Here is a 115,343-nt window from a genome sequence, read left to right as displayed (position 1 = left end):
GCACCTGCACACCCCGCCGCTCGCCCTCGCCGCCGCCGCCGACCTCGCCGCGTCCGCGCTCAACCCGTCCCTGGACTCCTGGGACCAGGCCCCCGCCGCCTCCGCCCTCGAAGCGCTCGTGTCGGCGGCCCTCGCCGCCGAAGTGTTCCCGGCGGCGCCCGCACCCGACGCCCTGGTCACCACCGGCGGCACCGAGTCCAACCAACTCGCCCTGCTCCTCGCGCGCGAGCGCCACGGCTCCGTCCAGACCGTCGTGGGAGCCGACGCCCACCACTCCTTCCACCGCGCCGCCTGGCTGCTCGGCCTGCCCGAACCGGTCGTCGTGCCCGCCCCGAGCGGCACCATCGACCTCGTCGCCCTCGACGAGGCACTGACCGACCTCGCCGGCCGCCCCCTCCTCGTCGCCGCGACCGCCGGCACCACCGACGCCGGACTGATCGACCCGCTCCCGGAGATCGCCGAACTCTGCGCGGCGCACGGCGGCGCGGACCTGCACGTGGACGCCGCCTACGGCGGCCCGGTCCTCTTCAGCGACACCCACCGCCCCCTCCTCGCCGGGATCGACCGGGCCCGCACCGTCACCGTCGACCTGCACAAACTCGGCTGGCAGCCCGCCGCCGCCGGACTCCTCGCCGTACGGGACGGCGCCGACCTCGCCGTCCTCGGACACACCGCCGACTACCTCAACGCGGACGACGACACCGAGGCCGGACTCCCGGACCTCCTCGGGCGCTCGCTGCGCACCACCCGCCGCCCGGACGTCCTCAAGACCGCCGTCACCCTGCGGGCCCTCGGCCGCACCGGGCTCGGCGCGCTCGTCGACGTGTGCATGGACCGGGCGCAGCAGCTGGCCGACCTCGTCGAGAAGGCCCCGGGCCTGGAGCTGTACGCCCGGCCCGTCCTCACGACCGTCCTCTTCCGGCCGCACGACGCCGACGACACCACCGTCGCGGGCATCCGCCGCACCCTCCTCGCCGAGGGCCGCGCCGTCCTCGGCCGGGCCGGGGCCGACGGCCGGCTGTGGCTCAAGGCCACCCTGCTCAACCCCCACGCCACCCCCGACGACCTGGCACAGATCATCACCCTCGTGGAAGGCGGCATCGACCGATGACCGGCAGCACCCCCCAGCACGACCTCGACCGCCCGTACGACCTGGTCGGCGTCGGCATCGGCCCGTTCAACCTCTCGCTCGCCGCGCTCGGCCACGGCGTCCCCGGCGGCCTCGCGACGGCCTTCTACGAGCAGCGCCCGGCCTTCCACTGGCACCCCGGGCTGCTCATCGAGGGCGCCACCCTCCAGGTCCCGTTCCTGGCGGACCTGGTGACCCTCGCCGACCCGGCCAGCCCCTGGACCTTCCTCAACTACCTCCGCTCCCGCGACCGCCTCTTCCCCTTCTACTTCGCGGAGAAGTTCCACATCCAGCGCGCCGAGTACGACGCCTACTGCCGCTGGGTCAGCGAGCGGCTCCCCGGACTCCACTTCGCCCACCAGGTCGACGCGGTCCGCTGGAACCCCGAACGACGCCTCTTCGAGGTCGACTTCACCCAGCTGGACGCCGACGGCGAGGCCGAAGCCCTGGGCCGCTCGTACACCCGCAACGTCGTCCTCGGCGTCGGCACCGAGCCCTACGTCCCCGAGCCGCTGAGGCCGCTCGCCGAAGCCCCCGGCGTCCCGGTCATCCACTCCGCGGACTACCTCGCACACCGTGAGACCCTGCTCGCCGCCGGACACGTCACCGTCATCGGCTCCGGCCAGTCCGGCGCCGAGATCTTCCTCGACCTGCTGCGCGCCCGCCCGGCCGGCCAGGAAGCACTCCACTGGCTGGCCCGCACCGAGGCCTTCGCCCCCATGGAGTACTCCAAGCTCGGCCTGGAGCACTTCACCCCCGACTACACCCGCTACTTCCACGCGCTGCCCGAGCAGGTCCGCGGCGAACTCTTCCCCCGCCAATGGCAGCTGCACAAGGGCATCGACGCCGACACCATCGCCGCCGTCCACGACGAGCTCTACCGCCGCACCCTGCACGGCGGCTGGCCCGACGCCGTCCTCACCCCGGGCGTCCGGGTCCGCACCGCGGGCCGGGTGGCCACCACCAAGGTCGAACTGCACCTGGAGCACGTCCAGCAGGCCACCCGCTCCCGGCTGACCACCGACGCCGTCGTCCTCGCCACCGGCTACCAGGAGCGCCCCGTCGACCGGATGCTCGCCGGTCTCGACCCGTACCTGCGCCACGACTCCGCCGGCCGGGCCCGGATCGACGCCGACTACCGGCTGGTCCTCGACCCCTCCGTCACCGGCTCGGTCTACGTCCAGAACGCGGAGCGGCACACCCACGGCGTCGGCGCCCCCGACCTGGGCCTGGCCGCCTGGCGCAGCGCCGTCATCCTCAACTCGGTGACCGGCAAGGACCCGTACCCGCTGCCGCGCCGCACCGCCTTCACCACCTTCGGCCTGGACGCGCGAGAGGCGCCGAGCATTCCGGCCCAGGGCCAGAAGCTGACGCCTCTCGCTCGAAACGTGTGACGACCGGGGCGAGCCCTAGAAGACCGGCACGCCGTCCCGGGTCAGCTTCCAGTCCACCGACGCGAACGCCGCCGGGTCGACGGTCCCCTTCGCCTTCACCCACTGGATGATGGTGTTGCGGATCTCGTCCGAGTTCGACCACAGCTTCGGGGCGGCGGCGACGTGCGGGAAGGCGCCGCCACCGTTCGCCCGGTAGTTGTTGACGGCGAACACGAACTGCGCCGCCGGGTCGAGCGGCTTGCCCTGGAAGGACAGGTTCGCGATGCGCGAGCCGGCCGGCTTGGCGATGTCGATCTCGTACGTCAGACCGGACACGGCGTCGTAGTTGTAGTCCGGGGTGCCGTTCGCGTTGGTCAGCTTCGCGGTGTCCACCGGCGCGCCCGCCGCGGTCTGCACGTAGTACCGCGCCGAGAACTCCAGGTAGTCCTTCAGCTGGGCGCCCGTCATCAGGCGGGCCTCCATCGTGTTCTCGAAGGGGTAGAGCCCGGCGGCGTCCTTGATGGTGATCTGCCCGGCCGGGATGCGGGCCGTGCGGGAGAAGCAGGAGGCCTGCGACAGCACCGGCAGACCCGCGTACTGGCCGCCCGCGAGGGCGGCCTTCACGGTCTCGGCCTGGACGACGTTGATCAGGTCGATGATCGGCTCGTCCTTCCACGGCGCGTCGGCCGTGGTCATGGCGGCCGTCGAGGTGCCGATGACCTGGTTGACGTACTCCACGACCTTCTTGTGCTCGTCGACGAGCAGCCCGGTGATCTCCGGGTCCTCGGCCACCGTGTTGGAGTTGAGCACCTTGGCGCCGACCTTCTCGACGACCCAGCGGCCCTTCTCCCATACCAGCTCGAAGTCGAAGAGAGTCAGGCGCTGGCCCCACTTGAGCGGCTCGGACAGGACGACGTCCTTGCCGGTCGCCTTGTTCGTGACCTTGTACTCGGGGATCTCGGTGTGGGCGTGGCCCACGAGGATCGCGTCGATGCCCGGGACCTGCTCGGCGACGAGGCCGGCCGCGTTCTCGATGTACGGGAGCTGGTCGCCGTACGAGGAGGTGCCGCTGGAGCCGGAGTGGGCGGAGACGATCACCACGTCGGCCCCCATGGAGCGCAGCTTGGGCACCCACTTGGCCGCCTGCTCCTCCAGGCCGGGGAAGACCATCTTGCCGCTGACGTTGGCCTTGTCCCAGATGGCGATGCCGGGGTTGGTCAGACCGAGGACGGCGACCTTGACGTCACGGCCGTGCGGGGTGCACAGGCGGTGCATGCTGAACGGCGGGAAGGCCGGGCGCAGGGTCTTCGCGTCCAGCGCGTTGGCGCCGAGCAGCGGGAAGTCGCACTGCTCCTGGAACTTCCGCAGCACCGGGATGCCGTAGTTGAACTCGTGGTTGCCGAGCGCGGCGGCGTCGTAGCCGATGGCGTTCATGGCCTGGGCCATGGGGTGGACGGGGCCGCCGGTCTGGGTGATCGGGTCGACCTTGGCGTAGTAGTACGACAGCTGGGTGCCCTGGATGGTGTCACCGGCGTCGATGAGCAGGGTGTTGCGCTCGCCCTTCTCGGCACGGACCTGGTTGACCAGGGTGGAGATCTTGGCGAGGCCGACGTCGTTGTGGGCCTTGTCGTCGAACTCCTTGTCGGTGAAGTAGTCCCAGTTGAAGACGTTTCCGTGCAGGTCGGTGGTCCCCATCACGGTGAAGGCGTACCGCTTCCGCGGGTGCGGACGGCCGGCGCCGACGGTCTCCTCCGCGGCCTCGGCGGGGGCGGTGACGGCCCCGGCGAGGGCCACACCGGCCCCGGCGGCGGCCGAGCGCTCCAGGAACGTCCTGCGGTTCAGCGGCATGAGTGTTTCTCCCCTTGTGTTCTGTGGCGAGGGCGCGATCGTGGGCGCACAACGCGCGTAGATTCTGGCTCAGACCGCGCGGCCGCAACAGACCTTTCGAGTTACGGAGTGGGAAAGTGTTCGGTATGACGCAACAGCACCCCACCCCCGAGGCCCCCCAGGTGACGGTTCGCGGCGAGGGCCGGCTGGAGGTCGAACCCGAGCTCGCCCGGATCGGGGTCGCGGTACGCGCCAGGGGCACCGACCGAACCTCCGTCCTGGCCGCCCTCACCGCCCGGAACGCCGAGGCGATCACCCTCGTGAAGTCGTACGGCGAGGCCGTCGCCCTGCTGGAGACGGGCGCCCTGTCCGTCACCCCCGAGCCGGCCCGGCACGGCCGCGGCGAGCGGGTCCGCGGCTACCAGGGCTGGGTCCACCTGTCGGCCGAGCTGACCGACTTCACCGCCCTCGGCGAGCTCGTCACCCGCCTCGCCGATCTGGAATGGACCCGGGTCGACGGCCCCTGGTGGGCCCTGCGCCCGGACTCCCCGCAGCACGCGGAGGCCCGCCGACAGGCGGTACGGGACGCGGTGCGCCGGGCCCGCGAGTACGCCGAGGCGCTCGGCACCTCGCTGACGGCCCTGCTCGAACTCTCCGACACCGGGCTCACCCCGGGCATGCCCGGGCCGGCCGCCGGGATGCGCATGGCCTTCGCGGCCGAGGCGACCGAGACACCCGCCCCCCTGGACCTCGAACCCCAACGCCAGACGGTCACCGCGGAAGTCGCCGCACGGTTCACGATGGCCCCGCCCGCACTCTGAGACGAACGCCTTTTCGGCCCGAATTCCGCTCATCGGAGCAACCCGGCGCACAAATTCAAGACTTGTCAACAACCTTTCACGGAAAGGTTGTTGAGTAGTCATGCCCGGCCCCTTCGCTACCCACTGGTAAGGCCTAGGCTCGCCTTATGCGCCGAGCAAAAATCGTTTGTACCCTTGGGCCCGCCACCGAAACATACGACCAGATCAAGGCGTTGATCGAGGCCGGAATGGACGTGGCCCGCTTCAACCTCAGCCACGGCAGCTACGTCGACCACGAGGTGCGCTACCAGCACGTTCGCAAGGCCGCCGAAGAGACCGGCCGCAGCGTCGGCGTCCTCGCCGACCTTCAAGGCCCGAAGATCCGCCTCGGTCGATTCCGCGAGGGCCCCGTACTCCTTGAACGCGGTGACGAATTCACCATCACCGTCGAACCGGTCGACGGCGACCGCCACTGCTGCGGCACCACCTACGCCGGCCTCGCGGACGACGTCACCGCCGGCGAGCGCATCCTCGTCGACGACGGACGCGTCACCCTGGAGGTCACCACCGTCGACGGACCCCGCGTGCACACCCGGGTCGTCGAGGGCGGCATGGTCTCCGACAACAAGGGCCTCAACCTCCCCGGAGTCGCCGTCTCCGTCCCCGCCCTGTCCGAGAAGGACATCGAAGACCTGCGCTGGGCCCTGCGCACCGGCGCCGACGTCATCGCACTCTCCTTCGTCCGCAGCGGCCGCGACGTCGAGGACGTGCACCGGATCATGGCCGAGGAAGGCCGCAAGATCCCCGTCATCGCCAAGATCGAGAAGCCGCAGGCCGTCGAGAACATCGACGACATCGTCGCCGCCTTCGACGGCATCATGGTCGCCCGCGGCGACCTCGGCGTCGAAATGCCCCTGGAACAGGTGCCGATCGTCCAGAAGCGAGCCGTCAAACTCGCCAAGCGCAACGCCAAGCCGGTCATCGTCGCCACCCAGATGCTCGACTCGATGATCGACAACTCCCGACCCACCCGCGCCGAGGCCTCCGACGTCGCCAACGCCGTCATCGACGGCACCGACGCCGTGATGCTCTCGGGCGAGACCAGCGTCGGCAAATACCCCATCGAGACCGTCCGCACCATGAGCCGCATCGTCGAGGCGGCGGAAGAAGACATCCTCGCCAAGGGCCTCCCGCCCCTGACCGAACGCAACAAGCCCCGCACCCAGGGCGGCGCCGTGGCCCGGGCCGCCGCCGAGATCGGCGACTTCCTCGGCGCGAAGTTCCTCGTCGCCTTCACCCAGTCCGGCGACACCGTCAAGCGCCTCTCCCGCTACCGCTCCCCGATCCCCCTCCTGGCCTTCACCCCCGACCCGGAGACCCGCTCCCAGCTCAACCTCACCTGGGGCGTCGAGACCTTCCTCGGCCCGCACGTGGACTCCACCGACGCCATGGTCGCCCAGGTGGACGAAGAGCTGCTGCGCATCGGGCGCTGCAAGAAGGGTGACATCGTGGTGATCACGGCCGGCTCGCCGCCCGGCGTTGCGGGGTCCACCAACCTGGTCCGGGTGCACCACATCGGCGACCCGGTGACCAGCTGACGGGCGTCAGTACTTGGGGCCGATGTGGGCGTCCATGAGGGCCACCGAGTCCCTGCGGGCGACGGAGATGTTGTACGGCCTGCCCGCACGCGTGCAGTGCGTCCACTCGACGCCGAGCTTGTCGAGGGCGTCGGTGTACAGGCGGCGGATGTCGTCGGAGACGTTGGTGAAGAAGTAGCGGACGTACTCGTACCGCTTCTTCTCGCCCCGCACGACGCGGGAGGTCCAGTTGACGAGGCGGCACCCGTCGGAGTGGACCAGCCCGCGCACGAACTCCCACGCGTGCGCGTCGACGATCCGCTGCTGCCAGGCTTCGAGCGCGATGCGTCGCTCGTGTTTCTTGCCGGGGCCGTGCTGGGGGAACAGGCAGACCCAGTGCTGCGTGTAGGACTTCACCTCGACGCAGCCGGCCCTCTGTCGCCTGCCGGTACGGGGCTGGGGCAGCACCCTGCGCATGGCGTCCTCGGCCGCATCGATCAGGCCGACCTGGGTGGCGTTGCAGTAGACGGACAGGTGGTGCTGCTTGTGCCGGGAGACGATGTGGCCGTCACCAAGGTAGAGGCCGAGCAAGTACGCGTACGCGACTTCGTCGAAGTCTGTCCCCTCGCATCGGGGACATTGGGAACTCGCCTGGCGCCTGCCTGGACACTCGCCGCGTTTGGCCAGGTCCATGTGTTTCCAGTAGCTGATCGTGCCGCTGGGCACATTCAGCATCTGGGCGACATCGCGGTTCCGAGCGCCGCCGCGGAGGAGGGTGAGTGCCTGCTGTCGTACTTCAGTTCCATGGTCGTCCATGCGGCCACTTTGCGTGGCTGATCGTGTCCCTGTGTAACAAAAAGTGGAGATTCACGAGAATGTGAACCTCCACTTCAGCTGTACCGGGTGCGGGACTCGAACCCGCAAGCCCTCACGGGCAGAGGTGTTTGAGACCTCCGTGTATACCGTTCCACCAACCCGGCCAGATAGCTGATCGGAGTGTACCCGGTGCGGAAGCGCTGTGGCAGCTAGGTACCCTTCATGTGCAGCACCCGCCTTGTATCGAGGCCTTGAACGAGGAGCCCGCGTGACCGCCCCCGAGTCGCCCCAGCCCGACGCCGACGACGCCGCCCCCTCCCACGTCCCGCCGCTGACGACCCGTGTCGTCATCGCCGAGGACGAGGCCCTCATCCGTCTCGACCTCAAAGAGATGCTGGAGGAGGAGGGCTACACCGTCGTCGGCGAGGCCGGCGACGGGGCCACGGCCGTGGAGCTCGCCCGGGAGCACCGCCCCGACCTGGTGATCCTCGACGTGAAGATGCCCGTCCTCGACGGCATCTCGGCGGCCGAGAAGATCGCCGGCGAGTCGATCGCCCCGGTCCTCATGCTCACCGCCTTCTCCCAGCGCGAGCTCGTCGAGCGCGCCCGGGACGCCGGCGCCATGGCGTACCTGGTGAAGCCGTTCAGCAAGAGCGACGTGGTGCCGGCCATCGAGATGGCCGTCTCCCGCTTCGCCGAGCTGCGCGCCCTGGAGAAGGAGGTCGCCGACCTCTCCCAGCGTCTGGAGACCCGCAAGCTCGTCGACCGCGCCAAGTCGATCCTCCAGACCCAGTACGGCCTCACCGAGCCGGCCGCGTTCCGCTGGATCCAGAAGACCTCCATGGACCGCCGCATGTCGATGCAGCAGGTCGCCGAGGCGGTCATCGAGGACGCCGAGGAGAAGAAGGCCGCCAAGGCCAAGGAGCAGTAGGCGCCCCGCGTACGCGAGCAAGGGAGAAGGCCCGCCCCACGACGGTGTGGGGCGGGCCTTCTGCTTGCGGGGGAGGGGCTACTCCTCGCCGAGGTAGGTCTTGCGCACCTCGTCGTCGTGGAGCAGGTCCTGACCCGTGCCGGACAGCTTGATCTTGCCGACCTCGAGCACGTACGCCTGGTCCGCGAGCGAGAGCGCGGCCTGCGCGTTCTGCTCGATGAGCAGGATGGTCATGCCTTCGGACTTCAGCGTCGAGATGGTCTCCATGATCTTCTGCATCATGATCGGGGAGAGGCCCATCGACGGCTCGTCGAGCATCAGCAGCTTGGGCTGGGACATGAGCGCCCGGCCCATGGCCAGCATCTGCTGCTCACCGCCGGAGAGGGTGCCCGCGGCCTGCTTGCGACGCTCGCCCAGGATCGGGAAGAGGTCGTAGGCCTTCTGGATGTCCCGCTCGATGCCGTCCTTGTCCTTGCGGAGGAAGGCGCCGAGCTGGAGGTTCTCGGCGATGGTGAGCCGGGGGAAGATGTGCCGGCCCTCGGGGGAGTGGGCGAGTCCGAGCGAGACGACCTTGTGGGCCGGGATGCCGTTGAGCGCCTGGCCGTCGAAGCTGATCTTGCCGGAGGTGGGCTTGATCAGTCCCGACAGGGTCCGCAGGGTCGTGGTCTTGCCGGCGCCGTTGGTGCCGATCAGGGCGACGACCTGGCCGGCCTCGACGGAGAAGGAGATGCCCTTGACGGCCTCGATCTTGCCGTAGGCGACCCTGAGGTCCTCGACCTCCAGAAGTGCGGTCACTTGGAGTCTCCTTCGGTGGTGCTGTCCGCTTCGTCGGAAGCGGGAGTCTCGGCCGCGTCGGCGTCGGCGTCGGCCTCAGCCTCGGCGTCGGCGTCGGCGTCGGCGTCGGCGTCGGCGTCGGCCTCGGCGTCGGCCTCGGGCTCCGCGTCGGCCTCAGCCTCGGCGGTGGCCTCGGGCTCGGCCTCCACCTCGGGCTCGGCCTCCGCCTCGGTGGCGGCCTCGTCCTCGGCGGCGGCCTCCGCGGCCTCCACCTCGGCGAGCTCCTCCGCGCCCGGCGCGTCCTCGTACGGCGTGCCCAGGTACGCGGCCACGACGCGCTCGTCGCCCTGGACGACCTCGGCGGTGCCCTCGACGAGCTTCTCGCCCTGGACGAGCACGGCCACGCGGTCGCACAGCTTGAAGATGAACTTCATGTCGTGCTCGATGACCAGGACGGCGATGCCGCGGTCGCGGATCGCGAAGACGAGCTCCTCGGTGGTGCGGGTCTCGCTCTGGTTCATGCCGGCCGTCGGCTCGTCGAGCAGCAGCAGACCGGGGTCGCTGGCCAGCGCGCGGGCGATCTCCAGCTTGCGCTGCTCGCCGTACGGCAGGTTGCGCGCCAGGTGGTCCGCCTTGGCGGCCAGGCCCACGAACTCCAGGAGCTCCATGGCGCGGTCGCGCGAGGCGGCCTCCGCCTTCTTGAAGCCGGGGCCGCGCAGCAGCGCGGACCAGAGGCCCTCCTTGGTCCGGGTGTGGCGTCCGACGAGGACGTTCTCCAGGACCGTCATGTTGGAGAAGAGCCGGATGTTCTGGAAGGTGCGGGCGATGCCGGCCTGGGTGACCAGGTGCGGCTTCGGCGGCAGGACCGTGCCCTTGTAGCTGACCTGGCCCTCGGTCGGGACGTACAGACCGGTCAGGCAGTTGAAGAAGGTGGTCTTGCCGGCGCCGTTGGGGCCGATCAGACCGACGATCTCGCCCTCGCGGACGGTCAGGTCCACGCCGCGGACGGCGGTCAGACCGCCGAAGCGCATCGTCACGCCGCTCGCCTCGAGGACGGTGGCGGCCGTGGCCGTGGTGGTGCCGGTTTCGGTGGTGGTCGTCATGGCGTTCACGCCTCCGCCTTCGCCGTGCCGACGCCCGACTCCGCTTCAGCGGCCTGTCGTTGCTCCGGTACGTCGACCTGGTCGTCGTTCTCGTGGAATTCCAGCTGCGCCCGCTTGTTGGCGATGAGGCCCTCGGGGCGGAAGCGCATCAGCAGGATCAGGGCGATGCCGAAGCCGAGCAGCTGGTAGTCCTGGAGGAACGAGAGCTTGGCCGGGATCAGGAAGAGCAGGGCGGAGCCGACGATGGGGCCGGAGATGGTGCCCATGCCGCCGAGGATGACGGCCGCCAGCAGGAACGCCGAGTTCGGCGGGACGGGACCGGCGAACACGTAGTTCTCCGGGACCACCGTGGTGTTGACGTGCGCCTGCACGGTGCCCGCGAGGCCGGCCAGGGCCGCGCCGAGGGCGAAGGCGACGAGCTTCACCCGGAAGCCGTTGATGCCCATGGCGGTGGCGGCGGTCTCGTCCTCGCGGATCGCGACCCACGCGCGGCCGATGCGGCTGTTGCCCGCCCGGGAGAAGACGACCACGACCAGCGCCATGATGAGGATCATGAGCAGGTAGTAGTTGGCGTAGGCGCCGAGCTCGACACCGAGGACGGTGTGGGACTCGCCGAAGTTGTAGCCGAAGAACTCCAGCTGCGGGATGTTCGGGATGCCGTTCGGGCCGTTGGTGATCTGCGGGCCGGAGGTGCCGTCCAGGTTGCCCATGGCGATGCGGAAGATCTCTCCGAAGCCCAGGGTCACGATGGCGAGGTAGTCGCCGCGCAGCCGCAGGGTCGGGGCGCCGATGACGACACCGAAGACCAGCGAGGCGGCCATGCCGGTGAGGGCGGCGGCCCAGAAGGGGAACTGGACTCCGAAGGCGGAGGAGGTGGCGCCGGAGACCAGGGCGGCGGTGTACGCGCCGACACCGAGGAAGGCGACGTAACCGAGGTCGAGCAGACCCGCGAGGCCGACGACGATGTTCAGGCCGAGCGCGACGGTCGCGAAGATCAGGATGTTGACCGCGATCAGCGTGTACGTGTCGCCGCTCTGCTGGATGAACGGGAAGGCGATCGCCATGACGAGGCTGGCGGTGATCGTGACCTGGCGGTTGCGTGCGGTGATCTGCGAGAGGCGGGCGGTGAGCCCGGACTTGACCAGCGCGGTGGCGGAGAAGCCGACGAGGATCAGGTACGCGATGAAGAGCTGCGGTTCCGAGTCGTCGGTGTCGATGCCGAAGGTGACCACGAAGAGGCCCAGGGCGAAGACGGCGACGATGACCAGGACCTCGGCCCAGGACGGCAGCTGCTTCGCGGGGGCGGCCTTGCGGGTGTCGTCGGGCAGCTTGTACGCGGCGATCGCCGGTACGGCCGCGGCGATGACGGCGACGCCGGCTCCGGGCTCCAGGTCCACCAGGGCACCAAGCTCCACGATGATCGAGAGCGCGGTGAAGAGGGTGGTGGCGAAGGTGCCCAGGGCCAGGATCCACAGCGCCTTGCGGGAGCCGGTCGGGGCCAGCCAGCCGAGGCCCTTGATGCCGAGCCCGGAGAGCGCGTACAGGCCGGTGAGCACCGCGCCGACCAGCGTGAGCAGCTGGAGCGGGGCGGGGTTGCCGTAGATCGTGAGATTGCCGGGGAACGCGGTGGTCCACGTCCAGGCGAGGAAGGTGGAGGCGGCGGTCGCGACGGAGCCGGCGACGGCGGTCCAGAGCAGGGCCGCGGGCGCGGCGGGGGCCTTGGGGACGGCCTGGTCGAGAGTGGTGTCAGTCATGGTGCTCACGCCCTGTCCGCGACGCGCTCGCCCAGCAGACCCTGTGGCCTGACGAGGAGTACGAGGATGAGGAGGACGAAGGCCCACACGTTGGACCAGGCACCGCCGCCGAGCTGCTGCATGCCGGGGATGTCCTCGATGTAGGCGATCGAGAGGGACTCGGCGATGCCGAGGACGACGCCGCCGACCATGGCGCCGTAGATGTTGCCGATGCCGCCGAGGACGGCCGCGGTGAAGGCCTTGAGGCCGAGGATGAAGCCCATCTCGAAGTTGATCTGGCCCTTGTCGAGGCCGTAGGCGACGGCGGCGACGGCGGCGAACGCGGCACCGATGGCGAAGGCCATGACGATGATGCGGTCGGTGTTGATGCCCATCAGCTTCGCGGTGTCCGGGTCCTGCGCGGTGGCCTGCATGGCGCGGCCGCTGCGGCTCTTCGAGACGAAGACGCCGAGGGCGAGCATGCACAGCGGGGCCAGGGCGAGCACGAAGGCGTCGGCGCGCTGGATCTGGAGGCTCTCGGTGATCTTGAAGGCTTCGCCCTTGAACTCGGGGAAGCTGACGGCCTTCTTGGCGTCCGGGTAGAACTGCCACACGAGCTGCTGCAGCGCGATGGACAGGCCGATCGCGGTGATCAGCGGGGCGAGCCGGGGCGCGTTGCGCAGCGGCCGGTAGGCGAACCGCTCGGCGGCGGTGGCGACGGCCACGGAGGCGATCGCGCCACCGACGATCATGAGCGGGATCGCCACCAGAAGGGACGTTCCGCTCGGCAGAGCGGTATAGGTGGTGAGGGCGCCGAAGCCCCCGATCATGAAGATCTCGCCGTGGGCGAAGTTGATGAGCTGGACGATGCCGTAGACCATGGTGTACCCGATGGCTATGAGGCCATAAAGGGCACCGAGGGCAAGGCCGTTGGCCAGCTGTTGCGGCAGTTCGTGCACCGCAGGCCTCCGATGAGCTTGTCGGATAAGACTCCGCGCGAGGGCGCTGTTTGCGCCCTCGCGCGGCTGTGGTTCAGGTGGTGCGGGGCTCCCGGCCGGGGGACCGGGACGGTGTGCTTACTGGTTGAAGGTGTCGCTCTTGACGTCGACCCACTTGCCGCCCTCGACCTTGTAGACCGTGAGCTGCTTGTTGGTGGTGTCGCCGTACTCGTCGAACGAGACCTTGCCGGTCACGCCGTCGAAGGAGACCTTGCCCAGGGCCTCGGTGACCTTGGCGCGGGCGTCGGTCGGGACCTTGCCGCCGTTGGCGGCGACGACGGCCTTGACGGCCTGGATGATCGCCCAGCCGGCGTCGTAGGAGTAGCCGCCGTAGGCCGCGTAGGGGTCCTTGTAGCCGCCCGCGTTGTAGTCCGCGATGAACTTCTTGGCGGTGTCGAGCTTCTCGACCGGGTAGCCGATCGAGGTGGCCAGGTCGCCCTCGTTGGCCTCGCCGGAGGCGCTGATGAAGGCCGGGTCGTAGATGCCGTCGCCACCCATGACCGGAACCTTGGCGCCGGTCTTCTTGATCTGGTCGGAGAGCAGACCGCCCTCGGGGTACTGGCCGCCGAAGTAGACGGAGTCGGCGCCGGTGCCCTTGACCTTGTCGGCGGTGGAGGAGAAGTCGGTCTCCTTCACGGTGACGTGGTCGGTGCCGACGACCTGGCCGCCGAGACGCTTGAACTCGTCGGTGAAGATCGCCGCGAGGCCGGCGCCGTAGGTCTGCTTGTCGTCGACGACGAAGACCTTCTTCTTCTTCGCGTCGTTGAAGAGGTACTGGGCGGCGAACTTGCCCTGGACCACGTCGGTGGCGGCGGTACGGAAGTAGGTCTTGAAGGGACGCTTGAACTCGCCCTTGCCCCAGTTGTCACCCTGCGACAGGGAGGGGTTCGTGTTGGCGGGGGAGACCTGCGCCAGGTTGGCGGCGGCGAAGACGCCCTGCATCTGCTGGGAGACGCCGGAGTTCAGCGGGCCGACGACACCGACGACGTCCTTGTTGCCGACCAGCTTGGTGGCGTTGGCCTGGCCGGAGGCCGGGACGGCCTGGTCGTCGAGGGCCTCGATCTTGAACGTGACGCCCGGGACTTCCTTGTTCTTGTTGGCGGTCTGGACCGCCAGGTCCACGGAGTTCTTGATGCCCTGGCCCAGAGCGGAGAGCGAACCGGTGAGCGGGGCGTCCACACCGATGACGACGGTGGTGGTGCCGCCGGCGTTGTCGCCGCCGCCGCCCTTGCCCTCGTCGCGCGAACCGCAGGCGGTGAGGGTGAGCGCTCCCGTGGTGAGCACGCTGGTCAGGATGAGCAAAGAACGGTGTCGCACGAAAAATCCTTTCCCTGGCGCGGCCCCCTCAAGCTGAGGCGGTGCCGTGAAGCTGTGTAGCTAGAGGTGCCGTTTTCGATGCCGGGCCGTACTGGTGGAGCAGGGCCGTGCAGAGGAAGCGCCCGGCGGCGCGGTGACTGGCCGTGACTCTAAGCGCAGCCGGGGAAGGTCCGGGAGCGCCCAGGTCAGGATGTGACTGTCTTGTTATGCCGACGGGGGGAACCGGTGTGCGGGCCATGGGCAAACTAGGGCATATCGGTCTCTAGTTCGGTGTTCACATAGTGAGAACGCCCAGTTCCGCTAAGGGGCTTGAGCAGATCTTGGTCCTGACGGCCCCCTCGGAGGACTCTCCGGATATCGGACAATGGCCTCATGGCCAGCGGACGAACGGACTGACCGGCGCACTCCGCTTCCCCCTGGCGCGGATGTCACGCAGCGTTACGAGGGAGATGGCCGGGAACCGCTGGTCGGAACTCTCTGTTCGCTGGGCGGGCGCCAGTTCTCCGAACTACCGGTCGCCCCCTTCGCCGCCTCGCAGCGTCGCCGCGCCTCCCGATCGGTGAGCGCGAAGGCCGCCTCGCGGCCCCGGCCCCGCTCCTCGGCCCGCGCCGCCACCAGCACGTCGTCGTGGATCTCGTACTGCTCGTTGGACATCCCCTTCTGCTCCCAGTCGAGCCCCGCCCACTTGCTGCCCTTCAGGGCCTCTTTCACCCAGTACGAGACGAGACTTGTGCACACGTCCGCCGGTGAGCTGGTGCGCGGCGCCGGGCTCCGGGCCGGCTGCCGGGCCGACTCGCAGCCGGCGGACACGGTCAGGAGACACCCGGCCAGGGCCGCTGCGATCGCGGCCCTGGCCGGGTGGAACCGCCTGCGGGTCACGGCAGTTGCACGTACGGCTTCAGGAAGTCACGCGCGCCGGGAGTGTCCAGTCGGTACACCACGTTGGTGGCGTAGCAGGGCGTGTCACCCGTGATCGTGGTGGCGACCAGGGTCAGCCTCCCGCCCAGCGTGGCGAAGTTCGGCCCGCCCGAATCCCCGTAGCAGGCACCGCCGTTGCCCTGCGGGGCCGTCATGCCCAGCCGGATCCACGCGGCGTTCAGCGCGTCGAAGGAGACCGGCGCCTTCATGCGGACGCCGCCGCCGGGATGGGTCTGGCCGCCCGGCCCGCGCCGCGCCTCCTGGGTCCCGTAGCCGGCGACCAGGAACGAGGTGTCGTCCAGTCCCTGGGGGCCGAGCGCGCCGAGCGCACCCGCCTTCGGGAGCGCCGCCGGCGTGAAGGACCAGCGCTCCCTGATCTTGGCCGAGGGCAGTTCGATCACCGAGATGTCATGCGTGTCGGCCGCCGGCCCGGGGTAGGCGGGGTGACTGTGCGCGACGCCCTCGATGGCCACGGCCCGCGCGACGGCCGCCGGGTCCCCCGGGTGCTCGGCGGCGGCGCGGTCCAGACCGGTCTGCACGTCCTGGTCGAGGGAGACGTGGAAACGCACGTTCTCCGGCCAGTCCGTCGTGCAGTGCGCCGCGGTCAGGAAGGTGTCCGCGTCGATCATGGTCCCCGAGCAGACCCAGTCGACCCGGTCGGGGGTGCTCGGATCGGCGTCGTCGTCCCAGGTCGCGATCAGCGCGCCGACCTCGGTGCGTTCGGGCGCGGGGGTCGCGTTGTACGAGTTGATCGCGGCGGACGGTACCGCGGTGGCGAGAACGGCGGCGCAGGCCGCGGCGGCCGCCAGGGTGATGGCGCGTGGCGCAGTCACGGGTGTCCCCTCGTCGTGTGAGCGGACCGCCAGTGAAGCGGGTGTTGCGCGAGGGGACAAGAGGCCCTGGGAAAAGGGGAGTTCAGGAAGGTGCCCGAGGGGCGGCGTCCGGGCATCGGAGCGCGGGAGGATGCCCGGCGACGGCGACGGCGACGGCGACGGCGGGGAGGGGCCCGGGGCCGGAGCGGGAGAGGGGTGTCCGGACGGTTCGGGCGACCTCCACGAGCGAAGCAAGAGGAGCTCGACGCCCGCGCCCCCGCCCCCGCGGAGGCCACGGACCCCGGGCGGGCGCGGGCTCACCGGTCCGGGCCCCGGGCGGGCGCGCGGGGTTCCGGCGGCGTCGCGGGTCACCGTCCGGACCCCGGCGGGTGCACGGGGTCACGGTCCGGACCCGGGCGGGCGCACGGGGTTGACCGGCCCGGACCTGGGCGGGCGCACGGCGGCGGCGGCCCGGACCCTGGCGGGGCGCCGGGGCCCTGTCGCCATCGCCGGAGGGGCGTCTCAGGCCCCGTCGACCCGTCCCGCCGCCGGCAGGTTGTCCGCGTCCTTCGCGCCGATCTCCCGCAGCATGCAGGTCAGCCGCGCCGAGCACACCCGCTTGTCCTGCTCGTCCGTGATCACGATCTCGTACGTCGCGGTGGACCGCCCCCGGTGCACCGGCGTGGCGACCCCGGTCACCAGCCCGCTGCGCGCCCCGCGGTGGTGCGTGCAGTTCAGGTCCACACCCACGGCGATCTTGGACACCCCGCCGTGCAGCATCGAGCCGATCGACCCCAGGGTCTCGGCCAGTACCGCCGAGGCGCCGCCGTGCAGCAGCCCGTACGGCTGGGTGTTGCCCTCGACCGGCATCGTCCCGACCACCCGGTCCGCCGACGCCTCCAGGATCTGCACGCCCATCCGGTTCCCCAGGTGCCCGGCCGAGAAGAGGGCCGGCAGGTCGACACCGAGCGAGGCGTACTCGTCGATGACCTCCTGCGGAAACTTCACATGCTGCTGCTCACCCATGGCCCGGCTCCGTTCGTCTTCGTACGGCTGTCGATCACTGTGTACCGCCACCCACCCGCGCACCACCCACGTGCTGAGCAAGCGCTTAGGCGGACGGCTGCCGCGATTCTTCCAGACGCACGATCACGGACTTGCTGGCGGGGGTGTTGCTGATGTCGGCCGTCGACTCCAGCGGCACCAGCACGTTCGTCTCCGGGTAGTACGCGGCCGCGCAGCCCCGGGCCATCGGATAGTGCACGACGCGGAAGCCGGGCGCCCGCCGCTCGCTGCCGTCGGTCCACTCGCTCACCAGATCCGCGTACGCCCCGTCCGCGAAGCCCAGCGCCGCCGCGTCCTCGGGGTGCACCAGGACCACGCGGCGCCCGCCCGTGATGCCCCGGTAGCGGTCGTCGAGACCGTAGATCGTGGTGTTGTACTGGTCGTGCGAGCGCAGCGTCTGCAGCAGCAGCCGCCCCTCCGGGACCTTCGGGAACTCGACCGGCGCCGCCGTGAAGTTCGCCTTCCCCGTCGCCGTCGGGAACCGGCGCTCGTCACGCGGCGCGTGAGGCAGCGCGAAACCGCCCGGATTGCCCGCGAGCCGCGCGTTGAAGTCCTGGAAGCCGGGGATCACGCGCGCGATGCGGTCGCGGATCACCGCGTAGTCCGCCTCGAAGTCCTCCCACGGCGTGGCCGAGCCCGCCCCGAGCACCGCCCGCGCCATCCGCGCCACGATCGACGGCTCGGACAGCAGCTGCGGGCTCGCCGGCGGCAGGTTGCCGCGCGAGGCGTGCACGAGGCCCATGGAGTCCTCGACCGTCACGAACTGCTTTCCGCTCTTCTGCACGTCCTTGTCCGTGCGGCCGAGCGTCGGCAGGATCAGCGCGCGCGTGCCCGTGACCGCGTGCGAGCGGTTCAGCTTCGTCGACACGTGCACCGTCAGGCGCGCGTTCCGCATCGCCGCCTCGGTCACCTCGGTGTCCGGGGTCGCGCCCACGAAATTGCCGCCCATGGCGAAGAACACCTTCGCCTCGCCGTCGCGCAGCGCCTCGATCGAGCGCACCACGTCGAAGCCGTGGTGACGCGGCGAGACGATCCCGAACTCCTTGTCCAGGGCGTCGAGGAAGGCCGCCGCGGGCCGCTCGAAGATCCCCATCGTGCGGTCGCCCTGCACGTTGGAGTGCCCGCGCACCGGGCACACCCCGGCGCCCGGCCGGCCGATGTTGCCGCGCAGCAGCAGGAAGTTGACCACCTCGCGGATGGTCGGCACGGAGTGCTTGTGCTGGGTGAGGCCCATCGCCCAGCACACGATGGTCCGCTCCGAGGCGAGCACCATCTCCAGCGCCCGCTCGATCTCCGCGCGGGAGAGTCCGGTCGCGGCGAGCGTCTCCTCCCAGTCGGCGGCCTTCGCGGCCGCCGCGAACTCCTCGTACCCGTGGGTGTGCGCGTCGACGAACTCCTCGTCGACGGCTCCGGGGGTGTCCAGGACCAACTTGTTGAGCAGCCGGAACAGTGCCTGGTCGCCGCCGATGCGGATCTGCAGGAAGAGATCGGTGAGCGCGGCGCCCTTGAGCATGCCCTGCGGCGTCTGCGGGTTCTTGAACCGCTCCAGGCCCGCCTCCGGCAGCGGGTTCACGGAGATGATCCGCGCCCCGGCCGCCTTCGCCTTCTCCAGGGCGGACAGCATCCGCGGGTGGTTCGTCCCCGGATTCTGCCCGGCGACCACGATGAGGTCCGCCTGGTGCAGGTCCTCCAGGGAGACGCTGCCCTTGCCGATGCCGATCGTCTCGTTGAGCGCGGAGCCCGAGGACTCGTGGCACATGTTGGAGCAGTCGGGCAGGTTGTTGGTGCCGAACTCGCGGGCGAACAGCTGCAGCAGGAACGCCGCCTCGTTGCTCGTCCGCCCGGAGGTGTAGAAGAGCGCCTCGTCGGGGGAGGAGAGCGCGGTCAGCTCCTCCGCGATGATCGCGAACGCCCGCTCCCAGGACACCGCCTCGTAGCGGTCGGCGCCCTCGGGCAGGTACATCGGCTGCGTGATCCGGCCCTGCTGGCCCAGCCAGTAGCCGCTGCGGGTCGCCAGGTCCGCCACCGGGTGCGCGGCGAAGAAGTCCGGCGTCACGCGGCGCAGCGTCGCCTCCTCGGCGACCGCCTTGGCCCCGTTCTCGCAGAACTCCGCCACGTGTCGCTTGTCGGCCTCCGGCCAGGCGCAGCCGGGGCAGTCGAAGCCGTCCTTCTGGTTGACCTTCAGCAGGGTCCGCGCGGTCCGCCGCACGCCCATCTGGGCCTGGGCGATCCTCAGCGTGTGCCCGATGGCGGGCAGCCCGGCGGCCGCGTGCTGCGGCGCCGCGACCTGCGGCGCGTCCTGGACCGGGTCGCCGACCGGCGGCTTGCTGACCATCGCGCTCTCCCTTGAGCGGTGGAGGACCTCGTACGCCCCCGATCCTGTCACGCCCCACCGACAACGGACCACGCGCGGTCCGCGCACCTACCGTGCGCGGTCGGTCACGGTCGGCGTGGACGGGAATGTCAGTGACGCGTGGCAGGATCGTCCCGTGGCCGAGACAGCAGCGAAGAAGACCGAGATGACCGAAGAGAACCGCCCGCGCCTGCTCCTCATGGACGGGCACTCCCTGGCGTACCGGGCGTTCTTCGCGCTCCCCGCGGAGAACTTCACCACCGCGTTGGGGCAGCCGACGAACGCGATCTACGGATTCGCGTCGATGCTGGCGAACACGCTCCGCGACGAGGCGCCCACGCACTTCGCCGTCGCGTTCGACGTGTCCCGCAAGACCTGGCGCTCGGACGAGTTCCCGGAGTACAAGGCGAACCGCTCCAAGACCCCGGACGAGTTCAAGGGGCAGGTCGAGCTGATCGGCGAGCTGCTCGACGCCATGCACGCCCCCCGCTTCGCGATCGAGGGCTTCGAGGCGGACGACGTCATCGCCACCCTCGCCACCCAGGCCGAGGCCGCAGGCTTCGAGGTGCTCATCGTCACCGGCGACCGCGACTCCTTCCAGCTGGTCACCGACCGCACCACCGTGCTGTACCCCACCAAGGGCGTCTCCGAGCTGACCCGCTTCACCCCGGAGAAGGTCCAGGAGAAGTACGGTCTCTCGCCCTCGCAGTACCCGGACTTCGCCGCCCTGCGCGGCGACCCGTCGGACAACCTGCCCGGCATCCCCGGCGTGGGGGAGAAGACCGCCGCCAAGTGGATCAACCAGTTCGGCTCCTTCGCCGAGCTGGTGGAGCGTGCCGAGGAAGTCAAGGGCAAGGCAGGCCAGAACTTCCGTGACCATCTGGAGTCGGTGAAGCTCAACCGCCGCCTCACCGAGATGGTCCGTGACGTCGAGCTGCCCAGGACCGTCCAGGACCTGGCCCGCGAGCCGTACGACCGCACGGCCGTCGCCCTCGTCCTCGACACCCTGGAGATCCGCAACCCGTCGCTGCGCGAGCGGCTCCTCGCCGTCGACCCCGGCGCCGCCGAGGAGACCGCCCCCGCCCCGGCGCCCGGCGTCGAGCTGGACTTCACCGTCCTCGGCTCCGGGGAGCTCGCCGACTGGCTCGCCGAGCACGGCGGACAGCCGCTCGGTGTCGCCACCCTCGACAGCTGGGCCCTCGGCACCGGCAGCGTCGCCGAGGTCGCCCTCGCCTCGGGCGACGGCGCGGCCGCCTGGTTCGACCCGTCGCAGCTCGACGAGGCCGACGAGAAGACCTGGGTCGAGTGGATCGCCGACCCGGCCCGCCCCAAGGTCATGCACAACGCCAAGGGCGCCATGCGGGTCTTCCCCGAGCACGGCTGGAGCGTCGCCGGCGTCACCATGGACACCGCCCTCGCCGCGTACCTGGTGAAGCCCGGCCGCCGTTCCTTCGCCCTCGACGCGCTCTCCGTCGAGTACCTGGGCCGCGAGCTGGCCCCCGCGGCGGCCGCCGACGGCCAGCTCGCCTTCGGCGCCGACGACACCGCCGAGGCCGAGGCCCTGATGACCCAGGCCCGGGCCGTCCTCGACCTCGGGACCGCCTTCGAGGAGAAGCTCGCGGAGGTCGGCGCGAAGGAGCTGCTCCACGAGGTCGAACTCCCGACCTCGGCCCTCCTCGCCCGCCTGGAGCGGCACGGCATCGCCGCCGACCGGGACCATCTGGAGGCCCTGGAGCAGCAGTTCGCCGGAGCGGTGCAGCAGGCCGTGAAGGAGGCGCACGCCTCCGTCGGCCACGAGTTCAACCTGGGCTCGCCCAAGCAGCTCCAGGAGGTCTTCTTCGGCGAGCTCAACCTGCCCAAGACGAAGAAGACCAAGACCGGCTACACGACGGACGCCGACGCGCTCGCCTGGCTGGCGGGGCAGACCGAGCACGAGCTCCCGGTGATCATGCTCCGCCACCGTGAGCAGGCCCGCCTGCGCTCCACGGTCGAGGGCCTGATCAAGACCGTGGCCGCGGACGGTCGCATCCACACCACCTTCAGCCAGACGGTGGCCGCGACCGGCCGCCTCTCCTCGACCGACCCCAACCTGCAGAACGTGCCGGTGCGGACGGACGAGGGCCGCGCCATCCGTCACGGCTTCGTCGTCGGTGAGGGCTTCGAGGCCCTGATGACCGCCGACTACAGCCAGATCGAGCTGCGCGTGATGGCCCACCTCTCCGAGGACGAGGGCCTCATCGAGGCCTTCGCCTCCGGCGAGGACCTGCACAACACGGTCGCCTCGCAGGTGTTCGGGGTCGAGCGCTCCGCCGTCGACGCCGAGATGCGCCGCAAGATCAAGGCCATGTCGTACGGCCTGGCCTACGGCCTCTCCGCGTTCGGCCTCTCCCAGCAGCTGAACATCGACCCGGCCGAGGCCCGTGGCCTGATGGACACCTACTTCGAGCGCTTCGGCGGCGTGCGCGACTACCTGCGCCGGGTCGTCGACGAGGCGCGGGCGACCGGTTACACCGAGACCATGCTCGGCCGCCGCCGCTACCTGCCGGACCTTAACAGCGACAACCGCCAGCGCCGCGAGGCCGCCGAGCGGATGGCCCTCAACGCCCCGATCCAGGGCACCGCGGCGGACATCGTCAAGGTCGCCATGCTCCGCGTCGACCGTGCCCTCACCGAGGCCGGCCTCGCCTCCCGCATGCTCCTGCAGGTCCACGACGAAATCGTCCTCGAACTCGCCCCCGGCGAGCGCGACCAGGTCGAGTCCCTTGTCCGCGAGAACATGGCCGACGCAGCCGACCTCCGCGCCCCCCTGGACGTCTCGGTCGGCGTGGGCCCGAACTGGGACTCGGCGGCCCACTGACCGAGGGGCCCGCCCCTGCGGGGGCGGGCCCCTCGGCGGGACCCACCCCGCTCGGTGCGCGATCCGCCCGACCGGGACGGGAGGGATCAGCGCGGTCCCGGACGGGAGCGTTCCGGCGTACGCCCGGTCGCCGGACCCGCCGAACGGTCCGCCCCTGCGAAACCGTCTCCGGTACGCCCTTCGGCGCGCTCCTCCGGCTGCCCCGCCTGCCCCGGGGCTCCCGGCCGCGCCGACCACAATCGCACCCGCAGCCCCGTCCCGTAGAGCACCACCCCGAGGAACAGCCCGGCACCCGAGCCGAAGCAGAACGTCGGGATGACGTCCAGAGGCGTGTCGACCCAGCCCCAGTACGCGTACCAGCGCAGCACCCGATGGGCCGCGCCGGCCAGGACGCACGCCCCGATCACCCCCGCCGCGAGCCGCCGCCCGCGCCGGTCGAGGACGGGGAGCGCCGCCGGTACGGGAGTGTCCGCCGGCACCGCCCGCAGCGCCCGTACCGCGCACCAGGTGAGCAGGACCAGGGCGAGCGCCGAACCCCCGTACTGCGCGTACAGATAGACGGGAAGACCGCCCACCACCTCGCCCAGGACCGGGATCAGTCGCGTCCCCCACCGGTCGAGATGCGTGAACGCGTCCCACACGACGTGCGTCGTCGCCCCGAGCGCGGCCGAGACGCCGAACCAGAAGGCGAGCAACGCCGGACGGCGCTCCCGCCACGGTCGGCCGCGGAGGATCGCGTACACCCGGCCGCGCCACCGCTGCGGCAGCAGTGCCACGAGCGGCTCCCGCACCAGCAGCCACAGCCCCACCAGGGCGGCCGTGATGAGCACGTCGACGGTGACGACGCCCAGGAAGGAGTGGGTGACCTTCCCGAAGAACATCGCGTCGGGCACGGCCGTCGCCGCGAAGTAGGTCATGTCGGGGGAGAAGGAACCGGCGACCAGCGCCGACGCCACCAGCGGACCGCGAGCCGTCCCGTTCCGGCGGATGCCTGGCAGGACAGCGGCGGCATGGCTGAGCGTGAACGGCACGAATCTCCCCCTCGTCCGATGTGCCCGGAGTGCGTCCAGTATTCAGGACCGATCGGCGTCGAACGACCGGACGGCCAAGTGGTGACGAAACCGTGAAACACGGTCAGGGCGCGGTGTTGGGGTGACCCGAGTTGGCATAGGGTCTGCAGTCGGACCCGCGCGGGGAGCGCGGACGCGGGACACGGGGAGGGACCACACGTATGGCAGCGCACTTGGGCCGTCGGCTGCGCAGGGGAGCCACCAGCGGCGCGGTGGTGGCGGCGGCCGTCGCGGCGCTCGCCGCTTCGCAGGCGCCGGGCGCGACACCGCCTGCGGACAGCGCGAGCGGTGACCTGCCGATCGGCGCGGGCGACACGACCACGCCCCCGGACGGCTCGGCTTCCGGCGACACGCCGTACTACACCGACCTGCCGCCGCTGAACACCCCCAACAAGCCGGGTGCTCCCACCAATCTGCCGCTCATCACCGGCCCCGCGCAGGCCGGCATACCCGCGACCGTCCTCGCCGCCTACCAGCGCGCCGAGCAGTCGATACGGTCGACCGACCCCAGCTGCAACCTGCCGTGGCAGCTCCTCGCGGGCATCGGCAAGGTCGAGTCCGGGCAGGCGCGCGGCGGGGCCGTCGACGCCAACGGCACGACCACCTCCCCGATCCTCGGCCCGGTCCTCAACGGTGTCGGCTTCGCGAACATCTCGGACACGGACAAGGGCGCCTACGACGGCGACGCCGTGCACGACCGCGCGATAGGCCCGATGCAGTTCATCCCGTCCACCTGGGCCACCTGGGGCCAGGACGCCAACGGCGACGGGAAGAAGGACCCGAACAACATCTACGACGCGGCCCAGGCCGCCGGCCTCTACCTCTGCGCCAACGACCGCAACCTCGCGGTCAAGGCGGACCTGGACCGGGCGATCCTCAGCTACAACCGCTCGACGGAGTACCTGAACACCGTCCTGTCCTGGTTCGAGTACTACAAGCGCGGCACCCACCAGGTGCCCGACGGCACCGGCGTGCTGCCCGGCGACCGCAGCGACAACCGGGGCGTCACGCCCGGCCGGACCACCCCGTCCCCGACCGCTCCCGTCACGCCGAAGCCCACCACCCCGGCCAAGCCCAAGCCGACGCCGACCACCCCGCCCACCACCGATCCGGCGGCCAAGGTCGTACGCATCAGCAGCGCCGCCTCCGGCACCCTCAGCGCCACGGCGGGCAGCACCTTCGCGAACCGGGCCGCGGTCCAGGCGGTCGACCTGGCCGGCAAGCCGGTCGCCGGCGTCCAGGTGCGCTTCCGGATCGAGGGGGAGACGGACGCCCGCTTCGCCGTCGGCGCCCGCGAGGTCACCGCCGTCACGGCGAGCACCGGCAAGGCCGCCGCGCCGACCCTCAGGGCCGGCGAGCGGACCGGTGGCTTCAAGGTGACCGCCACCGTGGTGGGCCGGAGCCTGAACGCCGTGTCGTTCACCGCGAACGTCACCGAGCGCACCGCCGACACGCTCACCCGCCTCGACGCCAAGGACCTCGCGGCCACCACCGGCGGCGAGTTCACCGACCCGGTGCGGATCAAGGCCGTCGACGGCGGGTCGATCGCCTCCGGCGTCGCCGTCATGGCCACGTTCGTCACCTCGGCGAGCGACCCGGAACCCGCCACCGACGGCCCCTTCTTCAAGGCCGCGGACGGCTCCGTGGTCCGCACCCTCACCGTGAGGACGAACGCCGAGGGCCTCCTCGAACTGCCGACGATCTTCGCGGGCGACAAGGCCGGCACCTTCACCCTGCGGCTGACCGCGCCCGGCGGTGGCACGGTGACCGTCGAGCTCAAGGTCACCGCCCCGGAGCCCGAGCCGACCCCGACGCCTTCCCCGTCCGGGTCGACCACGCCGACCCCGGCGCCGTCGGCGTCCGCGCCGGAGGCCACGCCCTCCTCCTGACGCCGCCTCACCCGCGCCCACCGCGTCGTCGCCGCCCCCGTGTCCCCTGTGGACCCGGGGGCGGCGCCGTGCGTTCTGAGTGCAACGTGTTCTCATCTCGCGATCGCGTTGCTACGGTGCCCCCGCCCTGACGATGCATCAGATCGAGTACCGGGAGGCCGACCATGCGTGCCCTTGCCGCAGCCGTCATCGGACTCGTCCCCGTCCTCCTCTTCGTCCTGCTCGTCTCCCTGGTCGATCTGCCGCCGGACGGACCCACCTCACCCAAACCCCTGCTGACCGCCGATCCCGGCCCCAAGAAGTGAGGGGCCGACCGATGCGCCGCCGAGCCAGCCTCGTCCTGCTCGCCTTCGCCGTCTTCTTCGCCGCGATGGCCCCCACCCTGCGCTGGTACGCCTTCCCGCGCCTCGCCAAGATCCCCCCGAACCAGTACCAGGAGACGGTCCTGGAGGCGAAGCCGGCCACCCTGCTCAACTACGGGACGCTCACGTCCGAGAAGGTCGACAAGATCACGATCGTCCAGACGCTCAAGGGCAACGTCGAGGAGTCGAAGAGGATCGAGGCCGACGCCGGTCGCGACGTCGTCGTCTGGGACTCCCTCTCCTACGTCCTCGGCCCCGACGGCAAGATGGTCTCCAAGATCCCCGAGCGCTACATCTTCGACGCCCACACCCAGGACCCCGTCCACGCCACCGGCGAGATGGTCGACGGCGACCCGGTCCGGCGAGAGGGCATCGAGTTCAAGTGGCCCTTCCTCACCGAGAAGCGGGACTACCAGTACTTCGACGCCCAGACCCGCACCTCCGCCCCCATCCACTACAAGGGCACCCGCACCTTCCGAGGCCTGGAGGTCTACTACTTCGAGCAGACCGTCCCGTGGACCAAGGTGCCCATGCCCAAGACGATGCCCGTCCAGGGCATCACCCCCGACCTCCTCGCCAAGACCGGCCTCACCCGCTGGTACACCACCAAGCGCATGTTCTGGATCGACCCCGTCACCGGCGCCCCCGTCAACGGCGAGGAGATCCACCAGGAGGAGCTCCGCAACGCCCGCGCCCTCATGGGCCAGGACACCGTCACCGTCTTCGCGGGCCACGTGAAGATGCGCGAGGACTACATCGTCTACGTCGTCGACCTGGTCAAGAGCAACCGTCTGATGGTGCTGATGCTCGTCTCCTATCTCCCGTGGAGCTTCACCGTCCTGGCCCTCCTCCTGCTCGCCCTCTCCCTCTGGCTCGAAGCCCGCTCCCGCCGCCCCGCACCCGCGACCGGCACCGACCCCGGACCGGAGACCGGGCCCTGCCCACTCACCGCTCCCGCCTGAGCCGGGCACTGGTGTGCCGGGTGGGCTCCGCCGCCGACGGGTCCTCCGGCCACGGGTGCTTGGGATAGCGGCCACGCAGCTCCGCCCGCACCGCGCGGTACCCCTCCCGCCAGAACGAGGCCAGGTCGGAGGTCACGGCGGCCGGCCGGCCGGCGGGGGAGAGCAGGTGCACCAGGACGGGCACCCCCGCCACCCGAGGCGTCTCGGCGAGCCCGAACATCTCCTGGAGCTTCACCGCGAGCACCGGCCGCTCCCCGTCGTACTCCACCCGGATCCGCGATCCGCTCGGCACCTCGATCCGCTCGGGCGCCAGCTCGTCGAGCCGTCCCGCCTCGCCCGTCGCCCACGGCAGCAGCCGCCGCAGTCCCTCGCCGGCGTCGATCCGGCCCAGATCCGCGCGCCGCCGCGCCCGGGACAGCTCCGGCTCCAGCCACTCCCCGGCCCGGCCGAGCAGCGCCTCCTCCGACACGTCCGGCCACGGCTCGCCCAGCTCCCGGTGCAGAAAGGCCAGCCGCCGCCGCAGCTCCTCGGCGTCCCTGCCCCACCGCAGCAGCGCCGTGCCCTCCCGGCCCAGCCCGTCGAGCAGCGCCTGCCGCACGAGCTCCGGATCGGCCCCGTCCCGCAGCGGGCGGACCGTGAGCTCCACCGCCCCCAGCCGCTCCACCGACCGGGCCACCACGTCCCCGTCCTCCCAGTGGACCTCCTCGCCCACGCTCAGCAGCCGGCCCGCCGCCCACCGCGCGATCCGCTCGTCCACCACGGCCGCGAGCCGCACCCGGGCCGTGGCGCTCTGCGCCGTCCGGTCCGCCACCGCCACGGCCAGCCACCGGCCGGCCGCGCCGAGCCGCGAACCCTCACCGAGCCGCGCCCCCGTGCCGGACACCATCAGATACCCGCCCTGCTCCCGGGCCCGCGCCACCCGCTCCGGGAAGGCGAGCGCCGTCACCAGACCGGCCACCTCGTCGTCCCCGGCCGTCCCGTCCCCCGCCCGGCCGCCCCCGCCGGCGGCGGCCTGCTCGTCCCCGGCCGAGCGCTCCAGGCGCCGCACCTCCGCCTTCCAGCGCGCCGCGTACCCGTCGCCGCCCCGGCGCGCCTCACGCCACGCCGCCGCCAGATCGTCCCCGTACTCCCGCGGCGGCTCCTCGCTCAGCAGCGCCACCACCTCGGCCGCCCGTCGGGCGCCGACCTCGGCGGCGCCGTCGAGGAGCGCCCGGCCGAACCGCGGGTGCAGGCCGAGGCGCGACATCCGCACCCCACGGTCGGTCGCCCGGCCGTCGTCGTCCACGGCGCCGACCGCCGTGAGCACCGCGCGGGCCGCCGCCATCGCCCCGGCGGGCGGCGGGTCCAGGAGCGCCAGCCCGGCCGCCGTCGGGTCGCCCCAGCAGGACACCCGCAGGGCGAAGTCCGCCAGGTCCGCGATCCTGATCTCAGGGGAGGGGAAGCGGGCCCGGCCGCCGTCCTCGGCCTCCGCCCAGCAGCGGTAGGCCACCCCGGACGCCTCGCGGCCGGAGCGGCCGGCCCGCTGGGTCGCCGCCGCGGTCGACACCGGCACCGTGGCCAGTGAACCCAGACCCCGCGCATGGTCCGTCCGCGGCTCCCGCGCGAGCCCGGAGTCCACCACGATCCGCACCCCCGGCACGGTCAGACTGGACTCCGCCACCGACGTCGTCAGGACCACCCGACGCCGCCCGCCGGGCTCGGAGCCTCTCAATACCGCGTCCTGCACCGCCGCCGGCGCCCGGCCGTGCAGCTGCATCACCTCGGCGTCCAGATCCGCGAGCAGCCCGGCCGTCCGCGCGATCTCGCCCGTGCCGGGCAGGAAGCACAGCACGTCGCCCTCATGCCGGTCCATCGCCAGCCGAACCGTCGCCGCCACATGGCGCAGCAACGCCGGGTCCACCCACGTGCCGTGAGAAGGGCGGATCCCGGCCGGCGGCGCGGCGAAACGGACCAGGAAACCGTGTCCCTCGCCCCTCGCCCGCACGACCGGCGCGGGCCCGCTCCCGTCGAGCACGGTGAGCAGCTGGGCCCACGCCTCCGCGTCGCTCGTCGCCGACGCGGCGATCAGCTTCAGCTCCGGCCGGAGCGCCGCCCGCACGTCCACCAGGAACGCCATCGCCGTGTCCGCGTCCAGATGCCGCTCGTGACACTCGTCGAGCAGCACCACGTCCACCCCGGCCAGCTCCGGATCGCGCTGCAGCCGCTGGAGCAGGACGCCCGTGGTCACCACCTCGACCCGGGTCGCGGGCCCGGCCCGCCGCTCCCCGCGCACGGAAAAGCCGACGGCCCCACCGACGTCCTCGCCGAGCAGCCATGCCATCCGCCGCGCCGCCGCCCGCACCGCCATCCGGCGCGGCTCGGCCACCAGCACCCGGTGCTCCGGCCCGTCCCCTATAAGACCCGCGAGGGCCAGCGGGACCAGCGTGGTCTTGCCGGTCCCGGGCGGGGCGTGCAGCACGGCCGTGCCGCGCTCCTCGAGCGCGGTCAGCAGCTCGGGGACGGCATGGCGGACGGGAAGACGGTCGAGCGCGTCGTGTCGGATCACACGGCAAGTCTCGTACGCCGGGGCGACCCGGTGCGTCCGGCTGTCCACAGCCCCCACCGATTCATATGACTAATGGGAAGCGCGGGGGCGCGAGGGGTGCGGGGGAGGGGTACGGGGGGAGAGGGGTACACGGCGGGGATGCAGGGCTCTGCCGGCATCCCCGCCCCCGCCCCCCTCGACGCCCCCTCGACGCCGGCTCGTCGCCCGCTCGCTAGTCGTCCGTCCGCTCGCAGACGAAGATCGCCGTGCCCGGGATCAGGTTCCCCCGCAGCGGGGACCAGCCGCCCCACTCCTGGCTGTTCCAGGCAGGCCACTCCGGCTCCACCAGGTCGAGCAGCCGGAAGCCGCCGGCGACCACGTCCCGCACCCGGTCCCCGATCGTCCGGTGGTGCTCGACGTACACCGCGTGGCCCCGCTCGTCCTGCTCGACGTACGGGGTCCGGTCGAAGTAGGAGGCCGCCACCGACAGCCCCTCGGGACCCGGCTCGTCCGGGAAGGCCCAGCGGATCGGGTGCGTCACCGAGAACACCCACCGGCCGCCCGGCCGCAGCACCCGGCGCACCTCGCGGAAGACCCGTACCGGATCGGCCACGAACGGCACCGCGCCGTACGCCGAGCACGCCAGGTCGAAGGCGCCGTCACGGAACGGCAGCGCCCCCGCGTCCGCCTCCACCAGCGGAACGTCGCCGCCGATCCGCAGCGCGTGCTGGAGCTGCCGGTGGGAGAGGTCGAGGGCGACCGGCCGGGCCCCCTGGGCGGACAGCCAGCGCGAGCACTGCGCCGCGCCCGCGCCGATCTCCAGGACGTCGAGCCCCTTCAGCGAGCCGGCCGGCCCGAGCAGCGCCGCGTCCGCCTCGTCCAGGCCCTCCGGCCCCCAGACGAACCGGTCGTCCCCCAGGAACGCTCCGTGCTCGCTCTGGTACTCGTCGGCGTTCCGGTCCCACCATCCCCGGCTGGCCAGGCTGCTCTCCGCGTCCCCCGCGTCACGCCGGGTCGCCTCCGCCTCGTCCTCGGGGCCGTCTTCCTGTCCGTACTCTTGGTTCATCTCGCCCGTCGATGTAGTTTGCGCTCAGTGCCGCGCACGCAGATGCGACGCGGTCGTCCGCGCCCAGGATGGCCTGGGCCGAGACGAGTTGTGCCGGATATGCGGCGATCCGCCCCGGGTGTGCGCTTCGCGCATTGACCCTGTCCGGCCGCCCCCGTATGCTAAAGGTTGCGCTGCGGGCCTGCGCGCCTCAGACGGAGCAGGCCGCGCTCGCATCTGTTGTATGTCCCCTCGGTTCTCGAGGCGCCCCCCGTTCGTCGGGTAAGGCGTTTCTTTGGCTGTCCGGCTTCTTCAGCTGCGATACGGGCTCTCGGCGTAGCAGTACCTACGACTTCATGTCCGTACCGGAGCCCTTTCCCACATGACGAGCAGCACCGAGACCACCGCCACCACCCCGCAGGTTGCGGTCAACGACATCGGTAACGAGGAAGCCTTCCTCGCCGCGATCGACGAGACGATCAAGTACTTCAACGACGGCGACATCGTCGACGGCGTCATCGTGAAGGTCGACCGGGACGAGGTCCTGCTCGACATCGGTTACAAGACCGAAGGTGTCATCCCGAGCCGCGAGCTCTCGATCAAGCACGACGTCGACCCGAACGAGGTCGTCAAGGTCGGCGACGAGATCGAGGCCCTGGTTCTCCAGAAGGAGGACAAGGAAGGCCGCCTGATCCTCTCGAAGAAGCGCGCCCAGTACGAGCGTGCCTGGGGCACCATCGAGAAGATCAAGGAAGAGGACGGCATCGTCACCGGTACCGTCATCGAGGTCGTCAAGGGTGGTCTCATCCTCGACATCGGCCTCCGCGGCTTCCTCCCGGCCTCCCTGGTCGAGATGCGTCGCGTCCGCGACCTCCAGCCCTACGTGGGCAAGGAGCTCGAGGCGAAGATCATCGAGCTGGACAAGAACCGCAACAACGTGGTCCTGTCCCGCCGCGCCTGGCTCGAGCAGACCCAGTCCGAGGTTCGCCAGACCTTCCTCACGACCCTCCAGAAGGGTCAGGTCCGCTCCGGCGTCGTGTCCTCGATCGTCAACTTCGGTGCCTTCGTGGACCTGGGTGGCGTCGACGGCCTCGTGCACGTCTCCGAGCTGTCCTGGAAGCACATCGACCACCCGTCCGAGGTTGTCGAGGTCGGCCAGGAGGTCACCGTCGAGGTTCTCGACGTGGACATGGACCGCGAGCGCGTCTCCCTGTCGCTGAAGGCGACCCAGGAGGACCCGTGGCAGCAGTTCGCCCGTACCCACCAGATCGGCCAGGTCGTTCCGGGTAAGGTCACCAAGCTGGTTCCGTTCGGTGCGTTCGTCCGCGTGGACGAGGGCATCGAGGGTCTGGTCCACATCTCCGAGCTGGCCGAGCGCCACGTGGAGATCCCGGAGCAGGTCGTCCAGGTCAACGACGAGATCTTCGTCAAGGTCATCGACATCGACCTCGAGCGTCGTCGCATCAGCCTCTCGCTGAAGCAGGCCAACGAGTCCTTCGGTGCCGACCCGGCCTCGGTCGAGTTCGACCCGACCCTGTACGGCATGGCCGCGTCCTACGACGACCAGGGCAACTACATCTACCCCGAGGGCTTCGACCCCGAGACCAACGACTGGCTGCCGGGCTACGAGGCCCAGCGCGAGGCGTGGGAGACCCAGTACGCCGAGGCGCAGCAGCGCTTCGAGCAGCACCAGGCTCAGGTCATCAAGTCCCGCGAGGCCGACGAGGCCGCCGCTGCCGAGGGTGGCGCCGCCGCTCCGGCCGGTGCCCCGGCGGGTGTCTCCGGTGGTTCGTACTCCTCGGAGTCGGACGACAACTCCGGCGCCCTGGCGTCGGACGAGGCCCTGGCTGCCCTCCGCGAGAAGCTGGCCGGCGGCCAGAGCTGAATCCGGCTCTCCGCTGAGCTCCAGTAGCTGACGACGAGGCCCGTCTCCCTTCGGGGAGGCGGGCCTCGGTCGTTCCCCGCCGCGGCCTCCCCGCGGTTCTCCCCGCGGCCATTTCGCCACGGAGGCGGGAATGGCGGTGCACCGCCCGGCGTTGTGCTGGAAGAACGCGAGGAGGAGCGGAAATCGTGCTTGATCCCCAGGATTTGTACGAATGGGACCAGAAGGGCCTGGCCGTGGTGGACATGGCCCTGGCGCAGGAGTCGGCCGGGCTGGTCATGCTCTACCACTTCGACGGCTACATCGACGCAGGTGAGACCGGCGAGCAGATCATCGACGGCCTGCTCGACACCCTGCCGCACCAGCTCGTGGCCCGCTTCGACCACGACCGGCTCGTGGACTACCGCGCCCGCCGCCCCCTGCTCACCTTCCGCCGCGACCGCTGGACCTCCTACGAGACGCCCTCCATCGAGGTGCGGATCGTCCAGGACGCCACCGGCGCGCCCTTCCTGGTGCTGTCCGGTCCGGAGCCGGACGTCGAGTGGGAGCGGTTCGCCGCCGCCGTGCGCCAGGTCGTCGAGCGTCTCGGCGTCCGCCTCTCGGTCAACTTCCACGGCATCCCCATGGGCGTCCCGCACACCCGCCCGGTGGGCCTCACCCCGCACGGCAGCCGCACGGACCTCATGCCCGGCCACCGCAGCCCCTTCGACGAGGCCCAGGTGCCCGGCAGCGCCGAGTCCCTCGTCGAGTTCCGCCTCACCGAGGCCGGCCACGACACCCTCGGCGTCGCCGCCCACGTACCGCACTACGTGGCCCGCTCCCCGTACCCGGACGCCGCCCTGACCGCCCTCGAGGCCATCACCGCCGCGACCGGCCTGGTCCTGCCCGGCGTCGCGCACGCCCTGCGCACCGAGGCGCGGCGCACCCAGACCGAGATCGAGCGCCAGATCGGCGAGGGCGACGAGGAGCTGACGGCACTCGTCCAGGGCCTTGAGCACCAGTACGACGCGGTGGCCGGCGCCGAGACCCGCGGCAGCCTGGTCGCCGAGCCGGTCGACCTCCCCTCCGCCGACGAGCTGGGCCGTGAGTTCGAGCGCTTCCTGGCCGAACGGGAGGGCGACGCGTAGCGGCCCGGTCACGGGTTCTAAGCTGCCGCTCATGCTGAAGGTGGGTCTGACCGGTGGAATCGGCGCCGGCAAGAGCGAAGTGTCCCGGCTGTTCGTCTCCTACGGAGCCGTACTGATCGACGCCGACCGGATCGCCCGCGAGGTCGTGGAGCCCGGCACGCCAGGGCTCGCGGCCGTCGTCGCGGAGTTCGGTTCCGAGGTCCTCACCCCCGAGGGCACCCTCGACCGGCCGAAGCTCGGTTCCGTCGTCTTCAACGACCCCGAGCGGCTGGCCGCTCTCAACGCGATCGTCCACCCTCTGGTCGGCGCGCGTTCCGCCGAGCTGGAAGGCCTCGCCGGCCCCGGAGACGTCGTCGTCCACGACGTCCCCCTGCTCACCGAGAACGGCCTCGCCCCCCTCTACGACCTGGTCGTCGTGGTGGACGCCGCCCCGGAGACCCAGCTCGACCGGCTCGTCCGGCTGCGCGGCATGACGGAGTCCGAGGCCCGCGCCCGCATGGCGGCGCAGGCCACCCGGGCACAGCGCCGCGCCGTCGCCGACCTGATCGTCGACAACGACGGTCCGCTGGAGGCCCTGGAGCCCCAGGTGCGCAAGATCTGGGAAGAGCTGCGGGAGCGGGCCGCGGAAAGCCGGTAGGCCGGCGCAGATCGTTCGCGCGCCGGGATGGGTAGGGATCGCGCAGGGCCGGGCGGGCCCGTACGACGTACGGAATACCGCCGCCCGGTCCGATGTTGCACCACCGCAGCGACGGAAGGATGCCAGCGTGCCCGAGCCGAACCCGCAGACGCACGTCATCGCCTTCCGCGCGGCCGAGCAGTTGCTCGAGGCTCGGGATCCGCGCGGTGCGATCAAGCTGCTGGACTCCCTCATCGAGGCGCACCCGGAGAGCAGGGCGGCGCGCCTGCTGCGGGCACGCGCGTACTTCGCGTCCGCCCAACTGCGCAGGGCCGAGCGCGAGTTCCAGCACATCGTGGACCACGAGCCGGACAACGCGTTCGCGCACTTCGCGCTCGCCCGCACCTTCCAGCGTTCCGGCCGCCCCGAGCAGGCCACCCGCCACTTCCGCCTCGCCGCCGCGCTCGACCCGAAGCCGGAGTACCTCGAGGCGGCCCGGTTCGACACGACGGCCGACTGACGCACGCCGTGTGCCGCGCGGCCCGCGCCCCCGGCGTCAGCGGCCACGGCCGCCGTGATCCGGCTCGTACGGGGGGACGTCACGCCCCGGCTGCCAGTGCGGGCCCTGCCGGATGTGACGCGTGACCATGACCAGGTCGGTGGCGGCCACCACGAACAGCACGCCGCACGCCGCCGCCCAGCCCGGCCGCTCGACCAGCGCGAACACCGTCGCACCGAAGGCGGCCCACAGCACCCCCCACAGGCTCAGCCAGAACCGCAGCCGCAGCGCACTGCGCGCGGTCGCCGGTTCACTGCCCGTCCGCATGACGCATCTCCCGGGTGAGGGCCCCGAAGACCTCGTGGCACTTCCAGCATCCACCCACGACACACGATCCGAAAGGCCCGTCCCGGGCCGGCCGCCGGCCCGCGACGGGCCGCTCGACGAGAGGACGTGAGAGGGCATGACCGCACGCGACGGGCACCAGGGCACCGGGCCGGGTCCGATCACCCCGGACGGCTGCGCCGTCGAGCTCTACCGCAGGCTGTCGGCCGGTGTCGAACCCGACGTGATCGCGGCCGCGGTGCCGCCCGGCGCCACCCTGCTCGAACTGGGCAGCGGCGCGGGCCGGGTGACCGGGCCCCTCACCGCCCGCGGCTTCGCCGTGACGGCGGTGGACGAGTCGGCCGAGATGCTGGCCGCGGTCGCCGAGCGCGCGCCGGGCGCGGAGACCGTGCGGAGCCCCATCGAGGCGCTGCGGCTGCCCCGCCGGTTCGACGCGGTGGTGCTCGGCTCGTTCCTCGTCCACACCGCCGACCACCGGACCCGGCAGGGGCTCCTGGAGACCTGCCGACGGCACGTGAAGGAGGACGGCCGCGTCCTGATCCAGCGCGAAGGGGCCGACTACCACGACGACCTGCCGCGGGAACGGCACGACCCCAGCGGCTGCACCGTGCGGATCCTGTCCGCGGAACCGGTCGGCGACGGGGTCGACCGGGTCTTCGCAGAGTACCTCTACCCGGACGCGCGCTGGACCCAGACCTTCCTGTCCCGGCGCCTGACCCCCGCGGCCTTCGAAGGCCACCTCGCGGCGGCCGGACTCGCCGTCGACCGCTGTCTGACGCGGGACGGCACCTGGGTGCTCGCCCGGCCCGCCCCGCTCAGTGGATGATGCTGTAGCTGCGCCAGGGCAGGGTGCCCGGCGCGATCTGGTCGCTGGTGTTGGTGGCCACGTAGATGGGGTCCTTGCCGCGGCAGTCCCGGGTCCGGTACATCTGGATGTCCAGCAGCGAGTGGTTCTCGACCCGCGTCACGCCCGTGGGCGCCAGCCGGTGGCAGCCCTTCACGGAGGGGCTGGTCACCGTCACCACGAGCTCGCGCCCGGTCTCGTACGAGATCGTGCCCACCGCGGTGCGGCCGAGACCCGAGCAGCCCGCGACGGCGAGCGAGAGCAGGACGGCCCCGCTGGCGATGGTGAGACGCCGGTGAAGGGACATGGCGGAATCCTCGTCTTTCGGGCGCGGCCGGCCGCGGCATGATCGCGACCGAAGCCTGTTCCCCGCCACAGTGCCGCCTCCGCGTCCGGCTGTCATGTTCCGTTGGGCCGCTCGGGGGAAGCGCGGTGGACGGCATTGTCAGACCCCACCCGTAAGGTCGGAGATCCAGTCGGAATCCGTCGCGGACCGGGAGGTGAGCAGCGCCGTGACCTTCGCCCTGTTCGGCAGCGCCGCCGTCTTCCTGCCCGCCGCCCTGCCACGGGACGGCCGGGTCGCCTTCTGGTGCCCCGACGGCGGGCCCCTGCCCGGCACCCGGCCGGACGAGGACGACGCCCCCGGTCCGCCCGGATCCGCCGAACGGGGCGAGCTGACCGTCGTCCGCCGGCACGGCACCGGGGCGCGCACCCGGACCGTGCCCGCCGTCCTGCTGCCCGTAGCGGAGGCCCTGCCCCACCTGGTCGCCGCCCGGCACCACCCGGCGGCGCACCCCGCGGCCGCCTGCTGGGGTGCCGCAGCCCTGCACGCCCTGCACCTGATCGCGCGCGGGCGCCTGCTGCCCGGGCTCACCGCCGACGACCACGACGCCTGGCGGGCCGGACCGCTCGACGCCGAGGACATCGCCCATCTGCGGGCGATCGCCGCCGCCATGCCGTACGAGGCGCACGCCGTGCCGGTGCCCGGCAGCGGCCCGCTCCGGCTGCCCGAGCCCGAGGCGCTGGTGCGCGCCTTCCTCGACGCCGTCGCCGACACGCTGCCCCGCACGCCCGCGGCGCCCCACGCGGTCGGCGCGCCGTTCGCCGCCCGCGAGGCCCGGCACCTGCCCCGCGCGCGTGCCTGGGCCGCCGAGGCCGCCGCCGGCATGGACGCCGGCGTCCGGGTCTCGCTCCGCCTCGACCTGTCCGGGTACGAGCTGTTCGACGTGGCGGGTGACGGCAGCGGCGCCGAGCGGCAGGCCGCCGCCGCTCTCCTCCAGGTGCACAGCCTCGCCGATCCCACCCTCGTCATCGACGCCGCCGCCCTCTGGGCCGGCGACGGCGACGAGCACTTCGGGCCGCGCGCCCGGATCGACGCGGTCCTCGCCCTGCGCCGCGCCGCCCGGGTCTGGCCGCCCCTCGGCCGCCTCATGGAGCGGGACGTGCCCGACGTCCTCTCGGTGTCCGAGGACGAGCTGTACGAACTGCTCGGCCCCGCCGCCGCCCGCCTCGCCGACGCCGGGGTCGCCGTGCACTGGCCCCGGGACCTCGCCCGCTCCCTCAGCGCCTCCGCCGTGGTCCGGCCCGCCCGCTCGGCTCCCGGCTCCGCCACCGACGGCACCGCCTTCTTCGACAGCACGGAGCTGCTCCGCTTCAACTGGCAGCTCGCCCTCGACGGCGACCCCCTCACCGCGCGGGAGATGGACCTCCTCGCCGAGGCCCACCGCCCCGTCGTCCGGCTGCGCGACCAGTGGGTGGTCGTCGACCCCGACCTCGTCCGCAAGGCCCGCAAGCGCGAACTCGGCCTGCTCGAACCGGTCGACGCGCTCGCCGTCGCCCTCACCGGTACCGCGGAGGTCGACGGGGAGACCGTGCCCGCCGTCCCCGTCGGCGCCCTCGCCGCCCTGCGGGACCGGCTGCTCGCCGGCCCCGAGGACATCCCCCCGCCCCCCGGCCTCGACGCCACCCTGCGCGACTACCAGCTGCGCGGTCTGGCCTGGCTCGACCTCATGACCTCCCTCGGCCTGGGCGGCTGCCTCGCCGACGACATGGGCCTCGGCAAGACCGTCACCCTCATCGCCCTCCACCTGCGCCGCGCCCACCGGGCGCCCACCCTCGTCGTCTGCCCCGCCTCGCTCCTCGGCAACTGGCAGCGGGAGATCCGGCGCTTCGCGCCCGGCGTACCCGTCCGCCGCTTCCACGGCCCCGACCGCTCCCTCGAAGGACTCGACGGCGGCTTCGTCCTCACCACCTACGGCACGCTGCGCACCAGCGCACCCCAGCTCGCCGCACAGGAGTGGGGCATGGTCGTCGCCGACGAGGCCCAGCACGTCAAGAACCCCTTCTCGGCGACCGCCAAGGCGCTGCGCACCGTCCCGAGCCCGGCCAGGGTGGCGCTCACCGGCACCCCGGTGGAGAACAACCTCTCCGAGTTGTGGGCGCTCCTCGACTGGACCACCCCGGGCCTCCTCGGCCCCCTCAAGGCCTTCCGTTCCCGGCACGCCCGCGCCGTGGAGAACAACGAGGAGATCGAGCACCAGGAGGCGGTCGACCGCCTCGCCCGGCTGGTCCGGCCGTTCCTGCTGCGCCGCCGCAAGTCCGACCCGGGGATCGCGCCCGAGCTGCCGCCCAAGACCGAGTCCGACCACCCCGTGGCCCTCACCCGCGAGCAGGCCACGCTGTACGAGGCGGTCGTACGCGAGACGATGGCGCAGATCGAGGGCGCCGAGGGCATGGCCAGACGCGGACTGATCATGAAGCTGCTGACCTCGCTCAAGCAGATCTGCAACCACCCCGCCCAGTACCTAAAGGAGCCGGTGCCCGACGCCGGTGCCCGGCCCCGGGCCGGGGCGCGCGCCCTGCGGCTCACCGGCCGCTCCGGCAAGCTCGCCCTGCTCGACGAGCTCCTCGACACGATCGTCGCCGAGGACGGGTCCGTCCTCGTCTTCACGCAGTACGTGACGATGGCGCGGCTCCTCGCCGACCACCTGGCCGCGCGCGGCATCGGCGCCCAACTCCTGCACGGTGGCACCCCCGTCGCCGAGCGCGAGCGGATGGTCGACCGCTTCCAGGCCGGAGAGGTCCCCGTCTTCCTGCTCTCCCTCAAGGCCGCCGGCACCGGACTCAACCTCACCCGGGCCGGACACGTCGTGCACTACGACCGCTGGTGGAACCCGGCGGTCGAGGAGCAGGCCACCGACCGCGCGTACCGCATCGGGCAGACCCAGCCCGTCCAGGTCCACCGGCTCATCGCCGAGGGCACCGTCGAGGACAGCATCGCCGAGATGCTGCGTGCCAAGCGGGCCCTCGCCGATGCCGTCCTCGGCTCCGGCGAGGCCGCGCTCACCGAACTCACCGACCGCGAACTGGCCGACCTGGTGTCCCTGAGGAGGCCCGCATGAGCCCCGACGGCCCCCGCCTCCCCGGCCGCCCCCGCACCGCCCGCCTCCGCTCCGGCGGAGCCCACGCGGCCCTGCCCCGTCACGACGACCGACGCAGGACCTTCCCCCAGCTCGCCCCGCGCGAGGCCCCCGACGGCCGGTTCGCCGCCACCTGGTGGGGCAACGCCTGGGTGGACGCCCTGGAGGACACCGCCCTCGACGCAGCCCGGCTCGCCCGCGGCAAGGCCTACGCCCAGCGCGGCCACGTCGACGCGATCACCGTGACGCCCGGCCGGGTCGTCGCCTACGTCCACGGCAGCCGCCCCCGGCCGTACCGCACCGAGATCCGGCTGCGGACCCTCGGCGACGACGACTGGGAGCGGTTCGTCGACGAGGCCGCCGCCCGGCCCGACCACATCGCCGCCCTGCTGGACAAGGACGTGCCGCACGCCCTGGAAGCCGTCACCGGACTCCTGCCCGCCCCCGGCGACCTCGTCCCCGACTGCTCCTGTCCCGACGACGGCTACCCGTGCAAGCACGCCGCCGCCCTCTGCTACCAGTCCGCCCGCCTCCTCGACGAGGACCCCTTCGTCCTCTTCCTGATGCGCGGTCGCGGCGAGCAGGAGATCCTCGCCGCCCTCACCCGGCGCAACGCGGCCCGCTCCGCCGCCGAGAGCGCCGGCGCCGCCCCCGCCCTGCCCACGGTTCCGGCCCGCGCCGCGCTCGCCCCGCTCACCGGTGGCCGCGTCCTGCCGGACCTCCCGCCGCCGCTGCCCGCCCCTTCGCACCCCGGACGCCCCGCGGTCTTCCCGGCCGATCCCGAGGCACCCGATCCGCTGGCCCTCGACCTGCTCGCCTCCGAGGCCGCGGCCCGCGCCCACACCTTCCTCGTCACCGGGCACGACCCGGTCGCCGCCCTCACCCCCTGGCAGGACGCCGTACGGCTGGCCGCCGCGCACCCCGGCTCCGGCCTCACCGCCTCCACCCGCGCCCTCTACCGGGACCTGGCCTACGCCCTCGACCGCACCCCCACCGACCTCGCCCGCGCCGTCGCCGCCTGGCGCCAGGGCGGCCCTGCGGGACTGACGGTCCTGGAGGAGCCCTGGGACCCGCCGGCCGGCCCCTTCGACCGGGCCCGACCCGCCCTGCTCGCCGCCGACCTGCCCGCCTTCCGACCCTGGCGCAACCGCCTGTCCAGCCGTTCCCTCCAGCTCCGCTTCGGTCGCGACGGACTCTGGTACGGATACGAGTCGGACACCGACCGCGAGGACTGGTGGCCGCGCGGCACGCCCGACGCCGACCCGGTCGGCGTGATCACCGATCTGCTCGGCAGGTGACCGACAGGCCGGGAAGGCGACTGACAGGCCGTCGGGTGACCGACAGACCGTCCGGTGACCGACAGACCGTCGGGTGACCGACTGGCCGGGGGACGAGCGGGCCGACAATCGGAGGATCGGCCCACCGCGGTCGTCAACCACGCGATCGACGGAGGGTCCAGGCTTCGCCCGCCAGGTCGGGTCGGTCGGGCGGACGCGGATCCAGGGCGCGGTGACCGGACGGCACGACTCGTGCCGGAGCCCAGGGCGGGCGGCGCCCGGGACCGCGCCGCGGGCGAGGCCGACGTCCCCAGCCGCGCCCCTGCCCCGCGTCACGACCGCCTGGAGCACCGCGTGTGCGCGGCCCCGGACCCCACGCGCCGACCGTCGAGCAGGCCGCCGTCGTCCCCGCGATCCGCCCCGGCACACTCCCTCGATGGAGTGAAACACGGCGACGGTCGGATCCGGCCGCCTCGCGGACGGCGTTATTTCGGGTACGGGCGAGTGCCCGTGAAGAGATCCGGAAGGCAGGAAGCCATGAGGCACATTCGCCGAAGTGGTCTGGCCACACTGTTGGTCACCGGTGGCGCGCTGGCGCTCTCGGCGGGCGCCGCCCACGCCGACTCGGCGGCGCAGGGCGCCGCCGTCGGTTCGCCGGGGGTCGGCTCCGGCAACGCGGTTCAGCTGCCGGTGCACGTGCCCGTGAACGCCTGCGGCAACACCGTAAACGTCGTCGGACTGCTCAATCCGGCGGCCGGAAACAGCTGTGCCAACCGCTCCGCCGAGCCCGCGGGGCACGGCGCCGAGGACCGTGGCCCGTCCCACAAGGACCTGCCCGGCACCCCCCGCGCCGGTGGCTCCTCCGACACCGGCTCGCGCGGTGGCGCGACCGCCGAGAGCCGCGCCGAGGGCTCTCCGGGCGTGCTCTCCGGCAACGGCCTCCAGCTGCCGGTCGACCTCCCGGTGAACGTCAGCGGGAACTCGGTCAACGTCGTCGGCATCGGCAACCCGGCCTTCGGCAACACCTCGGTCAACGAGTCCGAGGAGTGCGAGCACCCCGAGACGCCGACCCCGCGCCCGCAGACCCCGGTCCGCAACCTGCCGCCCGCCCCCAGCACCGAGGAGGCGCCCCGGCCGGCCCCGCAGTCCAGCTCGGTCTCGCTCGCCAGCACCGGATCCGACGCCGTCGGCTACGCCGCCCCGGCGAGCGCCGCGCTCCTCCTCGGCGGCGCGCTGCTCTACCGCCGGGCCCGCCGCGCGGGCGGCGAAGTCTGACGCGCACGCCCTTCGCGGCGCGCCCGCCACGACGACCGCGGGCCTGATGGCGCCGGAGGCGTCTCAGTCCGCACGCCAGGCCCGGAGCACCGCCTCGATGGCGGGGGCGACCCTCGCCCGGGCCTGGTGACGCGGCACCCCGGTCATCAGCAGCGTGTCGTAGTCGGTGTCCACATGGCGCACGGCGGCGCGCACCGCCGCCGTGACCGCACCCCGGTCCAGAGCCCGGCCTGCGGCCGTGCGCCCCACCCGCCCGCTGCCCCGGGCAGAGGCGTGCACGGCGATCCGTACCGCCCGCTCGGCCGGGCAGCCCGGAAAGAGCCGCAGGATCTCCTCCTCCAGGGCCGCCGTGACCTCCGCGTCCCGGTCGGCGCGGCGTGCCGCGTCCCGCGCCCGGCGGCGGGCCCGGGCCTCGGCGTCCGCGAGGCAGGCCGCCTCCGCCCGGACCAGTGCCGACTCCTCGACGAGCAGGCCCTGGCGCTCGTACCGGGTCCGGCGCCGGTTGTGGCGGACGACCACCGCCCACAGCGAACTGCCCTCGCGGGCACGGCGGGTGAGGGCGGTGTCGCCGCGGCGCAGGAAGACGAGGTGGCCGAGATCGGCGCAGTCCAGGCAGACGGGCGCGTTGAACTCGACGATCATCCGCTCCAGCGGCCCCTGGTGGCACTCCGAGCAGCGGCGCCGTCTGAGCGGTTCGACCACGACCGGGGCGACGAGATCCACGGCCCTTTTCTACCCGTCCGCGCCTCAGCGCACGCTCGGCGCGGCGGCCGCGACGAAGCGGGCCAGGGCCTCCTTCGCCTCGTCCGAGCGTCGGGTCCGGTCGGCGTCGTCCGTCGCCTCGTGCATGCAGTGGGTCGTCTCGAAGGCGGATTCGGCGAGTTGACGGACGCGCGCGTCGTCGCAGACGAGTTGGACCCGGAAGAGCGCCTGGCGGGCGGCGGTGCGCTGACCGTACGAGGCGTGCCGCGACTCCTCGGCCCCGGCCGAGCCCGGTTCGAGCCGGGCCTTGAACCAGCGGTCGTTCTGGCTCTGCCGGTAGTCGACGACCGCGCCCGCGAACGCGCTGTAGACCGCGATGCGTTCCTGGCGCAGCTGCTCGGTCCTCGCGAGCGCCGCCGTGCGCTCGGCGGCCCGGCCCTGGAACCAATGGGTGGTCACCACGCCCAGCAGGGTCCCGACGACGGCTATCAGCGCCGCATCCATGACGGTTCGCTCCTCGCACTCTCAACCGGCAGGAAAAACAGTTCGATTCGCCGGGCTCCTACCCCTAGGGTCGATCGCGTGGCAACGAAACTCAATCAGATCATCGCAGTGGAGAAAGGCGTCAAGTCCCGGGCGCATCAGGACCTGACCACCGCCCATCACGGCCTGCAGAAGCCGGCCCTGCTGGCCGGCATCGCCCGGACGTACCAGCCGAAGGACGAGGAGGGCGAGCAGCTGCCGCCCGAGTCGACGCTGGTGCAGGTGAAGGCCGAGGACGTGTTGCGCGACACCGCGCGGACGCTGACCCGCCTCTTCGACGTCACCGCCACCAAGGACTGGGCGAACTGCGAGGCCCGCGCCGACATCTCCGTCGACGGACGGGTCCTGGTGAGCGACGTGCCGGTCGCGTACCTGCTCTTCCTGGAGAAGCAGCTGACGGACATCCTCACCTTCGTCCGCAAGCTCCCGGTGCTCGACGCCGCCGAGTCCTGGACGCAGGACCCGTCGACGGACGCCTGGAAGACCGAGCCGGTCCGCACGGTCCGTACGAAGAAGGTGCCGCGCAACCACGTCAAGGCGGAGGCGACGGAGAAGCACCCGGCGCAGGTCGAGGTGTACTACGAGGACGTGCCGGTCGGGTACTGGACGACCGTGAAGTTCTCCGGCGCTCTGCCCGCCCGGCGGGTGAACGAGCTGACCGAGCGGGTCGAGAAGCTGCAGCAGGCGGTGAAGTTCGCCCGCGAGGAGGCGAACGGGAGCGAGGTCACCGACCGCCGGGTCGGCGACGCCGTCTTCGGCTACCTTTTCGGGTAGCCCCATGAACTCCCCGGCCGCGAGCGCGGTCGGGGTGCGCGAGGAGCGCAAAGCTGAAGCTGAGCCTTGTCGTGAAATCCGCGGTTCCAGTGGAGGTTCGAGTCCTCCTCCCGGCATTCGTCCGTGCCGGGGTGGCCCAACAGGCAGAGGCAGACCGCGATCAATCTCAGACTATTGCTCCAGATTCAGCATGCGCCGCTCATCGCCGGATCGACCGGGCCCGGGCCCTGGTGCGTCGAAATGCCAGTTCGAATCTGGTCCGCCGAGCTCTCGATCGGCGGTGGTCCAATGGCAGGACGCGACGCAATGACGACTGACCCGGGTCCTCAAGTGCGCCGGCGTGTGAAGAGGAGCGGCATCGAAAGGGTCCGGGGGCAGGCTACGCCCTCGGACCCGCTGCCGTTCTGCGCCGCCTTCGGCTACTGCCGGTAGCTGCTCAGGAAGCGTCCGATGCGGCTGATGGCGGCGTCGAGGTCGTCCGCGTACGGCAGGGTCAGGATGCGGAAGTGGTCCGGGCGCGGCCAGTTGAAGCCGGTGCCCTGCACGACCTGGATCTTCTCCCGCAGCAGCAGGTCGAGGACGAACTTCTCGTCGTCGTGGATCCGGTGCACGGCGGGGTCGAGGCGCGGGAAGGCGTAGAGCGCCCCCTGGGGCTTGACGCAGGTGACCCCGGGGATCTCGTTGAGCTTCTCCCAAGCACGGTCGCGCTGCTCGCGCAGTCGGCCGCCGGGCGCGGTGAGCTCGTGGATGGACTGCCGGCCCCCGAGGGCGGCCTGGATGGCGTACTGGGCGGGCGCGTTGGGGCACAGGCGCATGGAGGCCAGCATGGTCAGGCCCTCCAGATAGCTCTTGGCGTGCTCCTGGGGGCCGGTGACGACCAGCCAGCCGGAGCGGAACCCGGCCACCCGGTAGGTCTTGGACAGGCCGCCGAAGGTGAGCACGACCAGATCGGGGGCGAGGGTGGCGACCGGGTGGTGGACGGCCTCGTCGTAGACGATCTGGTCGTAGATCTCGTCGGCGAGCACCATCAGGCCGTGGCGGCGGGCGAGGTCGAGGATGCCCTCGAGGATCTCCTTCGGATAGACCGCGCCGGTCGGGTTGTTGGGGTTGATGATGACGACGGCCCGGGTGCGGTCGGTGATCTTCGAGGCCATGTCGTCGAGGTCCGGGTACCAGTCGGCGGACTCGTCGCACAGGTAGTGCACGGGCTTCCCGCCCGCGAGGGTCGTGACGGCGGTCCACAGCGGGTAGTCGGGGGCCGGGATCAGCACCTCGTCGCCGTCCTCCAGGAGGGCCTGCGTGGCCATGGAGATCAGCTCGGAGACGCCGTTGCCGAGGTAGACGTCGTCGACGTCCACGTCCGGCAGGCCCATCGACTGGTAGCGCTGGACGACGGCGCGGCGGGCGGAGAGGATGCCGCGCGAGTCGGTGTAGCCGTGCGCCTTGGGGAGCATCCGGATCATGTCCTGGACGATCTCCTCGGGTGCCTCGAAGCCGAAGAGCGCGGGGTTGCCGGTGTTGAGGCGCAGGACGCTGTGGCCCGCCTCCTCCAGGGCGTCGGCGTGCTCGATGACCGGGCCGCGGATCTCGTAGCAGACCTCGCTCAGCTTGCTCGACTGCCGGAACTCCATGCGCCGACCTCCCCAGAAGTGTTGATGCTTGGTTTTACCAAGTTCGAGCTTGGAAAGTCCAACAACATGTCTAGACTGCGTCGCATGCCACCTCAGTCACGCCAGGCGCGTCAGTCCCGCCGCCGGAGCTACGACCAGTACTGCGCCGCAGCGCGCGCCCTCGACGTCGTCGGGGACCGGTGGACCCTGCTGATCGTCCGTGAACTCCTCGCCGGACCCCGGCGCTACACCGATCTGCACGCCGATCTCCCGGGCGTCAGCACGGACATGCTCGCGGGCCGGCTCAAGGACATGGAGGGCGCCGAACTCGTCACCCGCCGTCGGCTGCCGCCGCCCGCCTCCGCGTACGTGTACGAGCTGACCGACCGTGGACGTGCCCTGCTGCCCGTCCTGCGCGCCCTCGCCGCCTGGGGCGCACCCGCCCTCGACGAGCCCCGGCCGACCGACGCGGTCCGCGCCCACTGGTTCGCGATCCCGCTCCTCTCCGCCTTGGAGGGGATCGGGGCGCGGGTCGTCCAGGTGACCCTGGACGAGGGGGAGTTCCACGTACGGTCCGGGAGCGAGGGGCAGGTGACGTACGGGGAGGGGCCCGCCGGCGACGCCGAGGCGCGGCTGCGGACCGACGCGGCGACCTGCCGGGCGCTCGCCGGCGGGGAGCTGACCCTGGCGGAGGCGGTCGACTCGGGCCGTGCCGTCCTGGAGGAGCCGGTCCGCACGTCCTGAGCGCCGGACCTCGGCCCTCCACTCCGGCGAGCACCCCTCCGACTCGACCGTCCTCCGGCCGGTGTGCGGCCGTTTCGACGCCCCTGAACCGGTCGCGCGGCGTCCACGTCGGGCGTGACCCCGGGGCGCCCGTCCGCCTCCCGATCGCCTAGCTGCGGCCCGAGGGAGCGCCGTCGTCCGTCGACGAGTCGGCCCCGGACCGCGACGTGTCCACGGGCCGGCCCGCCGCGACGGCGGCCAGGGCGGCGGCGAGCCGGTCCCTGGCCTCCGTCTGCGCGGCGATCCGCGCGTCGAGTACGGCGAGCCGCTCACGGGCGATCCGCAGGCCCCGGGCGGAGGGCGCCGCCGCGGGTACGTTCCCGTCGAGGCAGGCGGCGAACACGGCCACGTCCTCCAGGGTCAGACCCGCGTCCAGGAAATATCGGATATTGGATACACGAACCACGGCACCCTCGCCGTACACCCGGTACCCGTTGTCCGCGCGCACCGAGGAGATCAGCCCCGACTGCTCGTAATGGCGCAGTGCGCGCGCCGTCGTCCCCGTCCTCCGGGCCAGTTCACCGATGCGCAAGGCCCCCACCTCCCCGCGCAGTCGTATCACGCCACCAGGGCGCCCCCGTCGACGGGCAGCACCGTGCCCGTCAGATATCCGGCGTCCGGTGCGGCCAGCGCGGTGATCGCCCAGGCCACGTCCTCCGCGCGGCCGATCCGACCGAGCGGGATGTGTGCCAGCTGCCAGTCCCGGATCGCCTTGCGCTGCTCGGGGCCGAGCCCCATGTGGTCGGCGATCGGCGTGTCGATCGCACCCGGCGCGACCGCCACGACCCGGACCCCGCGCGGCGCGAGCTCCACCGCCCAGCAGCGGGTCAGCGTCTCCAGGGCGCTCTTCGTCGCCGGATAGACGGAGTTGCCGGGCCAGCCGCGCTGACCGATCGTCGTCGTCACGTTGACGACGACGCCCCCGGAGGTCTCGAGCGCCGGCACCGCCGCCTGCGTGAGGAGGACCGGCGCGACGAGATTCGTCTCCAGGAGCGGGCCGATCACCTCACGGCCCAGGGTGCCCAGCGGGCCGCCGGCCGCGATGCCCGCGTTGTTCACGAGCACATCGAGCCGTCCGTACGCGTCCACCGCCGTGCGCACGATCTCCTCGGGCGCGCCCGGCGCCGTGACGTCCGCGACCAGCGGCCGGATCCCCGGGAGGTCCGCCGCCGTCTCGTGCAGCGGCCCCTCCCTGCGCCCCACGGCGACGACCGTCGCCCCCTGACCCGCGAAGGCCCGGGCCGTGGCCCGGCCGATGCCGGTTCCGGCGCCGGTGACGACGACGACCCGCCCGACGCTCTGCTGCTGCGTGCTGCTGTTCATCTGCCGATCCTCGAACCCTGCCGCCAGGGGCAAGGTCAAGCCCGTGCGGCAGGATGGACGGATGCGATGCGAAGCGATCAGCTGGGAGCGTCTCGCCGAGGCCGTGGCCGACCGCGTCGACCGGGCCGAGCCCGGGGACGGCAGCGAATGGCTCAAGGTGGGCGTCGACGGCGCACCGGCCGCGCCGGGCGGCGAGTTCGCCGACCGGATCGCCGACGCGCTGCGGCTGCGCGGACGGTCCGTGCTCGTGGTCGCGACCGGCGGCTTCCTGCGCCCGGCCTCGCTGCGCTTCGAGTACGGCAAGCAGGACCCCGACGCGTACTACACCGACTGGTACGACACCGGGGCGCTGTGGCGGGAGGTGTTCGGCCCACTGGAGCCGGGCGGCAGCGGGAAGGTGCTGCCCGACCTGTGGAACCCCGTCACCGACCGGGCCACCCGCAACCCCGCCGTCCCGCTGCCGCCCGGCGGCGTCCTCGTGCTCCACGGCCCGTTCCTGCTGGGCCACTGGTACCCCTTCGACCTGAAGCTGCACCTGCGCCTCTCGCCCGGCGCACTCGCCCGCCGCACCGACCAGCCCTGGACCCTGCCCGCCTTCAGGCGCTACGAGCAGGAGGTCGGCCCCACCGACACGGCCGACGCCGTCATCCGCGCGGACGACCCCACGCGCCCGGCCTGGACGGGCTTTCGGGACTAGGGCCTGCATTTCGGGGCGAGGGCCCGCCTCCCGGGTCATGACCTAGGGGGTGACCGGTCCCTGCCCGTGCCTGCCCCAGGGGCGCCCGCCCACCCCCGTCACCGCCAGCGCCCCCGCACGGCAGCCGGACTCGGCCGCGAGGACCGGGTCCGCGCCGGTGACGCGGGCGGCCAGGAAAGCGCCGGTGAAGGCGTCACCGGCGCCGGTGGAGTCCACCGGGCGAGCCGGTGGGGCCGTCACGCGGGCCGTCACCCGTCCGTCGGCGGCGAGGACGGCGCCTTCCGCGCCCAGGGTGACCGCGACCAGCGGGAAGCGTCGGCTGAGGGCCGCCGCGGCCTCGCCGGGGTCGGGCAGACCGGTCAGGAAGCGGGCCTCGTCCGCGTTCGGCAGGAGGCACTCCGCGCCGTCCACGGCCTCCAGGAAGGGCGCCGCGCCCAGGTCCGCGAGGAAGCCGGCCGAGGCCGGGTCCACGCTCACCGGGAGGCCCGCCGCTGCCGCGTCGCGCAGTACCCGCGCGGCCGTCGCGCGGCTCGGGGCGGCGAAGAAGAGGTAGCCGGACAGGTGGACCCGGGCGACTCCGGCGAGCAGCTCCGGCGTCCAGTCGTCGGGCGCCAGCCGCAGTGCCGCCCCGCTGTCCGTCAGGAACGTGCGCTCCGCGTCCGCGCCGACCAGGGCGATCACCGACGCCGTGGGCGCCTCCGGATCCGGGACGAGCATCGGCCGCACGCCCGCGCGGCGCAGCGCCAGATCGTGCCAGGAGGCGGAATCGGTGCCCACGCGCGCGAGGATCCGCACGTCCGGGCAGCCCGACCGCGCCGCCCAGCAGGCCACGTTCGCCCCCGCCCCGCCGGGCAGCGTCCGGATCTCCGCCGCCGTGTCGGTGGCGGGCGCGAGCGGCGTGCGGTGCCGGGCCACGATGTCCGTGACGACGTCCCCGACGACCAGCAGTGCGCCGGACCCGCTCACGGCCGGTCGCGGTCCGCCGCCGCGACGAGGGCCGCGAGCCGCACGTTGCCCCGCACGGCGGCCAGGTTCGCCTCCAGGGACGCCCCGTCCGTGTGCACCGTCAGGTACTCCAGCAGGAACGGCGTCACGGCCTGCCCCGTGATCCCCTTCTCCCGCGCCGCCGCGAGGCCCCCCGCCAGGACCCGGTCGTGGAGCGCGGGGTCGAGCTGCTGCCCGGTCGGGACGGGATTGCCGACGACCAGCGCCGAGCGCGGCCCGCCGAGCTCGTCCCGGGCGCGCATCACCCCGGCCACGGCCTCCGGCGTCCGGAGGGTCCAGTCGACGGGCTCGCCGGAGGAGGAGAGGTAGAAGCCGGGGAACCGGTCCGTGCCGTAACCGACGACGGTCACGCCCAGGGTCTCCAGACGCTGCAGGGTCGCGGGCACGTCGAGGATCGACTTCACCCCCGCGCACACCACCGTGACGCCGACCTGGGCGAGCAGCCGCAGGTCGGCGGACTCGTCCTGGGTCTCGGCCCACTCGCGGTGCACCCCGCCGAGGCCGCCGGTCGCGAAGACCCGTATGCCGACGGAGTCGGCGAGCCAGGCCGTCGCCGAGACCGTGGTGGCCCCTGTGGTCCCCGTCGCGAGCGCCGGCGCCAGGTCGCGGTGGCCGAGCTTGCGCACCGACGGGTCCTCGGCGATCCGCGTCAGACCGGCCTCGTCCAGGCCGATCCGGGCGACGCCGTCGAGCACGGCGATGGTGGCGGGCACCGCACCGCCGTCCCGCACCAGGGCCTCCAGCTCGCGGCCCACCGTCAGATTGCGCGGGCGCGGCAGGCCGTGGGCGATGATCGTCGATTCGAGCGCGACGACGGGGCGCCCCTCGTGGAGCGCCTCCCGTACCTCTTCGGACACCTGTGTGGACATGGTGGATCTCTGGCGCGCCCGCCCGCCCCGCAAACCTCACCGGGGCACATCAGCCACAGCCCGGCAGTCCGGGCAGTCGGGCCGCGTCGACCACCTGGATCACGGGCCGCGCGCCGGTCGTCTTGGCGTTCCCGAGGCTGTAGGCGACGGCCAGCGCGTTCCCGGCGGCCGCGGCGTAGCCGTACGCCGGCGTGATCCTCGCGTACGCGCCCGAGTCGAGGTCCAGGGCGTACGAGGTCTCCGGGGTGCGCCAGGTGACGAGCCGTCCGGCGATCCGCAACTGGTCCATGCCGTCCACGGCGGGGGAGGCGGTGACGACGGCGGACGGCCGGGTCTCGCCGGGGCGCCACACCATCAGCCGGGGCGTCGCCTCGCCGGCCACCCACGCCCAGGTGGTGCCGTCGGAGACGAGGGCGCGGACGTCGCGCAGGGCGGCGACCTGCGGCGGCAGCGCGGCCGGGCGGCCGTCCCGCAGGGAGACGGCCGCCGGCCGGGTGTGGTCGCCGTCGGCCTCGCGCCACACCAGGAGGCCGCCCGCCGCGAACGGCGTGTCGAGGACTCCCGTGTGCCACGCGCGCGCGTGCCCGCCGACGGCAGGGGCGGCGAACACCGTGGCCCTCCCGGCACCGGTGCCCTGGGCCCACAGCACGGTGCCGTCGTGGACGACCGGGCGGGGGAGCGGACCCGGCCGGTCGGCGCGGGCGAGCCGCCGCGTCCGTCCGGTGGTCAGGTCCGCGACGTACAGGCTCCACGGGCTGTCGAGGGTGCGGCCCTCCATGACGGCGAACGCGGCCCAACGGCCCCCGTCGAAGTCGGCGGCGAGCAGCTGGTGTTCGACCGGGTCGGCGAACCGCAGCAGGGTGTGCGGAGGCGTCGCGCCCGCGCGGACCAGGACGGCACGGCGTCCGCCGGACCCGTCGGCGCCGGTGAGCTGGAGTGCCGTCCAGCCCGGGCCGGTATCCGTGAGCACCGCGCGCTCCCCGGCCGGTGGCCGGTACTCGCCCGCGGCGAACGCGGAGCGCCACGTGGTCGGCAGCCCCACCTCGCAGGCCGCCGCCCGTGCGGTCGTACGGGTGGGGGCGGGCGGCCTGACGGTCCCTCCCGACGAGCACCCCGCGAGCAGCAGGGCGCCCGTCAGGAACGGGACCGTGAGGCGCCGCGAAGCGGTCCGCGGCCCTCGCCTACCAGACGTATCCACGGCCGCCCATGATGGTGGTGATCGTGTCGGACGAGATGTGCGCCGATCTCGGCACCGAACCCGCCCACGAGATGACGCTGGTGCTCACCCCACCGACCGGATCGACGTAGTCGACCTGCCCGGCGGCCGTGTCGGTGTTGTAGCCGTCGATCGCGACCCAGTGGAAGATCTCGATGTTGGGGTGCCCGACGAGGTGCGGACCGCCCGGCACCTCCCAGGCGTTGCCCGCGATCGCGTAGTCGTTGTCGGTGTTGTGCGTGATGTGCTGCTTGAAGGCGGCCTTGTCGGTGGCGGTCGGGGTGTAGGGAAGCGCGTTCGGCACGTAACCGGCTCCGGGGAGGCGGTGGTTGAGCGCGTCCGCCATCGGGTATCCGGTCGGGTCGGGCACGTTGATGTCGATGCCGTACCAGGCGGTGCCGCTCGTGTTCGTCCTCAGCAGGGTCGCCGCGTCCTGCTGCGATCGGCCGCCGACCTCGTCATGGGCCGACTGGGTGATCACCAGGGTGGCCGGGCCGCACCAGTAGGAGGTCTGCTGGGACTGGTGGATCGCGCCGGAGAGCTTGTAGCCGGCGAGGGTGCCCGTGGCGCCGGACGTGAGTGCTCGCTCGTACGTTCTCATGGCGTCGGTGTGCTTGGCGGCCGCGACCCTGCGCTGGGCGGGCGTCAGGCGCTGGTGCCCGAGCGTGTCGTGGGCGGCCTTGTACGAGGCGCCGGGCGCCGGCTCGGTGGTCGCCGAGGTCCCCGCGGGCGCCGGGGCGGCGGGGGCGGCCGAGGCGGTCGGCACGGTCATGGCGGCGGTCAGCAGGGCCGCGGCGCCGAGGACGGCGGCGCGGACATGGGTGGGGGGCATCGCACTCTCCTGTCCGGAGTGGGGGCGGAACGGGAAGGCCGGTCCCGCGTGTGGGACTTGCGGGGAGTGTGGCGCGCCCGCGGCACGCCTGCCAGCGGACGCGGAGCAATGCCCCGGACCACCATTGGGCGCACCAAAGGCGCCGCGCCGGACCAGCGGCGACGTCCGCGGGCGACACCCGCGCGGGGGGCGGTTTTCGCCGCCCGGGGGCGAATTCTCGCCCGCGCGGCCGAATCCGCCTTCTGGTGCGGACGGGTGGGCCGCTGCGGAATCGGTGCCACGCCGGGTGGTTCCGCGCCCCCGGGCGGCCTCGTCCGGCGCGGTCCGGCGGCAAACCCCGCCTGCGGATTCCGTCGCGCCGCGCGGGCGAGTGAACTGCCTGGTCGGAGCAGCGAACGGAGCTTTTCCTTCCATCGGGTCCCACCCCGTACGCGGCCTGCGGAGCCCCGCTACAGTCACCGCCCATGACCACTCACGCGCAGCCCTCCTTCGCCGTCCACATCCCCGACGCCGAGCTCGAACCCGAGCCGCTCGACCCCGGACAGATCGTCTCCGGCACCCCCGAGGTGACCGGCAAGGTCCTGTGGGAGTCGGAGGACGGCAAGCAGGTCCGCGGCATCTGGCAGATCACCCCCGGCGTGGTCACCGACACCGAGGCGAACGAGCTCTTCGTCGTCGTCAGCGGCCGCGCGACGGTCGAGGTCGAGGGCGGCGCGGCCCTGGAGATCGGTCCCGGCGACGCCTGCGTGCTGCGCGAGGGCGACCGCACCACCTGGACCGTCCACGAGACCCTGCGCAAGGCGTACCACATCAGCCTCTGAGGCCGCGGAACCCGCCCCAGGGACGAGGTGGGTCCGCGGGCCGGTTCCCCCATGTCCGCGTGGGGGAGCCGGTGGTGCGCCGAACCGCGTGCCGCACCGTGCTCCGGAGGGTGGGCGGAAGGTGCGACGGGGAGCGGCGTGCCCAAGGTCTGGTAGGAAACTTTCCTATCAGCTAGCATCCCGGGCGGCGGCTTGGCGCGGCGCCCGCTCCGCGCTCCCCCGGGGGAGCGGGCGTGACGCGCTCAGCGAGAGCTCTGACCCGGCCGCCACGCACCGCGCCCGCCCCGTGGCGCCCGCCGCCACGGGGTCGGACCGCGCTGCCCCGCACCGGTGCCCAGCTCTCACCCTTTCCAGGCAAGGGAGTCCCAGGTATGCACCTGAACACCTCCGCCCCACCGCGCCGCACCACCACCCTGTCCCTGCTCCTCGCGGCCGTCCTGCTCGTCACCGGCGGCCTCGTCCTCGCCGCCACCGGCCGCGCCGCCGCAGCCGACCCGCTCCTCTCCCGCGGCAAGCCCGCCACCTCGTCCTCCGACGAGGACGCCACCCTCACCCCCGCCAAGGCCTTCGACGGCGACTCCTCCACCCGCTGGGCCAGCGCCGAGGGCTCCGACCCCCAGTGGCTCCGCGTCGACCTCGGCGCGCCCTCCTCCGTCTCCCGCGTCCGCCTCAACTGGGAGGCCGCCTACGGCAAGGCCTACCGCGTCGAGATCTCCGCCGACGGCGCCACCTGGACCGCACTCGCCACCGAGACCGCCGGCAACGGCGGGACGGACGACTGGACCGGACTCGCCGGCAAGGGGCGCTACGTCCGCGTCTACGGCACCGCCCGCGGCACCTCGTACGGCTACTCCCTGTACGAGGTGGAGGTCTACGGCACGCCCGACAGCACCACCCCGCCCACGACGCCCCCGCCCACGACCACGCCGCCCACCACCGGCGCCTTCACCGTCGTCGCCGCCGGTGACATCGCCGCCCAGTGCACCGCCTCCAGCAGCTCCTGCGCCCACCCCAAGACGGCCGCGCAGGCCCAGCGGATCAACCCGAAGTTCTACCTGACGATGGGCGACAACCAGTACGACGACGCCCGGCTGTCCGACTACCGGAACTACTACGACAAGACCTGGGGCGCCTTCAAGGCCAAGACCCGGCCCGTCCCCGGCAACCACGAGACGTACGACCCGGCCGGCCCGCTCGCCGGCTACAAGTCGTACTTCGGCGCGATCGCCTACCCCCAGGGCAAGCCCTACTACAGCTACGACGAGGGCAACTGGCACTTCCTCGCCCTCGACTCCAACTCCTTCGACGACCCCGCCCAGATCCAGTGGCTCAAGGACGACCTCGCCCGCACCACCAAGGGCTGCGTCGCCGCCTACTTCCACCACCCGCTCTACTCCTCCGGCGGCCACGGCAACGACCCCGTCTCCAAGCCCGTCTGGCAGATCCTCTACGCCGCCAAGGCCGACCTCGTCCTCAACGGGCACGACCACCACTACGAGCGCTTCGCCCCGCAGGACCCCGCCGGCCGGGCCACCGCCGACGGCATCGTCGAGATCGTCGGCGGCATGGGCGGCGCCGAGCCGTACCCCATCGAGACGGTGCAGCCCAACAGCCAGAAGCGGATCAGCGGCCCGTACGGGGTGCTGAAGCTGGACTTCACCGACACCACGTACACCTGGCAGTACGTCGGCACCGACGGCCAGGTCAAGGACACCGGCCCGACCTACACCTGCCACTGATGTACCTCGCGACCACCGGTCGCCGGGACGCGTCGCCCGCCCCTTCCGGGGCGCGGCGGCGCGTCTCCGCCACCGTCCTCGCCCTCGGCACGGTCAGCCTCGTCACCGACGTCTCGTCCGAGATGGTGACCGCCGTCCTGCCGCTGTACCTGGTCCTCGGCCTCGGCCTCACCCCGCTCCAGTTCGGCTTCCTGGACGGCCTCTTCACCGGCGCCACCGCGCTCGTCCGGCTCGTCGGCGGCCACGCGGCCGACCGGCACGGCCGCCACAAGACGGTCGCCGGGATCGGGTACGCGCTCTCCGCCTGCTCCCGGCTCGGTCTGCTCCTGGCCGGCGGCGCGACCGGCGGGATCGCCACCGCCCTCGCCGCCGACCGGCTCGGCAAGGGCATCCGGACCGCCCCGCGCGACGCCCTGATCACCCTGGCCAGCCCGCCCGACGGACTCGGCCGCGCCTTCGGCGTCCACCGCGCCATGGACACCACCGGCGCCCTCCTCGGCCCCTTGGCCGCCTTCGCGCTCCTCTGGGCCACCGCCGACGCGTACGACGCCGTCTTCGTCGTCAGCTTCTGCGCCGGACTCCTCGGGCTGCTGCTCCTCGTCGTCCTCGTACCCGGCGGGCGGCGCGAGCCGGTGGGCGCCGGCCACCGCGTGCGCGACCTCGCCGCCCCGCTCCGGCTGCCCCGGGTGCGACGGGTCGTGCTCGGCGCCGCGCTCCTCGGTGCGGCCACCGTCGGCGACGCCTTCCTCTACCTGCTGCTGCAGCAGCGCACCGAACTGGACGCCACCTGGTTCCCGGTCCTGCCGCTCGGTGCCTCGGCCGCCTACCTGCTGCTCGCCGTACCGGTCGGGCGGCTCGCCGACCGCTTCGGCCGCCGCCGTCCCTTCCTGTACGGGCACGGGGCCCTGCTCCTGGCACTCGGACTGCTCCTGTCTCCCGGGCCGGGACCGGTGCTCCTGGTGGGCGTCCCGGTCCTGCTCGGGGTCTTCTACGCGGCCACCGACGGCGTCCTGATGGCGCTCACCGGGCCGCTCCTGCCGCCCGGACGACGCGCGAGCGGACTCGCGCTCGTCCAGACCGCGCAGGCCCTCGCCAAGGTGGGCGCCGCGGCCGGCTTCGGGGCCGCCTGGACCCTGTGGGGGGCGACGACGGCGCTCCTCCTCGCGCTCGCCGGACTCGCGGCGGCCCTGTGCGGCGCGAGCCGCCTGCTGCCGACCGGTCCGGTCCCGGCATCCGAGCTGCCGTCGGGGTCCGGTCCGTCGTCGGGATCCGAGCCGGTCCCGGCATCCGAGCCCCCCTCGGGCTTCACGTCGCCCTCCGGAAAGGAGACTTCCGCATGACCGTCGTGACAGCCGTGACCGCCTCGAACCGGCGCCGCCTGTGGGCGCTCGTCCTCGGTGTCCTGCTCCTCGCCGGCGGGGCCACCGCGTACACCCTGCGCGCCGCCGCCGGACGCCCCGACACCACCGCCGCGACGGCCGACGCGGGCTTCACCCTCGACGCCGGCTCCCCGGGCGCGCTCTGGTTCCGCGACACCGCCACCGGGCGCGTGGCCCGTCAGGAACCGGGCGCGCCCGGCGCCCGGGTGGCGCTCGGGCCCCGCTGCGACCGCTTCCACGCCGACGGGGACACCGCGCTCTGCCTCCAGCTGCGGCCGGGCATACCGGCCCGCTCCTACGTCCTCGTCCTCGACCGGCGACTGCGCGAGCTGCGCCGGATGAGCCTCCCCGGCATCCCCAACCGCGCCCGGGTCTCCGCCTCCGGACGGGTGCTGGCCTGGACCACCTTCGCGAGCGGTGACTCCTACGCCACCTCGGCGTTCTCCACCCGTACCTCGATCCTCGACCTGCGCACCGGCTATCTGATCAAGAGCATCGAGCAGATCCCGCTCACGCTGGACGGGCGCCGCCACCACGCGCCCGACGTCAACTACTGGGGCGTCACCTTCGCCCGCGACGACAACCGCTTCTACGCCACCGTCGCCACCCAGGGGCACACCTATCTGGTCGAGGGCGACCTGAGGAAGTGGTCGGCCCGGGCGCTGAAGGAGAACGTCGAGTGCCCGTCGCTCTCGCCGGACGGCACCCGCGTCGCCTACAAGAAGAAGGTCTCCACCGACCCCCGCGCACCCTGGCGCCTGCACGTCCTCGACCTCGCCACCCTGCGCGAGCACCCGCTCGCCGAGGCCCGCTCGGTCGACGACCAGGCGGCCTGGACCGGCCCGGACACCGTGGCCTACGGGTACGAGGGCGCGGTGTGGACCGTGCCGGCCGACGGCACGGGAGCGCCTCGGCGGCTGGTCACGGGGGCGACGTCACCGGCGGTACCGAGGTGAGGGGACCCGGGATCCGATGTCGGTCCGCGACGCCCTCAGCCCCGCCGCACCGCGCCCCGCACCGCGAGCAGCGTCATGGGCAGCAGCAGGCACGCCCCGACCACGTTCAGCCAGCCGTACCCCGCCTGGGAGACGATCAGGCCGGCCGCGAGGCCACCGACGCCGGCCGAGGTGTTCATGATGAAGTCCGAGAGGCCCTGGACGGCGGCCCTGGCCGCCGTCGGGACGGAGTCGGTCAGGAGCGCCGAGCCGGAGACGAGCCCGGCCGACCAGCCCAGGCCGAGGACGAAAAGGCCGAGCGCGACCTGTCCGTGGCTCGCTCCCGCGGTGCCTGCGAGCAGCGCGGCCACCGAGATCAGGGCCACCGCCAGGCCGATCACCGCGAGCCGTCCGAGCCGGTCGGACAGCCAGCCCATGACGGGCGAGAAGGCGTACATGCCCGCGATGTGTCCGCTGATCACCAGGCCGATCAGCCGGATGTCCGCGCCGTGGTGGCTGAGCGCGACCGGGGTCATCGACATGATGGAGACCATCGCGGTGTGCGAGCCGGCCACGGTCACCAGGGCGAGCCGGGCGCGGGAGGACGTCCGTACCGCTCGCAGCCCGGCCTTCAGGGAGCGCCCGTCGGCCGCGGCGGCCTCCTCGGGCCCGGCCAGCGCCCGGGCGGTGAGCAGCGGGTCGGGCCGCAGGAGCAGTGCCACCATCACGGCGGAGATCACGAACACGCCCGACGCCCAGACGAAGGGTCCGGCCGCCGCCGGGACGCCGAGGCCCGCCACGCTCCGGCCGGCGGGGGCGGCCACGTTGGGGCCGAGGACGGCGCCGATGGTGGTGGCCCACACCACGGTGGAGATGGCCCGGGCCCGCCGGTCCGGCTCGGCGAGGTCCGCGGCGGCGAACCGGGCGGCGAGGTTGGCCGAGGAGCCGGCCCCGAAGCCGACCAGGCCGGCCAGGAGCAGCGGGAAGCTGTCCAGGACCGCGCCGAGGACGACGACGCCCGCACCGAGCGCCCCGACGAGGTAGGCGAGCACGAGCCCGGCGCGCCGGCCGCGGCGGGTCATCAGCGAGGCGAGCGGCATCGCGAGCAGCGCGGGCCCCGCCACGGAGGCCGTGGAGGCGAGTCCCGACAGCGCCTCCGTGCCGCTCACGTCCTTGGCGAGGACCGCGGCGAGGGCGACTCCGATGGCGATGCCCAGCCCGCCGAGGATCTGGGTGGCGATCAGCACCGCCTGGATGCGGCGGCGCAGGGCGGGCAGCGCGGCGGGGGAGACGGGGGTGGGTATCGCGGTCGACAGGAGCGCGTCAGGAGCGTCGGGCGTGTTGGTCACTGACGCATAGTGCCAGCCGTCCCACCACGTGGGAACGCCCGGACCGCACGTCGCCCGCCGCCCGGCCGGGTCGGCTCCCGTCCGCTCAGAACAGCGGTTCCGGCAGCACCCCCTCCAGCGCCAGGAGCCGCCGCTTGGTCTCCAGGCCCCCGCCGAAGCCGCCGATCCCACCGTCGCTCTCCACCACCCGGTGGCAGGGCACCACCACGGGCAGCGGATTCGACCCCATCGCCGCACCCACCGCCTGCGCGGCCGCGGGCTGCCCGACGCGGCGGGCCAGGTCCCCGTACCCGACCACCGTCCCGTACGGGACGCCGTCCGCCAGCTCGCGCAGCACCTGGCGGTTGAATCCGGTCACCAGCGTCCAGTCCAGCTTGACGTCGAAGCTCCGCAGCCCCCCGTCGAAATACGCCGCGAGCTGTCGGATCGGCTCGGCGAGGCGGCCCGACGCGCTCTCCACGAGCTCCCCGCCGAGCGCCCCTGCCAGCCGCTCCAGAGCCCGTTCCCGCGCCCGTCCGTCGGCGTGGAAGACCACGCTCACCAGGCCCCGGTCCGTCGCGGCGAGCAGCAGCGGGCCAATGCTGCTGGGCACCACGGCCCACTCCACCCGACCCACCGACCGCTCCGTCACCGGCTTCTTGCGCTCCATGCCGATCACGGTACGACCCGGCACCGACAACGCGGCAGATCAATTCCTGGACCCCGTGGCCCGAGGGCCGCGGCGGGCGCCATAATCCGGTAGCACTACTCAGCGGTACCGACTGTTTTCGGACGACGTTGCACCAGGGGTGGAGGACAGCGCTCATGCAGGGCACGGTCGACGGATTCAGCTACGGACTCGTCACGCCGGTGGCGGCCTTTCTCATGGCCTGCCTGGGTGGTGCGCTGGGCCTGCGCTGCACCACCAGGTCACTGCGCCACGACGACACCTTCAAGGCGGGCTGGCTCGCCCTCGGCGCCACCTCCATCGGCACCGGCATCTGGACCATGCACTTCATCGCCATGATGGGCTTCTCCGTCCAGCAGGCGCCGATCAGCTACGACCGGCCCATCACCTTCGCCAGCCTGGGCGTCGCCGTCGTCATGGTCGGCATCGGCATCTTCATCGTCGGCTACCGCGGCGCGACCGCGCTCACCCTGGTGACCGGCGGCACCATCACCGGCCTCGGCGTCGCGACCATGCACTACCTGGGCATGGCCGGGATGCGCCTGCACGGACAGATCCAGTACGACACGCTGACCGTCGCCCTGTCCGTCGTCATCGCCGTCGTGGCGGCCACCGCCTCGCTGTGGGCCGCCGTCTCCGTCCACGGCTTCCTGGCCAGTCTCGGCGCCAGCCTGGTGATGGGGCTCGCGGTCAGCGGCATGCACTACACCGCCATGGCGGCCGTCGACGTCGAGCTGCACGGCACGAAGGCCCCGCCGGGCACCGGCGACAGCGCCACCTCGCTCCTGCTGCCCATGCTGGTCGGGCCGGGCGTCTTCCTGCTGCTCGCCGCCGTCGTGGTCATGTTCGACCCGCTGCTCGTGATGGGCGAGCCCGACTGGCAGAAGCCCAGCGCCCGCGGCGGCTACCGCCACGGCGCCCCCGGCGTGCCCGCCCCGCGCCGCGCCCCGGCCTACGGGGAGCCCGCGAACTGGTCCTCCGCCCGGCCCGCCGCCCGGACCGGCCGCAGGGCCGTCCAGCGCGACGCGTACCGCTCCCAGGACTGGTGAGCGGGCCCGTACGACCGGTGCCCGGGCCGATCACCCTCCGGCTGTCAGCGCCGGGTCGTACGGTGGTTGCATGCGGCCCGTTTCCAAGATCGAACGTACGGTGGCGCCCTTCGAGGTCGTCAGCCCCTTCCAGCCCAGCGGCGACCAGCCGGCGGCCATCGCCGAGCTCGACCGGCGCATCCGCGCCGGCGAGAAGGACGTCGTGCTGCTCGGCGCCACCGGCACCGGCAAGTCGGCGACCACCGCCTGGATGATCGAGCAGCTCCAGCGCCCCACCCTGGTCATGGCGCCGAACAAGACACTGGCCGCGCAGCTGGCGAACGAGTTCCGCGAGCTCCTGCCGAACAACGCGGTCGAGTACTTCGTCTCGTACTACGACTACTACCAGCCCGAGGCGTACGTCCCGCAGTCGGACACCTACATCGAGAAGGACTCCTCGATCAACGAGGAGGTCGAGCGGCTGCGCCACTCCGCGACCAACTCGCTGCTGACCCGTCGCGACGTGGTCGTGGTCGCCTCCGTCTCCTGCATCTACGGCCTCGGCACCCCGCAGGAGTACGTGGACCGCATGGTCTCCCTCCGTGTGGGCGACGAGATCGACCGCGACCAGCTGCTGCGCCGCTTCGTCGACATCCAGTACACGCGCAACGACGTGGCGTTCGCCCGCGGCACCTTCCGGGTCCGCGGCGACACCATCGAGATCTTCCCGGTCTACGAGGAGCTCGCCGTCCGCATCGAGATGTTCGGCGACGAGATCGAGGCGCTCTCCACGCTCCACCCGCTGACCGGCGAGGTCATCAGCGACGACCAGCAGCTCTACGTCTTCCCCGCCAGCCACTACGTCGCCGGTCCCGAGCGCATGGAGCGGGCCGTCAACGACATCGAGACCGAGCTGGAGCAGCGGCTCAAGGAGCTGGAGAAGCAGGGCAAGCTGCTGGAGGCCCAGCGGCTGCGCATGCGGACCACGTACGACATCGAGATGATGCGTCAGATCGGCTCCTGCTCCGGCATCGAGAACTACTCGATGCACTTCGACGGGCGCGAGCCCGGCTCCCCGCCCAACACCCTCCTCGACTACTTCCCCGAGGACTTCCTGCTCGTCATCGACGAGTCGCACGTCACCGTCCCGCAGATCGGCGCCATGTACGAGGGCGACGCCTCCCGCAAGCGCACCCTCGTCGACCACGGTTTCCGGCTGCCCTCCGCGCTCGACAACCGCCCGCTGAAGTGGGAGGAGTTCCAGGAGCGGATCGGCCAGACCGTCTACCTCTCCGCCACCCCCGGCACCTACGAGCTGTCCCGCGGGGACGGTTTCGTCGAGCAGATCATCCGCCCGACCGGCCTCGTCGACCCCGAGGTCGTCGTGAAGCCCACCGAGGGCCAGATCGACGACCTGGTGCACGAGATCCGGCTGCGCACCGAGCGGGACGAGCGGGTCCTGGTCACCACGCTCACCAAGAAGATGGCCGAGGACCTCACCGACTACTTCCTCGAACTGGGCATCCAGGTCCGCTATCTGCACAGCGACGTCGACACCCTGCGCCGTATCGAGCTGCTGCGCGAGCTGCGGGCCGGCGAGTACGACGTGCTGGTCGGCATCAACCTGCTCCGTGAGGGCCTCGACCTGCCCGAGGTCTCCCTGGTCGCCATCCTCGACGCCGACAAGCAGGGCTTTCTGCGCTCCGGCACCTCGCTCATCCAGACCATCGGCCGCGCCGCCCGTAACGTGTCCGGCCAGGTCCACATGTACGCCGACACGGTCACCCCGGCGATGGCGCAGGCCATCGACGAGACCAACCGGCGCCGCGAGAAGCAGGTCGCCTACAACACGGCCAACGGGATCGACCCGCAGCCGCTGCGCAAGAAGATCAACGACATCGTCGCGACCATCGCGCGCGAGGAGGTCGACACCGAGGAGCTGCTCGGCACCGGCTACCGCAAGGGCAAGGACGGCAAGGGCGCCAAGTCCCCGGTCCCCTCGCTCGCCGCCCACACCCCGAAGGGCAAGGGCGCGAAGGCCGGCGCGACCGTCGAGCTCGGCGAGCGCCCGGCGACCGAACTGGCCGGGATCATCGAGGAGATGACCGACCGCATGAAGGCCGCCGCCGCCGAGCTGCAGTTCGAGGTCGCCGCCCGGCTCCGCGACGAGGTGTCCGAGCTGAAGAAGGAGCTGCGCCAGATGAAGGAGGCGGGGCTCGCCTGACCCGCCCGCCCCACGCCCCGCGCGGACCGGCCCGCTGTGTTGCAAGACCGACACAAAACCGGGCCTGTCCGGGCACGTTGTCAGTGCCCCTGCGTAGGGTGCTGCTCACACCGATGAGAGGGGCAGCGCGTGACGGTCAACATGACCAAGGGGCAGGCCATCAGCCTGGAGAAGAAGGACGGAGGGAGCCTCACCTCCGTGCGGATGGGTCTCGGCTGGCAGGCGGCGCCCCGCCGCGGCCTGTTCGGCTCGCGCACCCGTGAGATCGACCTGGACGCCTCCGCCGTCCTCTTCGCCGACAAGCAGCCGGTCGACGTGGTCTTCTTCCGTCACCTCGTCAGCGACGACGGCTCCGTCCGCCACACCGGTGACAACCTGGTCGGCGGCGCGGGTCAGGGCGGCGACGACGAGTCGATCCTGGTGGACCTCCAGCGCATCCCGGTCCACATCACCCAGATCGTGTTCACGGTGAACTCCTTCACCGGCCAGACCTTCCAGGAGGTGCAGAACGCGTTCTGCCGTCTCGTGGACGAGACCAACGGCCAGGAGCTCGCCCGCTACACCCTGAACGGCGGCGGCCAGTACACGGCCCAGATCATGGCCAAGGTGCACCGGGCCGGCGCGGGCTGGCAGATGACGGCCCTGGGCAACCCGGCCAACGGGCGCACCTTCCAGGACCTGATGCCGTCGATCCTCCCGGTCCTCTAAACGGACCCGGAACAGGGGCCCGGAGCGGGCCCCTTCAGCACAGGCACGCGCACGGAGAGACGGAGCAGATGACCGCCGAGCTGGCCCGGGGGCAGAACCACCCCCTGCCCCACACCCGCCTGGAGATCCGGGTCTCGGCCGGTCATCCGGTCGTCGCCGCGGCCACCCTGGGCGACGAGCAGGGCCGGATCGCGGGGGCAGAGGCCGTCGCGCATCCCGGGGCCGCCGCGCTGCCCGGGGTCGAGGTGCCCCGGCAGGCCGCCACCGAGCACCGGATCGCCGTCGACCTGGAGGCGGTACGGGACACCGTCCACCGGGTCTCCGTCCTCCTCGCCCTGCCCGTCGGCGTGGACGGCCCGCCCCGCTTCGGGTCCTCCACCGCGCCCGTCGTCACCGTCACCGGCCCCGACGGCACCGGCATCGCGGGCTACACGATCACCGGGCTCGACCGGGAGTCGGCGCTCGTCGCCCTGGAGCTCTACCGGCGCCAGGGTGCCTGGAAGGTCCGGGCCGTCGGCCAGGGGTACGAGGGCGGGCTGGCCGCCCTCCTCGCCGACCAGGGCCTCGACCGCGCCGCCGAGCTCGCTCGCTCCGTCCTCGACGCGGTCGCCCAGGGGCTGGCCCGCTCGGTCGCCGCCCCACCGCCGCGGGTCACCGACACCGACCGCGTCCGCCAGCCGGCCCAGGCGCAGCCGCCGACCCCGCCGCCGCCCGCTACCCCGCCGCCGTCCGCTACCCCGCCCGCGTCGACCCCGCCGCCCGCGTCGACCTCGCAGCAGGCTTCCGCCGGCGGGCCCATCGACTACACCCACCCGGGCCGCCGACCGGCCGCCGCCCCCGACACCGCGCCGCCGACGCAGGACCCCGCCCCCGGCGCGTATCCGACGCCCGTCGCCGGGGACGCCACCGGCTGGTCGATGGACGAGCGGCTCTACAACCAGGTGTGGGGCATGTTCGAGGACCTGGCCCGCACCGCCGCCGCCTACCGCAGCGCCTGCCAGTTCGCCGAGTCCAGGCTCGACCAGGAGCTCGACAGGGTCCTCTCCGACCCGCGCAGCCGGATCGGCGGGACCGGCGACGCCGCCCGGGCCGAGGCCAGGGCCAGGCACGACGAGCTCACCGCCTGCGCCCAGGAGGCCCTGGACAGGGACCTCGCGCAGCTCGCCGCCGAGTCGGAGGTGGTCGAGCCCGCGCTGCCCGCCGCCTACGCCCGCTGGGACAGCCCCGTCTGGCAGGCCTACCGGGTGCCCATGGATGCGCCGATGGCCGTCCGGCTCGGTGATCTCCACCTGCCCGAGCGGACCGGGCTGCGCATCCCGTTCCTGGCCCGGCTCCCGCTGAGCCGGGGGCTCTGGGTGGACTCGGGGCGCGGCCACTCCGAGGCAGCCGGACTGCTGGACGACGCCGAGTTGCGCCGGCTGGCCCTGGACAGCGCCGTCGCGCACGCGGTGCGGCTGCTCGCCGTGCACCCCGCGGACCGCTTCCGGGTGCGGGTGATCGACGCGGCCGGCGCGGGCGCCGCCGCGTTCGCGCCGCTCGTCGAGTCGGATGTGCTCGCGGGCCCGCCGGCCGCCGGAGCGGCCGGCGTCACGGCCGTCCTGGCCCAGCTCACCGAGCGGGTCGACCTGTTGCAGATGGCGCTGCGGGCAGGTGCGTCGGAGGACCTGCCGCCCGGTCTGGACACCGCCGAGGAACTGCTGATCGTGCACGACTTCCCGCACGGCTTCGACGACCGCGCGGTCAACCAGCTGCGCTACCTCGCGGACGAGGGCCCGGCGGTCGGCACGCACCTGCTGATGGTCGCGGACCGGGAGGACGCGGCGGCGTACGGGCCGGTGCTCGACCCGCTGTGGCGTTCCCTCATGCGGCTCACCCCGGTTCCCGAGGACCACCTCGCGGACCCGTGGGTCGGCCATGCCTGGACGTACGAGCCGCCGGTCTTCCCAGCGGGGAGCGGGGTGCTGGGGCAGGTCCTCGGTCAGTTGGCCGACGCCCGCGGGCAATGGCGGCAGGATCGCCTCTGACCTGCGGTTTTGGATCTACTTTACCCTTCTCTTTACCTTCCCTTGGTTCTTCGGGTAGTGTTCTTGGTGCGGAGGGGAGTACTCCCTATGCGCGGCGTACCCGTCAATACGGACAGGTCGGACATCTGATCCCGGGGCGCCGGCCCGGGCCGTCCCCGGGTGGAAGAGACCTCCGGCAACGACGAGGCTGATCATCAGCCGTACGACGCCGGAGGCGCAGTGGACGTTTCTGTGACCCTGTGGGTGCTGACCATTCTCGGTCTGGGCGCCCTGATCGCGGTCGACTTCTTCATCGGACGCAAACCCCATGACGTGTCGGTCAAGGAGGCCGGCATCTGGACGGTCGTCTGGATCGTCCTCGCCGCACTCTTCGGCCTGGGCCTGCTGATCTTCGGCAACAGCCAGGCGTCCGGCGAGTTCTTCGCCGGATTCATCACCGAGAAGTCGCTCAGTGTCGACAATCTCTTCGTCTTCGTCCTGATCATGGCGAAGTTCTCGGTGCCCTCCCACCTCCAGCAGCGGGTGCTGCTCGTGGGCGTGCTGATCGCCCTGGTGCTCCGGGCGATCTTCATCGCCGCCGGCGCCGCGATCATCGCCAGCTTCTCGTGGGTCTTCTACCTCTTCGGCGCGTTCCTCATCTACACCGCCTGGAAGCTCATCCAGGAGGCGCGCTCCGACGAGGAGGAGGACGAGTTCGAGGAGAACCGTCTCCTCAAGTCCATCGAGAAGAAGTTCGGCGTCGCCGACCGCTACCACGGCACCAAGCTCTTCATCCGCAGCAACGGCAAGCGGGTGCTGACCCCCCTGATGGTCGTCATGCTCGCGATCGGCACCACCGACGTGCTGTTCGCCCTCGACTCCATCCCGGCGATCTTCGGCCTCACCCAGGACCCGTACATCGTCTTCACCGCCAACGCCTTCGCCCTGATGGGCCTGCGGCAGCTGTACTTCCTCATCGGCGGTCTGCTGAAGAAGCTGGTCCACCTGAGCTACGGCCTGTCGGTGATCCTCGGCTTCATCGGTGTGAAGCTGGTGCTGCACGCCCTGCACGAGTCCGGGGTGCACGTCCCCGAGATCTCCATCCCGTTCTCGCTCGCCGTGATCTGCGGCGTCCTGATCATCACCACGATCACCAGCCTCATCGCGTCGAAGAAGCAGGCGCAGCGCGAGGCCGCCGAGGCGGCCCGGATCGCCGGGGCCGTGGATCGCGGCGAGACCGGCGAGGCCGAGAAGGACAGCGTCAGGGCCTGACCCCGCCGCGAGGGCCGGTGCGGGCGGCACACAGCCGCCCGCACCGGCCCTTCGCTATGCCGGCTCCGGCTCCGGCTCCGCCTTCGGGGCGGGCCGCGCCGCCCTTCCCGGGAGGGTCTCCGGCAGCAGCGCGAAGCAGCACAGGCTCACGAGCGCGACCACCGTCAGATAGGCGGCCACGCCCCACGGAGGGCCCGAGCCGCCGTCCGAGACGGCGGTCGCCACGATCGGGGTGAGCGCCCCGCCGAGCACCCCGGCCAGGTTGTAGCCGACGGCCGCGCCCGTGCACCGCACCCGCGGCTCGTACAGCTCCGGCAGATACGCGGCCACCACGGCGAACATCGTGATGAAGGCCAGCAGCGAGCCCAGGAAGCCGAGGAACATCAGCGGCGGGCGCCCGGTGTGCAGCAGCGCGACCATCGGGAACATCCACAGCGCCGAGGCCGCGCAGCCGGCCAGGCACAGCGTGCGGCGGCCGAAGCGGTCGCCGAGCAGCGCGAAGAACGGGGTCAGCGCGCCCTGGATCGCGACCGCCGCCATCACGCAGATGAGCATCACCGTGCTCGGCACGCCGAGCCGCTCGGTGCCGTAGGCCAGGGCCCACGTGGAGACCGCGTAGAAGACGGCGTAGCCGACGGCCAGCGCGCCCGCGGTGAGCAGGACGAGCCGCCCGTGCCCGCGGACGACTTCCCGCAGCGGCGCGTTCGCCCGCCGGCCCTCGGCCGCCAGCGCCTCGAACTGCGGGGTCTCCGCGAGCGAGGAGCGCAGACCGAGCCCGGCGAGGGCGAGCAGCCCGGCCGCCCAGAACGGCACCCGCCAGCCCCAGGAGCGGAACTCCGCGTCGCTCAGCCCGGCGGTCAGGGCCAGCATGACCCCGTTGGCCAGCAGGAAGCCGACCGAGGGGCCGATCTGCGGGAAGCTCGCCCACAGCGCCCGCCGCCCCTCCGGGGCGTGCTCGGCGGTCAGGAGCACCGCGCCGCCCCACTCCCCGCCCAGGCCGAGCCCCTGGAGGAAGCGCAGGACGAGCAGCAGCACGGGCGCCGCGATGCCGATCGTCCCGTACGTGGGGACGCAGCCGACCGCGACGGTCGCGCCGCCGGTGAGCAGCAGCGAGGCGAACAGGACCGGGCGCCGCCCGCGGCGGTCTCCGACGTGGCCGAAGAGGGCCGAGCCGAGGGGGCGGGACACGAAGCCGACCGCGAAGGTGCCGAAGGCGGCGAGGGTCCCGGCGACGGGGGAGAAGGTCGGGAAGAAGAGCGGGCCGAGCACGAGCGCGGCGGCGGTCCCGTAGACGAAGAAGTCGAAGAACTCGATGGCCGTGCCGACCAGCGAGGCCGCGGCGAGCCGCCCCATGGAGGGCGACGGGCGGGCCGCGGGCGGCGACGGAGCGTGACTGTGGCGCATGTCGCGCCAACTACCCGTCCGCCGCCCGGGTTACGGGGGCGTGCGGGGGTGCCCCGGGGTCACCGCCCGCGCGCGGGGATCACCAGCCGCGCTCGCGCCACTCCGCGAGGTGCGGGCGCTCGTCACCGAGCGTGGTGTCCTTGCCGTGGCCCGGATAGATCCAGGTCTCGTCCGGGAGCACGTCGAAGAGCTTGGTCTCCACGTCGTGGATGAGGCTCGCGAAGGCTTCCGGATCCTTCCGCGTGTTGCCGACGCCGCCGGGGAAGAGGCAGTCGCCGGTGAACACGTGCGGGTGCCCGTGCGGGTCGTCGTAGACCAGCGCGATGGAGCCCGGCGTGTGCCCGACGAGCCGGCGGGCGGTGAGCTCGACCCGGCCGACCTTGATCGTGTCGCCGTCCTCGACGGGGACGTCGGTCCTGACGGGGATGCCCTCGGCGTCGTACCGGCCCGCGTACGTCGTGGCGCCCGTGGCCTCGGCGACCTCGGCGAGGGCCTGCCAGTGGTCGCCGTGCTGGTGGGTGGTGACGACGGAGGCGATGCCGTCGTCACCGATCAGGGTGAGGAGGGTGCGGGCCTCGTTGGCCGCGTCGATCAGCAGCTGCTCGCCGGTGGCCCGGCAGCGCAGCAGATACGCGTTGTTGTCCATCGGGCCGACCGCGACCTTCGAGATCATCAGGTCGGTCAGCTCGTGCACGTCGGCGGGCCCGCCGACCTTCACCACTCCGCTGTACGTCATGGCTTCAGCCTAGGCCCTCGCCCCGGGCACCGACGGCCGGTCGGTGACCCGGGGCGGCGACTGCGGCAACTGCGGCTAGAGCGGCGGGAGCTCGGGGAGCCCGTCGCCGGACAGGACGGCGAGGTGGGCGCCCTTGTCGCCGCGGCCGGACAGCCAGCCGAGCAGCTCGGCGGCCGTTCCGCCGAGGACGACCGGCGTGCCCTCGCCGCCGCCGGTGTGCCAGCTGGGGTCACCCTCGTCGAAACCGAGGCGCAGGGTCACCGGGGGGACCTCGGGGCGGCCGGACCAGCGGTCGGCGAGGAACTCGATCTCCCGCAGGAGGAACTCCTCCGGCAGGTCCTCCAGGTCGTAGCCGGCGTCCAGGTCGACGTGGTGCAGGTCCACCTCGACCCAGCGGCGGAACGGCACCCGGGCCGCCCGGTCGGTGACGCCGTTGCGCAGCTCCACGGTGCGCTCCCAGTCGGCGGGCTCGCGGCACACCTCCTCGAAGCGCTCGGCGGTCGCGCGCAGGTCGGCGAGCTGGACGTCCAGGGGGCGGCCGGCGTCGCGCTCGATGTCGGCGTCGCGGGTCTCGGCGTCCTTGTACATCGGCAGGCCCTGGAGCACGTTCACGAGGGCGTCGGCGTTCCGGGACAGGTGGGCCAGGACGTGGCCGCGGGTCCAGCCGGGAAGCCGTGACGGCTCGGCCAGCGCCGCGTTGTCCAGGGAGGCGGCCGCGGCGAGCAGACGGTCGGTCGCTTCGCGCACGGAGGCGATGTCGCGCAGATGATCGATCATGGCGCCGACCCTAGGGGGTGCGGGGCCGGTCCGGCCAGGGTCCCGGGGGCCCGGACCAGGGCGGAAGCGGCAGCGGCGCCACTCGTTCGGGTGAAGCGGGCGAGCGGCGGACGGAAATCGAATGTGCGTGCTATAGGCTCGGTGGAAGCATCCGGCATCCTTGGTTGTTGGGTCTTCAGGCACATCCGCTCTCTCAAGAAAGGTGCGGACCGGCGTGGCCGACCGTCTCATCGTCCGTGGCGCTCGCGAGCACAACCTCAAGAACGTCTCGCTCGACCTGCCCCGTGACTCGCTCATCGTCTTCACCGGGCTCTCCGGGTCGGGCAAGTCGTCCCTCGCGTTCGACACGATCTTCGCCGAGGGGCAGCGCCGGTACGTCGAGTCGCTCTCCTCCTACGCCCGGCAGTTCCTCGGCCAGATGGACAAGCCGGACGTCGACTTCATCGAAGGTCTGTCGCCCGCGGTCTCCATCGACCAGAAGTCGACCTCGCGCAACCCGCGCTCGACGGTCGGCACCATCACCGAGGTCTACGACTACCTCCGACTGCTCTTCGCGCGCATCGGCAAGCCGCACTGTCCCGAGTGCCGCCGGCCGATCTCCCGCCAGTCGCCGCAGGCCATCGTCGACAAGGTCCTGGAGCTGCCCGAGGGCAGCCGCTTCCAGGTCCTCTCCCCGCTGGTGCGCGAGCGCAAGGGCGAGTTCGTCGACCTCTTCGCCGACCTGCAGACCAAGGGCTACAGCCGGGCCCGGGTCGACGGGAAGACGATCCAGCTCAGCGAGCCGCCGACGCTGAAGAAGCAGGAGAAGCACACGATCGAGGTGGTCATCGACCGCCTCACCGTGAAGGACAGCGCCAAGCGACGCCTCACCGACTCCGTCGAGACCGCGCTCGGCCTCTCCGGCGGCATGGTCGTGCTCGACTTCGTCGACCTCGCCGAGGACGACCCCGAGCGCGAGCGGATGTACTCGGAGCACCTCTACTGCCCGTACGACGACCTGTCCTTCGAGGAGCTGGAGCCGCGCTCCTTCTCCTTCAACTCGCCCTTCGGCGCCTGCCCGGACTGCACCGGCATCGGCACCCGCATGGAGGTCGACCCGGAGCTGGTCGTCCCCGACGAGGAGCGGTCCCTCGACGAGGGTGCCATCCACCCCTGGTCGCACGGCCACACCAAGGAGTACTTCGGCCGGCTCATCGGCGGCCTGTCCCAGGCCCTGGGCTTCCGCACGGACATCCCGTACGCCGGGCTGCCGCAGCGGGCCAAGAAGGCCCTCATGTACGGCCACAAGACCCAGGTCGAGGTCCGCTACCGCAACCGGTACGGGCGCGAGCGCGCCTACACCACCCCCGCCTTCGAGGGCGCCGTCTCCTTCGTGAAGCGGCGGCACAGCGAGGCCGAGAGCGACTCCAGCCGTGAGCGCTTCGAGGGCTACATGCGCGAGGTGCCCTGCCCCACCTGTGAGGGCACGCGCCTGAAGCCGATCGTGCTCGCGGTCACGGTGATGGAGAAGTCCATCGCCGAGGTCTCCGCCATGTCGATCAGCGACTGCGCCGACTTCCTCCGACGGCTCACCCTGAACGCCCGCGACAAGAAGATCGCCGAGCGGGTTCTCAAGGAGGTCAACGAGCGGCTCCGCTTCCTCGTCGACGTCGGCCTCGACTACCTCTCGCTCAACCGGGCCGCCGGCACCCTCTCCGGCGGCGAGGCCCAGCGCATCCGGCTCGCCACCCAGATCGGCTCCGGACTGGTCGGCGTGCTCTACGTGCTCGACGAGCCCTCCATCGGCCTCCACCAGCGCGACAACCACCGGCTCATCGAGACCTTGGTGCGGCTGCGCGACATGGGCAACACCCTCATCGTGGTCGAGCACGACGAGGACACCATCAAGGTCGCCGACTGGGTCGTCGACATCGGCCCCGGCGCCGGTGAGCACGGCGGCAAGGTGGTCCACTCCGGCCCCCTGAAGGAGCTCCTCGCCAACAAGGAGTCGATGACCGGGCAGTACCTGTCCGGGCGCAGGGCCATCGACACGCCGGCCATCCGGCGCCCGGTGGACCCGACGCGCAGCCTGACCGTGCACGGTGCCCGCGAGAACAACCTGCGGGACATCGACGTCTCCTTCCCGCTGGGCGTCCTCACCGCCGTCACCGGCGTCTCCGGATCCGGCAAGTCGACGCTGGTCAACGACATCCTCTACACGCACCTGGCACGCGAGCTGAACGGCGCCAAGTCGGTGCCCGGGCGGCACACGCGCGTGGACGGCGACGACCTCGTCGACAAGGTCGTGCACGTCGACCAGTCTCCGATCGGCCGCACCCCGCGCTCGAACCCGGCCACGTACACCGGCGTCTTCGACCACGTCCGCAAGCTGTTCGCGGAGACGATGGAGGCGAAGGTCCGCGGCTACCTGCCCGGCCGCTTCTCCTTCAACGTCAAGGGCGGCCGCTGCGAGAACTGCTCCGGCGACGGCACGATCAAGATCGAGATGAACTTCCTCCCGGACGTCTACGTCCCGTGCGAGGTCTGCCACGGCGACCGGTACAACCGGGAGACCCTGGAGGTCCACTACAAGGGCAAGTCCATCGCCGAGGTCCTGAACATGCCGATCGAGGAGGCACTGGACTTCTTCGAGGCCGTCCCGACCATCGCCCGCCACCTGCGCACGCTCCACGAGGTCGGCCTCGGCTACGTCCGGCTCGGCCAGTCCGCGCCGACCCTCTCCGGCGGCGAGGCGCAGCGCGTCAAGCTCGCCTCCGAGCTCCAGAAGCGCTCCACGGGCCGCACGGTCTACGTCCTGGACGAGCCGACCACCGGCCTCCACTTCGAGGACATCTCGAAGCTGATCAAGGTCCTGTCCGGCCTCGTCGACAAGGGCAACTCGGTGATCGTCATCGAGCACAACCTGGACGTCATCAAGACCGCCGACTGGATCATCGACATGGGTCCCGAGGGCGGCAGCGGCGGCGGCCTGGTCGTCGCCGAGGGCACGCCGGAGGAGGTCGCCTCGGTCCCGGCCAGCCACACCGGCAAGTTCCTGCGCGAGATCCTGGGCGCCGACCGCATCAGCGACGCCCCGACGGTCCCTGCCGCGCGCAGCGCCAAGAAGGCCGCGCCCGCCAAGAAGGCCCCCGCCAAGAAGGCGACGGCCACGAAGGCGACGGCGACCAAGGCCGCGGCCGCCAAGAAGGCCGCGCCCGCGAAGAAGACCGCCGCCAAGAAGACGGCCACCCGGGCCCGCAAGGCCTGACGGACGTCGACACCGGCCCACGACACGAGGGGGCGGCCCCGCCGCGAGGACGGGGCCGCCCCCTCAGGCGTCGCCCAGCTCGTGCCCGTACGGCGGCTCCGCGCCCGCCCGCGTGCAGGTGACCGCCGCCGCCCGCGCGGCGAAGGACAGCAGCTCCCGCCAGTCCTCCCGGGACAGCGCGGAAGGCGCCCGGTCCGCGAGGCCGTGCAGCAGCGCCGCGTTCACCGTGTCACCCGCCCCGATCGTGTCCACCACCCGCACCCGCACGCCCGGCACGGACACCTCGTGGTCGGCGGTGAAGACGGTCAGGCCCCCGGCGCCCCGGGTCAGCACCACCGCGTCCGGCCCGGCGGCCAGCCATTCCTCCGGGCCGCCGCCCAGCCAGGCCGCGTCCTCCTCGGAGAGCTTGAGGAGCGAGACGTACGGCAGCCAGCCGGCGAACCGCTTCCGGTACGCCGCCGCGTCCGGGACCAGCCCCGGCCGGACGTTCGGGTCCAGCAGCGTGAAGGCGCCCTCCCGCGACGAGCGCCGCAGCAGCGCCTCGTACGCGCTCGCGCCCGGCTCCAGGGCCAGTGAGCAGGTCCCGAAGGCCACCGCCCGCACCCCCTCCGGCAGCCGTTCGGGCAGTGTGAAGAGCCGGTCCGCGGTGCCCTCCACGTAGAAGGCGTAGTGCGCGGAGCCGTCCGCGCCCACCGAGGCGACCGCCAGTGTCGTCGGCTCCGGCCCGCGCTGGACGAGACCGGTCGCGACCCCCGCCGTCCGCAGCCCCGTCAGCAGCGCCTCCCCGAAGGCGTCCGTCGAGACCCGGGAGCAGAAGGCCACGTCCGCGCCGATCCGCCCCAGGGCCACGGCCGTGTTGTACGGGCCGCCGCCCGGGCGGGGCAGCAGCGGGGAGAGGGGGCCCGGCGCCCCGTCGGGGACCAGGTCGATCAGGGACTCACCGGCGACGACGATCACGCACCGGAACGTAACCCATGCCCCGCCCGTGAGGACAGGCCCCGCCGCAGACGCCCGCCGACCCGCCGGTATCGTCGGTTCGGTCCCCTCTCACGACGTCTTGTCCCCGACCCGACCGATGGAGCGCCCATGTCCGGCCAGACCCCCCGCCGCACCGTACTGAAAGGCGCCGCCCTCGCCGGGGCCGCCGGGCTGGGTGTCGCCGCCTGCTCCACCGAGTCCAAGCTGGGCCACGCCGAGAACCCCACGCCGACGGCCCCGGTGACCCTCGGCGCGCCCGACGAGATCCCCGTCGGCGGCGCCAAGCTCTATCGCGAGCAGCGACTCCTCGTGCACTGCCCGGCCCAGGGCCAGTACAAGGCCTTCAGCGCCCAGTGCACCCACGCCGGCTGCGTCCTCGACAAGATCGAGAAGAACGAGGGCAACTGCCCCTGCCACGGCAGCCGCTTCGACGTGACCACCGGCAAGGCGGTCCAGGGCCCGGCGACCGTGCCGCTGCCCGAGGTCCCGGTCCGGGTCGAGAACGGCAAGCTGGTCGCGGGACCGACGGCCTGAGGGCCGGTCCGGCGGACCAGGGCCGGACGGCCCCCGGCAGCCGTGGGGGGCGGGCGGTCAGGTCCGGTCGATGCCCAGGATTCGGGCGGTCAGGTCCAGTCCCAGTCGATGCCCAGGATCCCCGGGCGCACCCCCTGCTCCACGAGGTGCACCGCGTGGTGCCGGCCGCTCAGCGTCAGCTCGGCCCGACCGCCCCGCGGTGCCCCCGTCGACGCCTGCGCGAAGCGCCGGCACCGTACCGGCAGCGCGGCCTCGTCGAAGCGGACCTGCAGGACGTACTGCCCGCCCGCGAAGCTGAACCCGCGCACGTACTCCCGGCTCGGCCCGCCCGTACCGTCCTCGAAGCCGTACGAGAAGACGTACGTGTCCCCGGCCCGCAGCCGCGCGTCGAAGAGCAGCTCGGCGACCAGCACCCCGGTCCCCGCGTGCCGCCGCACCCGGCCCACCCGGCAGTTCTCCGCCGCCCGCACCTCCACCCGGTGCGGATCGCAGCCCGGGTCACCCCGGTGGATCGCCAGATAGCGGTCGATCCCGTCCCGGTGCGCCCGCACCACCTGCTGCGAGTCCCGGCCGAGCAGCTCCCGCCCCGCGCCGATCCGCACCCGCTCCTGGTGCCCCACCGTGTGCAGCCCGCCGTCCGTCGGGGACTCCAGCTCCGCGAGCAGCTCCTCCACGACCCCCGAGGCCTCGACCAGCGAGCGGTACGAGCGGGTCGCCGGGCGCTCGACCTCGGCGCGGGCGGCGGTGTCCTCGGCGAGCAGCCGGATCAGCGAGTTCCCCGGCAGCTGGAGCACCTCCTCCAGGGCCCGCACCGCCTTCATCGACTCCGGCCGCTGCGGCCGGCGCGCGCCCTGCTGCCAGTAGCTCAGCGACGTCACGCCGACCTTCACCCCCCGGTGCGCCAGATGGTGCTGGACCCGCTGCAGCGGCAGCCCGCGCACGGCGAGCGCGGTGCGCAGCGCCAGATGGAACGGACCGGTGTGCAGCAGCTGCACCAGATCGGCCTCGGTGTGGCCCACGAGGACTCCTCAGTGAACGTTCACGGTGGGGGGAGGCGGCGCGCCCGGGCGCCCCGGCGGTCGGGCAGGTGGACCGGGGACGGCCGTTCACACCCGGGCCACACCGTTCACAGCTCGCCGTCACCCCGCATTGAAGCGTGTTGACCCGCTCCGGACAACGCCCGATGCTCCAGACCAGCGTCCGGACGCGCTCCTCTCCTCCAACTCCCCACATCCCCACCTCGGGAGGAACGCGATGCGCAGCAGAAAGGTCCTCGCCGCACTCGTCGCGGCCGCCACCCTCGTGCTCGTCCCCGCCCCGTCGGCGTCCGCCGCGCCGACGACCGGGCGGGACGGCGCGGCGGAAGGCGTGTCCGCCCTCGCCTACAAGCGCCTCGGCATCACCATGCAGGCCCAGCAGAAGACCAACTGGTGCTGGGCGGCGAGCGGCAACACCATCGCCACCTGGTTCGGCCGCTCCTACAGCCAGAACCAGTTCTGCAACGCCGCCTTCGGCCGCCAGCAGGGCTACGACTGCCCCAACTGGCAGGCCACCCTGGGCAACGTCCAGGACGGACTCGGCTGGGCGGGCATCAACCCCGGTTCGTACGTGACCGGGTGGCTGCGGTACTCGACCGTGCAGACCGAGATCAACGCCGACCGTCCCGTCGAGACCCGGATCCAGTGGGCCGGGGGCGGTGGCCACATGCACGTCCTCTACGGCTACGACGACGCCGACAGCTGGGTCTACTGGGGCGACCCGTGGCCCTCCAGCGACCGCTACAACTGGGCCTCGCACGCCTGGTACGTCAACAACAGCTCCTTCTCCTGGACCCACTCGCTCTACCGGATCGGGGCGTGACGACGATGACCGTACGCATCCGTGCCCTGGGGGCCGGCCTGCTGGGGGCCGCGGCCCTCGTCGTCCTGGGGGCGGTGCCGGCCGACGCCGCCGGTGCCGCCGACGGGCCCGGGGCCGCCGGTGCCCTGCCCGTCGCGCCGACGCCCGAGCAGGCGGCGGCCGCGCCGCGCACCCTCGACACCGTCGCCCGCTTCTTCGCGCGGGACGACGCGGCAGCCCTCGCCCGTACGGCGGCGCCGCCCCGGATCGAGGGGGTGTCGGTGCCCGTACGGCTCCTCTCGCCCGACTTCGTGGCCGGGAGACCGGGCGCGCCGGTGGCCCGCGTCGAGTTCCACGCCAGCAAGGCGGTCGCCGCGGACGGGCGGACGGCCTCGCTGTGGTCCGTCCGCGGGCCGGGTGGCGGCTGGCAGGTGGTGAACATCGCCACCGGCGACGACGAGGTCCGCTACACCCGGCAGGGGCTGCGGCTGCTGCCGGGCGGGACGGTCTTCCGGGAGCCGCAGATCGACGCGTGGTACGTGCAGAAGGGGGCGAAGGTGCTGCCCCTGGACGAGGACGCGGTGCGGGCCGTGGGCAGGAACGGGACGTCGCTGGACGCCTACCGGGTCCGGGTGACGAGGGCGTACGCCGACAAGCTGCCCGGGTCCGCCTACGCGCGCAAGGGCGCGGCCGGGGGCTACGACCCGGGGGCTCCCGCCCCCGTGGCCGCCCCCGCCGCCGCGCACGACGAGCCGGCCGTCGCCGCGGCCGCGGTCGGGGCGGGCGCGCTCCTGGCCCTGGGGCTCGTCGGCGGCGCGGCGGTCCTGCGCCGCACCCGGTAACCCGCCCGCCAGCCCGTCGCGGCCGCCTCCTCGCCGCGGCGGGCTCCGCCCCGCCCGCGGCGGGGGCGCCGGCGGGGGCGCCGTCGACCCTCCGGGCCCGGGCGCGTGGTTTCCGGTCCGGCGGAACGACGGTGTGCGGGGGCGCTCGGGGCCGGGGCGGCTACTGGGCCAGGTAGCCGCCGTCGACCGGGAGGACCGCGCCCGTGACGAAGGACGCCTCGTCCGACGCGAGGAAGAGGACGGCCGCGGCGACCTCCTCGGGGCGGCCGAAGCGGGCCATCGGATGGGCCCCGGCGACCGTGGCCAGGTACTCCCGGCCGCCCGGCTCGTCGCGGACGGCGGCCACGCGTTCCGTCTCGATCGTGCCCGGGGCGACCGCGTTGACCCGGATGCCGTGCGCCGCCCACTCCACCGCCAGGTGCTTGGTCAGGCCCGTCGCCACGAACTTCGCCGGGCCGTAGACCGCCTGCCGGGCCTGGCCCGCGACGCCCGAGACGGACGAGGTGCAGACGATCGCCCCGCCGCCCGTGCCGCGCATCGCCTCGATCGCGTACTTGCAGGTCAGGAACATGCCCCGGCCGTCGATCGCCATGACGTGGTCGAAGTCGGCGGCGCTCGCCTCCGTGACGTCCAGGAGGGGGATCACGCCGGCGTTCGCCACCAGGACGTCCAGGCGGCCGAACCGCTCCACCGCGGTGGCGATCATGCGGCGGGCGTCCGCGTCCTCGGAGACGTCCCCCACGACCGTCACCACACCGTCGCCGAGCGTGCCGAGCCGCTCCGCGTCCACGTCCGTCGCCACCACGCGGGCGCCCTCGGCCGCGAAGCGCAGCGCCGTCGCCCGGCCGATCCCGCTCGCCGCGCCGGTCACCACGCACACCCGGCCGGAGAGCCGTCCTGAAGCCTCGTTCGTCATGTCCGGCCAACGAGCGCGCGCGGCCTGAGTGTCGGTCCCCGCCAGTAGGGTGGGTGCCATGGCCGACCCCTCCAGCTACCGCCCCAAGCCGGGACAGATCCCCGACTCGCCGGGGGTCTACAAATTCCGCGACGAGCACCGCCGGGTGATCTACGTCGGGAAGGCGAAGTCCCTGCGCCAGCGCCTGGCGAACTACTTCCAGCCGCTCGCGAGCCTGCACCCGCGCACGGCGACGATGGTCACCACGGCCGCCTCCGTGGAATGGACCGTCGTGGCCACGGAGGTCGAGGCGCTGCAGCTGGAGTACTCCTGGATCAAGGAGTTCGACCCCCGGTTCAACGTGAAGTACCGGGACGACAAGAGCTATCCGTATCTCGCCGTCACGCTCGACGAGGAGTTCCCGCGCGTCCAGGTCATGCGCGGGCACAAGAAGAAGGGCGTGCGCTACTTCGGGCCGTACGCGCACGCGTGGGCCATCCGCGAGACCGTCGACCTGATGCTGCGGGTGTTCCCGGTGCGTACCTGCTCCGCGGGGGTCTTCCGCAACGCGGCCTCCGCCGGGCGGCCGTGCCTGCTCGGTTACATCGGGAAGTGCTCGGCGCCCTGCGTCGGGCGGGTCGACGCGGAGGAGCACCGCGAACTGGCCGAGGACTTCTGCGACTTCATGGCCGGCCGCACCGGCACGTATCTGCGCCGCCTGGAGAAGCAGATGATGATCGCGGCCGAGGACCTGGAGTACGAGAAGGCCGCCCGCCTGCGGGACGACATAGAGGCCCTGCGCAAGGCCATGGAGAAGAACGCGGTGGTGCTCGCCGACGCCACCGACGCCGACCTGATCGCGCTCGCCGAGGACGAGCTGGAGGCCGCCGTCCAGATCTTCCACGTGCGCGGCGGCCGGGTCCGCGGCCAGCGCGGCTGGGTCACCGACAAGGTCGAGGCCGTCGAGACGGCCGGGCTCGTCGAGCACGCCCTCCAGCAGCTGTACGGAGAGGAGAGCGGCGACGCCGTTCCCAAGGAGGTGCTGGTGCCCGCCCTGCCGGAGGACACCGAGGCGGTCACCGCCTGGCTCTCCGGGCGCCGCGGTTCGAACGTGTCGCTGCGCATCCCGCAGCGCGGCGACAAGAAGGCCCTGATGGAGACCGTCGCCCGCAACGCCCAGCAGTCCCTCGTCCTGCACAAGACCAAGCGGGCCAGCGACCTGACCACCCGGTCCCGGGCCCTGGAGGAGATCGCCGAGGCCCTGGACCTGGACTCGGCGCCGCTGCGCATCGAGTGCTTCGACATCTCGCACCTCCAGGGCGAGGACGTCGTGGCCTCCATGGTCGTCTTCGAGGACGGGCTGCCCCGCAAGAGCGAGTACCGCCGCTTCCAGATCAAGGGCTTCGAGGGCCAGGACGACGTCCGGTCCATGCACGAGGTGATCAGCCGCCGCTTCAAGCGCTACCTCGCCGAGAAGGAGAAGACCGGCGAGTGGGTGGACGGGGAGGTGCCCGCCGAGACCGAGGGGCGCGACGACGACGGGCGGCCCAAGCGCTTCGCCTACCCGCCCCAGCTCGTCGTCGTCGACGGCGGGCAGCCGCAGGTCGCCGCCGCCCGGCGCGCCCTGGACGAGCTCGGTATCGACGACATCGCGGTCTGCGGCCTCGCCAAGCGCCTGGAGGAGGTCTGGCTGCCGGGCGACGACGACCCGGTGGTGCTGCCCCGCTCCAGCGAGGGCCTGTACCTCCTTCAGCGGGTACGTGACACGGCTCACGACTTCGCCATCCGTTACCAGCGTTCCAAGCGGACCAAGCGCATCCGCAGCAGCCCCCTGGACGCCGTCCCCGGCCTCGGGGAGACGCGCAAACAGGCGCTCATCAAGCATTTCGGCTCGGTCAAACGCCTCCGGCAGGCGACAATCGAGCAGATCTGCGAGGTCCCCGGCATGGGCCGCAAGACGGCCGAGGCCGTGGCGGTGGCCCTCGCGCAGGCGGCCCCGGCCGCGCCCGCCGTGAACACGGCAACAGGAGAGATCATGGAAGACGACGGGGGCAGCACAGCATGACCACGCACGACGCGCACGAGAACGAGTACGAAGACGGAGCACCAGACATGAGTACGGGCACGACGGAGCCCGACGGCGAGAACAGCGCCGACGCGGCCATCCCCGAGCTGGTGATCATCTCCGGCATGTCCGGGGCCGGGCGGTCCACCGCGGCGAAGTGTCTGGAGGACCTCGGCTGGTTCGTCGTGGACAACCTCCCGCCCGAGCTGATCCCCACCATGGTCGAGCTGGGAGCCCGCTCCCAGGGCAACGTGGCCCGGATCGCGGTCGTCGTCGACGTCCGCGGCCGGCAGTTCTTCGACAACCTGCGCGACTCCCTGGCCGACCTCGACTCCAAGCAGGTCACCCGCCGGATCGTGTTCCTGGAGTCCTCCGACGAGGCGCTGGTCCGGCGCTTCGAGTCGGTCCGCCGGCCGCACCCGCTCCAGGGCGACGGGCGCATCGTCGACGGCATCGCCGCCGAGCGCGACCTGCTGCGCGAGCTGCGCGGCGACGCCGACCTGGTGATCGACACCTCCAGCCTCAACGTGCACGAGCTGCGCGCCAAGATGGACGCCCAGTTCGCGGGCGACGAGGAGCCCGAGCTGCGGGCCACCGTGATGTCCTTCGGCTTCAAGTACGGACTGCCGGTCGACGCCGACCTCGTCGTCGACATGCGCTTCCTGCCGAACCCGCACTGGGTCCCCGAGCTGCGCCCCTTCACCGGCCTGAACGAAGAGGTCGCGAACTACGTCTACAACCAGCCCGGTGCCAAGGAGTTCCTGGACCGCTACACCGAGCTGCTCCAGCTGATCGCCGCGGGCTACCGCCGCGAGGGCAAGCGCTACGTGACGATCGCGGTCGGCTGCACCGGCGGCAAGCACCGCTCCGTCGCCACCGCCGAGAAGCTGGCCGCCCGCCTGGCCTCGGAGGGCGTCGAGACCGTCGTCGTCCACCGGGACATGGGGCGCGAGTGAAACCGTACCGCCGGCGTACGTCCACCCTCTCGGTGCGGCGTACGCTCCGCAGGCGCGGCGCCCAGCCCAAGGTCGTCGCGCTCGGCGGCGGCATGGGCCTGTCGGCCTCCCTCGCCGCCCTGCGCCGCATCACCGGCGACCTGACCGCCGTGGTCACCGTCGCCGACGACGGGGGCTCCAGCGGCCGGCTCCGCGAGGAGCTGGGCGTGCTGCCCCCGGGGGACCTCCGCAAGGCGCTCGCCGCGCTGTGCGGCGACGACGACTGGGGCCAGACCTGGGCCCGGGTCATCCAGCACCGCTTCCAGTCCAAGGGCGAGATGCACGGCCACGCCGTGGGCAACCTGCTGATCGTCGCCCTCTGGGAGCAGCTGGGCGGCGACCCCGTGCAGGCCCTGGACCTGGTCGGCAAGCTGCTCGGCGCGCAGGGCCGGGTGCTGCCCATGTCCGCCGTGCCGCTGGAGCTCCAGGCCCTGGTCAGGGGCCACGATCCGGCGCGCCCGCACGACGTCGACACCGTGCGCGGCCAGGCCACCGTGGCCCTCACCCCCGGCGAGGTGCAGTCCGTGCACCTGGTGCCGAACGACCCGCCGGCCGTGCCCGAGGCGGTGGCCGCGGTCCTGGACGCCGACTGGGTGGTGCTCGGTCCCGGGTCCTGGTTCTCCTCGGTGATCCCGCACCTCCTCGTGCCCGAGCTGCTCGACGCCCTCGTGGAGACGAAGGCGCGGCGGGTGCTCTCGCTGAACCTCGCGCCGCAGCCCGGAGAAACAGAGGGCTTCTCCCCGCAGCGTCATTTGGAGGTTTTGGCACGACACGCCCCTAAACTCGCCCTGGACGTGGTGCTGGCCGACGAGGCCGCCGTGCGCGACGTGTCTGCCAGGGAGCCTCTCGCCGATGCCGCCAAGCGGCTCGGCGCCGCGGTCGAGCTGGCGCCGGTCGCCAGGCCCGACGGTGCTCCGAAGCACGACCCGGAGCTGTTGGCCGCCGCGTACGACCGTATTTTTCGGATGCATGGAAGGATCGGCCCATGGCGATGACGGCAGCGGTGAAGGACGAGATCTCCCGGCTCCCCGTCACCCGGACCTGCTGCAGGAAGGCAGAGGTCTCGTCGATCCTGCGGTTCGCCGGCGGGCTGCACCTGGTGAGCGGCCGGATCGTGATCGAGGCGGAGCTGGACACAGCGATGGCGGCCCGGCGGCTCAAGCGGGACATCCTGGAGATCTTCGGGCACAGCTCCGAGCTGATCGTGATGGCCCCCGGCGGGCTGCGCCGCGGCTCGCGCTTCGTCGTGCGCGTGGTCGCCGGCGGCGACCAGCTGGCCCGGCAGACCGGCCTCGTGGACGGCCGGGGCCGCCCCATCCGGGGTCTGCCCCCGCAGGTGGTCTCCGGGGCCACCTGCGACGCCGAGGCGGCCTGGCGCGGGGCCTTCCTGGCGCACGGCTCGCTGACCGAGCCGGGCCGCTCCTCGTCCCTGGAGGTCACCTGCCCCGGCCCCGAGGCCGCCCTCGCCCTGGTCGGCGCCGCCCGTCGGCTCTCCATCGCCGCCAAGGCCCGCGAGGTCCGCGGTGTGGACCGGGTCGTGGTCCGCGACGGCGACGCCATCGGTGCCCTGCTCACCCGGCTCGGCGCGCACGAGTCGGTGCTGGCCTGGGAGGAGCGGCGGATGCGGCGCGAGGTCCGCGCCACCGCCAACCGGCTGGCCAACTTCGACGACGCCAACCTGCGCCGCTCGGCCCGGGCCGCGGTCGCCGCGGGCGCCCGGGTGCAGCGGGCCCTGGAGATCCTGGGCGAGGAGGTGCCCGAGCACCTGGCCGCCGCCGGCCGGCTGCGCATGGAGCACAAGCAGGCCTCCCTGGAGGAGCTGGGCGCGCTCGCCGACCCGCCGCTCACCAAGGACGCGGTGGCCGGCCGGATCCGCCGGCTGCTCGCCATGGCCGACAAGCGGGCCCAGGACCTGGGCATCCCCGGCACCGAGTCCAACCTGACGGAGGAGCTGGACGACAGTCTCGTCGGCTGAACCCCAACTCCCCGCTGCCGGTGCCTTTCTGAGGTACCGGCAGTTCCGTTTGGCGGGCTTCGGCCGACGCGCCGCAGGCACCCTTGACAGGGGTATGACCCCCCACGAATCTGGCGTCCGTTCACATTCGTGGCAGACGACAGCAAGGGGGGCTGATGAGGCGCACCGCGAGATCGATCCTCGCCGTGGCATCACTGCTGATCGCCGGTCTGGCGACGGCACCCGGCGCCGGGGCGCGGACCGGGGGCACCGACGGGGACCGCGAGCACCTCTCCGTATGGCGCGCGACGGTCACCAAGGAGCAGGTGCCGCTCCTGCTCGACGCCGGCACCGATGCCCACGAGCTGACCGAGCAGGTGCCCGCGAAGGGCTCCGCGACCGTCGAGCTCTATCTCACGGGTGACCAGGCCGGGCAGCTGCGCCGGCTGGGCGTCGCGCTCACCGAGCACACCCTGGACGCCCGGGCCGAGGAGCGGGTCGCGACCGCCGGCGACGGCGTCTTCCGCCCGTACGGCGGCAAGGGCGGCCTCAAGCAGGAGATCCTGGACACCGCGCGGGCCCACCCGGAGCTCACCAAGGTCGTCTCCATCGGCAGGACGGTCAAGGGGCAGGACATCCTCGCCCTCAAGCTGAGCAAGGGCGCCCGGAAGTCCGGGGACGGCGCCAAGCCGGCCACGCTGTACCTGTCCAACCAGCACGCCCGCGAGTGGATCACCCCCGAGATGACCCGCCGGCTGATGCACCACTACCTGGACCGCTACGGCAAGGACCCGCGGATCACGCGCATCGTCGACACCACCGAGCTGTGGTTCGTGCTCTCCGCCAACCCCGACGGATACGACTTCACCCACGCCGATCCCGCCAACCGCCAGTGGCGCAAGAACCTGCGGGACAACAACGGCGACGGGCGGATCGAGTCCGGCGACGGCGTCGACCTCAACCGCAACTTCGCCTACAAGTGGGGCTACGACGACGAGGGCTCGTCCCCCGACCCGGCCGACGAGACCTTCCGCGGCGGCGGCCCCATGTCCGAGCCCGAGACCCGGGCCCTGGACGCCTTCCAGAAGCGCATCGGCTTCAGCTACGGCGTCAACTACCACTCCGCCGCCCAGCTGCTGCTCTACGGCGTGGGCTGGCAGGTCGCCACCGACACCCCCGACGACGTGGCCCTCAGGGCGCTCGCCGGCACCCCGCAGAAGCCCGCGGTCCCCGGCTACCGGTCGCAGGTCTCCTCCGAGCTCTACATCACCAACGGCGAGGCCGACGGCCACGCCGCCAACGTCAACAAGATGCAGATGTTCACCCCGGAGATGTCGACCTGCGCCACCGCCTCCCGGGTCGACCCGAACGACGCCTGGGACCCGGCCGACTGCGCCTCCGTCTTCACGTTCCCCGACGACGAGAAGCTGATCCAGGCCGAGTTCGCGAAGAACATCCCCTTCGCGCTCGCGGTCGCCGAGAGCGCCGCCCACCCCGACCGCCCGGTCTCCCCGGTCGGCATCGAGGCGCCCGACTTCACCCCGGACGCCTTCGCCACCTCGTACGCCCGCGGCGCCGGGCAGGAGGTGTCCGTCACCGCCCGCAAGTCGCTGCGCGGCAAGACCCTCAACTACCGGATCAACGGTGGGCGCACCCAGCGCGAGGGGCTGGCGCCGTGGAAGGGCGGCGAGACCTTCGGCGGCGGGGACAACCTCTACTTCGACGAGTACCGCGCGAGGATCGAGGGCGCCCGGACCGGCGACGAGGTCGAGGTCTGGTACACCGCCCGCACCCGCGAGGGCCGGGCGACCGCGTCCGCCCCGTTCAGGTACACCGTGGCCGAGCGGCCCCGCGCCGACGTCCTCGTCCTCGCCGACGAGGGCGGCACCGCCGCCGCCCGGCACACCGACGCCTACGTGAAGGCGCTCGCCGCGAACGGGCGCCGCGCCGCCGTCTGGGACGTCGCCACCCAGGGGACCCCGCACGCCCTGGGCGTGCTGAGCCACTTCCGGACGGTCCTCTGGTACTCCGGCGCGGAGCAGCCCTCCGGCGGCACCCTCCTGGCCGTCCGCGCCCATCTGAACGAGGGCGGCAAGCTGATCGACATGGGCGAGAAGTCCGGCGGCCTCGTCCGGCTGGGCCGCGCCGAGTCCAACGACTTCGCGCAGTACTACCTCGGCGCCTATCGCCGGGCCGGCCTGGACGGCCCGCCGTCCTTCACCGGGTCCGGCGGCCTCGGCGCCACCGTCACGCCGCTCGCCGGCGCGGCGGGCAATCCGCTCGACAACGCCGGCGCGTACACCGTCACCTCCGACACGCTGACGCCCGACCGCTTCCCGCAGTTCGCGAGCAGCGCCGCCGCGGGCGACTACCCCGGCATCCGCACCCCCTTCGAGCCGTACGCGGGCAGCCGCTTCGCCGCGCTGCGCCACGCGGACGGCACCTGGGGCCGGCTGAGCCGGACCGTGGACCTCACCGGCGTCGCCGCCGCCTCGAAGCCGAGCCTGACCTTCCAGGTCAGCCACGACACCGAGCCGGGCTACGACAACCTGGTCGTCGAGGCCCACACGGTCGGCCAGGACGACTGGACCACCCTGCCCGACGCCAACGGTGGCACCTCCGCGGAGCCGCCCGCCGACTGCGGCGAGGGCTACTACGTCCGCGAGCACCCCTTCCTCGCCCACTACCTGACCGTCGGCGCGGACGGCTGCACCGCCACCGGCACCACCGGTGCCTGGCACGCCTTCACCGGCCCCTCCAACGGATGGCGGCAGGCGAGCGTCGACCTGAGCGCCTACGCCGGCCGGCAGGTCGAGCTGGCGATCTCCTACGTCTCCGACCCGGGCACCGGCGAGACGGGCGCCTTCCTCGACGAGCTCCGCCTCACGGCGGGGGCCGTGGACGACACCGAGGGCTTCGAGGCCGGAATGGGTGAATGGTCCGTCCCCGGAGCGCCGGTCGGCAGCCCCGGGAACACGAATGACTGGACGAGTTCCGCGGCGCTCTTCCACTCCCGGGCAGCGGTCACCACCCGTGACACCGTGCTGCTCGGCTTCGGCCTGGAGCACGTGCCGAATGCGACTGACCGGGCGAAACTTCTCGAAAGGGCTCTTACTTCGCTCCGACGCTGAATCGGGCGCTCAGGCGAGCGCCGAAAATTGTCACTCTCCGTAGTGATGATCAAGGTCCCCTGGCGGTCCATACCCGTTGGTAAACAAGGGCTGTAGGCCTTTTTCCAGTACTTTCCGGGCGTGTGCGCCTGCACCGGATGTCACGCGTAGCCATCTGGAGAGGTAGGGTCGTAGGCGGTCGGGGACATCCCAAAAAGAAGCTCGCCGGGCGTCGAAACCCGGCGTACCTAACGAGGAGATCGGTTCGTGACGATCCGCGTAGGCATCAACGGCTTTGGCCGTATCGGTCGCAACTACTTCCGCGCGCTCCTTGAGCAGGGTGCCGACATCGAGGTCGTGGCCGTAAACGACCTGGGTGACACCGCGACCACGGCCCACCTGCTGAAGTACGACACCATCCTGGGCCGCCTCAAGGCCGAGGTGACCCACACCGCCGACACGATCACCGTCGACGGCCACACCATCAAGGTGCTGTCCGAGCGCAACCCGGCCGACATCCCGTGGGGCGAGCTGGGCGTCGACGTCGTCATCGAGTCCACCGGCATCTTCACCAAGCGCGAGGACGCCGCCAAGCACCTCGCCGGCGGCGCCAAGAAGGTCCTCATCTCGGCTCCGGCCAAGGACGAGGACATCACCATCGTCATGGGCGTGAACCAGGACAAGTACGACGCGGCCAACCACCACGTCATCTCCAACGCGTCCTGCACCACCAACTGTGTCGCCCCGATGGCCAAGGTCCTCGACGAGAACTTCGGCATCGTCCGCGGTCTCATGACCACGGTCCACGCGTACACCAACGACCAGCGCATCCTGGACTTCCCGCACAAGGACCTGCGCCGCGCCCGCGCCGCCGCGGAGAACATCATCCCGACCACCACGGGTGCCGCCAAGGCCACCGCGCTGGTCCTGCCGCAGCTCAAGGGCAAGCTCGACGGCATGGCCATGCGCGTCCCGGTCCCGACCGGCTCGGTCACCGACCTGGTCGTGGAGCTCTCCCGCGAGGTCACCAAGGACGAGGTCAACGCCGCGTTCAAGAAGGCCGCGGACGGCGAGCTCAAGGGCATCCTGTTCTACACCGAGGACGAGATCGTCTCCTCGGACATCGTGAGCGACCCGGCCTCCTGCACCTTCGACTCGTCGCTGACGATGGTCCAGGAGGGCAACTCGGTCAAGGTCCTCGGCTGGTACGACAACGAGTGGGGTTACTCCAACCGTCTCGTCGACCTCACCGTCTTCGTCGGCGGTCAGCTCTAAGCTCTAGGGCGGGCTTTCGATATGAAGCAGGGCTCGGGCAGCGCGATGAAGCGCTGTGCGGGCCCTGTGTCGTGTGCTCCATCGCGTGTACCAAGGAGTCAGGAACAGATGAAGACGATCGACGAGCTGCTCGCCGAGGGCGTCTCCGGCAAGCGGGTGTTCGTCCGCGCCGACCTCAACGTGCCCCTCGACGGCACGACCATCACCGACGACGGGCGCATCCGCGCCGTCGTCCCCACCGTCAAGGCGCTCGCCGACGCCGGCGCCCGCGTCGTGGTCGCCTCGCACCTGGGCCGCCCCAAGGGCGCCCCGGACCTGGCGTTCTCGCTCGCCCCGGCCGCCGCGCGCCTGGGCGAACTGCTGGGCGCGGACGTGGCGTTCGCGACCGACACCGTCGGCGAGTCGGCCACGTCGACCGTCGCGGGCCTCGCCGACGGCCAGGTGGCCGTCATCGAGAACCTCCGCTTCAACCCGGGCGAGACGTCCAAGGACGACGCCGAGCGCGGCGCCTTCGCGGACCAGCTGGCCCAGCTCGCCGACCTGTACGTCGGCGACGGCTTCGGCGCCGTGCACCGCAAGCACGCCTCGGTCTTCGACCTCCCGGGCAAGCTGCCGCACGCCGCCGGCTACCTCATCGCCACCGAGGTCGGCGTCCTCAAGAAGCTCACCGAGGACGTCAAGCGGCCCTACGTCGTCGTCCTCGGCGGCGCCAAGGTCTCCGACAAGCTCGGGGTGATCGACCACCTGCTGGAGAAGGCCGACCGCATCCTCGTCGGCGGCGGCATGGCCTACACCTTCCTCAAGGCCAAGGGCCACGAGGTCGGCATCTCGCTGCTGCAGGAGGACCAGATCCCGGCCTGCCTGGAGTACCTGGCCCGTGCCGAGAAGCGCGGCGTGGAGTTCGTGCTCCCCGTCGACGTGCTGGTCTCCGCCGAGTTCCCGGACCTGAAGACCAAGGCCCCGGCCCACCCCACCACGGTCGCCGCGGACGCCATCCCGGCCACCGAGGAGGGCCTGGACATCGGCCCGAAGACCCGCGAGCTCTACGCGGCCAAGCTGGCCGACGCGGGCACCGTCTTCTGGAACGGCCCGATGGGCGTCTTCGAGCACCCGGACTACGCGAACGGCACCCAGGCCGTCGCCCAGGGCCTGCTCGACTCGTCGGCCTTCACCGTGGTCGGCGGTGGCGACTCGGCCGCCGCCGTCCGCCTGCTGGGCTTCGACGAGAATGCTTTCGGCCACATCTCGACCGGCGGCGGCGCCTCCCTCGAATACCTCGAGGGCAAGCAGCTCCCCGGCCTCGTCGCACTGGAGGACTGACCCCCTTATGAGCACCCGTACCCCGCTGATGGCGGGCAACTGGAAGATGAACCTCAACCACCTCGAGGCCATCGCCCACGTCCAGAAGCTCGCCTTCGCGCTGACCGACAAGGACCACGACGCCGTGGAGGTCGCGGTCCTCGTGCCCTTCACGGACCTGCGCTCCGTGCAGACCCTGGTCGACGGCGACAAGCTGAAGATCAAGTACGGCGCCCAGGACGTCTCGGCGCACGACTCCGGCGCGTACACCGGCGAGATCTCCGGCCCGATGCTGGCCAAGCTGAAGTGCGCCTACGTGGCCGTCGGCCACTCCGAGCGCCGCCAGTACCACGCCGAGACCGACGAGGTCTGCAACGCCAAGGTGAAGGCCGCCTACAAGCACGGCCTGACCCCGATCCTCTGCGTCGGCGAGGAGCTGGAGGTCCGCGAGGCCGGCAACGCCGTCGCGCACACCCTGACCCAGGTCGAGGGCGGCCTCAAGGACGTCCCGGCCGAGCAGGCCGAGACCGTCGTGATCGCCTACGAGCCCGTGTGGGCCATCGGCACCGGCAAGGTCTGCGGCGCCGAGGACGCCCAGGAGGTCTGCGCGGCGATCCGCGGCAAGCTCGCCGAGCTGTACACGCAGGAGCTGGCCGACAAGGTCCGCATCCAGTACGGCGGCTCCGTCAAGGGCGGCAACGTGGCCGAGATCATGGCCCAGGCCGACATCGACGGCGCGCTGGTCGGCGGTGCCTCGCTGGACGCCGACGAGTTCGTGAAGATCGTGCGCTTCCGCGACCAGTGATGATGTAGAGCGGCGGACGCGATCCGTCGTACCCTTGCGGGGGTCGGCCAGGTACCCTGTCCGGCCCCCGTCCGTATAAGTCCGAGGAAGTTGGTCCAGCCGTGGTTATGGGGTTTTCGATCGCCCTGATCGTCTTCAGTGCGCTGCTGATGCTGCTCGTGCTGATGCACAAGGGGAAGGGCGGCGGCCTCTCCGACATGTTCGGTGGCGGCATGCAGTCGTCCGTCGGTGGCTCCTCGGTCGCCGAGCGCAACCTGGACCGCATCACCGTCGTGGTCGGTCTGCTGTGGTTCGCGTGCATTGTCGTACTTGGTCTTCTGATGAAGATGGACGGGTAACTCCAATCACTGGACGCGCGTTGGGCCTTACGTAGACTGGGGCATCTTCGAGCACCATCACGCAGGGAGTTACGACCGTGGCAAGTGGCAACGCGATCCGGGGAAGCCGGGTCGGAGCGGGGCCGATGGGGGAGGCCGAGCGGGGCGAGTCGGCACCGCGCCTCCGCATCTCCTTCTGGTGCTCGAACGGGCACGAGACGCAGCCGAGCTTCGCCAGTGACGCACAGGTCCCGGACACCTGGGACTGCCCGCGCTGTGGCTTCCCGGCCGGCCAGGACCGGGACAACCCGCCGGACCCGCCGCGCACCGAGCCCTACAAGACGCACCTCGCGTACGTCCGGGAGCGGCGCAGCGACGCGGACGGCGAGGCGATCCTCGCCGAGGCGCTCGCCAAGCTCCGCGGCGAGATCTGAGCGTGGTGTGACGACGTCGAGAGCGTGACGAACGGGCCCTGCCCGCGAACCGGATTCGCGGGCAGGGCCCGTTCGGCGTTCCCGTCCGGCTACCGGCGGTGCCCGTCGGCGATGTGCGCGGTGAGCGCGAGGGCCGCGGTGGCACGCGAGTAGGTCAGCTGTGCCACGCGCGCGTAGAGGCAGTCGAGGAGCAGCAGCACCGAGTGCCGGGTGCCGAAGCCGCCGTGCCGGAAGCCGGTCGGGGCGGCCGTCGAGGTCAGATGGACCCCGGCCGCGCGGGCCACCGGCGAGCGCGGGTCCCCGGTCACGGCGACCGTCGCGGCACCCCGCTGCGCGGCCAGCCGCAGCGGGCCGAGCACCTCGCGGGTGGCTCCCGAGTGCGAGAGCGCCACGACCGCGTCCGCGGGTGTCAGCAGGGCCGCCGAGGTCTCCGCCGCGTGCACCTCGGTCCAGGCGCGGGCCTCGCAGCCGATGCCGAAGAGCCGGGCCTGTGTCTCCAGGGCGAGGACGCCCGAGGCGCCGACGCCGTAGACGTCGATCCGGCGCGCCTGCGCGAGGACCCGGGCGGCCCGCTCCAGGGCGTCGAGGTCGAGCTGTTCGGTGGTGGCGCGCAGCGCCTGCAGGTCGGCGCGGGCGACCGCGGCGACGACGAGGTCGAGCGGGTCGTCGGGGCCGATCTCCGGTCCCAGCGGGCGGGGTGCCTCCTGGTGGACGCTCTCCTGTCCCTGCTCACGGGCGAGTTCGAGCAGCAGCCCCTGGTACGAGTCGAGGCCCAGCGCCCGGCAGAACCGGGTCACCGTGGCCTGCGAGGTGCCGGTGCGGCGGCCGAGCTCGGCCGCCGAGACGCCGGCGACCCGCGCCGGGTCCGCGAGGACCCAGTCCCCGACCTTGCGCAAGGAGCCGGACATCCGGGGGAGTTCGGAGCGGATCAGTGCGGTGATCATGTGGAGTGGCCTTCCGGGGGCTTGTGACCGGGTGAATCTATCAACCAGCATGCTGCCTGATGAACGAATCCAGGATTCAGCATGGTGGCGAGGGCGTGATCGGCATCGACGCGGGCGGTACGCGCACCAGGGCGCGCCTCGCCGACGCGGCGACCGGCCGGACCCTGGGTGAGGGGACGGGCGGCCCCGGCAATGCCCTGAGCGTCCCCGAGGACGCGCTGGCCCGGCATCTGGCGGAGGCCCTGCGGGGAGCGGTGCCGGAGGGCGGGCGGGCAGCGGGCGTCACCGCCGTCGTGGCGGGCTTCGCGGGCGGCGGGCCGGGGGGTGGCCGCGAGCAGGCCCGCCGGGCCCTGGAGGCCGCCCTCGCGCAGACCGGCGTCTCCCCGGCGCGGATCGAGGTCCACGGGGACGCGGAGGTGGCCTTCGCGGCCGGCCCCGGCACCCCGGCGGACGGCCTCGTCCTCATCGCGGGCACGGGCGCGGCGGGCGCACGGGTGACCGGGCGGCGGGCGGTGCGCGCGGTGGACGGGGACGGGTGGCTGCTCGGAGATGCCGGGAGCGGCTTCTGGCTGGGCCGGGAGGCGCTGCGCGCCGTCCTGCGGGCCCTCGACGGCCGCGGGCCCGCGACGGCTCTCGCGGTCCCGGTGGAGGCGCTCTGCGGAGGCCTGGGCAAGGAGCGGGTCGTCCGGTACGCCTACGCCGGGCATCCGGTCCGACTGGCGGAACTCAGCCCCCTGGTGGTGGCCGCGGCGGCGGGCGGGGACGCGGTCGCCGCGGACCTCCTGGACCGCGCGGCGGACGAACTGGCGGCGACGGTCGCCGCGTTGGCCCCCCGCCGCGGTGAGCCCCTGGTGGTGACCGGCGGCCTCCTGGCCCCGGACGGCCCCCTGCTGCGGCGCCTGGGCGACCGCGTGGCGCCCTTCGGCCTCACCCCGTCTGCGGTCCCCGACGGCCTGTCGGGCGCGGTGTCCCTGGCCCGCCTGCCGCGCTGAACCGGTGCGCCCACGGCGGGGCGCCGCCCGACGCGGACCGCCGTGCCCGCTCGCGCCCTTGACGGGCTCCGCCGGGGGCTGATTCATTGAACCGGCTAGAGCTCATTCACTTGGTTCAACAAGCCAGATTCGTGAAGCCAGCGGAGGCCCTCCTCATGACGCAACCCTCCCTCGGCGCGGCCCGGTTCGCCGACCTCGCCCGTACCTCCGTCGACCGAGTCGTCGCCGGCAACAAGGACTCCGTCCTCGTCTCCGCGCGGCTGTTCGCCGATTGCGTGGCCGCCGACGGGGTGATCCACGCGTTCGGGACCGGACACTCGCAGGCCGCCGCCCTCGAGGTGGCCGGGCGGGCCGGGGGGCTGGTGCCCACCAGCCGGATCGCGCTCGCGGACCTCGTGCTGCGCGGCGGGGAGGATCCGGCGATCCTGCGGGATCCGCTCCTGGAGCGGTCGCCGGGGCTCGCCGAGCGCCTGTACGCGCTGGCCACGCCCCGGCCCCAGGACCTGTTCGTGATCATCTCCAACTCCGGGGTCAACAACGCGGTCGTCGACCTCGCCCTGAAGGTCACCGGGTCCGGACATCCACTCGTCGCGCTCACCTCCCTGGAGCACACGCACGCCGTGCCCGCACTCCACACGAGCGGCAAGCGGCTCGCCGACCTCGCCGACGCGGTCCTCGACAACGGCGCGCCCGCCGGCGACGCCGTACTGCCGCTGCCCGACGGGGGCGCGCTGTGCGGCATCTCCACGCTCACCTCCTCGCTGCTCGTGCAGATGGTCGTCGCCGAGGCCGTCGCGCTGCTGCTCGCCGAGGGGCACGACGCGCCCGTGTACGTGTCGGCCAACCTGCCCGGCGGGCACGAGCGCAACGCGCTGCTCGAAGCGCGGTACGAAGGACGGCTCCACCGGGGCGGGCACTGAACGTGTTCCGCACACCGGATCAATTAGGTTGGAGGTGCAGCGGGGCACACACGCAGGACACGGAGCAACACGAAGAAATGGGCGAAGTCGAGATGACGAACGCGGCACCTACCAGGCTCAACCAGCTGCCCGAGTGGGCGGCCCTCGGCAAGCACCGCGAGCAGCTGGGCGACACCCACCTGCGCGAGCTGTTCGCCGCCGACTCCGGGCGCGGCACCGGATACACGCTGCGCGTCGGCGACCTGTACCTGGACTACTCCAAGCACCTGGTGACCGACGAGACCCTGGCGCTGCTGCGCGACCTCGCGGCGGCCACCGGCGTCGCCGAGCTGCGCGACGCCATGTTCCGCGGCGAGAAGATCAACAACACCGAGCACCGCGCGGTCCTGCACACCGCGCTGCGCGCCCCGCGCGGCACGGTCGTCGAGGTGGACGGCGTCGACGTCGTCCCGGAGGTGCACGCCGTCCTCGACAAGATGGCCGGCTTCGCCGACAAGGTCCGCGCCGGCGAGTGGACCGGTCACACCGGCAAGCCGATCAAGAACATCGTCAACATCGGTATCGGCGGCTCGGATCTCGGCCCCGCCATGGCCTACGAGGTCCTGCGCTCCTTCACCCGGCGCGACCTGACGGTCCGTTTCGTCTCCAACGTCGACGGCGCCGACCTGCACGAGGCCGTCCGCGACCTCGACGCCGCCGAGACCCTCTTCATCGTCGCCTCGAAGACCTTCACCACCATCGAGACGATCACCAACGCCACCTCCGCCCGCAACTGGCTCCTCACCGAGCTGGGGGCCGGTCAGGAGGCCGTCGCGCGGCACTTCGTGGCCCTGTCGACGAACGCCGAGAAGGTCGAGGACTTCGGCATCGACACGGCGAACATGTTCGAGTTCTGGGACTGGGTCGGCGGCCGGTACTCCTACGACTCCGCCATCGGCCTGTCCCTGATGATCGCCATCGGGCCGGACGCCTTCCGGGAGATGCTCGACGGCTTCCACCTCGTCGACGAGCACTTCCGTACGGCCGCCCCCGAGGAGAACGCGCCGCTGCTGCTCGGTCTCCTCGGCATCTGGTACGGCGCCTTCTTCGACGCCCAGTCGCACGCCGTGCTGCCGTACTCGCACTACCTGTCGAAGTTCACCGCCTACCTCCAGCAGCTCGACATGGAGTCCAACGGCAAGTCCGTGACCCGCGACGGGCAGCCGGTCGACTGGCAGACCGGACCGGTGGTCTGGGGCACCCCCGGCACCAACGGCCAGCACGCCTACTACCAGTTGATCCACCAGGGCACCAAGGTCATCCCGGCCGACTTCATCGGCTTCGCCCGGCCCGTCGCCGACCTGCTGCCCGGCCTGGTCGCCCAGCACGACCTGCTCATGGCCAACTTCTTCGCCCAGACCCAGGCGCTCGCCTTCGGCAAGACGCCCGAGGAGGTGCGCGCCGAAGGCGTCCCGGAGGAGCTCGTCCCGCACAAGACCTTCCAGGGCAACCACCCCACCACCACGATCCTGGCCGACGCGCTCACCCCGTCCGTCCTCGGTCAGCTCATCGCGCTCTACGAGCACAAGGTCTTCGTCCAGGGCGCCGTCTGGAACATCGACTCCTTCGACCAGTGGGGCGTCGAGCTCGGCAAGGTCCTCGCCAAGCGGATCGAGCCGGTGCTGACCGGCGGGCAGGGGGGCGAGCAGCTCGACTCCTCGACCGCCGGGCTCGTCGACGTCTACCGCTCGCTGCGCGGCCGCAACTGAAGGGCCTGAGGGGATGACGGGGGAGAACGCGGTCCGGCTGCGCCCGCCCAGGAACGCGCTCGACCGGCGGGCCGTCGGCTGGTGGCGGGCCCAGCTGCTCGTCACCACCGCCGTGCCGGCGGGCGTCCTGGCCGTGCTCGGCGCCTTCATCGGGCCGGCCAGGACCTGGCTGCTGGGCGCCGCCGCCGCGGTGACGCTCCTCGGGCTCGCCGCGACCGCGTTCTTTCCCGCCTGGTGGTTCCGGGTGCACCGCTGGGAGATCACCGAGGACGCCGTGTACGTGCGGACCGGCGCCCTCTGGCAGGAGTGGCGGATCGCCCCCATGTCCCGGATCCAGACCGTCGACACCGTACGCGGCCCGCTGGAACAGGCCTTCCGGCTCGCCACCGTCACGGTGACCACCGCCTCCTCCAAGGGCGCGATCCGCATCGAGGGCCTCGACCACGAACTCGCCGCCGAGCTCGCGGAACGGCTCACCGCGATCACCCGGGCCACCCCCGGAGACGCGACATGAGCACCGTCGAGCCCGACGATGACTGGCGGCGGCTCGCCCCGCGCACCCTGCTCGCCGGCGCCGCCGTCCTGTGCGGCGTCGCCGGCGGCGCCGCGCTCCCCGTCCTCCTCAGCCTCTCCTCCGGCTCGCGTCCCCTGTGGCAGGCCGCCGCCTGGGTCCTCGCCGGGGCCCTCCTGCTCATCGGCGGCGGCAGCGCCGCCGACTGGGTACGGCTGCGCCGCACCCGCTACCGCGTCGGTCCCGAGCGGGTCGACCTCCACACCGGGCTGCTCGTCGTCAAACGGCGCTCCTTGGCCCGCGAACGCATCCGCAGCGTCGACCTCACCGCCAACCCAATGGAACGCCTCCTCGGCCTGGTCAAGGTGCGGATCGGCACCGGCGAGCACACCGACGGCGAGTCCACCCTCGAACTCGACCTGGTCAGCCGGGCCGAGGGCGAGCACCTGCGCCGCATCCTGCTCGCCCGCCCCGCCGACGCCGGGACCGACCGCGCCCACGACGGCGTCCTCACCGGCCTCGACCCGCGCTGGATCCGCTACGCCCCGGTCTCCTTCGTCGCCCCGCTGCTCGGCGGGGCCGCGGCGGGCGCCATCCTGCAGGTGAGCGACTGGTTCGGTGCCCAGGAGCAGGTCATCCACTGGACACGCGACCGCTTCGAGGACGTGTCCCTGCCCTGGATGATCGTCGACCTGGCGCTGCTCGTCACCGCCGCCGGTGTGATCGGTGCCCTCGGCCTGTGGATCGAGATGTGGTGGAACTACCGTCTGGAACGCGAACCGGGCGGCACGCTCCGGGTGCGCCGCGGCCTGTTCACCGCCCGCTCCGTCTCCCTGGAGGAGCGCCGCCTGCGCGGGATCGAGCTCGTCGAACCCCTCGGCGTACGCCTCTTCCACGCCGCCCGCGTCGACGCCGTCGCCACCGGTCTCGCCCAGGACGACGACGACCGGCACGGCGACCTCAAGAACCTGCTGCCGCCGGCGCCCCGGGCGGTCGCCGAGCGGGTCGCCGCCCAGGTGCTGCGCGAGACCGAGCCGCCCACCGGGGCGCCGCTCGCCGCCCATCCCCGGGCCGCCCGCCTCCGCCGCGTGCGCTGGGCGCTGTGGACCGGGCTCGGCCCGGCGGCGCTCCTCGCCGTCCTCGGCCTCCGGCTCACCCCCGTGCTCCTGTACGTCGCGGCCGGCGTGGCGCTGGTCCTCACCCCGCTCGCCCTGCTGTTCGCCCGTGACGCCTACCGCAGCCTCGGACACGGTGTCAGCGGCGCCTACCTGGTGACCCGTTCGGGCACCGCCCGCCGTTCCACCGTCGCCCTCCGACGTGCCGGAGTCATCGGCTGGACCGTCAAGCAGTCCTGGTTCCAGCGGCGCGCCGGGGTGCTCACGCTGAGCGCGACGACGGCAGCCGGAGCGGGCGCGTACGACGTGTACGACGCCGGCGAGAGCCAGGGCCTGGCCTTCGCCGCCGAGGCCGTCCCGGGCCTCCTCGCGCCGTTCCTGGAAACGCCGGAGGCCCGGACCACCACCAGGTGAACCGGGCCTCCGTGACGTGCCCTCGGGGGTGAGGTGCCCGCGGTCCGCGGCGCCTCAGGCCGAGGCCGGCGGGTACAGGCTCCGCGGCAGCTCGGACGCGGCCGCCGCGTCGAGCAGCCACAGCGTGCGCGAACGCCCGTGGGCGCCCGCCGCCGGGGCCTGCACCTCGCCCGCGCCGGACAGCGCGATGGCCGCGGCCTTCGCCTTGTCCTGCCCGGCCGCGAGCAGCCAGACCTCCTTCGCGGCCCGGATCGCCGGCAGCGTCAGCGAGACCCGGGTCGGCGGCGGCTTCGGCGCGCCGTGCACGCCGACCACCGTCAGCTCGGTCTCGCGGACCGCCGGGAGCTCCGGGAACAGCGAGGCCACGTGCGTGTCCGGGCCGACACCCAGCATCAGCACGTCGAAGGTCGGCACGCCGCCGTGGTCGCCGGGGCCGGCCGCCGCCGCGAGCTCGGCCGCGTAGGCCGCGGCCGCGGCGTCGACGTCGGATCCGTACGGACCGTCCGAGGCCGGCATCGCGTGCACCCGGGCCGGGTCCACCGGGACGCTGTCGAGCAGCGCCTCGCGGGCCTGGGTGACGTTGCGCTCCGGGTCGCCCTCGGGGAGATAGCGCTCGTCACCCCACCACAGGTCGAGCCGCGCCCAGTCGATCGCGTCCCGGGCGGGCGCCGAACGCAGCGCCGCGAGCAGCCCGTTGCCGTTGCGCCCGCCGGTGAGCACGATCGAGGCGGAGCCGCGGGCGGCCTGGGCGTCCACGATCTTGGTGATCAGCCGGGCCGCGGCGGCCTCGGCCATCAGCTCCTTGTCGCGGTGCACGACCAGCTGAGGGGTGCTCACTTGGCCGCCGCCTTCTTGGCCGGGGCCTTCTTGGCGGCCCGCTTGGGGGTCTCCTCGGCCTCCACGCCCTCGGTGCCCCCCTCGACCACGACCACGTCCCCGGCCTCCGGCTCGACCGGCGCGGGGGCGGTGGTGGCCGCCTCCTCGTCGAGCCGCTCCAGGCCGAAGCGCAGCGCCGAGGCGTAGGTGTCGTCCGGGTCGAGCCGGCGCAGCTCCTCCGCGATCAGCTCGGCCGTGTCCCGGCGCTTGAGCGCCACGGCACGGTCCGGCTGGCCCATGATGGAGAGCGTCGCGAGCGAGCCGTCCGGCCGGTCGAGCACGATCGGACCGGCGTTGGTCTCCATCCGCACGGAGGTGAGACCGGGCCCCGCCGACTTCGAGCGCCGCACCGGGATGGTCAGCCGCTCGGCCAGCCACATCGCGAGCAGTTCGACGCTCGGGTTGAACTCCTCGCCCTCCACCTCGGCCGAGGTCACCTCGCAGGCGACCTGGTCGAGCGCGGCGGCCAGCATCGAACGCCACGGGGTGATTCGGGTCCACGAGAGGTCCGTGTCGCCCGGGGTGTACGCGTCCGCGCGCGCGGTCAGCTCCTGGATGGGCTGCTCGGCGGCGTACGTGTCGGTCACACGGCGCTGGGCGAGGGCGCCCAGCGGGTCGTTCGCCGGGTCGGTCGGCGCGTTCACCGGCCACCAGACGACGACGGGCGCGTCCGGCAGCAGCAGCGGCAGCACCACCGACTGGGCGTGGTCGACGACCTCGCCGTACAGCCGGAGCACCACCGTCTCGCCGGTGCTGGCGTCGGCGCCGAGGCGGACCTCGGCGTCGAGCCGCGCCTTGGCGCGGTCCCGCGGGGTCCGCGAGACCCGCTTGATGACGACGAGGGTCCGCGAGGGGTGCTCGCGGGACGCCTCGTTGGCCGCCTTCAGCGCGTCGTAGGCGTTCTCCTCGTCGGTGACGATGACGAGGGTGAGCACCATGCCGACGGCCGGGGTGCCGATGGCCCGCCGCCCGAGCACCAGCGCCTTGTTGATCTTGGAGGACGTGGTGTCCGTCAGGTCGGTCTTCATGGCCGGCGCCAGCTCCTGCCGTCTCGTGCGAGCATCTCGTCCGCCTCGACCGGACCCCAGGTCCCGGACTCGTACTGCGCGGGCTTGCCGTGCGCGTCCCAGAACTGCTCGATCGGGTCGAGGATCTTCCAGGACAGCTCGACCTCCTCCACGCGCGGGAAGAGGTTGGAGTCGCCGAGCAGGACGTCGAGGATGAGCCGCTCGTACGCCTCGGGACTGGACTCGGTGAAGGACTCGCCGTAGGCGAAGTCCATCGACACGTCCCGGATCTCCATCTGCGTGCCCGGCACCTTCGAACCGAAGCGCACCGTGACGCCCTCGTCCGGCTGGACCCGGATGACGATGGCGTTGCGGCCGAGCTCCTCGGTCGCGGTGTGGTCGAACGGCGAGTGCGGGGCGCGCTGGAGGACCACCGCGATCTCGGTCACGCGGCGGCCCAGCCGCTTGCCGGTGCGCAGGTAGAAGGGGACGCCCGCCCAGCGGCGGTTGTCGATCTCCAGCTTGATCGCCGCGTAGGTGTCGGTCTTCGACTGGGGGTCGATGCCGTCTTCCTCCAGGTAGCCGACGGCCTTCTCGCCGCCCTGCCACCCGGCCGCGTACTGGCCGCGGACCGTGGACTTCGCCAGGTCCTTCGGCAGCTTCACCGCACCGAGCACCTTGGTCTTCTCCGCGGCGAGCGCGTCGGCGCCGAAGGAGGCGGGCTCCTCCATCGCGGTCAGCGCGAGCAGCTGGAGCAGGTGGTTCTGGATGACGTCACGGGCGGCGCCGATGCCGTCGTAGTAGCCGGCGCGGCCGCCGATGCCGATGTCCTCGGCCATGGTGATCTGCACGTGGTCGACGTACGACCGGTTCCAGATCGGCTCGAAGAGGGTGTTGGCGAAGCGGAGCGCCAGGATGTTCTGGACGGTCTCCTTGCCGAGGTAGTGGTCGATGCGGAAGACCGCCTCGGGCGGGAAGACCTCGTGGACGACCTCGTTGAGCTCCTTGGCGGAGGCGAGGTCGTGGCCGAACGGCTTCTCGATGACCGCACGGCGCCAGGAGCCGTTCTTCTGGTCGGCCAGGCCGTGCTTCTTGAGCTGCTGGACGACGAGCGGGAAGAACTTCGGCGGCACCGACAGGTAGAAGGCGAAGTTGCCGCCCGTGCCCTGCGCCTTGTCGAGCTCCTCGATCGTGGCCTTCAGCTGCTCGAAGGCGTCGTCGTCGTCGAAGTCGCCCTGGACGAAGCGCATCCCCTGGATGAGCTGCTGCCACACCTCCTCGCGGAACGGGGTGCGGGCGTGCTGCTTGACCGCGTCGTGGACCTCCTGTGCGAAGTCCTCGTCCTGCCACTCGCGGCGGGCGAAACCGATGAGGGAGAAGCCCGGCGGCAGCAGACCCCGGTTGGCGAGGTCGTAGACGGCAGGCATCAGCTTCTTACGGGACAAATCGCCCGTGACGCCGAAGATCACCAGACCCGACGGCCCCGCGATGCGCGGGAGCCGTCGGTCTGCGGCGTCACGGAGCGGGTTGGCTCCGGTGACTGCGCTCAAGGTGCTTACGCCTCCGAGGGTGCGCGGCGGGCGAGCTCCGCCTCGGTCGACTTGAGAAGGTCGTTCCAGGACGCCTCGAACTTGTCGACGCCCTCGTCCTCCAGGAGCTGGACGACGTCGTCGTACGAGATGCCCAGCGCGGCCACGTCGTCGAGGAGCGAGCGGGCCTCGTCGTACGTGCCGTGGATGGTGTCGCCGGTGACCTCGCCGTGGTCGGCGGTGGCCTCCAGGGTCGCCTCCGGCATGGTGTTGACGGTGCCCGGAGCGACCAGGTCCACCACGTACAGGGTGTCCTTGTACGCCGGGTCCTTCACGCCGGTCGAGGCCCACAGCGGACGCTGCTTGTTGGCCTGCGCCTTGTCCAGGGCCGCCCAGCGCTCGGAGCCGAAGACCTCCTCGTACGCCTGGTAGGCGAGGCGCGCGTTGGCCAGGGCCGCCTTGCCCTTGAGGCCCTTGGCCTCGTCGGTGCCGATGGCGTCCAGGCGCTTGTCGATCTCCGAGTCCACGCGGGACACGAAGAAGGACGCCACCGAGTGGATCTTCGACAGGTCCAGGCCGCGCTCGCGGGCCTTCTCCAGACCGGCCAGGTAGGCGTCCATGACCGCGCGGTAGCGCTCCAGGGAGAAGATCAGCGTCACGTTCACGCTGATGCCGAGGCCGATGACCTCGGTGATCGCCGGCAGACCCGCCTTGGTGGCCGGGATCTTGATCAGCGTGTTCGGGCGGTCCACCAGCCAGGCCAGCTGCTTGGCCTCGGCGATGGTGGCGGCCGTCTCGTGGGCGAGCCGCGGGTCGACCTCGATGGAGACCCGGCCGTCCTGGCCCTGCGTCGCGTCGAAGACGGGGCGCAGGATGTCGGCGGCGTCCCTCACGTCAGCCGTCGTGATCATGCGGATGGCCTCGTCCACGGTCACCTTGCGGGCGGCGAGGTCGACGAGCTGCTGCTCGTAGCCGTCACCCGAGGAGATGGCCTTCTGGAAGATGGACGGGTTGGTGGTCACACCCACCACATGGCTCTGGTCGATGAGCTCGGCCAGGTTGCCGGACGTGATCCGCTTGCGCGAGAGATCGTCCAGCCAGATCGCGACGCCTTCGTCGGAGAGGCGCTTGAGAGCGTCTGTCATGAGAGTTGCATCTCCATTAAGTCGTACGTATGTGCGTCAGCGCGCGGTGGCGGCGAGGGATTCCCGCGCGGCGGCGACGATCGCCTCCGGCGTGAAACCGAACTCGCGGAACAGGACCTTGGCGTCGGCCGAGGCGCCGAAGTGCTCCAGCGAGACGATCCGGCCGGCGTCACCGACGTACTTGTGCCAGGTCAGGCCGATACCGGCCTCGACCGCGACCCGCGCCCTGACCGACGGCGGCAGGACGGAGTCCTTGTACTCCTGGCCCTGCTCCTCGAACCACTCCACCGACGGCATCGAGACCACACGGGTCGGGACGCCGGCGGCCTGCAGCTGCTCCCGGGCCTCGACGGCCAGGTGCACCTCGGAGCCGGTGGCGATCAGCACCACCTGCGCGTCGCCGTCGGCGTCGAACAGCACGTAGCCGCCCTTGGCCGCGTCCTCGTTCGGCGCGTAGGTCGGGACGCCCTGACGGGTGAGGGCCAGACCGATCGGGGTGCCCTTGCCGAACACCTTCGTGTGGCGCTGGGTGATCTCGCGCCAGGCGATCGCCGTCTCGTTCGCGTCGGCCGGGCGGACGACCGTCAGACCCGGGATGGCACGCAGCGAGGCCAGGTGCTCCACCGGCTGGTGGGTCGGGCCGTCCTCGCCGAGACCGATCGAGTCGTGCGTCCACACGTACGTCACCGGCAGGTGCATCAGCGCGGACAGGCGCACGGCGTTGCGCATGTAGTCGGAGAACACCAGGAAGGTGCCGCCGTAGATGCGGGTGTTGCCGTGCAGGGCGATGCCGTTCATCTCCGCGGCCATGGAGTGCTCGCGGATGCCGAAGTGGACCGTCCGGCCGTACGGGTCGGCCTCGGGCAGCGGGTTGCCCTCCGGGAGGAAGGAGGACGTCTTGTCGATCGTGGTGTTGTTCGAGCCCGCGAGGTCGGCCGAGCCGCCCCACAGCTCGGGGATCACCGCGCCGAGCGCCTGCAGGACCTTGCCGGAGGCGGCGCGGGTCGCGACGCTCTTGCCGGGCTCGAAGACCGGGAGCTTCTCGGCCCAGCCGGCCGGCAGCTCGTTGGCCTGGATGCGGTCGAACTCGGCCGCGCGCCCCGGGTTGGCGGTGCGCCACTCGGCCAGCGTCTTCTCCCACTCGGCGCGGGCCTCGCGGCCGCGGTCGCCGAGGGCGCGGGTGTGGGCGATGACCTCGTCGGAGACCTCGAAGGACTGCTCCGGGTCGAAGCCGAGCACGCGCTTGGTGGCCGCGACCTCCTCCGCGCCGAGCGCCGAGCCGTGCGCGGCCTCGGTGTTCTGGGCGTTCGGGGCCGGCCAGGCGATGATCGAGCGCATCGCGATGAAGGAGGGGCGCTCGGTCTCGGCCTCGGCGGCCTTGATCGCGGCGTACAGGGCGGCCGGGTCCAGGTCGCCGTTGGCCTGCGGCTCCACGCGCTGGACGTGCCAGCCGTAGGCCTCGTACCGCTTCATCGTGTCCTCGGACACGGCGGTCTCGGTGTCGCCCTCGATCGAGATGTGGTTGTCGTCCCACAGCAGGATCAGGTTGCCGAGCTTCTGGTGCCCGGCGAGCGAGGAGGCCTCGGCGGAGATGCCCTCCTGGAGGCAGCCGTCGCCGGCGATCACGTAGACGTGGTGGTCGAAGGGAGAGGCACCCTGCGCGGCCTCCGGGTCGAACAGACCGCGCTCGAAGCGGGCGGCCATCGCCATGCCCACCGCGTTGGCGACGCCCTGGCCCAGCGGGCCGGTCGTGGTCTCGACGCCGGCCGTGTGGCCGTACTCCGGGTGGCCCGGGGTCTTCGAGCCCCAGGTGCGGAAGGCCTTCAGGTCGTCGAGCTCGAGACCGAAGCCACCCAGGTAGAGCTGGGTGTAGAGGGTCAGGGACGAGTGGCCGGCGGAGAGCACGAACCGGTCGCGGCCCACCCACTCCGGGTCGGCGGGGTCGTGCCGCATCACCTTCTGGAAGAGGGTGTACGCGGCGGGCGCGAGGCTCATGGCCGTGCCGGGATGGCCGTTTCCGACCTTCTGAACGGCGTCGGCGGCCAGGATGCGGGCGGTGTCCACGGCCCGCTGGTCCAGTTCGGTCCACTCGAGGTCTGTGGTCGTCGGCTTAGTGCTCACCCTGAGTCAGGGCTCCTCTCCGCATGTCTTGAGCCGGTGACTGAGGGTGTCCCGGCGATGTCGAGCCTACCCCCGGAATTCGCCCCTCTTTTCGTGTCCATGCCCCTCATATGAGCGCTCTCTCTGCAAGACTGCCGCCGGGCGTGGGAGTTCGCCTCCCGACGGGGCCGCGGCCGGTGTCCGCTCTTCGGGACACGCCTCGGGCGAGCCCCGCCAACACGACCCCACCCCCGCGAAGATCGGCGTATGGGCAACGTCTACAGTGGCGTGGTACGCGCAAGTCTTCACCCCGTCTTCATCCGGGGAGCTTGCTGGGAAATTCTCTGTCAGGGGTGTGCGTGACGGCCGTCGAGTCCCGACCCGCAGGGGTCGTCTTGACTCCCAGCCCGGGGGGCCATCGGCCGTTCGGGGCCCGCGTCAAGGCATTCGTGGCGCTGACCAAGCCGCGGATCATCGAGCTGCTGCTCATCACGACCGTTCCGGTGATGTTCCTCGCCGAACAGGGCGTGCCCGACCTGTGGCTGGTGCTCGCCACCTGCTTCGGCGGCTACCTGTCCGCGGGCGGCGCCAACGCGCTGAACATGTACATCGACCGCGACATCGACGCCCTGATGGACCGCACGTCCCAGCGTCCGCTGGTGACCGGCATGGTCTCGCCGCGCGAGGGCCTGGTCTTCGGCCTCACCCTCGCGGTGGTCTCCACGCTCTGGTTCGGCCTGCTCGTCAACTGGCTCTCCGCGGCGCTCTCGCTCGGCGCGCTCCTCTTCTACGTCGTGATCTACACGATGATCCTCAAGCGGCGCACCGCGCAGAACATCGTCTGGGGCGGCATCGCCGGCTGCCTGCCGGTGCTCATCGGCTGGTCGGCCGTCACGAACTCGATGTCGTGGGCCGCGGTCATCCTCTTCCTCGTCATCTTCTTCTGGACGCCGCCGCACTACTGGCCGCTGTCGATGAAGGTGAAGGACGACTACGCGCGCGCGGGCGTGCCCATGCTCCCGGTGCTCGCCTCCAACAAGGTCGTCGCCAAGCAGATCGTGCTCTACAGCTGGGTCATGGTGGCGGTCTCGCTGCTCCTCACCCCGCTGGGCTACACCGGCTGGTTCTACACCGCGGTGGCGCTGCTGACCGGCGGCTGGTGGCTCTGGGAGGCGCACGGGCTGCTCAACCGCGCCAAGGCGGAGGTGACGGGCGCGAAGCTCAAGGAGATGCGCCTCTTCCACTGGTCCATCACCTACGTCTCGCTGCTCTTCGTGGCGGTCGCGGTGGACCCCTTCCTGCGCTGACGTCCCCGCGTACGTCACCCTGCCGAGCGGCCGGGGTGCGTGGCCCACGCCACGTGCCCCGGCCGTCGCCAGTCGATCTACCCGCGAGTAGCATCTGTCCCATGGCAGACACGAAGCAGGCGGAGCGCAAGGCGGCCAAGCTGGCCAAGGAGATCAAGGCCTTCTCCGGGAAGCACGGCGGCGCCGAGGGCCAGCTCGCCCACATCGGCCAGGCGGGCACCCGCATCGTCCTCGTCGGCGAGGACGGCGGCTGGGGAGACCTGGTGGCCCCGACCTACGCGATCGCGGAGGCGGCCGCCGAGAAGGCCGGTCTCACGCTCCACGACGAGTTCGACGGCGAGTTCGCCGCCAAGGTCGTCACGGGCCCGTACGAGTGGACCCGGATGGCCGGTATCCAGATCGGCGGCCCGGCCAACGCCTGATGCCACCGGGGCTCCGGAGGCAACAACCTCGCGCGGGGCTCACCCGTTAGGAGGGGTGGAAGCCCGTCCAGACGTGGGAGCCCCCCGAATGATCGACACGCCGAGCCTGGTGGACCAGTACTGCCACGGGGTGCTCCGCACGGAGCTCGGCCTCGGCAACTTCGAGACCCGTCTCGCCCCGACCGAGGCCCCGTCCGCCGCCGGCACCACCTTCTTCGACACCCAGGCCGGCTTCGCCGTACGCCGCTGGTGTCCGCCGCTCCTCGGCCTGGAACCGCACTGCCCGCCCGCCCGCTACCTCGCCCGGCGCCGTGAGCTCGGCGTCCTCGAAGCGGGCCGGCGCCTGCTGCGCGCCTCCGGCATCGCCACCTACCTCGTCGACACCGGGCCGCCCGGTGACCTGACCGGCCCGGCGGAGCTCGCCGCCACCGGCGGCGCCGCCGCGCACGAGATCGTCCGGCTCGAACCCCTCGCCCAGCAGGTCGCCGACACCTCGGGCACCGTCGACGCCTTCCTCGCCAACCTCGCCGAGGCCGTCCACGCGGCGGCCGCGGGCGCCGTCGCCCTCACCTCCGTGGCGGGGGTACGGGGGGGACTCGCGGCCGTCCCCGAACCGCCGGGCCCCGGCGAGGTGCGCGGCGCGGCGGGGCGCTGGCTGGCCCGGCGCACGGCCGGCGGGGCGCTGGACGACCCGGTGCTGCTGCGCCATCTGCTGTGGGTGGCGGTCGGCGCGGGGCGTCCGCTGCAGCTGCATGTGGGGGAGCGGGACCCGGGCACCCTGGCCGGTTTCGCCGCCGCGACCGGGGGCCTCGGCGTCGACCTGGTGCTGCTGCACGACTACCCGTACCACCGCCAGGCCGCCCGGCTCGCCGGACACTTCCCGCACGTCTACGCGGACCTCGGTCCGGTCGTCGCCCGCACCGGGGCGAGGGCCGCGGCGGTGCTGGCGGAGTTCCTGGAGCTGGCGCCCTTCGGCAAGCTGCTCTTCTCCAGCGGCGCCCGCGGCCTGCCCGAGCTCCACGTGGTGGCCGCCAGCGTCTTCCGCGGGGCGCTCGCCCGGGTCCTCGGCGAGTGGGTCGGCGACGGCTCCTGGTCCCGTACGGACGCGACGAGGGTCGCCGGCCTGATCGCGGCGGGGAACGCGCGGCGGGTGTACCGCCTCGATTAGACGGCCCTTCCGGGCAGGGCCCCGGCCTCGGCCCGGCTTGGGCTTCGGCCCTTCCGGGCACGGCCCCGGCCGGCCCGGTTTGGTCCCGGCTCAGATCTGGGCCCGGCTCAGACCTCGGCCCGGCTCGGGCTCCGGCCCTTCCGGGCACCGGCCCGGCTCAGGCCTTCGCGAGTTCGGCGTCCGGCTGGGCAGGGATCTCCGCGGCGGCGACCGGCCGCTCACGCAGGCTGAGGGCGAGGCGCACCACGGCGATCCACAGGAGCGCGGAGCCGAGCATGTGGGCGGCGACCAGGAGCTCCGGGACGCCCGTGAAGTACTGGACGTAGCCGATGACACCCTGCGCGAGCAGCACGATCAGCAGGTCGCGGGCGCGGGCCCGGGTGTCGTCCGGGGCGTCCACCACGCGCAGGACCAGCCACATCGCGAGGGCCAGGGCGCAGACCACCCAGGCCGCGACGGCGTGGACGTGCGCGGCGTTCGTCCAGTCCCACGGCATGCGCGGCACGTCGCTGCTGTCACCGGCGTGCTTGCCGGCACCGGTCACCGTCGTACCGAGCGCGATGAGCAGCGCGGAGACGCCGGTGATCGCCCAGGACAGCTTGCGCACCGGGCGCGGGACGCGCGGCTTCGGCGGGGTGTCGCCCTCGCCGGTGCGGTGCCAGGTGACGACGGCCACCGTGAGGAGCGCGTTCGCGGCGAGGAAGTGGCCGGCCACCGTCCACGGGTTGAGGCCCATCCACACCGTGATGCCGCCGATCACGGCGTTGCTCATCACGATCCAGAACTGCGCCCAGCCGAGCCGGGTCAGCGGCCGGCGGCGGGGCTTGACGGAGCGCGCGGCGATGATCGCCCAGCCGACGGCGGCCGACAGGACGTAGGTCAGCATGCGGTTGCCGAACTCGACGAGGCCGTGGAAGCCCTGCTCGGCGGTGACGATGAGGCTGTCGTCCGTGCACTTGGGCCAGGTGTCGCAGCCGAGACCGGAGCCGGTCAGCCGGACCGCGCCGCCGGTGACGATGATGGCCACGCTCATCACGACGGCGGAGAGCGCGGCGCGCCGGAGGACCCGGGGGGACGGGGTCCAGCGCTGGGCGATGAAGGCGAGGGGGGTCTGCACGGTCCACATCGTAGGCGGGGGCTTGTGCACGCTTTCACGAGGGGGTGGTTAGGGGGCGAGTCACCCCGAAACGTCACCGGCCCGCTACTCCCGGCGTCATTCCCAGCGGAAGAACCGCGCCGCCGCGCCGAGGCCGAGCACCGCCCAGACCGCGAGGACCAGCGCGTCGCCCCACGGCATCGCCGCGCCGTGCTGCAGCACGTCCCGCAGCCCGTCGGAGAGCGCGGAGATCGGCAGGAAGGCGAGCACGTCGCCCGCGGCGCCGAACTTCTCCAGCGGCACCATCACGCCGCCGCCCACCAGGAGCAGCAGGAAGACCAGGTTCGCGGCGGCCAGCGTCGCCTCCGCCTTCAGGGTGCCGGCCATCAGCAGGCCGAGTCCGGAGAAGGCGGCGGTGCCGAGGACCAGCAGGGCGAGCACCGAGAGCGGGTTGCCGTGCGGTGACCACCCGAGCGCCAGGGCGATCACGGTCAGGAGCGCCACCTGCAGCACTTCGGTGACGAGCACCGCCAGCGTCTTGGCGGTCATCAGCGCCCAGCGCGGCAGCGGCGAGGCGGCGAGCCGCTTGAGCACCCCGTAGCGGCGCTCGAAGCCGGTGGCGATGGCCTGCCCGGTGAAGGCGGTGGACATCACGGCGAGCGCGAGGACACCCGGGGCGAGGAAGTCGACGGCCTCGTCGCTGCCGGTGTCGACGATGTCCACCGTCGAGAAGAGCACGAGCAGCAGGGAGGGGATGATCACCGTGAGGAGCAGCTGTTCGCCGTTGCGCAGCAGCATCCGGGTCTCCAGGGCCGCCTGCGCGGCGATCATCCGCCCGACCGGCGCGGCGCCGGGCTTCGGCGCGTACGTACCCGTGCTCATCCGCGCAGCTCCTTGCCGGTCAGTTCGAGGAAGACGTCTTCGAGGGTGTGGCGCTCGACGGAGATCCGGTCGGGCATCACGCCGTGCTGGGCGCACCAGCTGGTGACGGTGGCGAGCAGCTGGGGGCCGACCTCGCCGGTGATCCGGTAGCTGCCGGGCAGCGGCTCGGCGGCGGAGCTGCCGTCGGGCAGGGCCTTGAGCAGCGAGCCGAGGTCGAGTCCGGGGCGTCCGGTGAAGCGCAGGCTGTTCTCGGCGCCGCCGCGGCACAGCTCCTCGGGGCTGCCCTGGGCGACGACCCGCCCGGCGTCGACGATGGCGACGTCGTCGGCGAGCTCCTCCGCCTCGTGCATGAAGTGGGTGGTCAGGACGACCGTCACGCCGTCGGCGCGCAGCTCGCGGACCAGGTCCCAGGTGGCGCGGCGGGCCTGCGGGTCGAGTCCCGCGGTCGGCTCGTCGAGGAAGACCAGCTCGGGGCGGCCGACGACGGCCATGGCGAGCGACAGGCGCTGCTGCTGGCCGCCGGAGAGGCGCCGGTAGGCGGTGCGGCCGCAGGAGCCGAGGCCGAGGCGCTCGACCAGGGCGTCGACGTCCAGCGGATGGGCGTGCAGCTTCGCCACGTGGCGGAGCATCTCGTCGGCGCGGGCGCCGGAGTAGACGCCGCCCGACTGGAGCATCACGCCGATCCGGGGGCGCAGGGCGGCGGCGTCGGCGACCGGGTCGAGGCCGAGCACGCTCACGTCGCCGGCGTCCGGCCTCCGGTAGCCCTCGCAGGTCTCGATCGTGGTCGTCTTGCCGGCCCCGTTGGGTCCGAGGACGGCGGTGACGGTGCCCCCGCGGACATCGAGGTCGAGGCCGTCCACGGCGGTCTTCGTTCCGTACCGCTTGACCAGGCCCCGGACCCGGACCACGGACTCGCCGGACTCGTTTCGCATGCCGGGAAGTCTAAGGACCCGCCCGGACCCTTCGGCGGGCGGGCCCGGAGAGGGGCTGGATCCGGCCGGAGCGGGCATCTGCCCCGTATGGCGGTGTTCGTCGGCACGTCCGGCTGGCAGTACCGGGACTGGCGGGGCGTGCTGTATCCGGAGGGCGTGCCCCAGCGGCGGTGGCTGGAGGAGTACGCGCGGAGCTTCGCGGCCGTGGAGAACAACAACGCCTTCTACCGGCTGCCCGAGCGGGCGACCTTCGCCGAGTGGCGGGAGCGGACGCCGGAGGGCTTCGTCATGGCGGTCAAGGCCAGCCGCTACCTCACCCACGTCAAGCGCCTGAAGGACCCGGAGGAGCCCGTCCGGCGGCTGCTGGGGCGTGCCGCGGGGCTGGGTGACCGGCTCGGTCCGGTGCTGCTCCAGCTGCCGCCGACGCTGCGGGCCGACGCCGGGCTCCTCGACGCGGTGCTCGGCTGCTTCCCGGCGGGGGTGCGGGTGGCGGTGGAGCCGCGGCACGCGTCGTGGTGGACGGACGGGACCGCCGCGGTCCTGTCCGGCCACGGGGCCGCACTCTGTTGGGCGGACCGGGGCTCGCGTCCGGTGGCTCCGCTCTGGCGGACGGCCGACTGGGGCTACCTGCGGCTGCACGAGGGCCGGGCGCGGCCCTTCCCGTCGTACGGGAGGCAGGCGCTGCTGACCTGGGCGGACCGGCTCGCGGAGAGCTGGCCGGACCGGGCGGACGTCTTCGTTTTCCTCAACAACGACACGGGGGGTGCCGCGGTCCGCAACGCGGGATCTTTCATCCGTGCCGTGGAAGCCCGGGGGCGTACGGTCGCCGTGCCGGCGGAGCGTGCCGGGCGGCCGGAAACTGCTGGTCAGGAAGGGCGCCATTCGTCCCACGAATGATCGTTTCCGCAGGTCAGGTAAGCCTTACCTGCGTGACGCACGGCACCGTCACCGGCCCTGACCTCGCTTGTCAGTCCCTGATTAATTACGCAACAATGGCGTTGTGAAAAACGTCGGTGAGGCTCCCACGGAGGAACTCGCGACCGGTGAGCGATCCACGCGCAACCGGGTCGCGCGGTCCATCCTGGATCACGGACCCTCGACCGTCGCCGACCTGGCCCAGCGGCTCGGCCTCACCCAGGCCGCCGTCCGCCGCCACCTCGACTCGCTGGTCACCGACAACGTGGTGGAAGCGCGCGAGAAGCGGGTCTACGGCACCCGTACCCGGGGCCGCCCGGCGAAGGTCTTCGCGCTCACCGACTGCGGTCGCGACGCCTTCGACCAGTCGTACGACACGCTCGCCGTCGAGGCGCTGCGCTGGATCGAGCGGAACGCCGGGGGAGAGGCGGCCGTCGCCGCCTTCGCCCGCGACCGGATCGAGGCCCAGGCCGAGTCGTACCGCGCGGCCGTCGAGTCCGCCGACCCGGACCAGCGCACCGAGGCTCTGGCCAAGGCGCTGACCGCCGACGGGTACGCTGCCACTGCGCGCAACGCGCCGGTCGGCGAGCAGCTCTGCCAGCACCACTGCCCGGTCGCCCACGTCGCCGAGCAGTACCCGCAGCTGTGCGAGGCGGAGACGGAGATCTTCTCCCGCCTCCTCGGGACCCACGTCCAGCGCCTGGCCACCATCGCGCATGGTGACGGCGTCTGTACGACGTTCATCCCGCACGGCGCCCCACAGACCACTCCATCCACAGCATCTGCAAGCACGGCCGGGAGGAACCCCGCATGACCACCGAGATCAGCCACCCCGAGCTCGAGGGCCTGGGTCGGTACGAGTACGGCTGGGCCGACTCGGACGCGGCGGGTTCCGCCGCCAAGCGAGGCCTCTCCGAGGACGTCGTCCGCGACATCTCCTCGAAGAAGAACGAGCCCGAGTGGATGCTGAAGCTGCGGCTCAAGGGTCTGAAGCTCTTCGGCAAGAAGCCCATGCCGACCTGGGGCTCCGACCTGTCCGGCATCGACTTCGACAACATCAAGTACTTCGTGCGGTCCACCGAGAAGCAGGCCGAGTCCTGGGAGGACCTGCCGGAGGACATCAAGAACACGTACGACAAGCTCGGCATCCCGGAGGCGGAGAAGCAGCGCCTCGTCGCCGGTGTCGCCGCCCAGTACGAGTCCGAGGTCGTCTACCACCAGATCCGCGAGGACCTGGAGGAGCAGGGCGTCATCTTCGTCGACACCGACACCGCGCTGAAGGAGCACGAGGAGCTCTTCAAGGAGTACTTCGGCACCGTCATCCCGGTCGGCGACAACAAGTTCGCCTCCCTGAACACGGCCGTGTGGTCCGGCGGGTCGTTCATCTACGTCCCGAAGGGCGTGCACGTCGAGATCCCGCTGCAGGCCTACTTCCGCATCAACACGGAGAACATGGGCCAGTTCGAGCGGACGCTGATCATCGTCGACGAGGACGCCTACGTCCACTACGTCGAGGGCTGCACCGCCCCGATCTACTCCTCGGACTCCCTGCACTCCGCGGTCGTCGAGATCATCGTGAAGAAGGGCGGCCGCTGCCGCTACACGACCATCCAGAACTGGTCGAACAACGTCTACAACCTGGTGACCAAGCGCGCCGTCGCCTACGAGGGCGCCACCATGGAGTGGGTCGACGGCAACATCGGCTCCAAGGTCACCATGAAGTACCCGGCCGTCTACCTGATGGGCGAGCACGCCAAGGGCGAGACCCTCTCCATCGCCTTCGCGGGCGAGGGCCAGCACCAGGACGCCGGCGCCAAGATGGTCCACATGGCCCCGAACACCTCCTCCAACATCGTCTCGAAGTCGGTGGCGCGGGGCGGCGGCCGCACCTCCTACCGCGGTCTCATCGAGATCGGCGAGGGTGCCCCGGGCGCCAAGTCGAACGTGCTCTGCGACGCCCTGCTCGTCGACACGATCTCCCGCTCGGACACGTACCCCTACGTGGACGTGCGCGAGGACGACGTCTCCATGGGCCACGAGGCCACCGTCTCCAAGGTCTCCGAGGACCAGCTCTTCTACCTGATGAGCCGCGGCCTCACCGAGTTCGAGGCGATGGCCATGATCGTCCGCGGCTTCGTCGAGCCCATCGCGAAGGAGCTGCCGATGGAGTACGCGCTGGAGCTCAACCGGCTGATCGAGCTGCAGATGGAAGGCGCGGTCGGCTAAAGCCCCGCACCGCCCCGCCCCGCAGCGACCGATTTTCTTTACGTACGCAGGAAGAGAGCAAGACGACAGCCATGGCTGAGGCTCAGAACATCCCCGCGGGCTCCACCACCGCGGGCTCGATCGCGGTGGCCGCCGAGTCCACCGTCGCCACGCGCATGAGCGCCCCGCCGTCCTTCGACGTCGCGGACTTCCCGGTCCCGCACGGCCGCGAGGAGGAGTGGCGCTTCACCCCGCTGGAGCGGCTCCGCGGCCTGCACGACGGCACCGCCGTCGCCACCGGCGAGGGTGTCCGCGTCGAGGTCGAGGCCCCCGAGGGCGTCACCGTGGAGACCGTGGGCCGCGACGACGCGCGCCTCGGCAAGGCCGGCACGCCGGTGGACCGGGTCGCCGCCCAGGCGTACACCTCCTTCGAGAAGGCCTCGGTCGTCACCGTCGCCAAGGAGGCCGTGCTCACCGAGCCGATCCGCATCGCCGTGCACGGCGAGGGCGGCGTCGCGTTCGGGCACCAGGTGATCGAGCTCGGCGCCTTCGCCGAGGCCGTCGTCGTCATCGACCACACGGGTGACGCGGTGCTCGCCGCCAACGTCGACTACGTCCTCGGCGACGGCGCCAAGCTCACCGTCGTCTCCGTCCAGGACTGGGACGAGAAGGCCGTCCACGTCGCCCAGCACAACGCGCTGGTCGGCCGCGACGCCTCCTTCAAGTCGGTCGTCGTGACCTTCGGCGGCGACGTGGTCCGCATCCACCCGCGCGTGACCTACACCGCCCCCGGTGGCGAGGCCGAGCTCTTCGGCCTGTACTTCACCGACGCCGGGCAGCACCAGGAGCACCGCCTCCTGGTCACCCACAACGTCCCGCACTGCAAGTCCAACGTGGCGTACAAGGGCGCGCTGCAGGGCCAGGACGCGCACGCCGTGTGGATCGGCGACGTCCTCATCGAGGCCAAGGCCGAGGGCACCGACACCTACGAGCTCAACCGGAACCTGGTCCTCACCGACGGTGCCCGGGTCGACTCCGTGCCGAACCTGGAGATCGAGACCGGCGAGATCGCCGGCGCCGGCCACGCCTCCGCCACCGGCCGCTTCGACGACGAGCAGCTCTTCTACCTGATGTCCCGCGGCATCCCGGCCGCCGAGGCCCGCCGCCTCGTCGTCCGCGGCTTCTTCGCCGAGCTGGTCCAGCAGATCGGTCTGCCGGACGTCGAGGAGCGTCTCATCGCCAAGATCGAGGCCGAGCTGGAGGCGTCCGTCTGATGGCCTTCGTACGCGCCTGTGCGCTGAGCGAGCTGACGGAGGACACCCCGAAGCGGGTGGAACTCGACGGCACGCCGGTGTCCCTCGTGCACACCGAGGGCGAGGTGTTCGCGATCCACGACATCTGCTCGCACGCGAACGTCTCCCTCTCCGAGGGCGAGGTGGAGGACTGCCAGATCGAGTGCTGGCTGCACGGTTCCGCGTTCGACCTCCGCACCGGCAAGCCGTCCGGCCTTCCCGCGACGCGCCCCGTCCCCGTATACCCCGTAAAGATCGAAGGGGACGATGTGCTCGTCTCCGTCACCCAGGAGTCCTGAGTCACCCATGGCAACGCTTGAAATCCACGACCTGCACGTCTCCGTCGAGGCCGAGAACGGTCCGCGTGAGATCCTCAAGGGTGTCGACCTGACCATCAAGCAGGGCGAGACCCACGCCGTCATGGGCCCGAACGGCTCCGGCAAGTCGACCCTGGCGTACTCGCTGGCCGGCCACCCGAAGTACACGATCACCGGCGGCACCGTCACCCTCGACGGCGAGGACGTCCTGGAGATGTCGGTCGACGAGCGCGCCCGCGCCGGTGTCTTCCTGGCCATGCAGTACCCGGTCGAGGTTCCGGGTGTCTCGGTCTCCAACTTCCTGCGCACCTCCGCCACCGCCGTCCGCGGCGAGGCCCCCAAGCTGCGTACCTGGGTGAAGGAGGTCAAGTCCGCGATGGAGCAGCTCCAGATGGACCCGGCCTTCGCCGAGCGCAACGTCAACGAGGGCTTCTCCGGCGGCGAGAAGAAGCGCCACGAGATCCTCCAGCTGGAGCTGCTCAAGCCGAAGATCGCGATCCTCGACGAGACCGACTCCGGCCTCGACGTCGACGCGCTCCGCATCGTCTCCGAGGGCGTCAACCGCGTCCGCGAGACCGGCGAGGTCGGCACCCTGCTGATCACGCACTACACGCGGATCCTCCGCTACATCAAGCCCGACTTCGTGCACGTCTTCGCGAACGGCCGCATCGTCGAGTCCGGCGGTGCCGAGCTCGCCGACCAGCTGGAGAACGAGGGCTACGACAAGTACGTGAAGGGTGGCGCATCCGCGTGACTTCTGCCCATCAGGGGCTGACCGGCCTCCTCGACACCGAGGCGATCCGCAAGGACTTCCCGCTGCTGGATCGCGTGGTCCACGACGGCAAGAAGATCGTGTACCTGGACTCCGCGGCGACCTCGCAGAAGCCGCGTCAGGTCCTCGACGCGCTCAACACGTACTACGAGCGCCACAACGCCAATGTCCACCGCGGCGTCTACACGGTCGCCGAGGAGGCCACCGCGCTGTACGAGGGTGCCCGCGACAAGGTCGCCGCCTTCATCAACGCGCCGAGCCGCGACGAGGTGATCTTCACCAAGAACGCCTCCGAGTCGCTCAACCTCGTGGCCAACATGCTGGGCTGGGCCGACGAGCCCTACCGCGTGGACCACGAGACCGAGATCGCCATCACGGAGATGGAGCACCACTCCAACATCGTCCCGTGGCAGCTGCTGTCGCAGCGCACCGGCGCGAAGCTGAAGTGGTTCGGCCTCACCGACGACGGGCGTCTCGACCTCTCGAACATCGAAGAGGTCATCACGGAGAAGACCAAGATCGTCTCCTTCACGCTGGTCTCGAACCTGCTGGGCACGATCAACCCGGTCGAGACGATCATCCGTCGCGCCCAGGAGGTCGGTGCGCTCGTCTGCATCGACGCCTCCCAGGCCGCGCCGCACATGGTCCTCGACGTGCAGGCGCTGCAGGCCGACTTCGTGGCCTTCACCGGTCACAAGATGTGCGGCCCGACCGGCATCGGCGTGCTGTGGGGCCGCCAGGAGCTCCTGGAGGACCTGCCGCCGTTCCTCGGTGGCGGCGAGATGATCGAGACCGTCTCGATGCACTCCTCCACCTACGCGCCGGCCCCCCACAAGTTCGAGGCGGGTACGCCCCCGATCGCCCAGGCCGTCGGCCTCGGCGCGGCCGTGGACTACCTCTCGGCGATCGGCATGGACAACATCGCGCGCCACGAGCACGCGATCACCGAGTACGCCGTCCAGCGCCTCCAGGAGGTGCCGGACCTGCGGATCATCGGCCCCACCACGGCCGAGGACCGCGGCGCGGCGATCTCCTTCACGCTCGGCGACATCCACCCGCACGACGTGGGTCAGGTCCTCGACGAGCAGGGCATCGCGGTCCGGGTCGGGCACCACTGCGCGCGCCCGGTGTGCCTGCGGTACGGAATTCCCGCGACCACGCGAGCGTCGTTCTATCTGTACTCCACTCCGGCCGAGGTCGACGCCCTGGTCGCGGGCCTGGAGCACGTCC

100 protein-coding genes and 1 tRNA gene (2 of these 101 only partly in view) are annotated in these 115,343 nt (G+C 72.3%); 58 read left to right on the top strand and 43 right to left on the bottom strand.

What is annotated here, in order from left to right; translation table 11 throughout:
- Both AB0M16_RS12335 and AB0M16_RS12330 read left to right on the top strand, forming a co-directional pair.
- Positions 1–1,111 carry the 3' portion of an aminotransferase class V-fold PLP-dependent enzyme gene (locus AB0M16_RS12335; RefSeq protein ID WP_365341700.1) on the top strand. The gene continues 272 nt to the left of window position 1, outside the view, so only the last 1,111 of its 1,383 coding nucleotides appear in the window; its start codon lies off the left edge, out of view; the stop codon is at positions 1,109–1,111.
- Positions 1,108–2,523: a SidA/IucD/PvdA family monooxygenase gene (locus AB0M16_RS12330; RefSeq protein WP_365341698.1), complete on the top strand. Its 1,416-nt coding sequence runs from the start codon at positions 1,108–1,110 to the stop codon at positions 2,521–2,523. Before AB0M16_RS12335 ends, AB0M16_RS12330 begins: the two co-directional genes overlap by 4 nt.
- Before the next feature lie 15 nt (positions 2,524–2,538).
- Here the strand turns inward: AB0M16_RS12330 and AB0M16_RS12325 are convergent, their stop codons facing one another.
- Positions 2,539–4,350, bottom strand: coding sequence for a 5'-nucleotidase C-terminal domain-containing protein (locus AB0M16_RS12325; RefSeq protein ID WP_365341696.1), 1,812 nt, complete (start codon positions 4,348–4,350; stop codon positions 2,539–2,541).
- 125 nt (positions 4,351–4,475) lie between these two features.
- Between AB0M16_RS12325 and AB0M16_RS12320 the strand changes: the two genes are divergently transcribed.
- Both AB0M16_RS12320 and pyk read left to right on the top strand, forming a co-directional pair.
- Positions 4,476–5,150 (top strand): SIMPL domain-containing protein, encoded by a 675-nt coding sequence (locus AB0M16_RS12320; RefSeq protein ID WP_365341694.1) that lies wholly within the window; start codon positions 4,476–4,478, stop codon positions 5,148–5,150.
- A 146-nt stretch (positions 5,151–5,296) separates the two neighbouring features.
- Entirely contained in the window at positions 5,297–6,727 is a 1,431-nt protein-coding gene (pyk, locus tag AB0M16_RS12315; protein WP_365341692.1) for a pyruvate kinase, read from the top strand.
- Positions 6,728–6,733: 6 nt separating this feature from the next.
- On the opposite strand, the gene AB0M16_RS12310 is transcribed toward pyk, so the two are convergent.
- Positions 6,734–7,522: a helix-turn-helix domain-containing protein gene (locus AB0M16_RS12310; RefSeq protein WP_365341690.1), complete on the bottom strand. Its 789-nt coding sequence runs from the start codon at positions 7,520–7,522 to the stop codon at positions 6,734–6,736.
- A gap of 81 nt (positions 7,523–7,603) precedes the next feature.
- Positions 7,604–7,686: transfer RNA gene (locus tag AB0M16_RS12305), tRNA-Leu, on the bottom strand.
- Positions 7,687–7,790: 104 nt separating this feature from the next.
- Here AB0M16_RS12305 and AB0M16_RS12300 point away from each other — a divergent pair.
- Positions 7,791–8,453 carry a response regulator gene (locus AB0M16_RS12300; protein ID WP_365341688.1) on the top strand — a complete coding sequence of 221 codons (663 nt, stop codon included), beginning with the start codon at positions 7,791–7,793 and terminating at the stop codon, positions 8,451–8,453.
- 78 nt (positions 8,454–8,531) lie between these two features.
- Here the strand turns inward: AB0M16_RS12300 and AB0M16_RS12295 are convergent, their stop codons facing one another.
- The 9 genes from AB0M16_RS12295 to AB0M16_RS12255 all read right to left on the bottom strand — a co-directional run bounded on the left by AB0M16_RS12295 (position 8,532) and on the right by AB0M16_RS12255 (position 19,508).
- Positions 8,532–9,248 (bottom strand): ABC transporter ATP-binding protein, encoded by a 717-nt coding sequence (locus AB0M16_RS12295; protein WP_365341686.1) that lies wholly within the window; start codon positions 9,246–9,248, stop codon positions 8,532–8,534.
- Positions 9,245–10,330, bottom strand: a complete 1,086-nt coding sequence (locus AB0M16_RS12290) for an ABC transporter ATP-binding protein (RefSeq protein ID WP_365341684.1) — start codon at positions 10,328–10,330, stop codon at positions 9,245–9,247. Before AB0M16_RS12290 ends, AB0M16_RS12295 begins: the two co-directional genes overlap by 4 nt.
- Positions 10,331–10,335: 5 nt before the next feature.
- Positions 10,336–12,084: a branched-chain amino acid ABC transporter permease gene (locus AB0M16_RS12285; protein WP_365341682.1), complete on the bottom strand. Its 1,749-nt coding sequence runs from the start codon at positions 12,082–12,084 to the stop codon at positions 10,336–10,338.
- Between the two features lie 5 nt (positions 12,085–12,089).
- Positions 12,090–13,022 carry a branched-chain amino acid ABC transporter permease gene (locus AB0M16_RS12280; protein ID WP_365341680.1) on the bottom strand — a complete coding sequence of 311 codons (933 nt, stop codon included), beginning with the start codon at positions 13,020–13,022 and terminating at the stop codon, positions 12,090–12,092.
- A 117-nt stretch (positions 13,023–13,139) separates the two neighbouring features.
- On the bottom strand, positions 13,140–14,378 hold the full coding sequence (locus AB0M16_RS12275; RefSeq protein ID WP_365341678.1) for a branched-chain amino acid ABC transporter substrate-binding protein: 1,239 nt from the start codon (positions 14,376–14,378) through the stop codon (positions 13,140–13,142).
- A 438-nt stretch (positions 14,379–14,816) separates the two neighbouring features.
- Positions 14,817–15,257 (bottom strand): hypothetical protein, encoded by a 441-nt coding sequence (locus tag AB0M16_RS12270; RefSeq protein ID WP_365341676.1) that lies wholly within the window; start codon positions 15,255–15,257, stop codon positions 14,817–14,819.
- On the bottom strand, positions 15,254–16,129 hold the full coding sequence (locus AB0M16_RS12265; RefSeq protein WP_365341674.1) for a trypsin-like serine protease: 876 nt from the start codon (positions 16,127–16,129) through the stop codon (positions 15,254–15,256). Before AB0M16_RS12265 ends, AB0M16_RS12270 begins: the two co-directional genes overlap by 4 nt.
- Positions 16,130–16,630: 501 nt before the next feature.
- Positions 16,631–17,134 (bottom strand): hotdog fold thioesterase, encoded by a 504-nt coding sequence (locus AB0M16_RS12260; RefSeq protein ID WP_365341672.1) that lies wholly within the window; start codon positions 17,132–17,134, stop codon positions 16,631–16,633.
- A gap of 85 nt (positions 17,135–17,219) precedes the next feature.
- Positions 17,220–19,508, bottom strand: coding sequence for an FdhF/YdeP family oxidoreductase (locus AB0M16_RS12255; RefSeq protein ID WP_365341670.1), 2,289 nt, complete (start codon positions 19,506–19,508; stop codon positions 17,220–17,222).
- A gap of 154 nt (positions 19,509–19,662) precedes the next feature.
- On the opposite strand from AB0M16_RS12255, the gene polA reads away from it, so the two are divergent.
- On the top strand, positions 19,663–22,383 hold the full coding sequence (polA, locus tag AB0M16_RS12250; RefSeq protein WP_365341668.1) for a DNA polymerase I: 2,721 nt from the start codon (positions 19,663–19,665) through the stop codon (positions 22,381–22,383).
- Between the two features lie 86 nt (positions 22,384–22,469).
- On the opposite strand, the gene AB0M16_RS12245 is transcribed toward polA, so the two are convergent.
- A complete protein-coding gene (locus AB0M16_RS12245; RefSeq protein WP_365341666.1) occupies positions 22,470–23,414 on the bottom strand; it encodes a DUF4184 family protein in 945 nt (314 codons plus the stop codon).
- Between the two features lie 200 nt (positions 23,415–23,614).
- Between AB0M16_RS12245 and AB0M16_RS12240 the strand changes: the two genes are divergently transcribed.
- The 3 genes from AB0M16_RS12240 (at position 23,615) to AB0M16_RS12230 (ending at position 26,666) form a co-directional block, all read left to right on the top strand.
- Positions 23,615–25,342 carry a lytic transglycosylase domain-containing protein gene (locus tag AB0M16_RS12240; protein WP_365341664.1) on the top strand — a complete coding sequence of 576 codons (1,728 nt, stop codon included), beginning with the start codon at positions 23,615–23,617 and terminating at the stop codon, positions 25,340–25,342.
- A gap of 164 nt (positions 25,343–25,506) precedes the next feature.
- Complete coding sequence (locus AB0M16_RS12235) at positions 25,507–25,647, top strand: SPW_0924 family protein (protein ID WP_365341662.1); 141 nt, start codon at positions 25,507–25,509, stop codon at positions 25,645–25,647.
- Between the two features lie 11 nt (positions 25,648–25,658).
- A complete protein-coding gene (locus AB0M16_RS12230) occupies positions 25,659–26,666 on the top strand; it encodes a DUF3068 domain-containing protein (RefSeq protein ID WP_365341659.1) in 1,008 nt (335 codons plus the stop codon).
- Here the strand turns inward: AB0M16_RS12230 and hrpB are convergent.
- Positions 26,650–29,211, bottom strand: coding sequence for an ATP-dependent helicase HrpB (gene hrpB / locus AB0M16_RS12225; protein ID WP_365341657.1), 2,562 nt, complete (start codon positions 29,209–29,211; stop codon positions 26,650–26,652). The two genes, AB0M16_RS12230 and hrpB, sit on opposite strands and share 17 nt — an antisense overlap.
- 211 nt (positions 29,212–29,422) lie before the next feature.
- Positions 29,423–30,256 (bottom strand): class I SAM-dependent methyltransferase, encoded by an 834-nt coding sequence (locus tag AB0M16_RS12220; protein ID WP_365341655.1) that lies wholly within the window; start codon positions 30,254–30,256, stop codon positions 29,423–29,425.
- Positions 30,257–30,617: 361 nt separating this feature from the next.
- Here AB0M16_RS12220 and rpsA point away from each other — a divergent pair, with 361 nt between their 5' ends.
- The 4 genes from rpsA to AB0M16_RS12200 all read left to right on the top strand — a co-directional run bounded on the left by rpsA (position 30,618) and on the right by AB0M16_RS12200 (position 34,380).
- The gene (rpsA, locus tag AB0M16_RS12215) at positions 30,618–32,120 is read left to right on the top strand and encodes a 30S ribosomal protein S1 (protein ID WP_345489430.1); all 1,503 of its coding nucleotides are present in this window, start codon (positions 30,618–30,620) and stop codon (positions 32,118–32,120) included.
- Positions 32,121–32,305: 185 nt separating this feature from the next.
- Positions 32,306–33,244, top strand: coding sequence for a PAC2 family protein (locus AB0M16_RS12210; protein ID WP_365341653.1), 939 nt, complete (start codon positions 32,306–32,308; stop codon positions 33,242–33,244).
- A gap of 31 nt (positions 33,245–33,275) precedes the next feature.
- Complete coding sequence (coaE, locus tag AB0M16_RS12205) at positions 33,276–33,881, top strand: dephospho-CoA kinase (RefSeq protein ID WP_365341651.1); 606 nt, start codon at positions 33,276–33,278, stop codon at positions 33,879–33,881.
- 127 nt (positions 33,882–34,008) lie between these two features.
- Positions 34,009–34,380 carry a tetratricopeptide repeat protein gene (locus tag AB0M16_RS12200; protein ID WP_365341649.1) on the top strand — a complete coding sequence of 124 codons (372 nt, stop codon included), beginning with the start codon at positions 34,009–34,011 and terminating at the stop codon, positions 34,378–34,380.
- 36 nt (positions 34,381–34,416) lie between these two features.
- On the opposite strand, the gene AB0M16_RS12195 is transcribed toward AB0M16_RS12200, so the two are convergent.
- On the bottom strand, positions 34,417–34,686 hold the full coding sequence (locus AB0M16_RS12195; RefSeq protein ID WP_365341647.1) for a DUF6343 family protein: 270 nt from the start codon (positions 34,684–34,686) through the stop codon (positions 34,417–34,419).
- A gap of 136 nt (positions 34,687–34,822) precedes the next feature.
- Here AB0M16_RS12195 and AB0M16_RS12190 point away from each other — a divergent pair, with 136 nt between their 5' ends.
- On the top strand, positions 34,823–35,530 hold the full coding sequence (locus AB0M16_RS12190; RefSeq protein WP_365341645.1) for a class I SAM-dependent methyltransferase: 708 nt from the start codon (positions 34,823–34,825) through the stop codon (positions 35,528–35,530).
- On the opposite strand, the gene AB0M16_RS12185 is transcribed toward AB0M16_RS12190, so the two are convergent.
- Positions 35,520–35,855 (bottom strand): hypothetical protein, encoded by a 336-nt coding sequence (locus AB0M16_RS12185; RefSeq protein ID WP_365341643.1) that lies wholly within the window; start codon positions 35,853–35,855, stop codon positions 35,520–35,522. The genes AB0M16_RS12190 and AB0M16_RS12185 overlap by 11 nt on opposite strands.
- Before the next feature lie 193 nt (positions 35,856–36,048).
- On the opposite strand from AB0M16_RS12185, the gene AB0M16_RS12180 reads away from it, so the two are divergent.
- From AB0M16_RS12180 to AB0M16_RS12170, 3 genes are all read left to right on the top strand, one after another.
- A complete protein-coding gene (locus AB0M16_RS12180; RefSeq protein WP_365341641.1) occupies positions 36,049–38,949 on the top strand; it encodes a DEAD/DEAH box helicase in 2,901 nt (966 codons plus the stop codon).
- Positions 38,946–40,265 (top strand): SWIM zinc finger family protein, encoded by a 1,320-nt coding sequence (locus AB0M16_RS12175; RefSeq protein ID WP_365341639.1) that lies wholly within the window; start codon positions 38,946–38,948, stop codon positions 40,263–40,265. Before AB0M16_RS12180 ends, AB0M16_RS12175 begins: the two co-directional genes overlap by 4 nt.
- A 516-nt stretch (positions 40,266–40,781) precedes the next feature.
- A complete protein-coding gene (locus AB0M16_RS12170; protein ID WP_365341637.1) occupies positions 40,782–41,519 on the top strand; it encodes a chaplin in 738 nt (245 codons plus the stop codon).
- Positions 41,520–41,582: 63 nt separating this feature from the next.
- Here AB0M16_RS12170 and AB0M16_RS12165 read toward each other — a convergent pair whose 3' ends face one another.
- Together AB0M16_RS12165 and AB0M16_RS12160 are read right to left on the bottom strand one after the other, a co-directional pair.
- Positions 41,583–42,242: a DUF2293 domain-containing protein gene (locus AB0M16_RS12165; protein WP_365341635.1), complete on the bottom strand. Its 660-nt coding sequence runs from the start codon at positions 42,240–42,242 to the stop codon at positions 41,583–41,585.
- Between the two features lie 24 nt (positions 42,243–42,266).
- Positions 42,267–42,725: a hypothetical protein gene (locus AB0M16_RS12160; protein WP_365341633.1), complete on the bottom strand. Its 459-nt coding sequence runs from the start codon at positions 42,723–42,725 to the stop codon at positions 42,267–42,269.
- A gap of 78 nt (positions 42,726–42,803) precedes the next feature.
- Between AB0M16_RS12160 and AB0M16_RS12155 the strand changes: the two genes are divergently transcribed.
- Positions 42,804–43,538: a hypothetical protein gene (locus AB0M16_RS12155; RefSeq protein WP_365341631.1), complete on the top strand. Its 735-nt coding sequence runs from the start codon at positions 42,804–42,806 to the stop codon at positions 43,536–43,538.
- 419 nt (positions 43,539–43,957) lie between these two features.
- Here the strand turns inward: AB0M16_RS12155 and AB0M16_RS12150 are convergent, their stop codons facing one another.
- The gene (locus tag AB0M16_RS12150) at positions 43,958–45,169 is read right to left on the bottom strand and encodes a pyridoxal phosphate-dependent aminotransferase (RefSeq protein WP_365341629.1); all 1,212 of its coding nucleotides are present in this window, start codon (positions 45,167–45,169) and stop codon (positions 43,958–43,960) included.
- Between the two features lie 84 nt (positions 45,170–45,253).
- On the opposite strand from AB0M16_RS12150, the gene AB0M16_RS12145 reads away from it, so the two are divergent.
- Positions 45,254–45,892 carry a helix-turn-helix domain-containing protein gene (locus AB0M16_RS12145; protein WP_365341627.1) on the top strand — a complete coding sequence of 213 codons (639 nt, stop codon included), beginning with the start codon at positions 45,254–45,256 and terminating at the stop codon, positions 45,890–45,892.
- 148 nt (positions 45,893–46,040) lie between these two features.
- On the opposite strand, the gene AB0M16_RS12140 is transcribed toward AB0M16_RS12145, so the two are convergent.
- Positions 46,041–46,463 carry a MerR family transcriptional regulator gene (locus AB0M16_RS12140; protein ID WP_365341625.1) on the bottom strand — a complete coding sequence of 141 codons (423 nt, stop codon included), beginning with the start codon at positions 46,461–46,463 and terminating at the stop codon, positions 46,041–46,043.
- Between the two features lie 26 nt (positions 46,464–46,489).
- A complete protein-coding gene (locus tag AB0M16_RS12135) occupies positions 46,490–47,254 on the bottom strand; it encodes an SDR family oxidoreductase (RefSeq protein ID WP_365341623.1) in 765 nt (254 codons plus the stop codon).
- Between the two features lie 61 nt (positions 47,255–47,315).
- On the opposite strand from AB0M16_RS12135, the gene AB0M16_RS12130 reads away from it, so the two are divergent.
- Positions 47,316–47,951 carry a uridine kinase gene (locus tag AB0M16_RS12130; protein ID WP_365341621.1) on the top strand — a complete coding sequence of 212 codons (636 nt, stop codon included), beginning with the start codon at positions 47,316–47,318 and terminating at the stop codon, positions 47,949–47,951.
- Positions 47,952–47,993: 42 nt separating this feature from the next.
- Here AB0M16_RS12130 and AB0M16_RS12125 read toward each other — a convergent pair whose 3' ends face one another.
- From AB0M16_RS12125 to AB0M16_RS12110, 4 genes are all read right to left on the bottom strand, one after another.
- Entirely contained in the window at positions 47,994–48,917 is a 924-nt protein-coding gene (locus AB0M16_RS12125) for a sugar kinase (protein ID WP_365341619.1), read from the bottom strand.
- Positions 48,914–49,825: a pseudouridine-5'-phosphate glycosidase gene (locus AB0M16_RS12120; protein WP_365341617.1), complete on the bottom strand. Its 912-nt coding sequence runs from the start codon at positions 49,823–49,825 to the stop codon at positions 48,914–48,916. Before AB0M16_RS12120 ends, AB0M16_RS12125 begins: the two co-directional genes overlap by 4 nt.
- A 49-nt stretch (positions 49,826–49,874) precedes the next feature.
- Positions 49,875–50,795 (bottom strand): hypothetical protein, encoded by a 921-nt coding sequence (locus AB0M16_RS12115; RefSeq protein WP_365341615.1) that lies wholly within the window; start codon positions 50,793–50,795, stop codon positions 49,875–49,877.
- A 211-nt stretch (positions 50,796–51,006) separates the two neighbouring features.
- Positions 51,007–51,873, bottom strand: a complete 867-nt coding sequence (locus tag AB0M16_RS12110) for a hypothetical protein (protein WP_365341613.1) — start codon at positions 51,871–51,873, stop codon at positions 51,007–51,009.
- Between the two features lie 464 nt (positions 51,874–52,337).
- On the opposite strand from AB0M16_RS12110, the gene AB0M16_RS12105 reads away from it, so the two are divergent.
- The 4 genes from AB0M16_RS12105 (at position 52,338) to AB0M16_RS12090 (ending at position 56,768) form a co-directional block, all read left to right on the top strand.
- Entirely contained in the window at positions 52,338–52,694 is a 357-nt protein-coding gene (locus AB0M16_RS12105) for a cupin domain-containing protein (RefSeq protein ID WP_365341611.1), read from the top strand.
- A gap of 371 nt (positions 52,695–53,065) precedes the next feature.
- Positions 53,066–54,433 (top strand): discoidin domain-containing protein, encoded by a 1,368-nt coding sequence (locus AB0M16_RS12100; protein ID WP_365341609.1) that lies wholly within the window; start codon positions 53,066–53,068, stop codon positions 54,431–54,433.
- Positions 54,433–55,773: an MFS transporter gene (locus AB0M16_RS12095; RefSeq protein WP_365341607.1), complete on the top strand. Its 1,341-nt coding sequence runs from the start codon at positions 54,433–54,435 to the stop codon at positions 55,771–55,773. Before AB0M16_RS12100 ends, AB0M16_RS12095 begins: the two co-directional genes overlap by 1 nt.
- Complete coding sequence (locus tag AB0M16_RS12090) at positions 55,770–56,768, top strand: hypothetical protein (protein ID WP_365341605.1); 999 nt, start codon at positions 55,770–55,772, stop codon at positions 56,766–56,768. The genes AB0M16_RS12095 and AB0M16_RS12090 overlap by 4 nt, the downstream gene beginning before the upstream one ends.
- Before the next feature lie 35 nt (positions 56,769–56,803).
- On the opposite strand, the gene AB0M16_RS12085 is transcribed toward AB0M16_RS12090, so the two are convergent.
- Both AB0M16_RS12085 and AB0M16_RS12080 read right to left on the bottom strand, forming a co-directional pair.
- Entirely contained in the window at positions 56,804–58,096 is a 1,293-nt protein-coding gene (locus AB0M16_RS12085; RefSeq protein WP_365341603.1) for an MFS transporter, read from the bottom strand.
- A gap of 85 nt (positions 58,097–58,181) precedes the next feature.
- Positions 58,182–58,745, bottom strand: a complete 564-nt coding sequence (locus AB0M16_RS12080) for a methylated-DNA--[protein]-cysteine S-methyltransferase (protein ID WP_365341601.1) — start codon at positions 58,743–58,745, stop codon at positions 58,182–58,184.
- Positions 58,746–58,900: 155 nt separating this feature from the next.
- On the opposite strand from AB0M16_RS12080, the gene AB0M16_RS12075 reads away from it, so the two are divergent.
- From AB0M16_RS12075 to AB0M16_RS12055, 5 genes are all read left to right on the top strand, one after another.
- Positions 58,901–59,812 (top strand): MHYT domain-containing protein, encoded by a 912-nt coding sequence (locus tag AB0M16_RS12075; RefSeq protein ID WP_365341599.1) that lies wholly within the window; start codon positions 58,901–58,903, stop codon positions 59,810–59,812.
- A 70-nt stretch (positions 59,813–59,882) separates the two neighbouring features.
- Positions 59,883–62,015, top strand: coding sequence for an excinuclease ABC subunit UvrB (gene uvrB, locus AB0M16_RS12070; protein ID WP_365341597.1), 2,133 nt, complete (start codon positions 59,883–59,885; stop codon positions 62,013–62,015).
- Between the two features lie 129 nt (positions 62,016–62,144).
- Entirely contained in the window at positions 62,145–62,723 is a 579-nt protein-coding gene (locus AB0M16_RS12065; RefSeq protein WP_365341595.1) for a TerD family protein, read from the top strand.
- Positions 62,724–62,791: 68 nt separating this feature from the next.
- Positions 62,792–64,747, top strand: coding sequence for a TerD family protein (locus AB0M16_RS12060; protein ID WP_365341593.1), 1,956 nt, complete (start codon positions 62,792–62,794; stop codon positions 64,745–64,747).
- Positions 64,748–64,966: 219 nt separating this feature from the next.
- Positions 64,967–65,998, top strand: coding sequence for a TerC/Alx family metal homeostasis membrane protein (locus tag AB0M16_RS12055; protein WP_365341591.1), 1,032 nt, complete (start codon positions 64,967–64,969; stop codon positions 65,996–65,998).
- Between the two features lie 54 nt (positions 65,999–66,052).
- Here AB0M16_RS12055 and AB0M16_RS12050 read toward each other — a convergent pair whose 3' ends face one another.
- The 3 genes from AB0M16_RS12050 to AB0M16_RS12040 form a co-directional block, all read right to left on the bottom strand.
- Positions 66,053–67,351: an MFS transporter gene (locus AB0M16_RS12050; RefSeq protein ID WP_365341824.1), complete on the bottom strand. Its 1,299-nt coding sequence runs from the start codon at positions 67,349–67,351 to the stop codon at positions 66,053–66,055.
- Between the two features lie 130 nt (positions 67,352–67,481).
- Complete coding sequence (locus AB0M16_RS12045; RefSeq protein WP_365341589.1) at positions 67,482–68,138, bottom strand: MBL fold metallo-hydrolase; 657 nt, start codon at positions 68,136–68,138, stop codon at positions 67,482–67,484.
- 75 nt (positions 68,139–68,213) lie between these two features.
- Positions 68,214–68,915: a maleylpyruvate isomerase family mycothiol-dependent enzyme gene (locus tag AB0M16_RS12040; protein ID WP_365341587.1), complete on the bottom strand. Its 702-nt coding sequence runs from the start codon at positions 68,913–68,915 to the stop codon at positions 68,214–68,216.
- Positions 68,916–69,129: 214 nt separating this feature from the next.
- Between AB0M16_RS12040 and uvrA the strand changes: the two genes are divergently transcribed.
- On the top strand, positions 69,130–72,162 hold the full coding sequence (gene uvrA / locus AB0M16_RS12035; protein WP_365341585.1) for an excinuclease ABC subunit UvrA: 3,033 nt from the start codon (positions 69,130–69,132) through the stop codon (positions 72,160–72,162).
- Between the two features lie 63 nt (positions 72,163–72,225).
- Here the strand turns inward: uvrA and AB0M16_RS12030 are convergent, their stop codons facing one another.
- The gene (locus AB0M16_RS12030) at positions 72,226–73,119 is read right to left on the bottom strand and encodes a carbohydrate kinase (RefSeq protein ID WP_365341583.1); all 894 of its coding nucleotides are present in this window, start codon (positions 73,117–73,119) and stop codon (positions 72,226–72,228) included.
- A 129-nt stretch (positions 73,120–73,248) separates the two neighbouring features.
- Between AB0M16_RS12030 and AB0M16_RS12025 the strand changes: the two genes are divergently transcribed.
- Positions 73,249–73,674 carry a Rieske (2Fe-2S) protein gene (locus AB0M16_RS12025; protein ID WP_365341581.1) on the top strand — a complete coding sequence of 142 codons (426 nt, stop codon included), beginning with the start codon at positions 73,249–73,251 and terminating at the stop codon, positions 73,672–73,674.
- Positions 73,675–73,763: 89 nt separating this feature from the next.
- Here AB0M16_RS12025 and AB0M16_RS12020 read toward each other — a convergent pair whose 3' ends face one another.
- Positions 73,764–74,693 (bottom strand): hypothetical protein, encoded by a 930-nt coding sequence (locus AB0M16_RS12020; protein ID WP_365341579.1) that lies wholly within the window; start codon positions 74,691–74,693, stop codon positions 73,764–73,766.
- A 235-nt stretch (positions 74,694–74,928) separates the two neighbouring features.
- Between AB0M16_RS12020 and AB0M16_RS12015 the strand changes: the two genes are divergently transcribed.
- Entirely contained in the window at positions 74,929–75,534 is a 606-nt protein-coding gene (locus tag AB0M16_RS12015; RefSeq protein ID WP_365341577.1) for a papain-like cysteine protease family protein, read from the top strand.
- Positions 75,531–76,355, top strand: a complete 825-nt coding sequence (locus AB0M16_RS12010; RefSeq protein WP_365341575.1) for a hypothetical protein — start codon at positions 75,531–75,533, stop codon at positions 76,353–76,355. Before AB0M16_RS12015 ends, AB0M16_RS12010 begins: the two co-directional genes overlap by 4 nt.
- A gap of 160 nt (positions 76,356–76,515) precedes the next feature.
- Here AB0M16_RS12010 and AB0M16_RS12005 read toward each other — a convergent pair whose 3' ends face one another.
- Positions 76,516–77,271 carry an SDR family NAD(P)-dependent oxidoreductase gene (locus tag AB0M16_RS12005; protein ID WP_365341573.1) on the bottom strand — a complete coding sequence of 252 codons (756 nt, stop codon included), beginning with the start codon at positions 77,269–77,271 and terminating at the stop codon, positions 76,516–76,518.
- A 58-nt stretch (positions 77,272–77,329) separates the two neighbouring features.
- On the opposite strand from AB0M16_RS12005, the gene uvrC reads away from it, so the two are divergent.
- The 10 genes from uvrC to AB0M16_RS11955 all read left to right on the top strand — a co-directional run bounded on the left by uvrC (position 77,330) and on the right by AB0M16_RS11955 (position 89,504).
- On the top strand, positions 77,330–79,315 hold the full coding sequence (uvrC, locus tag AB0M16_RS12000; protein WP_365341571.1) for an excinuclease ABC subunit UvrC: 1,986 nt from the start codon (positions 77,330–77,332) through the stop codon (positions 79,313–79,315).
- 47 nt (positions 79,316–79,362) lie between these two features.
- Entirely contained in the window at positions 79,363–80,271 is a 909-nt protein-coding gene (gene rapZ / locus AB0M16_RS11995; RefSeq protein WP_365341569.1) for an RNase adapter RapZ, read from the top strand.
- Positions 80,268–81,305, top strand: a complete 1,038-nt coding sequence (yvcK, locus tag AB0M16_RS11990; protein WP_365341567.1) for a uridine diphosphate-N-acetylglucosamine-binding protein YvcK — start codon at positions 80,268–80,270, stop codon at positions 81,303–81,305. Before rapZ ends, yvcK begins: the two co-directional genes overlap by 4 nt.
- Entirely contained in the window at positions 81,296–82,285 is a 990-nt protein-coding gene (whiA, locus tag AB0M16_RS11985; RefSeq protein WP_030205188.1) for a DNA-binding protein WhiA, read from the top strand. The genes yvcK and whiA overlap by 10 nt, the downstream gene beginning before the upstream one ends.
- Positions 82,286–82,440: 155 nt before the next feature.
- On the top strand, positions 82,441–85,395 hold the full coding sequence (locus AB0M16_RS11980) for a M14 family zinc carboxypeptidase (protein WP_365341565.1): 2,955 nt from the start codon (positions 82,441–82,443) through the stop codon (positions 85,393–85,395).
- Between the two features lie 246 nt (positions 85,396–85,641).
- Entirely contained in the window at positions 85,642–86,649 is a 1,008-nt protein-coding gene (gene gap / locus AB0M16_RS11975) for a type I glyceraldehyde-3-phosphate dehydrogenase (RefSeq protein WP_365341563.1), read from the top strand.
- A gap of 108 nt (positions 86,650–86,757) precedes the next feature.
- On the top strand, positions 86,758–87,969 hold the full coding sequence (locus AB0M16_RS11970) for a phosphoglycerate kinase (protein WP_365341561.1): 1,212 nt from the start codon (positions 86,758–86,760) through the stop codon (positions 87,967–87,969).
- 7 nt (positions 87,970–87,976) lie between these two features.
- On the top strand, positions 87,977–88,753 hold the full coding sequence (gene tpiA, locus AB0M16_RS11965) for a triose-phosphate isomerase (protein WP_365341558.1): 777 nt from the start codon (positions 87,977–87,979) through the stop codon (positions 88,751–88,753).
- 107 nt (positions 88,754–88,860) lie between these two features.
- Positions 88,861–89,091: a preprotein translocase subunit SecG gene (gene secG, locus AB0M16_RS11960; protein WP_265866124.1), complete on the top strand. Its 231-nt coding sequence runs from the start codon at positions 88,861–88,863 to the stop codon at positions 89,089–89,091.
- Positions 89,092–89,168: 77 nt separating this feature from the next.
- Positions 89,169–89,504: an RNA polymerase-binding protein RbpA gene (locus AB0M16_RS11955; protein ID WP_003957010.1), complete on the top strand. Its 336-nt coding sequence runs from the start codon at positions 89,169–89,171 to the stop codon at positions 89,502–89,504.
- A gap of 89 nt (positions 89,505–89,593) precedes the next feature.
- On the opposite strand, the gene AB0M16_RS11950 is transcribed toward AB0M16_RS11955, so the two are convergent.
- On the bottom strand, positions 89,594–90,448 hold the full coding sequence (locus AB0M16_RS11950; protein WP_365341556.1) for a MurR/RpiR family transcriptional regulator: 855 nt from the start codon (positions 90,446–90,448) through the stop codon (positions 89,594–89,596).
- A 59-nt stretch (positions 90,449–90,507) separates the two neighbouring features.
- Here AB0M16_RS11950 and AB0M16_RS11945 point away from each other — a divergent pair, with 59 nt between their 5' ends.
- From AB0M16_RS11945 to AB0M16_RS11925, 5 genes are all read left to right on the top strand, one after another.
- The gene (locus AB0M16_RS11945; protein ID WP_365341554.1) at positions 90,508–91,440 is read left to right on the top strand and encodes a BadF/BadG/BcrA/BcrD ATPase family protein; all 933 of its coding nucleotides are present in this window, start codon (positions 90,508–90,510) and stop codon (positions 91,438–91,440) included.
- 155 nt (positions 91,441–91,595) lie between these two features.
- A complete protein-coding gene (locus tag AB0M16_RS11940; protein WP_365341552.1) occupies positions 91,596–92,360 on the top strand; it encodes an SIS domain-containing protein in 765 nt (254 codons plus the stop codon).
- A 92-nt stretch (positions 92,361–92,452) separates the two neighbouring features.
- Positions 92,453–94,108, top strand: coding sequence for a glucose-6-phosphate isomerase (pgi, locus tag AB0M16_RS11935; protein WP_365341822.1), 1,656 nt, complete (start codon positions 92,453–92,455; stop codon positions 94,106–94,108).
- A 13-nt stretch (positions 94,109–94,121) separates the two neighbouring features.
- The gene (locus AB0M16_RS11930; RefSeq protein ID WP_365341550.1) at positions 94,122–94,622 is read left to right on the top strand and encodes a PH domain-containing protein; all 501 of its coding nucleotides are present in this window, start codon (positions 94,122–94,124) and stop codon (positions 94,620–94,622) included.
- A complete protein-coding gene (locus AB0M16_RS11925; RefSeq protein WP_365341548.1) occupies positions 94,619–96,148 on the top strand; it encodes a PH domain-containing protein in 1,530 nt (509 codons plus the stop codon). Before AB0M16_RS11930 ends, AB0M16_RS11925 begins: the two co-directional genes overlap by 4 nt.
- Before the next feature lie 54 nt (positions 96,149–96,202).
- On the opposite strand, the gene pgl is transcribed toward AB0M16_RS11925, so the two are convergent.
- The 5 genes from pgl to tkt are packed head-to-tail and all read right to left on the bottom strand — an operon-like array spanning position 96,203 to position 102,826.
- A complete protein-coding gene (gene pgl, locus AB0M16_RS11920) occupies positions 96,203–96,985 on the bottom strand; it encodes a 6-phosphogluconolactonase (RefSeq protein ID WP_365341546.1) in 783 nt (260 codons plus the stop codon).
- Complete coding sequence (opcA, locus tag AB0M16_RS11915; RefSeq protein WP_365341544.1) at positions 96,982–98,052, bottom strand: glucose-6-phosphate dehydrogenase assembly protein OpcA; 1,071 nt, start codon at positions 98,050–98,052, stop codon at positions 96,982–96,984. Before opcA ends, pgl begins: the two co-directional genes overlap by 4 nt.
- On the bottom strand, positions 98,049–99,581 hold the full coding sequence (zwf, locus tag AB0M16_RS11910; RefSeq protein ID WP_365341542.1) for a glucose-6-phosphate dehydrogenase: 1,533 nt from the start codon (positions 99,579–99,581) through the stop codon (positions 98,049–98,051). Before zwf ends, opcA begins: the two co-directional genes overlap by 4 nt.
- Positions 99,582–99,586: 5 nt before the next feature.
- Entirely contained in the window at positions 99,587–100,705 is a 1,119-nt protein-coding gene (gene tal / locus AB0M16_RS11905) for a transaldolase (RefSeq protein WP_365341540.1), read from the bottom strand.
- A gap of 36 nt (positions 100,706–100,741) precedes the next feature.
- Positions 100,742–102,826: a transketolase gene (gene tkt / locus AB0M16_RS11900; RefSeq protein ID WP_365341539.1), complete on the bottom strand. Its 2,085-nt coding sequence runs from the start codon at positions 102,824–102,826 to the stop codon at positions 100,742–100,744.
- Between the two features lie 332 nt (positions 102,827–103,158).
- Between tkt and AB0M16_RS11895 the strand changes: the two genes are divergently transcribed.
- The 3 genes from AB0M16_RS11895 to AB0M16_RS11885 all read left to right on the top strand — a co-directional run bounded on the left by AB0M16_RS11895 (position 103,159) and on the right by AB0M16_RS11885 (position 105,702).
- A complete protein-coding gene (locus tag AB0M16_RS11895; RefSeq protein WP_365341820.1) occupies positions 103,159–104,112 on the top strand; it encodes a heme o synthase in 954 nt (317 codons plus the stop codon).
- A gap of 101 nt (positions 104,113–104,213) precedes the next feature.
- On the top strand, positions 104,214–104,534 hold the full coding sequence (locus AB0M16_RS11890; RefSeq protein ID WP_365341537.1) for a hypothetical protein: 321 nt from the start codon (positions 104,214–104,216) through the stop codon (positions 104,532–104,534).
- Positions 104,535–104,622: 88 nt separating this feature from the next.
- Positions 104,623–105,702, top strand: a complete 1,080-nt coding sequence (locus tag AB0M16_RS11885; protein WP_365341535.1) for an amidohydrolase — start codon at positions 104,623–104,625, stop codon at positions 105,700–105,702.
- A gap of 157 nt (positions 105,703–105,859) precedes the next feature.
- On the opposite strand, the gene AB0M16_RS11880 is transcribed toward AB0M16_RS11885, so the two are convergent.
- From AB0M16_RS11880 to AB0M16_RS11870, 3 genes are all read right to left on the bottom strand, one after another.
- Positions 105,860–106,828 (bottom strand): COX15/CtaA family protein, encoded by a 969-nt coding sequence (locus tag AB0M16_RS11880; protein ID WP_365341818.1) that lies wholly within the window; start codon positions 106,826–106,828, stop codon positions 105,860–105,862.
- 87 nt (positions 106,829–106,915) lie between these two features.
- Positions 106,916–107,680, bottom strand: a complete 765-nt coding sequence (locus AB0M16_RS11875) for an ABC transporter permease (protein WP_365341533.1) — start codon at positions 107,678–107,680, stop codon at positions 106,916–106,918.
- Positions 107,677–108,612, bottom strand: a complete 936-nt coding sequence (locus AB0M16_RS11870) for an ABC transporter ATP-binding protein (protein ID WP_365341531.1) — start codon at positions 108,610–108,612, stop codon at positions 107,677–107,679. The genes AB0M16_RS11875 and AB0M16_RS11870 overlap by 4 nt, the downstream gene beginning before the upstream one ends.
- A gap of 87 nt (positions 108,613–108,699) precedes the next feature.
- Here AB0M16_RS11870 and AB0M16_RS11865 point away from each other — a divergent pair, with 87 nt between their 5' ends.
- The 7 genes from AB0M16_RS11865 to AB0M16_RS11835 form a co-directional block, all read left to right on the top strand.
- Positions 108,700–109,509: a DUF72 domain-containing protein gene (locus AB0M16_RS11865; protein WP_365341529.1), complete on the top strand. Its 810-nt coding sequence runs from the start codon at positions 108,700–108,702 to the stop codon at positions 109,507–109,509.
- Between the two features lie 103 nt (positions 109,510–109,612).
- On the top strand, positions 109,613–110,341 hold the full coding sequence (locus tag AB0M16_RS11860) for a metalloregulator ArsR/SmtB family transcription factor (RefSeq protein ID WP_365341527.1): 729 nt from the start codon (positions 109,613–109,615) through the stop codon (positions 110,339–110,341).
- Positions 110,338–111,753: a Fe-S cluster assembly protein SufB gene (gene sufB, locus AB0M16_RS11855; RefSeq protein ID WP_365341525.1), complete on the top strand. Its 1,416-nt coding sequence runs from the start codon at positions 110,338–110,340 to the stop codon at positions 111,751–111,753. Before AB0M16_RS11860 ends, sufB begins: the two co-directional genes overlap by 4 nt.
- Before the next feature lie 71 nt (positions 111,754–111,824).
- A complete protein-coding gene (gene sufD / locus AB0M16_RS11850) occupies positions 111,825–113,006 on the top strand; it encodes a Fe-S cluster assembly protein SufD (RefSeq protein ID WP_365341523.1) in 1,182 nt (393 codons plus the stop codon).
- The gene (locus AB0M16_RS11845; protein WP_365341521.1) at positions 113,006–113,323 is read left to right on the top strand and encodes a bifunctional 3-phenylpropionate/cinnamic acid dioxygenase ferredoxin subunit; all 318 of its coding nucleotides are present in this window, start codon (positions 113,006–113,008) and stop codon (positions 113,321–113,323) included. Before sufD ends, AB0M16_RS11845 begins: the two co-directional genes overlap by 1 nt.
- Positions 113,324–113,330: 7 nt before the next feature.
- Positions 113,331–114,095, top strand: coding sequence for a Fe-S cluster assembly ATPase SufC (gene sufC / locus AB0M16_RS11840; RefSeq protein WP_046907885.1), 765 nt, complete (start codon positions 113,331–113,333; stop codon positions 114,093–114,095).
- Positions 114,092–115,343, top strand: partial view of a cysteine desulfurase gene (locus AB0M16_RS11835; protein WP_365341518.1) — the 5' portion only. Its footprint extends 17 nt past the window's final position; the window shows 1,252 of its 1,269 coding nt (coding positions 1–1,252); the start codon lies at positions 114,092–114,094; the stop codon falls past the right edge of the window. Before sufC ends, AB0M16_RS11835 begins: the two co-directional genes overlap by 4 nt.

Origin of the sequence: Streptomyces sp. NPDC051921 (genome assembly GCF_040680975.1) — a bacterium.
Classification (GTDB): domain Bacteria; phylum Actinomycetota; class Actinomycetes; order Streptomycetales; family Streptomycetaceae; genus Streptomyces.
Note: the sequence above shows the minus strand (reverse complement) of the source record. Positions and strands in the feature narration are given on the sequence as shown.

Coding starts and splice junctions, on each gene's coding strand:
- pyk (WP_365341692.1), top strand. CDS start 5,297: ATGCGCCGAGCAAAAATCGTTTGTACCCTTGGGCCCGCCACCGAAACA.
- AB0M16_RS12130 (WP_365341621.1), top strand. CDS start 47,316: ATGCGATGCGAAGCGATCAGCTGGGAGCGTCTCGCCGAGGCCGTGGCC.
- AB0M16_RS12040 (WP_365341587.1), bottom strand. CDS start 68,915: ATGATCGATCATCTGCGCGACATCGCCTCCGTGCGCGAAGCGACCGAC.
- AB0M16_RS12190 (WP_365341645.1), top strand. CDS start 34,823: ATGACCGCACGCGACGGGCACCAGGGCACCGGGCCGGGTCCGATCACC.
- AB0M16_RS12220 (WP_365341655.1), bottom strand. CDS start 30,256: ATGAACCAAGAGTACGGACAGGAAGACGGCCCCGAGGACGAGGCGGAG.
- tal (WP_365341540.1), bottom strand. CDS start 100,705: ATGACAGACGCTCTCAAGCGCCTCTCCGACGAAGGCGTCGCGATCTGG.
- AB0M16_RS12105 (WP_365341611.1), top strand. CDS start 52,338: ATGACCACTCACGCGCAGCCCTCCTTCGCCGTCCACATCCCCGACGCC.
- AB0M16_RS12075 (WP_365341599.1), top strand. CDS start 58,901: ATGCAGGGCACGGTCGACGGATTCAGCTACGGACTCGTCACGCCGGTG.
- AB0M16_RS11880 (WP_365341818.1), bottom strand. CDS start 106,828: ATGTGGACCGTGCAGACCCCCCTCGCCTTCATCGCCCAGCGCTGGACC.
- AB0M16_RS12160 (WP_365341633.1), bottom strand. CDS start 42,725: ATGGATGCGGCGCTGATAGCCGTCGTCGGGACCCTGCTGGGCGTGGTG.
- AB0M16_RS11925 (WP_365341548.1), top strand. CDS start 94,619: ATGAGCACCGTCGAGCCCGACGATGACTGGCGGCGGCTCGCCCCGCGC.
- AB0M16_RS11890 (WP_365341537.1), top strand. CDS start 104,214: ATGGCAGACACGAAGCAGGCGGAGCGCAAGGCGGCCAAGCTGGCCAAG.
- AB0M16_RS12095 (WP_365341607.1), top strand. CDS start 54,433: ATGTACCTCGCGACCACCGGTCGCCGGGACGCGTCGCCCGCCCCTTCC.
- AB0M16_RS11875 (WP_365341533.1), bottom strand. CDS start 107,680: ATGAGCACGGGTACGTACGCGCCGAAGCCCGGCGCCGCGCCGGTCGGG.
- AB0M16_RS12255 (WP_365341670.1), bottom strand. CDS start 19,508: ATGGTCAGCAAGCCGCCGGTCGGCGACCCGGTCCAGGACGCGCCGCAG.
- AB0M16_RS12005 (WP_365341573.1), bottom strand. CDS start 77,271: ATGACGAACGAGGCTTCAGGACGGCTCTCCGGCCGGGTGTGCGTGGTG.
- AB0M16_RS12120 (WP_365341617.1), bottom strand. CDS start 49,825: ATGTCCACACAGGTGTCCGAAGAGGTACGGGAGGCGCTCCACGAGGGG.
- tpiA (WP_365341558.1), top strand. CDS start 87,977: ATGAGCACCCGTACCCCGCTGATGGCGGGCAACTGGAAGATGAACCTC.
- whiA (WP_030205188.1), top strand. CDS start 81,296: ATGGCGATGACGGCAGCGGTGAAGGACGAGATCTCCCGGCTCCCCGTC.
- uvrB (WP_365341597.1), top strand. CDS start 59,883: ATGCGGCCCGTTTCCAAGATCGAACGTACGGTGGCGCCCTTCGAGGTC.
- AB0M16_RS11970 (WP_365341561.1), top strand. CDS start 86,758: ATGAAGACGATCGACGAGCTGCTCGCCGAGGGCGTCTCCGGCAAGCGG.
- rpsA (WP_345489430.1), top strand. CDS start 30,618: ATGACGAGCAGCACCGAGACCACCGCCACCACCCCGCAGGTTGCGGTC.
- pgi (WP_365341822.1), top strand. CDS start 92,453: ATGACGAACGCGGCACCTACCAGGCTCAACCAGCTGCCCGAGTGGGCG.
- AB0M16_RS12235 (WP_365341662.1), top strand. CDS start 25,507: ATGCGTGCCCTTGCCGCAGCCGTCATCGGACTCGTCCCCGTCCTCCTC.
- AB0M16_RS11940 (WP_365341552.1), top strand. CDS start 91,596: ATGACGCAACCCTCCCTCGGCGCGGCCCGGTTCGCCGACCTCGCCCGT.
- AB0M16_RS11950 (WP_365341556.1), bottom strand. CDS start 90,448: ATGATCACCGCACTGATCCGCTCCGAACTCCCCCGGATGTCCGGCTCC.
- AB0M16_RS12015 (WP_365341577.1), top strand. CDS start 74,929: ATGCGCAGCAGAAAGGTCCTCGCCGCACTCGTCGCGGCCGCCACCCTC.
- AB0M16_RS12110 (WP_365341613.1), bottom strand. CDS start 51,873: ATGCCCCCCACCCATGTCCGCGCCGCCGTCCTCGGCGCCGCGGCCCTG.
- sufC (WP_046907885.1), top strand. CDS start 113,331: ATGGCAACGCTTGAAATCCACGACCTGCACGTCTCCGTCGAGGCCGAG.
- AB0M16_RS11930 (WP_365341550.1), top strand. CDS start 94,122: ATGACGGGGGAGAACGCGGTCCGGCTGCGCCCGCCCAGGAACGCGCTC.
- sufB (WP_365341525.1), top strand. CDS start 110,338: ATGACCACCGAGATCAGCCACCCCGAGCTCGAGGGCCTGGGTCGGTAC.
- opcA (WP_365341544.1), bottom strand. CDS start 98,052: ATGAAGACCGACCTGACGGACACCACGTCCTCCAAGATCAACAAGGCG.
- AB0M16_RS11885 (WP_365341535.1), top strand. CDS start 104,623: ATGATCGACACGCCGAGCCTGGTGGACCAGTACTGCCACGGGGTGCTC.
- AB0M16_RS11945 (WP_365341554.1), top strand. CDS start 90,508: ATGAACGAATCCAGGATTCAGCATGGTGGCGAGGGCGTGATCGGCATC.
- AB0M16_RS12195 (WP_365341647.1), bottom strand. CDS start 34,686: ATGCGGACGGGCAGTGAACCGGCGACCGCGCGCAGTGCGCTGCGGCTG.
- AB0M16_RS12325 (WP_365341696.1), bottom strand. CDS start 4,350: ATGCCGCTGAACCGCAGGACGTTCCTGGAGCGCTCGGCCGCCGCCGGG.
- sufD (WP_365341523.1), top strand. CDS start 111,825: ATGGCTGAGGCTCAGAACATCCCCGCGGGCTCCACCACCGCGGGCTCG.
- secG (WP_265866124.1), top strand. CDS start 88,861: ATGGGGTTTTCGATCGCCCTGATCGTCTTCAGTGCGCTGCTGATGCTG.
- AB0M16_RS12170 (WP_365341637.1), top strand. CDS start 40,782: ATGAGGCACATTCGCCGAAGTGGTCTGGCCACACTGTTGGTCACCGGT.
- AB0M16_RS12290 (WP_365341684.1), bottom strand. CDS start 10,330: ATGACGACCACCACCGAAACCGGCACCACCACGGCCACGGCCGCCACC.
- AB0M16_RS12260 (WP_365341672.1), bottom strand. CDS start 17,134: ATGGGTGAGCAGCAGCATGTGAAGTTTCCGCAGGAGGTCATCGACGAG.
- AB0M16_RS12145 (WP_365341627.1), top strand. CDS start 45,254: ATGCCACCTCAGTCACGCCAGGCGCGTCAGTCCCGCCGCCGGAGCTAC.
- AB0M16_RS12045 (WP_365341589.1), bottom strand. CDS start 68,138: ATGACGTACAGCGGAGTGGTGAAGGTCGGCGGGCCCGCCGACGTGCAC.
- rapZ (WP_365341569.1), top strand. CDS start 79,363: ATGAGTACGGGCACGACGGAGCCCGACGGCGAGAACAGCGCCGACGCG.
- AB0M16_RS11870 (WP_365341531.1), bottom strand. CDS start 108,612: ATGCGAAACGAGTCCGGCGAGTCCGTGGTCCGGGTCCGGGGCCTGGTC.
- AB0M16_RS12175 (WP_365341639.1), top strand. CDS start 38,946: ATGAGCCCCGACGGCCCCCGCCTCCCCGGCCGCCCCCGCACCGCCCGC.
- AB0M16_RS12240 (WP_365341664.1), top strand. CDS start 23,615: ATGGCAGCGCACTTGGGCCGTCGGCTGCGCAGGGGAGCCACCAGCGGC.
- AB0M16_RS12135 (WP_365341623.1), bottom strand. CDS start 47,254: ATGAACAGCAGCACGCAGCAGCAGAGCGTCGGGCGGGTCGTCGTCGTC.
- AB0M16_RS11845 (WP_365341521.1), top strand. CDS start 113,006: ATGGCCTTCGTACGCGCCTGTGCGCTGAGCGAGCTGACGGAGGACACC.
- AB0M16_RS12310 (WP_365341690.1), bottom strand. CDS start 7,522: ATGGACGACCATGGAACTGAAGTACGACAGCAGGCACTCACCCTCCTC.
- AB0M16_RS12185 (WP_365341643.1), bottom strand. CDS start 35,855: ATGTCCCTTCACCGGCGTCTCACCATCGCCAGCGGGGCCGTCCTGCTC.
- AB0M16_RS12090 (WP_365341605.1), top strand. CDS start 55,770: ATGACCGTCGTGACAGCCGTGACCGCCTCGAACCGGCGCCGCCTGTGG.
- AB0M16_RS12285 (WP_365341682.1), bottom strand. CDS start 12,084: ATGACTGACACCACTCTCGACCAGGCCGTCCCCAAGGCCCCCGCCGCG.
- AB0M16_RS12025 (WP_365341581.1), top strand. CDS start 73,249: ATGTCCGGCCAGACCCCCCGCCGCACCGTACTGAAAGGCGCCGCCCTC.
- uvrC (WP_365341571.1), top strand. CDS start 77,330: ATGGCCGACCCCTCCAGCTACCGCCCCAAGCCGGGACAGATCCCCGAC.
- AB0M16_RS12230 (WP_365341659.1), top strand. CDS start 25,659: ATGCGCCGCCGAGCCAGCCTCGTCCTGCTCGCCTTCGCCGTCTTCTTC.
- AB0M16_RS12330 (WP_365341698.1), top strand. CDS start 1,108: ATGACCGGCAGCACCCCCCAGCACGACCTCGACCGCCCGTACGACCTG.
- AB0M16_RS12050 (WP_365341824.1), bottom strand. CDS start 67,351: ATGGGGCGGCTCGCCGCGGCCTCGCTGGTCGGCACGGCCATCGAGTTC.
- AB0M16_RS12320 (WP_365341694.1), top strand. CDS start 4,476: ATGACGCAACAGCACCCCACCCCCGAGGCCCCCCAGGTGACGGTTCGC.
- AB0M16_RS11865 (WP_365341529.1), top strand. CDS start 108,700: ATGGCGGTGTTCGTCGGCACGTCCGGCTGGCAGTACCGGGACTGGCGG.
- coaE (WP_365341651.1), top strand. CDS start 33,276: ATGCTGAAGGTGGGTCTGACCGGTGGAATCGGCGCCGGCAAGAGCGAA.
- AB0M16_RS12100 (WP_365341609.1), top strand. CDS start 53,066: ATGCACCTGAACACCTCCGCCCCACCGCGCCGCACCACCACCCTGTCC.
- AB0M16_RS12150 (WP_365341629.1), bottom strand. CDS start 45,169: ATGGAGTTCCGGCAGTCGAGCAAGCTGAGCGAGGTCTGCTACGAGATC.
- AB0M16_RS12060 (WP_365341593.1), top strand. CDS start 62,792: ATGACCGCCGAGCTGGCCCGGGGGCAGAACCACCCCCTGCCCCACACC.
- AB0M16_RS11980 (WP_365341565.1), top strand. CDS start 82,441: ATGAGGCGCACCGCGAGATCGATCCTCGCCGTGGCATCACTGCTGATC.
- AB0M16_RS12080 (WP_365341601.1), bottom strand. CDS start 58,745: ATGGAGCGCAAGAAGCCGGTGACGGAGCGGTCGGTGGGTCGGGTGGAG.